At 71.5% G+C, this 114,248-nt stretch carries 98 protein-coding genes and 5 pseudogenes (2 of these 103 only partly in view); 42 read left to right on the top strand and 61 right to left on the bottom strand.

Going from position 1 to position 114,248, the window contains the following annotated elements; all coding sequences use genetic code 11:
* A protein-coding gene (locus DIZ27_RS04275) for an SDR family oxidoreductase (protein WP_109376914.1) crosses the window boundary here: on the bottom strand, positions 1-925 show its 5' portion. It extends 191 nt beyond the left edge of the window; only the first 925 of its 1,116 coding nucleotides appear in the window; the start codon lies at positions 923-925; the stop codon falls past the left edge of the window.
* A 192-nt stretch (positions 926-1,117) separates the two neighbouring features.
* Here DIZ27_RS04275 and DIZ27_RS04270 point away from each other — a divergent pair, with 192 nt between their 5' ends.
* Together DIZ27_RS04270 and DIZ27_RS04265 are read left to right on the top strand one after the other, a co-directional pair.
* Positions 1,118-2,560, top strand: coding sequence for a zinc-dependent metalloprotease (locus tag DIZ27_RS04270; protein WP_109376913.1), 1,443 nt, complete (start codon positions 1,118-1,120; stop codon positions 2,558-2,560).
* Positions 2,557-3,084, top strand: coding sequence for an NUDIX hydrolase (locus DIZ27_RS04265; RefSeq protein WP_109376912.1), 528 nt, complete (start codon positions 2,557-2,559; stop codon positions 3,082-3,084). Before DIZ27_RS04270 ends, DIZ27_RS04265 begins: the two co-directional genes overlap by 4 nt.
* A 97-nt stretch (positions 3,085-3,181) precedes the next feature.
* Here the strand turns inward: DIZ27_RS04265 and DIZ27_RS04260 are convergent, their stop codons facing one another.
* The 4 genes from DIZ27_RS04260 to DIZ27_RS04245 all read right to left on the bottom strand — a co-directional run bounded on the left by DIZ27_RS04260 (position 3,182) and on the right by DIZ27_RS04245 (position 7,094).
* On the bottom strand, positions 3,182-3,937 hold the full coding sequence (locus DIZ27_RS04260; protein WP_109376911.1) for an AIM24 family protein: 756 nt from the start codon (positions 3,935-3,937) through the stop codon (positions 3,182-3,184).
* 17 nt (positions 3,938-3,954) lie between these two features.
* Entirely contained in the window at positions 3,955-4,635 is a 681-nt protein-coding gene (locus DIZ27_RS04255; RefSeq protein WP_109376910.1) for an AIM24 family protein, read from the bottom strand.
* 11 nt (positions 4,636-4,646) lie between these two features.
* Entirely contained in the window at positions 4,647-6,362 is a 1,716-nt protein-coding gene (locus DIZ27_RS04250; RefSeq protein ID WP_109376909.1) for a TerD family protein, read from the bottom strand.
* Positions 6,363-6,470: 108 nt separating this feature from the next.
* Positions 6,471-7,094 carry a M48 family metallopeptidase gene (locus DIZ27_RS04245; RefSeq protein ID WP_109376908.1) on the bottom strand — a complete coding sequence of 208 codons (624 nt, stop codon included), beginning with the start codon at positions 7,092-7,094 and terminating at the stop codon, positions 6,471-6,473.
* 284 nt (positions 7,095-7,378) lie between these two features.
* Between DIZ27_RS04245 and DIZ27_RS04240 the strand changes: the two genes are divergently transcribed.
* A complete protein-coding gene (locus DIZ27_RS04240) occupies positions 7,379-8,605 on the top strand; it encodes a ThiF family adenylyltransferase (protein ID WP_109376907.1) in 1,227 nt (408 codons plus the stop codon).
* On the top strand, positions 8,598-10,055 hold the full coding sequence (locus tag DIZ27_RS04235) for an AarF/ABC1/UbiB kinase family protein (protein WP_109376906.1): 1,458 nt from the start codon (positions 8,598-8,600) through the stop codon (positions 10,053-10,055). Before DIZ27_RS04240 ends, DIZ27_RS04235 begins: the two co-directional genes overlap by 8 nt.
* Positions 10,056-10,209: 154 nt before the next feature.
* Here the strand turns inward: DIZ27_RS04235 and DIZ27_RS04230 are convergent, their stop codons facing one another.
* From DIZ27_RS04230 to DIZ27_RS04215, 4 genes and pseudogenes are all read right to left on the bottom strand, one after another.
* Positions 10,210-10,533, bottom strand: coding sequence for a hypothetical protein (locus tag DIZ27_RS04230; protein ID WP_109376905.1), 324 nt, complete (start codon positions 10,531-10,533; stop codon positions 10,210-10,212).
* Positions 10,530-10,898 (bottom strand): WhiB family transcriptional regulator, encoded by a 369-nt coding sequence (locus DIZ27_RS04225; protein ID WP_109376904.1) that lies wholly within the window; start codon positions 10,896-10,898, stop codon positions 10,530-10,532. Before DIZ27_RS04225 ends, DIZ27_RS04230 begins: the two co-directional genes overlap by 4 nt.
* A gap of 171 nt (positions 10,899-11,069) precedes the next feature.
* The gene (locus tag DIZ27_RS04220; RefSeq protein WP_109376903.1) at positions 11,070-11,387 is read right to left on the bottom strand and encodes a hypothetical protein; all 318 of its coding nucleotides are present in this window, start codon (positions 11,385-11,387) and stop codon (positions 11,070-11,072) included.
* Positions 11,388-11,552: 165 nt separating this feature from the next.
* Positions 11,553-13,833, bottom strand: a pseudogene (locus DIZ27_RS04215) (ATP-dependent DNA helicase UvrD2); the annotation flags it as partial.
* Between the two features lie 145 nt (positions 13,834-13,978).
* Between DIZ27_RS04215 and DIZ27_RS04210 the strand changes: the two are divergent.
* A complete protein-coding gene (locus tag DIZ27_RS04210; RefSeq protein WP_109376902.1) occupies positions 13,979-14,221 on the top strand; it encodes a mycoredoxin in 243 nt (80 codons plus the stop codon).
* A 66-nt stretch (positions 14,222-14,287) separates the two neighbouring features.
* Here DIZ27_RS04210 and nudC read toward each other — a convergent pair whose 3' ends face one another.
* The 5 genes from nudC to DIZ27_RS04185 form a co-directional block, all read right to left on the bottom strand.
* Positions 14,288-15,232, bottom strand: a complete 945-nt coding sequence (nudC, locus tag DIZ27_RS04205; RefSeq protein WP_109376901.1) for an NAD(+) diphosphatase — start codon at positions 15,230-15,232, stop codon at positions 14,288-14,290.
* A 158-nt stretch (positions 15,233-15,390) separates the two neighbouring features.
* The gene (locus tag DIZ27_RS04200) at positions 15,391-16,803 is read right to left on the bottom strand and encodes a dipeptidase (RefSeq protein WP_109376900.1); all 1,413 of its coding nucleotides are present in this window, start codon (positions 16,801-16,803) and stop codon (positions 15,391-15,393) included.
* A 10-nt stretch (positions 16,804-16,813) separates the two neighbouring features.
* A complete protein-coding gene (locus tag DIZ27_RS04195) occupies positions 16,814-20,323 on the bottom strand; it encodes an ATP-dependent DNA helicase (protein ID WP_181383365.1) in 3,510 nt (1,169 codons plus the stop codon).
* Positions 20,324-20,423: 100 nt separating this feature from the next.
* Positions 20,424-23,810 carry an ATP-dependent DNA helicase gene (locus tag DIZ27_RS04190; RefSeq protein WP_109376898.1) on the bottom strand — a complete coding sequence of 1,129 codons (3,387 nt, stop codon included), beginning with the start codon at positions 23,808-23,810 and terminating at the stop codon, positions 20,424-20,426.
* Between the two features lie 227 nt (positions 23,811-24,037).
* Positions 24,038-24,460: an MGMT family protein gene (locus DIZ27_RS04185; RefSeq protein WP_109376897.1), complete on the bottom strand. Its 423-nt coding sequence runs from the start codon at positions 24,458-24,460 to the stop codon at positions 24,038-24,040.
* 198 nt (positions 24,461-24,658) lie between these two features.
* On the opposite strand from DIZ27_RS04185, the gene DIZ27_RS04180 reads away from it, so the two are divergent.
* Both DIZ27_RS04180 and DIZ27_RS04175 read left to right on the top strand, forming a co-directional pair.
* On the top strand, positions 24,659-27,472 hold the full coding sequence (locus DIZ27_RS04180; RefSeq protein WP_109376896.1) for a lysylphosphatidylglycerol synthase transmembrane domain-containing protein: 2,814 nt from the start codon (positions 24,659-24,661) through the stop codon (positions 27,470-27,472).
* Positions 27,473-27,636: 164 nt separating this feature from the next.
* Entirely contained in the window at positions 27,637-29,112 is a 1,476-nt protein-coding gene (locus DIZ27_RS04175; protein ID WP_109376895.1) for an alpha/beta hydrolase, read from the top strand.
* 92 nt (positions 29,113-29,204) lie between these two features.
* On the opposite strand, the gene moeZ is transcribed toward DIZ27_RS04175, so the two are convergent.
* The 7 genes from moeZ to DIZ27_RS04140 form a co-directional block, all read right to left on the bottom strand.
* Entirely contained in the window at positions 29,205-30,383 is a 1,179-nt protein-coding gene (moeZ, locus tag DIZ27_RS04170) for an adenylyltransferase/sulfurtransferase MoeZ (protein ID WP_109376894.1), read from the bottom strand.
* 63 nt (positions 30,384-30,446) lie between these two features.
* Positions 30,447-31,208: a spherulation-specific family 4 protein gene (locus DIZ27_RS04165; RefSeq protein WP_109376893.1), complete on the bottom strand. Its 762-nt coding sequence runs from the start codon at positions 31,206-31,208 to the stop codon at positions 30,447-30,449.
* Entirely contained in the window at positions 31,196-32,215 is a 1,020-nt protein-coding gene (locus DIZ27_RS04160; protein WP_109376892.1) for an NAD-dependent epimerase/dehydratase, read from the bottom strand. Before DIZ27_RS04160 ends, DIZ27_RS04165 begins: the two co-directional genes overlap by 13 nt.
* Before the next feature lie 40 nt (positions 32,216-32,255).
* Positions 32,256-33,404: a hypothetical protein gene (locus DIZ27_RS04155; RefSeq protein WP_109376891.1), complete on the bottom strand. Its 1,149-nt coding sequence runs from the start codon at positions 33,402-33,404 to the stop codon at positions 32,256-32,258.
* Positions 33,401-35,134: a DUF3492 domain-containing protein gene (locus tag DIZ27_RS04150; RefSeq protein ID WP_109376890.1), complete on the bottom strand. Its 1,734-nt coding sequence runs from the start codon at positions 35,132-35,134 to the stop codon at positions 33,401-33,403. Before DIZ27_RS04150 ends, DIZ27_RS04155 begins: the two co-directional genes overlap by 4 nt.
* Positions 35,135-35,359: 225 nt before the next feature.
* On the bottom strand, positions 35,360-36,856 hold the full coding sequence (locus DIZ27_RS04145) for a DUF3152 domain-containing protein (protein WP_109376889.1): 1,497 nt from the start codon (positions 36,854-36,856) through the stop codon (positions 35,360-35,362).
* A gap of 8 nt (positions 36,857-36,864) precedes the next feature.
* The gene (locus DIZ27_RS04140) at positions 36,865-37,938 is read right to left on the bottom strand and encodes an alpha/beta fold hydrolase (RefSeq protein WP_109376888.1); all 1,074 of its coding nucleotides are present in this window, start codon (positions 37,936-37,938) and stop codon (positions 36,865-36,867) included.
* Between the two features lie 222 nt (positions 37,939-38,160).
* Here DIZ27_RS04140 and DIZ27_RS04135 point away from each other — a divergent pair, with 222 nt between their 5' ends.
* From DIZ27_RS04135 to DIZ27_RS04115, 4 genes are all read left to right on the top strand, one after another.
* A complete protein-coding gene (locus tag DIZ27_RS04135) occupies positions 38,161-38,388 on the top strand; it encodes a hypothetical protein (protein WP_109376887.1) in 228 nt (75 codons plus the stop codon).
* A 230-nt stretch (positions 38,389-38,618) separates the two neighbouring features.
* A complete protein-coding gene (locus DIZ27_RS04125; RefSeq protein WP_109377021.1) occupies positions 38,619-39,263 on the top strand; it encodes a TetR/AcrR family transcriptional regulator in 645 nt (214 codons plus the stop codon).
* A gap of 165 nt (positions 39,264-39,428) precedes the next feature.
* Positions 39,429-39,656 (top strand): DUF3107 domain-containing protein, encoded by a 228-nt coding sequence (locus DIZ27_RS04120; protein ID WP_109376885.1) that lies wholly within the window; start codon positions 39,429-39,431, stop codon positions 39,654-39,656.
* Positions 39,657-39,961: 305 nt separating this feature from the next.
* Positions 39,962-40,231, top strand: coding sequence for a hypothetical protein (locus DIZ27_RS04115; RefSeq protein WP_109376884.1), 270 nt, complete (start codon positions 39,962-39,964; stop codon positions 40,229-40,231).
* Between the two features lie 42 nt (positions 40,232-40,273).
* Here the strand turns inward: DIZ27_RS04115 and DIZ27_RS04110 are convergent, their stop codons facing one another.
* Positions 40,274-41,029 (bottom strand): ferritin-like fold-containing protein, encoded by a 756-nt coding sequence (locus tag DIZ27_RS04110; RefSeq protein WP_109376883.1) that lies wholly within the window; start codon positions 41,027-41,029, stop codon positions 40,274-40,276.
* A gap of 488 nt (positions 41,030-41,517) precedes the next feature.
* Between DIZ27_RS04110 and DIZ27_RS04105 the strand changes: the two genes are divergently transcribed.
* Entirely contained in the window at positions 41,518-43,689 is a 2,172-nt protein-coding gene (locus tag DIZ27_RS04105; protein WP_258308223.1) for a DEAD/DEAH box helicase, read from the top strand.
* An 85-nt stretch (positions 43,690-43,774) separates the two neighbouring features.
* Positions 43,775-44,707 (top strand): alpha/beta fold hydrolase, encoded by a 933-nt coding sequence (locus DIZ27_RS04100; protein WP_109376881.1) that lies wholly within the window; start codon positions 43,775-43,777, stop codon positions 44,705-44,707.
* A gap of 29 nt (positions 44,708-44,736) precedes the next feature.
* Here DIZ27_RS04100 and DIZ27_RS04095 read toward each other — a convergent pair whose 3' ends face one another.
* Complete coding sequence (locus DIZ27_RS04095) at positions 44,737-45,630, bottom strand: NYN domain-containing protein (protein WP_109377020.1); 894 nt, start codon at positions 45,628-45,630, stop codon at positions 44,737-44,739.
* A 237-nt stretch (positions 45,631-45,867) separates the two neighbouring features.
* Here DIZ27_RS04095 and DIZ27_RS45555 point away from each other — a divergent pair, with 237 nt between their 5' ends.
* Entirely contained in the window at positions 45,868-46,020 is a 153-nt protein-coding gene (locus tag DIZ27_RS45555; protein ID WP_181383364.1) for a hypothetical protein, read from the top strand.
* A gap of 41 nt (positions 46,021-46,061) precedes the next feature.
* Here the strand turns inward: DIZ27_RS45555 and DIZ27_RS04090 are convergent, their stop codons facing one another.
* The 4 genes from DIZ27_RS04090 to DIZ27_RS04075 all read right to left on the bottom strand — a co-directional run bounded on the left by DIZ27_RS04090 (position 46,062) and on the right by DIZ27_RS04075 (position 49,274).
* Positions 46,062-46,667: a MarC family protein gene (locus DIZ27_RS04090; protein ID WP_109376880.1), complete on the bottom strand. Its 606-nt coding sequence runs from the start codon at positions 46,665-46,667 to the stop codon at positions 46,062-46,064.
* Between the two features lie 140 nt (positions 46,668-46,807).
* Positions 46,808-47,665: a PHP domain-containing protein gene (locus DIZ27_RS04085; protein WP_109376879.1), complete on the bottom strand. Its 858-nt coding sequence runs from the start codon at positions 47,663-47,665 to the stop codon at positions 46,808-46,810.
* 177 nt (positions 47,666-47,842) lie between these two features.
* Positions 47,843-48,490, bottom strand: a complete 648-nt coding sequence (locus tag DIZ27_RS04080; RefSeq protein ID WP_109376878.1) for a DUF6758 family protein — start codon at positions 48,488-48,490, stop codon at positions 47,843-47,845.
* A 199-nt stretch (positions 48,491-48,689) separates the two neighbouring features.
* On the bottom strand, positions 48,690-49,274 hold the full coding sequence (locus DIZ27_RS04075) for a suppressor of fused domain protein (RefSeq protein ID WP_109376877.1): 585 nt from the start codon (positions 49,272-49,274) through the stop codon (positions 48,690-48,692).
* Between the two features lie 605 nt (positions 49,275-49,879).
* Between DIZ27_RS04075 and DIZ27_RS04070 the strand changes: the two genes are divergently transcribed.
* The gene (locus DIZ27_RS04070) at positions 49,880-50,998 is read left to right on the top strand and encodes a magnesium and cobalt transport protein CorA (protein WP_109376876.1); all 1,119 of its coding nucleotides are present in this window, start codon (positions 49,880-49,882) and stop codon (positions 50,996-50,998) included.
* A 79-nt stretch (positions 50,999-51,077) separates the two neighbouring features.
* Positions 51,078-51,608, top strand: a complete 531-nt coding sequence (locus DIZ27_RS04065) for a hypothetical protein (RefSeq protein ID WP_109376875.1) — start codon at positions 51,078-51,080, stop codon at positions 51,606-51,608.
* 21 nt (positions 51,609-51,629) lie between these two features.
* Here DIZ27_RS04065 and DIZ27_RS04060 read toward each other — a convergent pair whose 3' ends face one another.
* Positions 51,630-52,424 (bottom strand): hypothetical protein, encoded by a 795-nt coding sequence (locus DIZ27_RS04060; RefSeq protein WP_109376874.1) that lies wholly within the window; start codon positions 52,422-52,424, stop codon positions 51,630-51,632.
* A gap of 232 nt (positions 52,425-52,656) precedes the next feature.
* On the opposite strand from DIZ27_RS04060, the gene DIZ27_RS04055 reads away from it, so the two are divergent.
* Genes DIZ27_RS04055 through DIZ27_RS04045 form a run of 3 tightly spaced genes read left to right on the top strand, consistent with a single transcriptional unit; the run spans position 52,657 to position 55,820 of the window.
* On the top strand, positions 52,657-54,045 hold the full coding sequence (locus tag DIZ27_RS04055) for a magnesium transporter MgtE N-terminal domain-containing protein (protein ID WP_258308222.1): 1,389 nt from the start codon (positions 52,657-52,659) through the stop codon (positions 54,043-54,045).
* A complete protein-coding gene (locus DIZ27_RS04050) occupies positions 54,035-54,643 on the top strand; it encodes a DUF1003 domain-containing protein (protein ID WP_109376873.1) in 609 nt (202 codons plus the stop codon). Before DIZ27_RS04055 ends, DIZ27_RS04050 begins: the two co-directional genes overlap by 11 nt.
* Before the next feature lie 43 nt (positions 54,644-54,686).
* Positions 54,687-55,820 (top strand): Mrp/NBP35 family ATP-binding protein, encoded by a 1,134-nt coding sequence (locus tag DIZ27_RS04045; RefSeq protein ID WP_109376872.1) that lies wholly within the window; start codon positions 54,687-54,689, stop codon positions 55,818-55,820.
* Positions 55,821-55,954: 134 nt separating this feature from the next.
* Here DIZ27_RS04045 and DIZ27_RS04040 read toward each other — a convergent pair whose 3' ends face one another.
* The 5 genes from DIZ27_RS04040 to sigE all read right to left on the bottom strand — a co-directional run bounded on the left by DIZ27_RS04040 (position 55,955) and on the right by sigE (position 61,412).
* Positions 55,955-56,632 (bottom strand): hypothetical protein, encoded by a 678-nt coding sequence (locus DIZ27_RS04040; protein WP_109376871.1) that lies wholly within the window; start codon positions 56,630-56,632, stop codon positions 55,955-55,957.
* A 236-nt stretch (positions 56,633-56,868) separates the two neighbouring features.
* Positions 56,869-57,339: a sec-independent translocase gene (locus DIZ27_RS04035; protein WP_109376870.1), complete on the bottom strand. Its 471-nt coding sequence runs from the start codon at positions 57,337-57,339 to the stop codon at positions 56,869-56,871.
* 235 nt (positions 57,340-57,574) lie between these two features.
* Positions 57,575-59,398 (bottom strand): S1C family serine protease, encoded by a 1,824-nt coding sequence (locus tag DIZ27_RS04030; RefSeq protein ID WP_109376869.1) that lies wholly within the window; start codon positions 59,396-59,398, stop codon positions 57,575-57,577.
* Positions 59,399-59,562: 164 nt separating this feature from the next.
* Complete coding sequence (locus tag DIZ27_RS04025; protein WP_109376868.1) at positions 59,563-60,642, bottom strand: anti-sigma factor; 1,080 nt, start codon at positions 60,640-60,642, stop codon at positions 59,563-59,565.
* Positions 60,639-61,412 (bottom strand): RNA polymerase sigma factor SigE, encoded by a 774-nt coding sequence (gene sigE, locus DIZ27_RS04020; protein WP_181383363.1) that lies wholly within the window; start codon positions 61,410-61,412, stop codon positions 60,639-60,641. Before sigE ends, DIZ27_RS04025 begins: the two co-directional genes overlap by 4 nt.
* A 162-nt stretch (positions 61,413-61,574) precedes the next feature.
* On the opposite strand from sigE, the gene DIZ27_RS04015 reads away from it, so the two are divergent.
* Positions 61,575-62,273, top strand: coding sequence for an O-methyltransferase (locus DIZ27_RS04015; RefSeq protein WP_109376867.1), 699 nt, complete (start codon positions 61,575-61,577; stop codon positions 62,271-62,273).
* Between the two features lie 133 nt (positions 62,274-62,406).
* Here the strand turns inward: DIZ27_RS04015 and DIZ27_RS04010 are convergent, their stop codons facing one another.
* Positions 62,407-62,574 (bottom strand): DUF3117 domain-containing protein, encoded by a 168-nt coding sequence (locus tag DIZ27_RS04010; RefSeq protein WP_003966491.1) that lies wholly within the window; start codon positions 62,572-62,574, stop codon positions 62,407-62,409.
* Positions 62,575-62,726: 152 nt separating this feature from the next.
* Entirely contained in the window at positions 62,727-62,891 is a 165-nt protein-coding gene (locus DIZ27_RS45550; protein ID WP_181383362.1) for a hypothetical protein, read from the bottom strand.
* Between the two features lie 64 nt (positions 62,892-62,955).
* On the opposite strand from DIZ27_RS45550, the gene DIZ27_RS04005 reads away from it, so the two are divergent.
* Positions 62,956-63,759 carry an enoyl-CoA hydratase/isomerase family protein gene (locus DIZ27_RS04005; RefSeq protein ID WP_109376866.1) on the top strand — a complete coding sequence of 268 codons (804 nt, stop codon included), beginning with the start codon at positions 62,956-62,958 and terminating at the stop codon, positions 63,757-63,759.
* Positions 63,760-63,782: 23 nt separating this feature from the next.
* Here the strand turns inward: DIZ27_RS04005 and DIZ27_RS04000 are convergent, their stop codons facing one another.
* Together DIZ27_RS04000 and DIZ27_RS03995 are read right to left on the bottom strand one after the other, a co-directional pair.
* Positions 63,783-64,367: a DNA-3-methyladenine glycosylase I gene (locus DIZ27_RS04000; protein WP_109376865.1), complete on the bottom strand. Its 585-nt coding sequence runs from the start codon at positions 64,365-64,367 to the stop codon at positions 63,783-63,785.
* Positions 64,364-64,720, bottom strand: a complete 357-nt coding sequence (locus DIZ27_RS03995; RefSeq protein WP_181383383.1) for a DivIVA domain protein — start codon at positions 64,718-64,720, stop codon at positions 64,364-64,366. Before DIZ27_RS03995 ends, DIZ27_RS04000 begins: the two co-directional genes overlap by 4 nt.
* A gap of 225 nt (positions 64,721-64,945) precedes the next feature.
* Here DIZ27_RS03995 and folP point away from each other — a divergent pair, with 225 nt between their 5' ends.
* A complete protein-coding gene (gene folP / locus DIZ27_RS03990; RefSeq protein ID WP_109376863.1) occupies positions 64,946-65,806 on the top strand; it encodes a dihydropteroate synthase in 861 nt (286 codons plus the stop codon).
* A gap of 91 nt (positions 65,807-65,897) precedes the next feature.
* Here the strand turns inward: folP and DIZ27_RS03985 are convergent, their stop codons facing one another.
* Positions 65,898-66,656 carry a TIGR00730 family Rossman fold protein gene (locus DIZ27_RS03985; protein WP_109376862.1) on the bottom strand — a complete coding sequence of 253 codons (759 nt, stop codon included), beginning with the start codon at positions 66,654-66,656 and terminating at the stop codon, positions 65,898-65,900.
* 148 nt (positions 66,657-66,804) lie between these two features.
* On the bottom strand, positions 66,805-67,884 hold the full coding sequence (gene dapE, locus DIZ27_RS03980; RefSeq protein WP_109376861.1) for a succinyl-diaminopimelate desuccinylase: 1,080 nt from the start codon (positions 67,882-67,884) through the stop codon (positions 66,805-66,807).
* 81 nt (positions 67,885-67,965) lie between these two features.
* Between dapE and DIZ27_RS03975 the strand changes: the two genes are divergently transcribed.
* A complete protein-coding gene (locus DIZ27_RS03975) occupies positions 67,966-68,985 on the top strand; it encodes a heavy metal transporter (RefSeq protein ID WP_109376860.1) in 1,020 nt (339 codons plus the stop codon).
* Positions 68,986-69,320: 335 nt separating this feature from the next.
* Positions 69,321-69,572, top strand: a pseudogene (locus DIZ27_RS48385) (ATP-binding protein); the annotation flags it as partial.
* Positions 69,573-69,722: 150 nt separating this feature from the next.
* On the opposite strand, the gene DIZ27_RS03965 reads toward DIZ27_RS48385, so the two are convergent.
* Positions 69,723-70,820, bottom strand: coding sequence for a bifunctional succinyldiaminopimelate transaminase/glutamate-prephenate aminotransferase (locus tag DIZ27_RS03965; RefSeq protein WP_109376858.1), 1,098 nt, complete (start codon positions 70,818-70,820; stop codon positions 69,723-69,725).
* Positions 70,821-71,010: 190 nt separating this feature from the next.
* Positions 71,011-71,328, bottom strand: coding sequence for a ferredoxin (gene fdxA / locus DIZ27_RS03960; RefSeq protein ID WP_055572727.1), 318 nt, complete (start codon positions 71,326-71,328; stop codon positions 71,011-71,013).
* A gap of 140 nt (positions 71,329-71,468) precedes the next feature.
* Between fdxA and DIZ27_RS03955 the strand changes: the two genes are divergently transcribed.
* From DIZ27_RS03955 to DIZ27_RS03930, 6 genes and pseudogenes are all read left to right on the top strand, one after another.
* Positions 71,469-72,494, top strand: coding sequence for a GNAT family N-acetyltransferase (locus tag DIZ27_RS03955; RefSeq protein ID WP_109376857.1), 1,026 nt, complete (start codon positions 71,469-71,471; stop codon positions 72,492-72,494).
* 17 nt (positions 72,495-72,511) lie between these two features.
* Positions 72,512-73,363: a SirB1 family protein gene (locus DIZ27_RS03950; RefSeq protein WP_109376856.1), complete on the top strand. Its 852-nt coding sequence runs from the start codon at positions 72,512-72,514 to the stop codon at positions 73,361-73,363.
* A gap of 65 nt (positions 73,364-73,428) precedes the next feature.
* Positions 73,429-73,902, top strand: coding sequence for a MarR family winged helix-turn-helix transcriptional regulator (locus DIZ27_RS03945; protein WP_109376855.1), 474 nt, complete (start codon positions 73,429-73,431; stop codon positions 73,900-73,902).
* Positions 73,903-74,138: 236 nt separating this feature from the next.
* A pseudogene (locus DIZ27_RS03940) lies at positions 74,139-75,794 on the top strand (MFS transporter).
* A 212-nt stretch (positions 75,795-76,006) separates the two neighbouring features.
* Complete coding sequence (locus DIZ27_RS03935) at positions 76,007-78,676, top strand: LuxR C-terminal-related transcriptional regulator (protein WP_109376854.1); 2,670 nt, start codon at positions 76,007-76,009, stop codon at positions 78,674-78,676.
* 123 nt (positions 78,677-78,799) lie between these two features.
* Positions 78,800-78,997, top strand: a complete 198-nt coding sequence (locus DIZ27_RS03930) for a hypothetical protein (protein ID WP_109376853.1) — start codon at positions 78,800-78,802, stop codon at positions 78,995-78,997.
* Positions 78,998-79,007: 10 nt separating this feature from the next.
* On the opposite strand, the gene DIZ27_RS03925 is transcribed toward DIZ27_RS03930, so the two are convergent.
* Complete coding sequence (locus tag DIZ27_RS03925) at positions 79,008-80,417, bottom strand: DUF2252 domain-containing protein (RefSeq protein ID WP_109376852.1); 1,410 nt, start codon at positions 80,415-80,417, stop codon at positions 79,008-79,010.
* Between the two features lie 160 nt (positions 80,418-80,577).
* On the opposite strand from DIZ27_RS03925, the gene DIZ27_RS03920 reads away from it, so the two are divergent.
* Positions 80,578-81,021, top strand: coding sequence for an SHOCT domain-containing protein (locus tag DIZ27_RS03920; protein WP_109376851.1), 444 nt, complete (start codon positions 80,578-80,580; stop codon positions 81,019-81,021).
* Positions 81,022-81,084: 63 nt separating this feature from the next.
* A complete protein-coding gene (locus DIZ27_RS03915) occupies positions 81,085-81,507 on the top strand; it encodes a hypothetical protein (RefSeq protein WP_109376850.1) in 423 nt (140 codons plus the stop codon).
* A gap of 88 nt (positions 81,508-81,595) precedes the next feature.
* Here DIZ27_RS03915 and DIZ27_RS03910 read toward each other — a convergent pair whose 3' ends face one another.
* The 3 genes from DIZ27_RS03910 to mshB form a co-directional block, all read right to left on the bottom strand.
* Positions 81,596-83,812, bottom strand: coding sequence for a hypothetical protein (locus DIZ27_RS03910; RefSeq protein ID WP_109376849.1), 2,217 nt, complete (start codon positions 83,810-83,812; stop codon positions 81,596-81,598).
* A gap of 195 nt (positions 83,813-84,007) precedes the next feature.
* Positions 84,008-84,454, bottom strand: a complete 447-nt coding sequence (locus DIZ27_RS03905) for a DUF6113 family protein (RefSeq protein WP_109376848.1) — start codon at positions 84,452-84,454, stop codon at positions 84,008-84,010.
* Positions 84,451-85,344 (bottom strand): N-acetyl-1-D-myo-inositol-2-amino-2-deoxy-alpha-D-glucopyranoside deacetylase, encoded by an 894-nt coding sequence (gene mshB / locus DIZ27_RS03900; RefSeq protein WP_109376847.1) that lies wholly within the window; start codon positions 85,342-85,344, stop codon positions 84,451-84,453. The genes DIZ27_RS03905 and mshB overlap by 4 nt, the downstream gene beginning before the upstream one ends.
* A gap of 294 nt (positions 85,345-85,638) precedes the next feature.
* On the opposite strand from mshB, the gene DIZ27_RS03895 reads away from it, so the two are divergent.
* Both DIZ27_RS03895 and DIZ27_RS03890 read left to right on the top strand, forming a co-directional pair.
* Positions 85,639-85,809: a hypothetical protein gene (locus tag DIZ27_RS03895; protein ID WP_219933583.1), complete on the top strand. Its 171-nt coding sequence runs from the start codon at positions 85,639-85,641 to the stop codon at positions 85,807-85,809.
* A gap of 70 nt (positions 85,810-85,879) precedes the next feature.
* Entirely contained in the window at positions 85,880-87,070 is a 1,191-nt protein-coding gene (locus DIZ27_RS03890) for a flotillin family protein (protein ID WP_109376845.1), read from the top strand.
* 379 nt (positions 87,071-87,449) lie between these two features.
* On the opposite strand, the gene DIZ27_RS03885 is transcribed toward DIZ27_RS03890, so the two are convergent.
* A complete protein-coding gene (locus DIZ27_RS03885) occupies positions 87,450-87,917 on the bottom strand; it encodes a hypothetical protein (RefSeq protein ID WP_258308221.1) in 468 nt (155 codons plus the stop codon).
* A gap of 501 nt (positions 87,918-88,418) precedes the next feature.
* On the opposite strand from DIZ27_RS03885, the pseudogene DIZ27_RS03880 reads away from it, so the two are divergent.
* The 3 genes and pseudogenes from DIZ27_RS03880 (at position 88,419) to DIZ27_RS03870 (ending at position 90,445) form a co-directional block, all read left to right on the top strand.
* A pseudogene (locus tag DIZ27_RS03880) lies at positions 88,419-89,302 on the top strand (helix-turn-helix domain-containing protein).
* Positions 89,299-89,508, top strand: a complete 210-nt coding sequence (locus DIZ27_RS03875; protein ID WP_109376844.1) for a DUF397 domain-containing protein — start codon at positions 89,299-89,301, stop codon at positions 89,506-89,508. Before DIZ27_RS03880 ends, DIZ27_RS03875 begins: the two are co-directional and overlap by 4 nt.
* Before the next feature lie 117 nt (positions 89,509-89,625).
* A pseudogene (locus tag DIZ27_RS03870) lies at positions 89,626-90,445 on the top strand (isocitrate lyase/phosphoenolpyruvate mutase family protein).
* A 320-nt stretch (positions 90,446-90,765) separates the two neighbouring features.
* Here the strand turns inward: DIZ27_RS03870 and DIZ27_RS03865 are convergent.
* Positions 90,766-91,140 (bottom strand): helix-turn-helix domain-containing protein, encoded by a 375-nt coding sequence (locus DIZ27_RS03865; protein WP_109376843.1) that lies wholly within the window; start codon positions 91,138-91,140, stop codon positions 90,766-90,768.
* A 97-nt stretch (positions 91,141-91,237) separates the two neighbouring features.
* Here DIZ27_RS03865 and DIZ27_RS03860 point away from each other — a divergent pair, with 97 nt between their 5' ends.
* Positions 91,238-92,119: an NAD(P)-dependent oxidoreductase gene (locus DIZ27_RS03860; protein ID WP_109376842.1), complete on the top strand. Its 882-nt coding sequence runs from the start codon at positions 91,238-91,240 to the stop codon at positions 92,117-92,119.
* 99 nt (positions 92,120-92,218) lie between these two features.
* Positions 92,219-93,202, top strand: coding sequence for a BtrH N-terminal domain-containing protein (locus DIZ27_RS03855; RefSeq protein WP_109376841.1), 984 nt, complete (start codon positions 92,219-92,221; stop codon positions 93,200-93,202).
* Here the strand turns inward: DIZ27_RS03855 and DIZ27_RS03850 are convergent.
* Together DIZ27_RS03850 and DIZ27_RS03845 are read right to left on the bottom strand one after the other, a co-directional pair.
* Complete coding sequence (locus DIZ27_RS03850; protein WP_146228901.1) at positions 93,189-93,710, bottom strand: hypothetical protein; 522 nt, start codon at positions 93,708-93,710, stop codon at positions 93,189-93,191. The two genes, DIZ27_RS03855 and DIZ27_RS03850, sit on opposite strands and share 14 nt — an antisense overlap.
* Before the next feature lie 121 nt (positions 93,711-93,831).
* Entirely contained in the window at positions 93,832-94,026 is a 195-nt protein-coding gene (locus DIZ27_RS03845; RefSeq protein WP_109376839.1) for a hypothetical protein, read from the bottom strand.
* Positions 94,027-94,202: 176 nt separating this feature from the next.
* Here DIZ27_RS03845 and DIZ27_RS03840 point away from each other — a divergent pair, with 176 nt between their 5' ends.
* Entirely contained in the window at positions 94,203-96,323 is a 2,121-nt protein-coding gene (locus DIZ27_RS03840) for a S9 family peptidase (protein ID WP_109376838.1), read from the top strand.
* Positions 96,324-96,356: 33 nt separating this feature from the next.
* Here the strand turns inward: DIZ27_RS03840 and DIZ27_RS03835 are convergent, their stop codons facing one another.
* From DIZ27_RS03835 to DIZ27_RS03780, 12 genes are all read right to left on the bottom strand, one after another.
* A complete protein-coding gene (locus tag DIZ27_RS03835) occupies positions 96,357-97,406 on the bottom strand; it encodes an ABC transporter ATP-binding protein (protein ID WP_109376837.1) in 1,050 nt (349 codons plus the stop codon).
* Positions 97,399-98,373 (bottom strand): ABC transporter ATP-binding protein, encoded by a 975-nt coding sequence (locus DIZ27_RS03830; RefSeq protein ID WP_109376836.1) that lies wholly within the window; start codon positions 98,371-98,373, stop codon positions 97,399-97,401. Before DIZ27_RS03830 ends, DIZ27_RS03835 begins: the two co-directional genes overlap by 8 nt.
* Before the next feature lie 9 nt (positions 98,374-98,382).
* Entirely contained in the window at positions 98,383-99,363 is a 981-nt protein-coding gene (locus DIZ27_RS03825) for an ABC transporter permease (protein WP_109376835.1), read from the bottom strand.
* A complete protein-coding gene (locus DIZ27_RS03820) occupies positions 99,356-100,279 on the bottom strand; it encodes an ABC transporter permease (protein ID WP_109376834.1) in 924 nt (307 codons plus the stop codon). Before DIZ27_RS03820 ends, DIZ27_RS03825 begins: the two co-directional genes overlap by 8 nt.
* Positions 100,280-100,285: 6 nt before the next feature.
* Positions 100,286-101,911 (bottom strand): ABC transporter substrate-binding protein, encoded by a 1,626-nt coding sequence (locus DIZ27_RS03815; RefSeq protein WP_109376833.1) that lies wholly within the window; start codon positions 101,909-101,911, stop codon positions 100,286-100,288.
* A gap of 220 nt (positions 101,912-102,131) precedes the next feature.
* Entirely contained in the window at positions 102,132-103,280 is a 1,149-nt protein-coding gene (locus DIZ27_RS03810) for an ABC transporter ATP-binding protein (protein ID WP_109376832.1), read from the bottom strand.
* Entirely contained in the window at positions 103,273-104,331 is a 1,059-nt protein-coding gene (locus tag DIZ27_RS03805) for an ABC transporter ATP-binding protein (protein ID WP_109376831.1), read from the bottom strand. The genes DIZ27_RS03810 and DIZ27_RS03805 overlap by 8 nt, the downstream gene beginning before the upstream one ends.
* A gap of 11 nt (positions 104,332-104,342) precedes the next feature.
* Positions 104,343-105,305 (bottom strand): ABC transporter permease, encoded by a 963-nt coding sequence (locus tag DIZ27_RS03800; RefSeq protein ID WP_109376830.1) that lies wholly within the window; start codon positions 105,303-105,305, stop codon positions 104,343-104,345.
* Positions 105,298-106,227 (bottom strand): ABC transporter permease, encoded by a 930-nt coding sequence (locus tag DIZ27_RS03795; RefSeq protein ID WP_109376829.1) that lies wholly within the window; start codon positions 106,225-106,227, stop codon positions 105,298-105,300. Before DIZ27_RS03795 ends, DIZ27_RS03800 begins: the two co-directional genes overlap by 8 nt.
* A gap of 130 nt (positions 106,228-106,357) precedes the next feature.
* A complete protein-coding gene (locus tag DIZ27_RS03790; RefSeq protein WP_109376828.1) occupies positions 106,358-107,977 on the bottom strand; it encodes an ABC transporter substrate-binding protein in 1,620 nt (539 codons plus the stop codon).
* A 674-nt stretch (positions 107,978-108,651) separates the two neighbouring features.
* On the bottom strand, positions 108,652-110,568 hold the full coding sequence (typA, locus tag DIZ27_RS03785) for a translational GTPase TypA (RefSeq protein ID WP_109376827.1): 1,917 nt from the start codon (positions 110,566-110,568) through the stop codon (positions 108,652-108,654).
* Between the two features lie 374 nt (positions 110,569-110,942).
* Positions 110,943-113,360: an ABC transporter family substrate-binding protein gene (locus tag DIZ27_RS03780; protein WP_109376826.1), complete on the bottom strand. Its 2,418-nt coding sequence runs from the start codon at positions 113,358-113,360 to the stop codon at positions 110,943-110,945.
* A gap of 302 nt (positions 113,361-113,662) precedes the next feature.
* On the opposite strand from DIZ27_RS03780, the gene DIZ27_RS03775 reads away from it, so the two are divergent.
* Both DIZ27_RS03775 and DIZ27_RS03770 read left to right on the top strand, forming a co-directional pair.
* A complete protein-coding gene (locus tag DIZ27_RS03775) occupies positions 113,663-113,956 on the top strand; it encodes a hypothetical protein (RefSeq protein ID WP_109376825.1) in 294 nt (97 codons plus the stop codon).
* Positions 113,957-114,004: 48 nt separating this feature from the next.
* A protein-coding gene (locus DIZ27_RS03770; protein ID WP_109376824.1) for a hypothetical protein crosses the window boundary here: on the top strand, positions 114,005-114,248 show its 5' portion. It continues 593 nt past the right edge of the window; only the first 244 of its 837 coding nucleotides appear in the window; its start codon is at positions 114,005-114,007; the stop codon falls past the right edge of the window.

The following is a 114,248-nucleotide window of genomic DNA, read 5'->3' as shown; positions in this document are numbered from 1 at the left end:
ACCCCGCGTCGTGCAGCCGGCTCCCGCTGACCACCCAGGGGTGCATCGTGTACGCCAGGTCCCCGGCCGGGGACGGGGTCAGCCCGATCCGGTGCAGCCGTGCCGCCGCGCCCAGCGCGACCGCCGACGGCAGCTCCATCCGCCGGATTCCGCTGAGCTCCTCGACCTCCTCCTGCTCCAGCCATCCGTCGCACCCGACGGCCAGCTCACCGTCCACCTCTTCCCGGACCGCGTACTCCAGGGCGCTGCACAGATCATCGACGTGGCAGAACTGCCACGCGGGCCGAGAGCCGGCCACCACGAGCAGCCGCGGGGACTCGAAGTACCTGGTCAGTGCGGTGTCGGTGCCCCCCACCAGCACAGCGGGCCGTACCACCGTGACGTTGAGACCGGGGTGCGCGCGGGGCGCCCTGCGCGCGAGCCGCTCGATCTCCAGGAGATCACCCACACCGGTGGCCTCGGCCGTGGCCCGCAGTTCCGCGTCCTCGGACAGCGGCAGCTCATTGTCCGGGAGCGCCCCGTAGACCATCGTCGAGGTGCACAGCACCACCCGGCGCACCCCGGCCGCCGCGGCGGCCGTCAGCACGGTCTGCGTCCCGCGGACGTTGTAGGCCGTTCGGGCGGCGGCCTCGGTCTCCAGGTCGAGGTCGAGTGCCAGATGGACCACGACGTCGGCCCCGCGCAGCTTGTCCGCGATGGCGGGATCCCGTACGTCCAGGATGTGCCAGTGCGCCTCGGCGCACTCGCCGCGGCGCTCGTCGATGGCGATGACCTGCTTGATCTCCTCCGAGGCGGCGAGTCGCTCGGTGAGCAGCGCGCCGACACCGGCCGCGGCGCCGGTGACCGCGACGACGGGCCCGCGCGGGGACGACGGGCGGGTCGGCTGGTTTCGCGCTGCGCGAACCTGCGGATCTGGGGAACTCACCGGGCGTCTCCAGCGGTTGTCTTCAGTACGAGCGCATGCGAAGCATGTGTACCAGGTGGCATCCATCCTGCCGCAGGCCTTCTGTCGGCGAAGCATCGAGGCCCGAACCGCTTCAGGTGTCTACGCTGGGTGGTGTTGTCGGGCAACCGTGCCGCCGGAAAGAACCGGTGGCCCTACCAGCCGAGGAATCCCGTGAGTGACACCCCATTCGGATTCGGCCTTCCGCCGGAGGAGCCGGACGACGGCGACGAGGGCAAGAAGAAGGACCCGCAGAGCGGTGGTGGTCAGGACCCGGCCAACCCGTTCGGTTTCGGCATGCCCGGGGTCGGCGGCTTCGGCGGCCCCGGCGCCGACAATCCGTTCGCCGCGATGTTCGGTTCCCTGAACCCCAACGACCTGGGCGCCGCGTTCCAGCAGCTCGGACAGATGCTCTCCTACGAGGGCGGTCCGGTGAACTGGGACATGGCCAAGCAGATCGCCCGCCAGACGGTCTCCCAGGGCACCTCGGACGGCACGAAGGACGCCAGCGTCGGCCCCGCCGAGCGCAGGGCCGTCGACGACGCCGTCCGTCTGGCCGACCTGTGGCTGGACGACGCCACCTCGCTGCCGTCCGGTGCGGCCTCCTCGGTGGCGTGGAGCCGCGCGGAGTGGGTCGAGGCAACCCTGCCGGCGTGGCGGGAGCTCGTCGACCCGGTCGCCGAGCGCGTCGGGGCCGCCATGGGCGACGTGCTGCCGGAGGAGATGCAGGCCATGGCGGGCCCGCTGATCGGCATGATGCGCTCGATGGGCGGCGCCATGTTCGGCACGCAGATCGGTCAGGCCGTCGGCGTGCTGGCCGGTGAGGTCGTCGGCTCCTCCGACATCGGCCTGCCGCTCGGCCCGGCCGGCAAGGCCGCGCTGCTGCCGGTGAACATCGCGGCCTTCGGCAAGGACCTGGGCATCCCGCAGGAGGAGGTGCGGCTGTATCTCGCCCTGCGCGAGGCCGCCCACCAGCGCCTGTTCGCTCACGTGCCGTGGCTGCGCTCGCACCTGTTCGGCGCGGTCGACGGCTATGCGCGCGGCATCAAGGTCGACACCGCCAAGCTGGAGGACGTCGTCGGCCAGTTCGACCCGCAGAACCCGGAGCAGTTGCAGGAGGCTCTCCAGCAGGGCATGTTCCAGCCGGAGGACACCCCTCAGCAGAAGGCCGCCCTGGCCCGTCTCGAGACGGCGCTGGCCCTCGTCGAGGGCTGGGTGGACGCCGTGGTGCACGCGGCGGCGAAGCCCCGGCTGTCGTCCGCGGACGCGCTGCGCGAGACGCTGCGCCGCCGTCGCGCCTCGGGCGGCCCCGCGGAGCAGACGTTCGCCACGCTGATCGGTCTGGAGCTGCGCCCGCGCCGGCTGCGCGACGCCTCGCGCCTGTGGGCCTCGCTCACCGACGCGCGCGGGGTCGACGGCCGGGATGCCCTGTGGGCCCACCCGGACATGCTGCCGACGGCCACCGACCTGGACGATCCGGACGGTTTTGTGCACCGCGAGCAGATCGATTTCTCCGAGCTGGACAAGATGCTCGGTGAGGCGGCCGGCAAGACCGACCTCAGGAAGAGGGACGAGGGCACGGACACCGGCGAGGGCAAGGGCGACGGCACCGAGTGAGCCTGTACGACGACACGGTTCTCGTGCTCAAGGGGTACGAGAACCAGCCGGAACTCCGCCAGGCCTACCTCGACCACCTCGCCGCGCACCAGGACGGCATGTGGAAGGCCTGCGACGCCGGCCACATCACCGCGAGCTCCCTGGTCATCGATCCGGGGCGCGGCCGGGTGCTGCTGACCCTGCACCGGAAGCTGCGGATGTGGCTGCAGATGGGCGGTCACTGTGAGCCGGGTGACGCTTCACTCGCGGCTGCGGCTCTGCGGGAGGCCACCGAGGAGTCGGGCATCGCGGGGCTGACCCTCCTGAAGGGCGGGCCGGTGCGTCTGGACCGGCACGCGATCCCGTCGCCCTGCCACTGGCACTTCGACGTCCAGTACGCGGCCGTGGCGTCCCCGGACGCCGCACACGCCATCAGCGACGAGTCTCTCGACCTGCGCTGGTTTCCGTACGACGAGGTGGCGGACGTGGCCGATACCTCGGTCGTCCGCCTGCTGGAAGAGACCCGGACGAGACTGGGCGTCTGACGCACGGGCGCACACGGGATGAGCGCTGTGCGAAGAGCACACGCGTGGGGGCAACCGCCACGGGCGGTCGCCCCTCACCTCTGTCCTGGCCAGCGGCTCAGCTCCAGACGTTGCCCTGGTTCTGTCCACGGGCGCCCTGCTGGCCCATGCCGTACTGTGCCGCGAGGCCGGAGCCGATCTGGGCGTTCTGCGGCGGCAGCAGCTCGCTGGGCTGGACGAGTGCGAAACCGCTGCCCATGAAGCTGAACTCCCAGCCCTCACCGGTGCTGCCGCGGCGCCGCCACACCCCGGAGGAGTGGGTCTGGGCCTGCATCTGCACACGCAGCCCCGTGGACCAGGCGACGATCGCGTCGGCGTCGCAGCTGACGTACTTGTCCGGCGTCACCTGCATCAGCAGCGGCATGCCGGAGGTCATCAGCGCGACCTTGCCCTGGCCGGTGATGTTGAGCTGGTACTTCCCGGAGCCGGAGATGCCGTACAGGCTGTCGACGGCGATGACCTCGTGGTGCAGCGAGGAGTCCATCGCGAGCACATAGCTGCTGTCGACGGTCAGCCCCTCGTGGTCCACGTCCATGAGATGGATGTGCTGGGCGAGGTTGGCGAGGTAGACCGTGCCCTGCCCGTGGCAGCGCATCAGGTCCAGTCCCTCACCGGTGCGCGCACGGCTGTGTGCCTGACCGCGGCTCTGGTACTCGGCGTCGAACTCGACGAGTCCCTGATAGGCGATCATGCTGCCCTTGCGGGCGAGGATGTCGTCGTGACCCCCCAGGACGACCCGGAGCATCTGCTTGTTCTGCAGGCTCCAGCGTTCCTGGGTCTGCTGGTCGTTGTAGGCGAAAAGCGGGCTCTGCATGGTGTGGTTGCTCCCCCTCAGCCCCGGACCCGGAGACGGTCGGTGCTGTCCTCACTGGGCTGGACGACGACGATGCCCTGACCGGAGAACGCCATCTGGTAGGCCTCGCCGCTGCCTCGGCCGATCAGCGACTGTGCCCGGAAGCTGCGCTTGCCCTTCACCTTGAGGTTCGGGGACCAGGCCACCAGGGCGTCCGGGTCGACGTACGTCTCGTCCTCGCCACCGCCGCAGTCGACGACGATCGGCTTGCCCCGGGAGGTCAGCGCGACCCAGCCCTGCCCGGAGATCCTGGTGTTCCACAGGCCCTGCCCGGCGAACTTCGCCAGGCCCTTCACCCGCTCCACGCCCCAGGACAGGTGGGCGTCGAAGGCGAGCAGGTTGGTGGCGTTGACGGAGATGCCGTCGCCGTTGAGGTTGATCACGACGACGTTGGCACCGTAGTCGGCGAGGTAGAGCAGGCCGTCGCCGGAGCACTTCATCAGCGGCGCGCCCTCCCCGGTCATCCAGTCCCGCGCGATCTGGCGCACGGCCGACGGGTTGGGCTCGTACTGGACGAACCCTTCATAGGCGACCATGGATCCCACGCGCGCGAAGAGGTCGTTGCCGGTCTGCATGGCGACCTTCAGCATGTGGTTGCCGTGGTTCTCCATGCGCGCGGTGACGGGGGCGGGGGCGTAGCCCGCGAGCGGCTGGTTCATGACGGGCTCCCTCAGATCTCGTACGGCTGGACGACGATGAAGTTGCCGGGCGCTCCCCGGAACTGGAGGTTGACGCCCTCCCCGGTGTCGCCGGGGTAGGAGTTGCGGCGCATTCGCACCTGACTGGAGACGATCACCTGGGAGGCGGCCGACCAGGCGACCACGGCGTTGCAGTCGGCGAACGTGGTGGGCGTCACCGGCAGCACCACGGGCACACCGTGCGTCTTCACGACGATGGTGCCGGTCCCCTGGAACTGCATCGTGAACAGCGCGCCACCGGGAATGCCGTGCCCCTCGATGCGGCGGACCTCGTACTGGAGGCCTTCGTCGAAGGCGAGGACGTTCTCGGCGGAGACGCACACGGCGTCGCCCTGGAGCTCGATCGGGTGCAGCATCGTGGCGTCCTCGGCGAAGAACACCTGGCCCTGGCCCGTGCAGCGCATCAGCTGCATCTCCTGGCCGGTCGCGTTGCCCACGATCCGGCCGGTGAACCCCGCGCCCTTGTAGCTGAAGTCGACCTTGCCCTGGTAGAGGACCATGCTGCCCTGCCGGGCCAGCACGGGCTGACCGCCGATGCCGAGGTCGACGCGGACGAGCTTCCGGTTCTGCTGGGTCCAGCGCTGCCCGGTGGGCGTCTCCTTGAACATCTGGAGCGCGCCGAGCACACCCGGGGTCTGCGGTGCGCCCTGGGGAGTACCCTGCGGTGCCCCGTAGGGCGCCTGCGGGCCGGGCATCTGACCCGGCATCTGACCCGGCAGTCCGGGCGGCGGCTGCTGGCCGTAGCCGGGTGGGGGTGTCGGATGACCGTGACCGGGCGGCGGGGCGGGAGCCTGCGGTGCCTGCGGCTGTGCGCCGTAGCCAGGGGGCGGCGGGGCGCTCGGAGCGGGCGGGCCGGGTGGCGGTGGCTGCTGGCCGGGCCGGCCGAAGGGCGCGGGCGCCGGAGCCGGAGCCGGAGGCGGCACCGGGGGGCCGCCGGGCGGAGTGTTCAGGGGCGCGACGATCGTCTGCGCGGCGTGCACCGACGGCGCCGGAGCCGGTGGCGGGGTGGCGCCGGGAGGAGGGGCGAAGCCCTGTGCCGCGGGCTGAGGGGCCGGCGCGGGGGCGGGAGCGGGCGCGGGGGTTCCGGGCACGGCGAACGCGGGCGGCGCGAAGCCGGGGGCGCCGCCCGCCTGCGGCTGCTGCGGGGCGGCGGGCTCCTCCTCCGCCACCTCACCGCCGAAGTTCTTCAGCAGCGCTTCGAGCCCGCCGTCGAAGCCCTGACCGACGGCGGCGAACCGCCACACGTCCTTGAAGTAGAAGTCACCCAGCATCACCGCCCGCTCGGTGGAGAACTCAGAGCCGTCGAAGGGGTAGCGGGCCACTTCCTCGCCGCCCGCGACGATGCGGATGTATCCGGGACCGATCTGGGACATCTGCCCGGCGCCGTCGAGCGTCGCCGTGAAGGACAGCTTCCTGATCTGCTGTGGGATCCGGTCCAGCGTCACCCGGAAGGATTCCGTGTCGCCCGCCTGCGCACCCAGGAGCTGAAGGGACTCCTCGGGGGACTTCGGCTGGTTGAAGAAGACGAAGTACCTGTCGTCCGAGAGCCGTTCGTCGGCGTCGAGACCGAAGCAGCTGATGTCGAAGGTGAGCCCGGGGCCGGAGATCTGCACGCCGACGTACAGGTCCGTGCCAGCGGTGAGATCACTGATCCTGGCCTTGTGGCCGCGTTGGAATTCCCTGGCCATGCGTACGACCGTCCCCCATCCCGAATGCGAGTGCGTCGCGCCAGGCTAACGGCAAACCCGGACAACCGACGAAGTCGGTACAGACCCGGTACACAACACGCGCGTGCCCTACGGCGTGCTCGCTTCGGACGGCGTTCCCTCGGCGCGGGTGCCGGGCAGATGCGGCAGCCGCTCGGCCGCGACCACGCCTTCGAGGTAACCCCGGGCCCGTTCCGTCTTCGGATACGCCTCCAGCAGGCGCCAGAAACGGGGCCCGTGACCGGGCACCAGCAGATGCGCCAGCTCGTGGCAGAGGACGTAGTCGACGACGTACTCGGGCATGCCCTGCAGCCGGTGCGACAGGCGGATGCTGCCCTCGGACGGCGTGCACGAGCCCCAGCGCGTGTTCTGGTTGGTCACCCACCGCACTGAGCGGGGCAGGGCCCGCCCGTCGAAGTACTGGGCCGACAGCCGCTCGGCCCGCTCGGCCAGTTCGGTGTGCCCGAGTGTCCGCCTGCTCTCCTGGGCGGCCAGCTTGTCGAGCATGACGTTCACCCAGCGCTGCTCCTCCGCCTCGGACATCCGGGCAGGAATGAGCACGACGGTGCGATCGCCCTCGCGGTACGCGGACACCGTTCTGCGTCGGCGGGAACTCCGGCGGACCTCGATCGCGCTCGCCCGTGAGCCGTTCATCGCCTGGCTCGTCGTGCTGCGCTGTGGTGGGGCGGCGCGGTGCGGTGGGTCGGCGGGCACGCCCCGACGTTACCCGCTGGCCACGGGGAAGTCCCGGTTCCGGGACGCTTCGATGCCGAACCCCCCACCATGCGCAGGATTTATAGGATCATTCTCCCCGCCTGTGGACAACTTTCCGCACACTTCTTCAAAGCGGTGCATGCTGGCACTCGTCGACCGCTCCACGAGCGGGTTCAGCCGTACTGGGCTCCAGCGGTACCGGGCAGCGCAGTTCAGCGGTGCCACGACGGGTTCGGTGACACACGGCACTACGGCAGCGATCAAGGGCATACGGGGGACCTGGCATGCATCCGATGGTGAAACCCGCGCTCCGGCGCGGATGGCGCGACCTCAACACCGTGCAGTTCGGGATGACACCCGCGCACGCGTTGACCCTGGGGCCGGTGGACACGGCGACGGGCAGCTTCCTCGACCTGCTCGACGGCACCCGCGGGCTCGATCACCTGCGTGAGGAAGGCCGGCGCATGGATCTGCCCGACGGCCATGTCGACCGGCTCATGACCAGACTGTCGCGGGCCGGGCTCCTGGACGACTCCCGGGGCGGCGGTCCGGCCGCTGGCGCCCTCCGCGAGAAGCGGGAGGTCCTCGACCGGCTGCGCCCCGATCTGGCCTCGCTGACCCTGACCACCTCCGCACCGGGCGACGCGCTCGGGCGACTCGCCGCGCGCCGCGGCGCGCGGGTGCAGGTGAGGGGCGCCGGCCGGGTGGGCGCGATGCTGGCGGCACTGCTGTCGGGAGCCGGTGTGGGCGAGGTCGACGTGCGCGACATCGGGCAGGTCGAACCCTGGGACGTCGCACCGGGCGGCCTGCCCGCCGAAGCCATCGGCGACCGCAGGGACGAGGCGGCCCGCCGCGCCGTACGCCGCGCCGCGCCGGACCGACCGCGGCACCGTACCGCCCGGTCGCCGTCCGAGGGGGGCGATCCCGGGTTCTCCCTGGTGATCCTCGCTCCCCGGGACGATGTCGCCGTGCACGCACCCGACCCGTCGGGGGCCGAGCCCCTGGTGGCCTCCGGAACACCCCATCTCCATGCGGGCGTGGCGGAGGGGACCGGTGTCGTCGGACCTCTCGTCCTGCCCGGTGAGACGGCCTGCGCGGGCTGCCTCCACGGGGACCGGGCCGACCGGGACCCGACTTGGCCCCGTATGGTCGCCCAGTGGCGCTCCGGGCGGCAGCGTCGGGTGGGGGCCTGCGACATGGCTCTGGCCGCGACCGTGGCCGGACTGGCCGGCGCCCACGCGTTGGCTCACCTGGACGGCCATGTTCCGTCCAGTGCCGGCACTCGTTGGGAGGTGTCCCTCCCAGGTCTGCACTGGCATGCGCGACCGGTCCGGGCCCGTCCCGGGTGCCCGTGCGGAGCGGCGGAGGGGGACGCGGTGAAAGGTATGTCGGAACACACCTCCGAGTACGGCCGGGCGCACGAGACAATGGCTCCGCAAGGGCCGTCGAAGGAGTTGTGCCGTATGGCGGACGCGGAGCGGCCGGCAGGGACTTGGAGGGCGCATGTCTGATCTTCCCCGGAAGGCGGTCACCCGGACCGCCAAGCTGGCCGCGCTCCCGCTCGGCTTCGCCGGGCGGGCGACCTGGGGGCTCGGCAAGCGGATCGTGGGCGAGTCCGCGGAGATCGTCGGCCGGGAGCTGCAGCAGCGCACCGCGGAACAGCTGTTCAAGGTGCTCGGCGAACTCAAGGGCGGCGCGATGAAGTTCGGCCAGGCCCTGTCGGTCTTCGAGTCGGCCCTGCCGGAGGACATCGCCGGGCCCTACCGCGCGGCGCTGACGAAGCTTCAGGAGGCGGCCCCACCCATGCCGACCCGCACCGTGCACGCGGTGCTGGAGGAACGGCTCGGCGAGGGCTGGCACGACCTGTTCCTCGAGTTCGAGGACAAGCCGGCCGCTGCGGCCTCGATCGGCCAGGTGCACCGGGGAGTGTGGCACGACGGCCGCGAGGTGGCGGTCAAGGTCCAGTACCCGGGCGCCGGCGAGGCCCTGCTGTCCGACCTGAACCAGCTGAGCCGGTTCGCCCGCCTGCTCGGCCCGCTCGTCCCCGGTGTGGACGTCAAGCCACTGATCACGGAGCTGAAGGACCGGGTCGCGGAGGAACTGGACTACGCCTTGGAGGCCCGGGCCCAGCAGGCCCACGCCGAGGAGTTCGCGGACGACCCCGACGTCGTCGTACCGGCAGTGGTCCACCAACGCGAGCAGGTGCTGGTCACCGAGTGGATGGACGGCGTACCACTGTCGGAGGTCATTTCGGACGGCACGGAAGAGCAGCGCGACCGGGCCGGTCAGCTCCTGGCCCGCTTCCTGTTCTCCGGCCCGGCCCGCACCGGGCTGCTGCACGCCGATCCGCATCCGGGCAACTTCCGTCTGCTGCCCGGCGGTCCGGACGGCGAGGACGACTGGCGTCTCGGCGTACTGGACTTCGGCACGGTCGACCGTCTCCCGGGCGGGTTGCCCCACCCCATCGGCGAGGCCCTGCGGATGACACTGGACGGCGAGGCGGAGGCCGTCTACCGGATGCTGTGCGCGGAGGGTTTCGTCAGGGAGACCATCGAGCTGGATCCCGACGCGGTCCTCGAGTACCTCCTGCCGATCATCGAACCGGCGCGGGTCGAGGCGTTCACCTTCACCCGTGGCTGGATGCGCGGCCAGGCCGCACGCATCGGCGATCCCCGCTCCCCGGCCTACCAACTGGCCAAGCAGCTCAACCTCCCTCCGGCCTATCTGCTGATACACCGGGTGACCCTGAGCACGATCGGTGTGCTGTGCCAGTTGGGCGGGACGGTACGGCTCCGCGATGAACTGCAGGAGTGGCTGCCGGGATTCCTCCCGGAGGAACCGGAGCTGGAGGAACCGGAACTGGACGCGGAGAGCCTGGCGAACACGGAGAGCGCGGTGGAGGCGGCGGAAGCGGAAAGCGCGGGGGCCCTGACGGAGGAGAAGTCGACGGCTCAGGCGTGAGACGCGCGGGCCGCGCCCGCCGTCGCGGCCCGCTCGGTGCAACGCACCGCGGGGGCCGGTCCGTTCGGCACGGACCGGCCCCCGCGGTGGAGAGAGACCGCCGGGTCAGCCGGATCGGAGGAACCGGCTGATCAGCAGAATCGCTACTGCACGGCTACTGCATGACGGCCATGGCGAGCGCGCGGCGGGCGCGCCGGGAGGCACGCTCGGCGCGGCGCTGCATCCGGCGAGCGGTCACCAGGCGTACAGCCTGGCGCTCCCGCTCAGCCTCGTGCAGCCGCTCGTGCATATGCGCACGGGCCAGGGCTTCTGGGATGAGTTGCATCTCACGGGTCCTGTTCTGGCGCGAGTCGTTCGCGCCGCTGGTGGTGAAGTCTTCGGTCGCGGAGCCTGCGGGCTCGTCGGCGGTCGGCATCATCGGGGCCTGCTTCTGCGGGTCGTGCGTGAGGGGATGGTCGATCGTTCCTGGGGTGTTCATGCCGTGACCGGGTTCTTGCGCGGACGGCCACGCGGCCGCTTCCGGGCGACGACAACGCCCTGGACGAACAGCTCCCCGCCCCAGACGCCCCACGGCTCACGCCGCTCCTTGGCCCCGGCGAGGCAGGCCTCCATCAGGGGGCAGGTACGGCAGAGGGACTTGGCGTACTCCACGTCCGCCGGGGACTCGGCGAAGAAGACCTCCGGGTCGTAGGAACGGCACGGGACGGGTACGCCGAGGTTCTCGATGGCGTCGTCGAGCGCGGTGAGCGCGATGAGCGGAGTCAAGGTCGGGTCCTCCGTGGAGCCAGGCTTGGGGATCGTGTCGGAAGGCGGTACGGACGGGGCGTGCGCTTCGAGTTGCACGGTTCGTCTTCCTCGTCTGTTCGTTCCGGCCGGTGGGCCGGGTGGCGGCTGGTACCGGGTTCTTGTCTTGTCCCGAGGCGCTTCGGTCCGTCGCCCCCGTTCGGGGACAAACAGAAGGGCCGCGGATCCCGGATGGGGTTCCGCGGCCCTGAAGGCGCCGGCCTGATCGAATCAGGCTGGATGACTCCAGGGTTCTGGCCCACGGAAGGCCCACATCAGGTGGTGCTGCGTCGTCGTCTGCTTCCGGAATCCGGCACCGGTCGCCGCAAAGGCATAGGCCTGCGCCTGTGCCTCTACCGCTTCCAGTGCCTTGATCGGTCGCTCATCGCGCTCACGGAGGACAAGGCCCGCGGGAGCAACGAAGGACGCCGGACGTGCGGCAGGGATGCCGGACAGACCAGTGCCCTGATGCGAGGCGCCGAGCATGCACAGGGAGACGGCCGAGCGATCGGTCATTTTGACGACGGAGCTGGTGTTGATGCTGATCACAGGACTCGCCTCCTCTCGGCGTATCAGGGGACCGGGGTCAACCGGTCCGGCGAATATGCAAGTACAACACGGACCCGGGGCCTGTGAGAAGGCCGCCGTTCCCGTGCCTAAGAACCTATGGGGCTTCCCGGGGCATGCGCAAACTATTTTCTCGACGAGTTGGAATCAGGCCTGATCCTTGCCATGCGCCCCGTCCCCGCCTGCGCATATGGCCAGTACGTCGGCTCCGTAGCGCCCCAGCTTGCGCATCCCCACCCCGGGGATGCGGGCGAGCCCCGCCGCGTCCTCGGGGACCGTCTCGGCGATGGCCATCAGCGTCTTGTCCGTGAAGACGCAGAAGGCCGGCTGTCCGCTGCGCCGCGCCTGCTCTCCGCGCCAGTCGTACAGCCGCTCGTAGAGGCCCTCGTCCATGTCCGAGGGGCAGTCCTCACAGCGCATCAGCTTCATCTCGCCCGCGTCCGTAAGGGTGCGGCCGCAGACCCGGCACCGGGCAGGGCTGCGCTGCCCGCGCCGGGGGCCCGGCGCCGCAAAGGGGGACGCGGCCGCCCCGGACACACCACGCTCCACACCTCCCGCTCCCCCCGCACCACCCCGGCCGCCCGCGGCCGCCGAGCCGGAACGCAACCCGTCGAGGAAGCGGCTGGCCCGGCGGTTCGCCCTCCCGCCGGGCGAACGGGAGAGCGCCCAGGAGACATGGAGACGCTCGCGCGCTCGGGTGACACCGACATAGAGGAGCCGACGCTCCTCCTCGATCTGCTCGTCGGTCTTTGCGTAGGTGATCGGCATCATCCCCTCGGCGACACCGACCAGGAAGACGACGTCCCACTCGAGGCCCTTGGCCGAGTGCAGCGAGGCGAGCGTGACTCCCTCCACGGTCGGGGCGTGCTGGGCACCGGCCCGCTCGTCGAGTTCGGCGACGAGATCGGCGAGGGTCGCACCCGGTCTCGCGGCGGCGAAGTCCTGGGCCAGGTTCACCAGAGCGGCCAACGACTCCCAGCGCTCCCGCACCGCACCCGAACCCGCCGGCGGCTGGGCCGTCCAGCCCTGGCCGGACAGCACGGCACGCACCTGGGAGGGCAGGTCGGCGGCATCGTCGAGGAGACTGTCGTTACCGCCGAAACGGGCCGCCCCACGCAGGGCGACGCCCGCCCTGCGCACCTCCGGGCGGTCGAAGAAACGCTCGGCACCACGCAGCTGGTACGGCACCGAGGCGTCCGCGAGGGCCTGCTCGTAGGTCTCGGACTGGGAGTTCGTGCGGAACAGCACGGCGATCCCACTGGCCCGGACACCCGCGTCGATCAGTTCGCGGATCCGGCGCGCGGTGCCCTCGGCCTCAGCGGGTTCGTCGGGGTACTCGGTGAAGACCGGCTCGGGTCCCGGATCGCGCTGGGAAACCAGTTCCAGCCGGTGGTCGGCGGCACGGCCACGCGCCTGGGCGAGCAGACCGTTGGCGAGGTGGACGACCTGGGGGGTGGAACGGTAGTCACGGACCAGTTTCACGACGGTGGCACCGGGATGCCTGGTGCGGAAGTCGAGCAGGTGGTCGGGCGTTGCGCCCGTGAACGAGTAGATCGTCTGGCTGGCGTCACCGACCACGCACAGGTTCTCCCGGTCGCCGAGCCAGAGCTCCAGCAGCCGCTGCTGGAGCGGGCTGACGTCCTGGTACTCGTCGACGACGAAGTGCTGGTACTGGGCGCGGACCTGTTCGGCGATGTCTCGCCGGTCCTGCAGCACGGCCACGGTGAGCAGCAGCACGTCCTCGAAGTCGATGACCCCGCGCTCCCGCTTGAGGTCCTCGTAGGCGGCGTAGAGCTGCGCGATCTCGGCGGGGTCGCGGGACGCCTCACGCGCGGCCTTGGCCGCGGCGGGCGGGTAGTCGGCCGGGACGGTCTGGGTGACCTTGGACCACTCGATCTCGGCGGTGACGTCCCGCAGCTCGCCCCGGTCGAGGCGGATGCGGCAGGCGGCGGCCGCGTCGGCGACGAGCTGGATCTTCCGGTCGACCAGCCGGGGCAGGGAACCACCGACCGCTTTCGGCCAGAAGTACTGGAGCTGGCGGAGCGCCGCCGAGTGGAAGGTGCGGGCCTGGACCCCGGCGGCGCCGAGCTGGCGCAGCCGGCCGCGCATCTCCCCGGCGGCGCGGTTGGTGAAGGTGACGGCGAGCACGCTGGAGGGCTGGAGGATGCCGGCGCGCACCCCGTAGGCGATCCGGTGGGTGATCGCCCTGGTCTTGCCGGTACCGGCGCCCGCCAGCACACACACCGGGCCGTGCAGGGCGGTGGCCACCTCGCGCTGCTCGGGGTCGAGCCCTTCGAGCACCGCGTCGGCCGAGTCCGGTACCCGCGGGAAGAGAGGGGAGGGCGTTGCTGCTGTCACACCGCCATGCTGCCAGGTCACCGGAGACCGATGAGCCGGGTTGTCCACAGGCAGTGCCTCGCGGTCGTACTGATACGACGCGGGTCCCACCAGGAGGAACGGGGTGGGCCGGAGCGGACGCCGGGCGGACCCCGCCGCAGGGGAATGCCTGCGCTTTCAAGTACGTTCCTCCCACATCGAGGACTTCCCCGAGCAGCCGAAGGAGCACAAGAGACATGCCGGGCACTGTGACGATGTACAGCACCACGTGGTGCGGTTACTGCCGCCGTCTGAAGGGCCAGATGGACCGCGAGGGCATCGCGTACACCGAGATCAACATCGAGCAGGACCCGGACTCCGCCGCCTTCGTGGAGAAGGCGAACGGCGGAAACCAGACAGTTCCGACTGTGCTCTTCCCGGACGGCTCGACGCTCACCAACCCGTCGCTGGCGCAGGTGAAGCAGAAGGTCGGCGGCTGAGCGAGCGGTTCACCGGAAGCGGGGTGGGCGTCCCGGGTCGAGGGACGCCCACCCCGCTTCCGTGTGTCAGAAGGCGCTGCGGGTCGGGAGGGGCTTGCCGTACCAGCGCTCGATCAGGCGGGCCGCGATCGAGATGCCGTAGGGCGGGAGCACCTCGCCGGACTCGAAGGCGGCGCCCAGTTCCTCCCGGGAGAACCAGCGGGCCTCGTGGATCTCGTCGCCGTCGACGGTGATGTCGGTCGAGGTGGCGCGGGCGACGAAGCCCAGCATGAGGCTGGAGGGGAAGGGCCAGGGCTGGCTGGCGATGTACTCGACCTCGCCGACGCTGATGCCGACCTCCTCGTGGACCTCACGGCGCACCGACTGCTCGATGGCCTCGCCCGGCTCGACGAATCCGGCGAGTGTCGAGAAGCGGCCCTCGGGCCAGTGGACCTGGCGGCCGAGCAGGATGCGGTCGTGCCGGTCGACGACGGACATGATCACGGCGGGGTCGGTGCGCGGATAGTGCTCGGCGCCGCAGGCGGGGCAGCGGCGGATGTGGCCGGCCGCGGCGATGACGGTGCGCTCGCCGCAGCGGGAGCAGAAGCGGTGCAGGCGCTGCCAGTTCTCCAGGGCGACCGCGTGCACCATCAGGCCCGCGTCGCGTGGTGACAGGAACAGGCCCGCCTCGCGCAGTCCGGCCGGGCGGGCGGAGTCGTCCATGCGGCCGGGCAGGGAGTCCTTCTGGAGGGCGAAGTAGCTGACGCCGTCCTCGTCGGTGCCGAGGAAGTAGCGGTGTGCCTCGGTGAGCGGCGCCTCGAAGGAGGGTGTCATGACGAGTTCGGTGCGGCCGTCCGCCGTCTCGTCGATGAGGACCTGGCCGCCGGAGACCACGAAGCAGCGCGTCGAGGGGTGGCTCCAGGCCGCCGCGAGCCATGCTTCGTCGAGCCGGTGGTGGGCGGCTCGGTTGATGCCGCTCGGGGCGGTGAGCGAGACGGGGCGGTCGGCGATGTGGTCGGTCCTGGTGGTCACGGGTGCTTCCAACTCCCCCGGTGAAACGGATTGGGTCGGCGGTTGGTTCGGCGGGACGTACGGCGGGAGGCGACCGGTTCCGGCGGCACGCCCGGCGACGGGGGTGCTTCCAGTGTGCCCCGTCGCGGGCGCCCCGGGGCCGGGCGGCCCCGGGGCGTTCAGGGCACGTGCCGCCAGTGCTCGGCGAGGTCGCCCCAGAGGTGTGCGGTGGTCTCGACGCCCTTGAGGAGGAGGTCCAGTTCGACCTTCTCGTCGGGGGCGTGCCATCCGTCGGACGGGACGGAGATGCCGAGGAAGAGCACCGGTGCGCCGAGGACGTCCTGGAGGTCGGCGGCCGGTCCGGAACCGCCTTCGCGGGTGAAGCGGACGGGTTTGCCGAAGGCGCGGCCCATGGCACGGGCCACGGACTCGAGGGCGGGGTGGTCGAGCGGGGTCAGGCACGGGCGGGTGGCGGGGCGGAAGGTGATCTCGCAGCGGATGCCCTCGGGGATCTGCCCCGCCGTCCAGTCGCGGACGGTTTTCTCGATGTGGTCGGGGTCCTGGCCGGCGACCAGCCGGAAGGACAGTTTGACCATCGCCGAGGACGGGATGATCGTCTTGCTGCCGGGGCCCTGGTAACCGCCGCCGATGCCGTTGACCTCGGCGGTGGGGCGGGCCCAGACGCGCTCCAGGGTGCTGAATCCGGTCTCGCCGTGAGTGCCGTGCGACTTGGCGGTGCGCAGCCACTCCCGTTCGTCGAAGGGGAGCTCGGCGAAGAGCTCGCGTTCGCGGTCGGTGAGCTCGACGACGCCGTCGTAGAAGCCGGGGATCGCCACGCGCGCGTGTTCGTCGTGCAGGGCGGCGACCAGGCGGGCGACGGCGGTGGCCGGGTTGGGCACCGCGCCGCCGAAGGAACCGGAGTGGATGTCCTGGTCCGGGCCGTGCAGCCGGATCTCGCACTCGGCGAGGCCACGCATGCCGGTGCACACGGTCGGGGTGTCCTCGGACCACATGCCGGTGTCGGAGACGATCACCGCGTCGGCGGCGAGCCGGTCGGCGTGCTGCTCGACGAGTGCCCGGAAGTGGGGTGAGCCGGATTCCTCCTCGCCCTCGATCAGCAGCTTCAGGTGCACGGCGGGGGTGGTGCGGCCGGTCGTGGCGAGATGGGTCCGCACCCCGAGGGTGTGGAAGAACACCTGGCCCTTGTCGTCGGCCGCCCCGCGCGCGTAGAGGCGGTCGTCCCGTACTACGGGTTCGAAGGGCTCGCTGTGCCAGCCGTCCTCGCGGGCGGCGGGCTGCACGTCGTGGTGGCCGTAGACCAGCACGGTGGGTGCCCCGGGGTCGTCCGAGGGCCATTCGGCGTAGACGGCGGGGGCGCCCGGAGTGGGCCAGACCTCGGCGGTCGGGAAGCCGGTCTCGGTGAGTTTGGCGGCGAGCCAGTCGGCGCTGCGGCGCACGTCGGGCGCGTGATCGGGTTGGGCCGACACCGAAGGGATGCGCAGCCACTCGACGAGGTCGTCGAGGAAGGCGGCGCGGTGCTGCTCGATGTACGTACGGACGGCGCTGACGGCACTGTCAACGGGCTGGCTCATGGTCTCGAGCCTATCGGCCCGCGGAGGTGTCCTCGGAGTGCGGTATCTCACCGGACGGTTCCTCCAGCAGCAGCCGCTCCAGCGCTTCGCGGTCCGGCAGCGCGCCGGGGCGTACGACCTCGCCGGTGCGTACGTACAGGAAGGCGGCGGTGACCGACTCCAGGGGCACGCCCTGCTGCTCGGCCCAGGCGAGCCGGTAGACGGCGAGCTGGAGGGGGTCGGCGGTGCGGTTGCGGTGGGTCTTCCAGTCGACGATCTCGTACGTCGTCCCGCCGCTTCTCTTCTCTCCGGCGCCCTTTTCTCCGTCGTCCTGCCGGTAGACGGCGTCGATGCGGCCGCGTACGACGCGGCCGGCGATCGCCAGCTGGAAGGGGGCCTCCACGCGGTAAGGCGTGCGGCGGGCGTACTCGGTGCGTTCGAAGGCGTCCTTGAGGGCCGCGAGGTCGTGTTCGTCGGCGATCTCGGCTTCGCTGCCGGGAAGCTCGTCGGGTTCGAGCATGGGCAGCGTCAGTTCTTCGAAGCGGCTCTCGACCCAGGCGTGGAAGCGGGTGCCGCGGCGCGCGGCGGGCTGCGGTGGGCGGGGCATGGGGCGGGCCAGTTCCTGGGCGAAGCCGTCCGGGTCGGCGGCCAGGCGCAGTAGCTGGGACGTGGTCAGCGACGCGGGCAGCGGAACCTCGGTGACGCTGTCGCGGGCGCGCAGCAGTTCGCCGGTGAGGGCGTCGAGGTCGCGGTCCCAGGAGGCGACGGTACGGGCTTCCTCGGGAGTGAGCCGAGGCGTGGCGGGCTCCGGAGGGGGCGCCTGGTGCGGGATCCGGAGCGGGACGGCGGGCCGGCCGTCGTCAGGACGGCCGTCGGTGGTGGGGCGGTCGGTGGTCCAGGAGTCCCAGGCGCCGGGGTCGTCGTCCGCGAAGGGGTCGCCCTCCTCGGGCGGGAGGTGCTCGTCGTCCGGTGGCGGGGGCCAGTCCGGGTCGGCGTACGTGTCGGGAGCGTGGACGGCCGCGGGGTGGTCGTCCGGGTCGCCGACGAGGCCTTCCAGGTGGGCCAGGACGGTCTCGGCGGCGGCGCGGCGGCGGGCGAGGGCGTCGTCGTCCAGCGGGAGGGGCCATGCCTGGTCCTGGGTCGCCCGGTGCAGGGCGGGGTTCTCCTCGTCCTCGGCGGGCTCGTCCGCCCAGGCCTCGATCTCGCCGTGCCCGGCGGCGCAGTGGTCGTGGAGGGCCTGCAGGAAGGCGGACGGCCCACGCGGTTTCTTCTGCGAGGGCCCCCACCAGTGGCCGGAGCCGAGCAGCAGCGAGCGGGGGCGGGTGAAGGTGACGTAGCCGAGGCGGAGCTCCTCGGTGTGCTGGTGCTCCTTCATGGCGTCGTGGAAGGCCTTCAGTCCCTTGGAGTCCCAGGACTCGACATCGGGCAGGGTGTCGGCGTCGCCGCGCAGCCCGTGGGGCAGCACCTTGCCCTGTGCGGTCCACTTCTCGCGGCCCTGGCCGCTGGGGAACGTACCGGTGACCAGTCCGGGGACGGCCACGACGTCCCACTCCAGGCCCTTGGACTTGTGGGCGGTGAGCACCTTGACGGTGTTCTCGCCGCCCGGCAGGGCGTTGTCGAGGCCCTTCTCGTACTGGGCGGCGGTGCGCAGGAAGCCGAGGAAGGCGAGCAGGGTCGCCTCGCCGTCCCCGGCGGCGAAGGAGGCGGCGACGTCGAGGAAGTTGGACAGGGTCTCGCGGCGGCGGGCGGCGAGGGCGTGCGGGGACGCCGACAGTTCGATCTCCAGGCCGGTGACGGCGAGGACGCGGTGCAGGACGTCCATCAGCGGGTCGGCCAGGGAGCGGCGCAGGTCGCGCAGTTCGGTGGCCAGCCGGGCGAACCGCACGCGCGCGTCCGGTGAGAAGGGCAGCCCGTCGTCGCCCTGCCCGTCCAGGGGCGTCTCCAGGAACGTGTCGAGGGCGTCGGCGAGTGAGATCACTTCGGCCGGGTCGATCCCTTCGACGGCTGCGGCGAGGCGGCGGTCGGGGTCGTCCTCGCCGTCCACGCGCGCGTGGGACACGAGCAGTCGCGCGCGGCGGCCGAGCAGGGCGAGGTCGCGGGGTCCGATGCGCCAGCGCGGGCCGATCAGCAGGCGGACCAGGGAGGCGTTGGCCCCGGGGTCCTGGAGGACCTCGCAGACGGCGACCAGGTCGGCGATCTCGGGCAGGTGCAGCAGCCCGGACAGGCCGACGACCTCCACGGGTACGTCCCGGGCGACGAGGGCGCCCTGGATCTCGGCGAAGTCGGTCGCCGTGCGGCACAGGACGGCGATCTCGCCGGGTGCCTTCCCGGTGCGTACGAGGTGGGCGATGGAGTCGGCGATCCAGTCGAGTTCCTCGGCGTGGGTGCTCAGCAGGGCGCAGCGGACGGTGCCGTCGCGTTCGGCTCCCGGCGCCGGGCGGAGGGCTTCCACGCCCGCGTGCATGGCCCGCAGGGGGTCGGCGAGGCCGTTGGCGAGGTCCAGCAGGCGGCCGCCGCTGCGGCGGTTCTCGCTGAGCGACTGGCGGGTGGCGGGGCTGCCGTCGGCCCGGGCGAAGTGCTCGGGGAAGTCGTCGAGGTTGGCGACGGAGGCGCCGCGCCAGCCGTAGATCGCCTGGCAGGGGTCGCCGACGGCGGTCACCGGGTGGCCGGTGCCGCCGCCGAACAGGCCGGCCAGCAGGACGCGCTGGGCGACCGAGGTGTCCTGGTACTCGTCGAGGAGGACCACGCGGAACTCGTCGCGCAGGACGCGGCCCACTTCGGGGATCCGGGCGAGCCGGGCCGAGAGGGCGATCTGGTCGCCGAAGTCGAGCAGGTCACGTTCGCGTTTGGCGGTCCGGTAGCGCAGTACGAGGTCGGCCAGTTCGCGCCGTGCGGCGGCCGCTTCGGGCACTTTGCGCAGGTCGGCGTTGGTGAGCCTGGTGTTCTCCAGGGTGCGCAGCAGCTCGGTGTCGTGGTCGCGCAGGTCCTCGGGCCGTACGAGGTGTTCGGAGAGTTCGCCGTCGAGGGTGAGGAGGTCGCCGACCAGGTCGGGGAAGGAGCGGGTCAGTGCCGGGTAGGGGCCGGGAGCCTCGCGCAGCACCCGCGCGGCGAGCTGGTAGCGGGTCGCGTCGGCGAGGAGGCGGGAGGTCGGTTCGAGGCCGATGCGCAGCCCGTGGTCGGCCAGTAGGCGGCCCGCGAAGGCGTGGTAGGTGGAGATCACCGGTTCGCCCGGCGGGTTGTCCGGATCGAGGGTGTCGGGGTCGGTGACGCCGGCCTTGATCAGCGCCTTGCGGACGCGTTCGGCGAGTTCGCCGGCGGCCTTGTTGGTGAAGGTGAGGCCGAGCACCTGCTCCGGGGCGACCTGGCCGGTACCGACCAGCCACACCACGCGCGCCGCCATCACCGTCGTCTTGCCCGAGCCGGCTCCGGCCACGATCACCTGGGGAGCGGGCGGCGCGACGATGCAGGCCGTCTGCTCCGGGGTGAAGGGGATGCCCAGGAGTTCCTTGAGCTGATCGGGGTCGGTGATGGGTGCGGGCACATCGCAGAGGCTAACGGCGATCGCTGACACCCGGGGCCGTACGGCGCTCCGGGAGCGGAGAACCGCGGGCCGTCGAGGGCGGCGCGACGCGTGACGCCTGTCACTCGACCACGTGCCGCCCCTCGGGCCGGGCGCTGCACGAGGCCCGAAACGCGCAGTGGGCGCAGTGCTGGCCGGTGCTCGGGGTGAAGCGTTCGTCGAGGACCTTGCCGGCGGCCGTGGCGAGCAGGTCGCCGACCCACTCCCCCTCCAGCGGCTGCTGGGCCTGCACCTTGGGCAGGATCTCCCCGCCGTCCCGTTTGGCGGCGCCCTGGCGCAGCTGGACCAGCTCGGCACCCCCCGTCTCGGGGCGTGTTCCGTCGAACACCTCGTCGACGGCGCCCTCCTGGACGGCGAGCTGGTAGACGGCGAGCTGGGGGTGGCGGGCCACCTCGGCGGAGCTGGGGGCCTGTTTGCCGGTCTTGAAGTCGACGACGTAGGCGCGGCCCTCGCCGTCGGCCTCGACGCGGTCCATCTGGCCGCGGATGCGGACCTCGTAGTCGCCGGCCTCGAGGCTCACGTCGAAGTCGTGCTCGCTGGCCACCGGGGTGCGTCCGGCGCGGTCCATGACGTGCCACTGCAGGAAGCGTTCGAGTGCCACGCGCGCGTTCTGCTTCTCCTGCTGCGACTTCCACGGCGCGTCGAAGGCGAGCGCGTTCCACACGGAGTCGAGGCGTTCCATGAGGACGGCGAGGTCGGCCGGGGTGTGTCCGGAGGCCACCTCGTCGGCGAGGACGTGCACCACGTTGCCGAAGCCCTGGGCGGCGGTCGCGGGCGCGTCGGCCTTCACCTCCCGGCCGAGGAACCACTGCAGGGCACAGGTGTTGGCGAGCTGGTCGAGGGCGCTGCCGGAGAGCACGACGGGCTGGTCGCGGCTGCGCAGCGGCACCTTGCTCCGGGTGGGTTCGTACATGCCCCACCAGCGGTAGGGGTGTGCGGACGGCACCAGGGGGCGCCCGTCCTCGTCGGCGAGGGCGGCGAGCCGGGCGAGCCGGTGGGCGGCGGCCTCCCTGAGCGTGTCGGAGACGCGCGGGTCGACCGTGGTGGCGCGCAGTTCGGCGACGAGCGCGGCGACGGACAGCGGGCGGCGCGGGCGGCCGGTGACGTCCTTGGGCTCGACGCCGAGTTCGGTCAGGAAGCGGGAGGGCTGGTCGCCGTCGTCGGCGGGGGCCTTCACGGCCGTCACGACGAGGCGTTCACGCGCGCGGGTGGCCGCCACGTAGAACAGTCGGCGTTCCTCGGCGAGGAGCGCGCCGGGGGTGAGCGGTTCGGCGAGGCCGTCGCGGCCGATGCGGTCGGCCTCCAGCAGGGAGCCGCGGCGGCGCAGGTCGGGCCACAGGCCCTCCTGGACGCCGGCCACGACGACCAGCCGCCACTCCAGGCCCTTGGCGCGGTGCGCGGTCATCAGGCGTACGGCGTCGGGGCGTACGGCGCGTCGGGTGAGGGTGTCGGCGGCGATGTCCTCGGCGTCGATCTCCTCCAGGAAGTTCAGGGTGCCCCGGCCGCCGGTGCGTTCCTCGGCGCGGGCCGCGGTCGCGAACAGGGCGCACACCGCGTCGAGGTCCCGGTCGGCGTGGCGTCCGGCGGCACCGCCCCGGCGGGCGGCGCGTTCCAGGCGTGCGGGCCACGGGGTGCCGTCCCACAGGTCCCACAGCGCCTCCTCTGCGGTGCCGCCGCCGGCCAGGCGTTCGCGTGCCGTGCGCAGCAGCGCACCGAGCCGCTGGGCGCCGCGCGCGTACGTGGGGTCGTGCACGACCAGCCGCTCGGGTTCGGCCAGCGCCCGGGCGAGGAGTTCGTCCGAGGGCGGTGGCAGTGGGTTGCCCGCGGCCCGCTCCTCCTCGCGCAGGGCCCGGCCGAGGCGGCGCAGGTCCGCGGCGTCCATGCCGGCGAGGGGGGAGGTGAGCAGGGTGAGGGCGGTTTCGGTGTCGAGCCAGCGGGGCTCCGGCCGGTCCGGTTCCCGCGGCTGTCCCTGTCCCTCGCCCGGCTCCTCGCCCGGCTCCGGCTCCTCGCCCGGTTCCGGGTTCCGCTCCCGCTCTCGTCCCGGGCCGTCGGCCGCCTCCGCCGTCGCCACCGCCCGCAGGGCCGTCAGCAGCGGGGTCACCGCCGGTTCGTGGCGCAGGGGGAGGTCGTCGCCGTCGACGTCCACCGGGACGCCGGCCGAGGTGAGGGCGCGGCGGACGACGGGGAGGGTGCGGGAGCCGGCCCGCACCAGGACGGCCATGTCGCTCCAGGCGACGCCGTCCTCCAGGTGGGCCCTGCGCAGGATGTCGGCGATGTTGTCCAGCTCCGTACCGGGTGTCGGATACGTGTAGACCTCGGCCCGGCCGCCGTCCCGGGACGGCGTGAGTTCCCGGTGGGCGCGGACCTTCTCGGCGGGAAGGCGGGTCAGCGGCATGCGCTGGGTGACCAGGCGGGTGGCGGCCAGCAGGGCCGCGCCGGAGCGGCGCGAGACCCGCAGCACCTCGACCGGGGCCGGGCGGCCGTCCGTACGGGGGAACGCGTCGGGGAAGTCCAGGATGCCGTTCACGTCCGCGCCCCGGAAGGCGTAGATCGACTGGTCCGGGTCGCCGAACGCGACCAGGGTGCGGCCGCCGCCGGCCAGCGCGTGCAGCAGTCGCACCTGGGCCGGGTCGGTGTCCTGGTACTCGTCGACGTACACGGCGTCGTACCGCGCGGCGAGCCGCCGGGCGATCTCCGGGCGGCGGGCGAGGAGCACCGCGCGGTGGACCAGTTCGGCGTAGTCGAGCACACCCTGCAGGTCGAGGACGTCGAGATACTCGGCGAGGAAGGCGGAGGCGGCACGCCAGTCGGGACGTCCGATGCGGCGGGCGAAGGCGTCCAGGGCGTCGGGTCCGAGGCCCAGCTCACGGCTGCGGGCGAGCACCGCGCGGACCTCGTCGGCGAAACCGCGGGTGGTCAGGCAGGCCCGCAGTTCGTCCGGCCAGCGCACGTGTGCCAGACCGAGACGTTCGAGGTCCGCCTGGCCGGCCAGCAGCTCACGGACGGTGACGTCCTGTTCGGGGCCCGAGAGCAGGCGCAGCGGTTCCACGAAGAGATCGCTGTCCTGGTGGGCGCGGATCAGGGCGTAGCAGAACGAGTGGAACGTGGTCGCCTGCGGGGCGCGTGCGGCTCCTGTCCGCAGGGCCATGCGGTCGCGCAGCTCGACGGCCGCCCTACGGCTGAACGTCAGCACGAGGATGCGTTCGGCATCACCGCCACGGGCGATGCGCGCGGCCACGGACTCGACGAGCGTGGTCGTTTTCCCGGTGCCCGGGCCTGCGAGAACGAGCATCGGTCCGGTCCCGTGGTCAACCACGGAGCGCTGTGCGGCGTCCAGGCGAGGGGGAGCCTTGCGAGCCGGCGGGGTACGGACCAGTCGATGAGCGCCACGGGTCCCCCGCCGCACCTGGGGGTGCGACAGGCCGTTGGTGGAGGAAGAGGAGCTCACGTGGTTCGCCGGTCCTGGTGGGTGTGCTGGTTGCCGTTCCACCGCGTGTGGCGGGCGGTGGCCGCGAGGTCGGGGGAGGCGGAGGGACACGTGCTGGTGACGCTAGACCGACGGAGAGTGCGGAAGCAGGGCTTCCGGATTTTCCCTCCCGACGCTCGCGGCACACATGTCACTCGCCCCACGAACGTACGTCATGGCGCGGTCGTGCCCCATTTCCCCCATACGGATCACAGGTCGCACGGTGGTGCGTCCGATGCCGGAAGCTGGCTGGTGTGACCCTCCTCGTGGCCGCCGTCCCACCGTGCGCGCTTCATCTCGAGGCGCGGCAGGTGCCCTTCTGCGGCCCCGCTCGCCTCCCTGAGCGGAGTGCCCTCCGCGCGGTAGTGGCCGAGGGCTCTCAGCTCGTGGCCCGGCAGCAGCACACCGTCCGCGCGGACGACACGCCACCACGGGACGGCTCCGCCGTAGAGCGCCATCACACGTCCCACCTGACGCGGGCCGCCCTCCCCCAGCCACTCGGCCACGTCGCCGTACGTCATGACGCGGCCCGGCGGGATCCGCTCGGCCACCTCGAGGACCCGCTCGGCGTACTCGGGCAGGGCGTCCGCGTGCTGGGGGCCGGTGTCGGACGGAAGGCTTTCCTGACTCATCCGTCCCATCCTGCACCACCCCACCGACAACGCGACCGACCGCGTGACGGGTACGCGCGCGTGCGTACGCCTCGCCCGGGGACCGTGCTTCGGGCAGACTGTGCGGCCCCGTACGTGGACCCTGATGCCCCCTTGTGGCGGTACGGCATGCCACCATCGTGCGGGCGGTGACTGGTGATACGAGAGCAAGAAGAGGCGATGGAACAGCAGGGTGCGCACCCCGGGGACACGGCGGGCGCCTCTGCCGCTTCGTCGCGCCCGGACACCGGGAACACCGGCCCGCAGGACGCCGGCACCGAGGCGGTCGGAAAGCAGACCGCTCCGAGCCCTCCTGACGGCACAGACGGGACAGACGACACAGACGGGACAGACGGCACCACCGCCGCCGATCCGGCGCACAGCGACGAGGTCGAGGGCGACGAACCCCTGCTCCCCGCGCGTGTGCACCGCCCGTCCGATCTCATGCGTCTGCTCGTCGGCGTACTCGCCGTCGGGGCGCTGCTGGCGGTCGCCGCCTTCGCCCACGGCACCACCTCGGGGCTGGAACAGGACATCACCAAGGGCACCGGTCAGGCGCCCGACCTGCTCATCAAGATCGCCGGTCTGGCCTCCAGCATCGCGATCCTCCTCGTGCCGGTGGCCTTCGCCATCGAACGGCTGATCAAACGGGACGGACTGCGCATCGCCGACGGAGTGCTCGCCGCCGTCCTCGCGCACGGCGTGACGCTCGCCACCGATCTGTGGGTCGCGCGGGCCGCGCCCGAATCGATCCAGGACGCGCTGACCCAGCCCTCTCCCGGCGACATCCACGCCCTCACCGATCCGGTGCACGGCTACCTGGCGCCGGTCATCGCCTACATGACGGCCGTCGGCATGTCCCGCAGACCCAGATGGCGCGCGGTGCTGTGGGTCGTGCTGCTCCTCGACGCCTTCTCGATGCTCGTCACCGGGTACACGACTCCGTTCTCCATCATCCTGACGGTGCTGATCGGCTGGACCGTCGCCTACGGCACCCTCTACGCGGTCGGTTCGCCCAATGTGCGCCCCACCGGACAGACCCTGATGGCGGGCCTGCGGACCGTCGGCTTCCGGCCCGTGAGCGCGTCCCGCCAGGAGACGCCGGACGCCGTCGAGGCCGGGGACCGGGGCCGCCGCTACTTCGTCACCCTGGAGAACGGTCCGCCGCTGGACGTGACGGTGGTCGACCGTGAGCAGCAGGCACAGGGGTTCTTCTACCGCACGTGGCGCAATCTGACCCTGCGCGGCTTCGCCACCCGCAGCAGCCTCCAGTCCCTGCGCCAGGCACTGGAGCAGGAGGCGCTGCTGGCGTACGCGGCCATCGCGGCCGGCGCCAACGCGCCCAAGCTGATCGCGACCTCCGAGCTCGGCCCCGACGCGGTGATGCTCGTCTACGAGCACAGCGGCGGGCGCACCCTGGACTCGCTGCCGGACGAGGAGATCACCGACGAGTTGCTGCGTGGCACCTGGCGTCAGGTGCAGGCGTTGCAGTCCCGCCGGATCGCGCACCGCAGGCTGGTCGGTGACGCGATCCTGGTGGATCGTTCCGGCAGGGTGATCCTCACCGACCTGCGCGTCGGGGAGATCGCCGCCGGCGATCTGCTGCTGCGCATGGACGTCTCCCAACTGCTGGTGACCCTCGGGCTCAGGGTGGGCGCCGAACGGGCGGTGGCCTCCGCGCTGAGCGTGCTCGGCCCCGACGCCGTGGCGGACTGCCTGCCGATGCTCCAGCCCATCGCGCTGAGCCGCTCCACGCGCGGGACCCTGCGCCGGCTCGCCCGCGAACGGGCGCACCGCGACCGTGAGGCGGTCCTGGAGGCCTCCCGGCAGGCCAAGCTGCTGCGCGCGGAACAGGTCGCGGCGGGCCCGGCCGAGGGGTCCTCGGCCGGGCCCGCCGCGACCGGGAAGCCGGACAAGAAGGCCGTGCGGGCGGAGCAGCGGGCCGAGAAGCGGGCCATCGACGAGGCGCTGGAGGAGGCGCGCGACGAGGACCTGCTCGCGCAGATCCGGCACGAGGTGCTGCGGATCAGGCCGCAGGCGCCGGTGGAGCCGGCCCGGCTGGAGCGGGTGCGTCCGCGCACGCTGATCAGTTTCATCGCCGGTGCCATCGGCGCGTACTTCCTGCTGACGCAGCTCACCCACATCGAGTTCGGACCGCTGATCGCGAACGCCGAGTGGGGCTGGGTGGCGGCCGCCGTCCTGTTCTCGGCGGGCAGCTACTTCGCCGCCGCCCTGGCGCTGCTGGGGTTCGTCCCGGAGCGGGTGCCGTTCGTCAGGACGGTGGCGGCGCAGGTCGCCGGGTCGTTCGTGAAGATCGTCGCCCCGGCGGCGGTGGGCGGCGTCGCCCTGAACACCCGGTTCCTCCAGCGTGCCGGGGTGCGGCCGGGGCTCGCCGTGGCGAGTGTCGGCGCGTCGCAGTTGTTCGGGCTGGGCTGCCACATCCTGATGCTGCTGTCGTTCGGCTATCTGACCGGTACCGAGAAGACGCCGTCGCTGTCTCCGTCCCGCACGGTCATCGCGGGTCTGCTGACGGTGGCGGTGCTGGTGCTCGTGGTGACGTCGGTGCCGTTCCTGCGGAAGTTCGTCGTCACGCGCGTGCGGTCGCTGTTCGCGGGTGTCGTGCCGCGGATGCTCGATGTGCTGCAGCGCCCGCAGAAGCTGATCACCGGCATCGGCGGCATGCTGCTGCTCACCGCCTGCTTCGTGATGTGCCTGGACGCCTCCATCCGGGCGTTCGGCGACGAGACGACCTCGATCAGCATCGCCAGTGTCGCCGTCGTCTTCCTCGCGGGCAACGCGCTGGGGTCGGCGGCGCCCACCCCGGGCGGTGTGGGCGCGGTGGAGGCGACCCTGACGGTCGGTCTGATCGCGGTGGGGCTGCCCAAGGAGGTCGCCGCGCCGGCGGTGCTGCTGTTCCGGCTGCTGACTCTGTGGCTGCCGGTGCTCCCGGGTTGGCTGGCCTTCAACCATCTCACCCGCAAGGAAGCGCTGTAGTTCACGCAGCTGCGCCAAGCGGGGACCGGCTGCTCCTGTTTCCCACGAAGTAGCAGGTCAGAGGGTTATCCACAGGCTTCCCCCGTGAATCCGGGATCTGCCTACCATGGCCTGACCGCCATCCGCCGCACGGTGCGGACGGCCCACGAGGGGGGATGTGACACATGACGCGTTTCGCACGGTGGACGGCTCTGGCGGTCTCCGCCGCGCTCCTGGCGGCGGGGTGCAGCGGTGGCTCGTCCGACGACGAGAGCGACGGGACGGCTCTCGACTGGGGGCGCTGCGAGGCCTCCGACGGCGCACCCGCACCCGGCGACGACTGGCAGTGCGGCACGCTCGAGGTGCCGCTCGACTGGGCGGAACCGGACGGCGAGACGATCGAACTGGCCCTGATCCGGGCGAAGGCCACGGGAGACGACCGCCTCGGGTCGCTGCTGTTCAACTTCGGCGGCCCGGGTGGTTCCGGCGTGTCGATGATGCCCTCCTACGCCCCGAACGTCTCGAAGCTGCGCGAGCGGTACGACCTGGTGAGCTGGGACCCGCGGGGTGTGGCCGCCAGCGAGGGCGTCCGCTGCCGGGAGGACAAGGAGATCCAGGCGGCCGAGTCGGTGGACACCACCCCGGACACCCCGGCCGAGGAGCAGGCCTACTTCCGGGACGCCGCGGACTTCGGGCAGGGCTGCCAGAAGGCGGCCGGAAAGCTGATGGCACACGTGTCGACCGCCGACACCGCCCGCGACCTGGACCGCATCCGGCAGACGCTCGGCGACGACAGGCTGAACTACTTCGGGATCTCGTACGGCACCGAGCTCGGCGGGGTCTACGCCCATCTGTTCCCCGAGAAGGTGGGCCGGATGAACCTCGACGCGGTCGTCGACCCGACCGCCGACACGATGGGGCACGCCAAGAACCAGGCGCGCGGTTTCCAGCGCGCGCTGGACAACTATCTGAAGTCCACCGGGCGGGACCCCGAGCAGGGGACGCGCGAGATCGCGGAGCTGCTGGACCGGATCGACGCCGAGCCGCTGCCCACGTCCTCAGCCGGCCGGGAGCTGACCCAGACACTGGCGCTGACCGGCATCGTCCTCCCGCTCTACACCAAGGAGGGCTGGCCCGCGCTGACCAGCGCCCTGCGGGCCGCGGAGGAGGGGGACGGCTCGGAACTGCTCGCGCTGGCCGACGGCTACAACGAGCGCGACGCCTCGGGCCGCTACGGCACGACGACCCACTCGCAACGGGTCATATCGTGCTCGGACGCCAGGCAGCGGCCGACGGCGGCGCAGACGAAGAAGCTGCTGCCGGAGTTCGAGCGGATCTCACCGGTGTTCGGGCCGTTCCTCGGCTGGGACACGGCGGGCTGGTGCCACGACTGGCCGGTGCCGGGCCAACACGACACCCCGGAGGTGAGCGCGCCGGGTGCGGCACCGATCCTGGTGATCGGAAACACCGGCGACCCGGCCACCCCGTACGAGGGCGCCCGGCGGATGGCGGACGAGCTGGGCAAGGACGTGGGGGTCGTGCTCACCTGGAAGGGCGAGGGCCACGGCGCGTACGGCAGTGGGAGCGACTGCGTCGACTCCACCGTGAACGCGTATCTGCTGGACGGCACGGTGCCGAAGGACGGCAAGGTCTGCTCATGACGACGGCGGGGGCTTCGCGCGCCCGTGGTGCGCGAAGCCCCCGCCTCGGCCTCTCGTTCGGATCAGGCCGGCATCGCGGTGGTGACCCGGGATCAGTAGATCGGCTTCGACGGCTCGATCTGGTTGACCCAGCCGACCACGCCGCCGCCGAGGTGGACGGCGTCGGCGAAGCCCGCGGACTTCAGGACCGCGAGGACTTCCGCACTGCGGACGCCCGTCTTGCAGTTCAAGACGATCTTCTTGTCCTGCGGCAGGCTCTCCAGGGCGTTGCCCATGAGGAACTCGTTCTTCGGGATCAGCCGGGCGCCGGGGATGGAGACGATCTCGAACTCGTTCGGCTCGCGGACGTCGATGAGCTCGATGTTCTCGCCCTCGTCGATCCACTGCTTGAGCTGCTTGGGAGTGATCGTGGCGTCGGCGGCCGCCGCCTGGGCCTCCTCGGAGACGACGCCGCAGAAGGCCTCGTAGTCGATGAGCTCGGTGACGGTCGGGTTCTTGCCGCAGACCGCGCAGTCCGGGTCCTTGCGGACCTTGACCTGGCGGTACTGCATCTCCAGGGCGTCGTAGATCATCAGGCGGCCGACCAGCGGCTCACCGATGCCGGCGAGGAGCTTGATGCCCTCGTTGGCCTGGATGGAGCCGATGGACGCGCACAGCACGCCCAGGACGCCGCCCTCGGCGCAGGAGGGGACCATGCCGGGGGGCGGGGGCTCCGGGTAGAGGCAGCGGTAGCAGGGACCGTGCTCGGACCAGAACACGGAGGCCTGGCCGTCGAAGCGGTAGATCGAGCCCCAGACATAGGGCTTGTTCAGCAGCACGCACGCGTCGTTGACCAGGTAGCGGGTCGCGAAGTTGTCCGTACCGTCGATGATCAGGTCGTACTCGCTGAAGATGCCCATCACGTTGTCGGACTCGAGCCGCTCTTCGTGCAGGACCACGTTCACGTACGGGTTGATGCCCTTGATCGTGTCTCGTGCGGACTCGGCCTTCGGCCGGCCGATGTCGGCCTGGCTGTGGATGACCTGCCGCTGCAGGTTCGACTCGTCGACCTCGTCGAACTCCACGATGCCGAGCGTGCCCACGCCCGCCGCGGCCATGTACATCAGCCCTGGCGAACCCAGGCCACCGGCGCCGACGAACAGCACCTTGGCGTTCTTCAGCCGCTTCTGCCCGTCCATCCCCACATCGGGGATGATCAGGTGGCGGGAGTACCTGCGAACCTCGTCTACGGTGAGCTCGGGGGCCGGCTCGACCAGGGGTGGCAACGACACGGGGACTCCGTTGGTCGGTCAATCACTACGGTTGTTCTCCCCCCAACACTGCCATGGCCTTTTTCATTCCGAGACACCCATCCCGATCCGCGAGACGAGATCGTCCCAGTAGCCGGGCAGCGGTTCCCAGGGATCGGTTCGGCCGTCGCGGGCTGTGCGGTCGGTGAAGTAGATGGTCGCGGCGCCCTGCCAGCGGGCGATGCGCAGCGCCTCCTCCAGGTGCGGTCCGGGCACTCCGTGGACGAAGTGGCAGAACCGCTCGGGCGGATGGTCGGCGGTCCATTCCGCCACCTGCGACCAGCGGTAGTCGCTCCACGGGCCGGAGAACGTGACCAGTTGGTCCGCGATCTCGGCGTGGCCCGGGTGCGGGTGGGTGCCGTGACCGAGGACGATGTGGGCGTCGTCACGGATCGCGCGGAGTGCTCCGACCGTCCGCCGGACCTCGGGGAGCGCGGCACGGTCCGCGGGGCAGCGGTCCAGGAGGAATCCGTCGGCCTGGTACCAGTCGATGAACCGGTGGGCGTTCGAGATCAGCTCGCCGAAGCCTCTCAGGCCGTATGCCGAGTCGAGATGGCCCAGGATGCGGACACCGGCGTTGCGCAGCCGGCCGGCTGCCTCCAGGCAGTGCGGATCGGGTTGTACGCCGGGACCGTTGGCAACGTTCAGAACGACCCAGTGCAAAGGGCTTCCGCCTCCCGGGCGGGTGAGCGCGTTCCACTCGGCCGGAGCGAGGAGGGGGTGCGCCAGACCGGGGACGCCGAAGCCGGTGCGGACGCCGGTATCGGTACCGGTACCGGGTCTGACCCGGGGGATCAGATACGACATGCCGCCTCCATCCAGATGTCGGCGAGGGATTCCTCGAAGTTGATCCTGGGACGCCAGCCGAGCCGGTCGCGCGCGGTGCGCACGTCCGCCTGCTGCCAGCTGCCGCAGCCGTCCGGGTACGGGTACGCGACCGATGCCGCGTGGTGGTCGGACTCGCTCCGCGGGTGGCCGAGGCTCGGCCTGAGATGCGGTGTGTGGGCGGTGTGGCCCGTGTGGGTGGCGTGGCCGCCGTGGGCGGTCTGGGCGCCGGGCGGGCCGTCGAGTTCGTGGAGGACACCGCCGTATCCGGCCACGCGGGCGAGGACCGCGGCGGCGTCCCGCAGGCGGACGGCGCGGCCCGAACCGATGTTGATGACACCCTGTGCGGCGGAGAGCGAGGCGGCGTGCACGGCACGGGCCACGTCCCGGACGTCGACGAAGTCGCGCTGGGCACCGAGACCGCCGAGCTTCAGTTCGCCGTCGCCGGACTGCATGGCGCGGCGCATCGCCTCGGCGAGGCGGCCGAGCGGGGAGCCGGCGGGGGTGCCGGGCCCGGCGGGTGAGAAGACCCGCAGGACCACGGCGTCCAGCCCGGAGCCGAGAACCAGTTCGGTCGCGGCGAGCTTGCTGACGCCGTACGGGCCGCCGGGGCGGGGGACGGCGTCCTCCGCCGTGGAGGAACCGGGCTGGCTGGGGCCGTACTCCGCGCTGCAGCCGATCTGCACGAGGCGGGCGCCGCAGCCACTGCGGCGCAGGGCCTCGCAGACGGTGGCGACGGCGACGGTGTTGTGCCGGGTGAGTTCCCGGGCACCGCCACGGGTGGCACCGGCGCAGTTGACCACCACGCCGGGGTGGACGGCGTCGAGGAACCGGGTGAGCGCGCCGGGGCTGCCGGTGGCGAGGTCGAAGCGGACGTCGGCGTCGTCGCCGCGGCCGAGGGCGGTGAGCTGGACGGCCGGGTCGGCGAGCAGACGGTCGGCGACGAAACGGCCGATGTACCCGTTGGCTCCGATCAGCAGAACTCTCATCGGGCGGCTCCTGTGGCGGCCGGGGCCGCTGGGCGGGTGGTCATGTGGGATCTCCTTGGAGTGGTGCCTGCGGCCGGACGTGCGCCGAGGCTCGGGGGAGTGTGCGGGTTGCGTGGATCAGGAGGGTCAGGGCCGCCGCACCACAGGTGAGAGTGGGGACGGCGGTGGGGCCCCAGGTGGCGACCAGGCTTTCCACGGGCGCGGCCAGCGCTCCGCAGCCGGGGAGGCGGGCCGCGAAGACCGTGGCCAGGGCGGCTGCCTGGGCCAGGGCGGTGGCCACGAGGATCACCTTCGGGGCATGGGTGAAGCCGTGGAGGGCGAGGAGGCGGGCCAGGAAGAGGAGGGCGCCCAGGGAGAGCGCTTCGAGGGGGATGAAGGGTTCGTCCAGGGCCGTGGCGCAGAGGGAGAGGAGAACGGCCAGAGCGCACAGGAACAGCGCGAGGACGCCGAACAGCAGGGGGCGGACGGAGGCGGTGAAGTCCTCGAGGCCTCGGCTGGTCGCGAGTCTGCGGCGGGCCCGTGCGGTGAACAGGCCCGCGCCCCAGGCACCGGGGGCGCAGGCCAGGGTGAGGGCCAGGGCCGGAGCGACGGTGAACGGCCAGTCGCCGTCGACGGCGCCGGTGGGCGGGCCGTCGGGGCCGCCGGTGATCGCGGTGTGGAGCAGGCCGTCGCCCAGGACGGCGTAACCGATGAGCCAGCAGGCCCACGTCGCCGTGCCGGGGGCGGGCGGGCGGGCGGCGCTGAGCGGGCCCCGGCGCAGGACCGCGCGCGCGGCCAGGGCGATGGCGAGCACACCCGCGGCGACCGCGTAGAGGCGGGTCTGGCCGTGGGTGAGGCGCAGGGCGGTCACCGACGCGACGCCGAGGGCGCCGGGGAGCAGCGTGCGGGCGATCCAGCCGGCGCGTGCCTCGGGGGCGGCGGGGGTGGCGGGGCTGGGGGTGTCGTGGTCGCGGGGGATCCTGGCGTACAGCTCCTCCGCGAGGGAGAAGACGTCCCGGTGCCGGAAGCGTGCGGCGGTCCGGTCGGTGACGCCGTGCGCCTCCAGGCCCGCCGCGATCTCCAGGGGGTCCACGGCACGTTCGCACAGCTCGCGGTGGCGGTGCAGCAGCGCCTTCACGGGGTCGGCGGTGCCCGGGCGGGCGGTGGCGGGCCGGGCCGGGTCCCGGTCCAGTTCGTCGAGTCCGGTCATCGTGCCGCCTCCGTCGCGGGAACCAGTGGTGTGGCCGACACCGGGGTGGTCGGCCTCAGGACGTCCGTGGCCCGCTCGGGAGCGCCGGTGGCCCAGGCGGGGGCGGTGCGCAGCGGCGGGCGGGAGGCGGGGACGGACCAGTCGCCGGGGACGTGGACCTCGGCGGGGGCTGCGAAGGGCAGGGGGTCGCCGGTGTCGTTCAGGAGGACGCGGTGGACCGGGCTGCGCGCCGCGATCTCCAGGTACAGAGCGTGGAACGCGGCGACGTTCTGCTCGACGGTGAACAGTTCGAGTGCGCGGGCGCGCGCGGCGGCGCCGAGGCGCGCCCTGCGCTCGGGGTCGCGCAGCAGCGAAACGCATGCTTCGGCGAGCGCCCGCGGGTCGCGGGGCGGTACGACGAGACCGGTTCCACCGATGACCTCGACCACCGCGCCGACGTCCGTGGACACCGTCGCGCGGGCGGAGAGCATCGCCTCGACGAGACCGGCCGGGAACCCCTCGACGACACTCGACAGGACGATCACGGCGCCCGAGGCATACGCCTCGGCCCGGTCGGCGGGTTCCGGACCGCCGATCTCCTCGAAGGACACCGGAGCAGTGCCGGTGGAGTGCGGGCCGCCCTCGGTTCCGTCCGGGAAGAGCCGCGCGGCCAGCGCCCGGCAGTGCTCGAGGTAGGCGGCACCCTCCGGGCCGGCCGGGCCGCCGATGATCCGCAGGCGGGCCCCGGGCTCCTCCGCGTGGATGCCGGAGAACGCGTGCAGCAGTGAGACCAGGTCCTTGGCGGGCTCCACCCGGCCGGTCCACACGAGGGTGCCCGGGTCCGCGCGCTCCGGGGACTCCTCCGCCCCCGCGAAGGGCGTGGCGTCCATTCCGGGATGGATGGTGCGGATCCTCGCCCGGTCGGCACCACAGCGTTCCTGCCAGCGGCGGGCGTGGGTGTTGCCCGGGGTGACGAACGCGGCCCGCCGGTAGGTCTCGGCGGCGAGCCGGCCGTGGAAGGCCGCGAGCAGGGACCGGACCGCGGGTGGGGCGTCCGGGCGGGTCAGGTAGTGCGTGCGCAGCCGTACGCCGTACTCGGTCACCAGCAGGGGGACGTCGAAGAAGTGGCCGGCGAGCAGGCCCGGCAGGGCGGCCGTGCCGCCGGAGGCGGCGTGACACAGGTCGACCGCGCCGAGCCCGTCCTCCTCGTACCAGTCGAGTGAGAGGGAGCGCAGGGCGTGCTGCAGATGGGCGGCCACGGCCAGCAGGTCCGGTACCCGGGCCTCCCGCGCGGCGCGCAGCACGCGGGGCGCACGACAGGCGCGTTCCAGGGTTCGTACGGCGGTCTCGGAGCGGAGAGCGGCGTCGAGACCGCCCTCGTCGTGGGCGAGTTCGGCAAGACCGTACAGAGCGTGGGCGAAACGGTCCGCCTCGGCCGGGGCGCGGGTCGTCGCGGGGTCCGCCGCGCTGAGCACGGCGGCGAGTTCGCCGTAGTGCTCGGTGAATCGCCGGCGCGCGCGCCTGCCGTACACCACCCCGTCGTCCTCGGTCGTCCACAGCGGCGCGGTACGCACCCTGGTGACCTGCGGCGGCAGCGGTACCCAGCCTGCGTCCTCCTGGGCTTCGCTGCGGCTGAACGCGTAGACGTCGAACTCGTGGTGTCCGAGTCCGCGCACGAGACGGTCGCACCAGAGTCCGCTGTCACCGCCCACATACGGATAGCCACCCTCCGTAAGCAGTCCGATGCGCACGAGTGCACCCCCGATCTCCCGTATGGGGAGCCGCCGTCGGCCCGACGGCTCGCAGCGGGACGAACGTATGCGGACAAGGTGGGGGTGTGATGGACGGTTGTCCGTCGCACCACCAAAAGGGGTGAACGGTCGTAACTTTCTCGCACGGGACGCGTTTGGTCGCGCTATGCGATCAGCTGTGCGACCAGAGGGCGCCGGGCGCGCCCGGCGCGCCCTGCCGGGGCGTCAGCCCTTCGGATACGGCCAGGGGTTCGGCCGGCAGCTGATTCCGTCGTGGTCGAGGAACTTGGTCTGCTGCTGCATGACCGGGGCCAGATCGCCGTCCTTGTCGCAGGTGAGGTGGTTGTACCCCAGGCGGTGGCCGATCTCGTGGTTGAGCAGCATCTGCCGGTAGGCGAGAAGCTCGTCGCCGTACGTCTCGGCGCCCTGCGCCCACCGGAACGCGTTGATCATCACGCGCTCGGTGGCCGCCGAGTCGCAGGAGACGTTGTCCACCGTGGTGTCGAGTCCGGACCTGGCGCACCAGTCGGCGGTCGTCTCGGGGCTGGCGAGCGTGATGACGAAGTCGGGGCGGCCCGAGTGGATGCGCTCGAAGGCACGGGCGCCGTTGTGCGACCAGCTGCGGTTGTCGTTGAGCGTCCGCTGCACCGCCTCGGCGAAGAGTTCGCCGTCGAGGCCGAGCCCCTGCTCCACGTCGACGCGGTAGGTGATCTTCTGCCCCTCGCCCTGCGCCTTGTCGATTCCGGGGATCGCCTCGAACTTCCCCGAGCCCGCGAGGGAGTCGGCGATCGGGTACCTCTTCTCCATCTTCTGCGCGTACGTCAACGACCCGGCGCCGGACGACGTCTCGTCCCGCCCGGCCCCGCGCGAGCCGGAGTCCCGGACGTCGCGCGCCGCCTGGTCGGTGACGGACTGCGCCTGTACGTCGTCGGCGGCGGCGTCGTGTTCGTCGGCGACCTGGCCCGCCACGACGACGGCCAGCACGGTGGTCACGGCGGCGGCCGCGATCCCGGTGAACGCGCGCCCCTTGGCGCCCTTGGTCTCCGCCGGCGCTCCGGCGGGGGGCGCGTCGTCGAGGCCGGCCGGGGCGCGGGCGGCCGACGCGGTGCCCCAGTCGGTGACGGCGGCGTAGGGGCCCGCCGCGTGCGTGGAGTCCGTGGCGAAGGTCCGGCGGGCCGGGTCGCGGGGCGTGAAGAGGTCGCCTTCCTCGTCGAAGGCGTCGAGGTAGTCCTGTCGCGGCCCGCGCGGATCTCGCGCTTCCCACGGCCCCCCGGTGGGCGCCTGGCGCTGTCGCGGCAAGGGCACGCCCCCGCCGGCCGGCCCGGGGCGCCCCGGGTACCCGGGATACCCGACTCCCGGGTTCTGTCCCCTCAACTCGCCCCAGCCACCGCCGGGTTCCCGCTGCTCGGGATGGCCGCCGCCACGGACGCGCGGAACGCCGTGAGCGGGGGTGCCCTCGGGCGGTCGCGGCACTCCACGCGCGGGCGTCCCGTCCGGAAGCCACCCTTCCGGCAGGCGTGGCACCCCATGAGCGGGTGGCCCGTATTCCGCGGGCGGGCCAGGGTCCGGCGCTCCACGGCCTGGCGGAACCAGGCCGTCCGGCCGGGCTCCTCCCCGGCCGTCGCTGCCCCGGCCGCCCCGGGACCTCCGGTCGGCACGTGCCGCCGCCGGATCCGCGGTGTCGCCCTTGGGGGCGGGCCCACGACGGCTGTGGCGTCCCACCTGGTGCCTCAGCCCCTCAGGTTCTCGGCGGTGCCCCCGCCGTCGGCGGTCTCGTCCGCAGCGGTGTCTGCGGTCGAGACCGAAGCGCCCTTCGCGCCCGGCCCCAAAGTACCCCCCTCAATCACTGAATCCGTTGCATCCGCGAGGAGTTCACGGAAAGCGGTGGCCACGACCTCGGGGTATTCCATCATCGCCACGTGCCCCGCGTCGGGCAGGGTGACCAGTCTGGAGTCGCGGAACGCGCGGGCCGCGCGCCCGGCCATGCGGAAGCCGACTAGTTGGTCCCGGCCGCCGTACAGCAGCAGCGTCGGCGCGAGCACCCGCTCGGCCTGGCGCCACAGACCGTGCTGGCCGCCCAGGGTGTACGCGTTGACGAGTCCCCGCGCGGAACGCGCCATGGCGTCCCAGAAGTACGGCAGCCGCAGTCGCCGCTCCATCTCCTGCACGGCGTTGCGGAACGCCTCCGGCGACACCTGCGCGGGATCCCCGTAGCAGAGCGCGACGACGCCGCGGACGCGCTGCTCCGCAGACCACCCCTGGGTGATCCGGGTGAAGAGCCGGACCACCCCGGGCACCGCCAGCAGTCCCGTGGGCACCGCGGTGCGCTGCACCCGCAGCTCGGGGAGGGCCGGTGACACCAGCGTGAGCGTGCGGACGAGGTCGGGGCGTACGGCGGCGACGCGGGTGGCGACCGCGCCGCCCAGCGAGTTGCCGAAGAGGTGGACGGGGCCGCGCCCGGAAGAGTCGAGATATCGGATCACCGCGCGAGCGTGCGCCGAGATCGAGTAGTTGCCGTCGTCCGGGGGCGGCGAGTCGCCGAAGCCCGGAAGGTCGACCGCCTCGCTGTCGACGACGTCGTCCAGGTGCGGCATCAACGCCGACCAGTTCTGCGACGACCCTCCCAGCCCGTGGATGTGGAGCGCGGGCGGCAGGCCCTCACGCGCGGGTGGCCTCGACCGTATCGACAGGGTGACGCCGGGCAGTTCGACCGATCTGAGGCGCTCGCCCTCCGCGACCCTGACGGCGGCCACCTTGGGCAGCACGGTCGCGAGCGGCACGGACGGCAGATCGGTCGAGGACATGCCGCAATGTTACGAGACGATCACGCGGGGACTCGTGTGTTCGCGGTCACAGGGGCAGTGCCGGACATCGGCCGGCCGCCGCCGGCCCCGCTGTGCGCACCGCGTCACAACCCGATCGCGGATCGCATAGCGCCCGGATCGGGTGTCTCCTAGGCTCATACCGAGGGCACCCGTATGTGGCCCCGCATTCTCCGGGGACGTTCATAGGAAGGGAGCCCAGCCATGGCCGTAGATCCCACCGACCCCGAGACGTTCGAGGAAGCCGAGGACGCTCGCGAGGACCAGGAGTACGACGTCGAGGCACCCGAGGTCGACGCGGCCGAACAGCGCGCGGACCTCGAGCAGGACCGCGACGATCCGCTGACCGGCGCCGACGCCGACCGCGCCAATGAGGCGGACCTGGCCGAGCAGGCCAGGGTCGTCTCCCTCCACGAGGACGACTACCGGTGAAGAGGGTGAAGAGGACGACCACCGGTGAAGGTGACGGTGCCGGAACGAGGCGGCATCATCCGGGAGGGAGGCGCCATCTTGCCCCCATTGAGAACTTTTGAAACGGTCCGTGCCACTTTCGCCGCAGTCCGGTCCGTGAAATTCTGCGCCCTCAGCGCGCACACCACGGTTACCGAAAAGTACGATGGCGGCGCGGCTCACACCGCACGTGGACGAGAATGGGAGGCGGCGTGACAGCCATCGAGCAGACAGAGGCCGTGCGCCCGAGGGGCACACGCCTGCCGCGCCGTGCCCGACGGAACCAGTTGCTGGGCGCCGCCCAGGAAGTATTCGTCGCACAGGGCTACCACGCGGCGGCGATGGACGACATCGCCGAGCGCGCGGGCGTCAGCAAGCCGGTGCTCTACCAGCACTTCCCGGGCAAGCTCGATCTCTATCTGGCCCTGCTGGACCAGCACTGCGAGGCGCTGATCCAGTCGGTGCGCCACGCGCTCGCGTCGACGAGCGACAACAAGCAGCGCGTACGGGCGACCATGGACGCCTACTTCACGTACGTCGAGGACGACGGCGGGGCCTTCCGCCTGGTCTTCGAGTCGGACCTGACGAACGAGCCCGCGGTGCGCGAGCGCGTCGACCGGGTCACCAACGACTGCGCCGAGGCGATCTGCGACGTCATCGCCGAGGACACCGGCCTGTCGCGCGAGGAGTCGATGCTGCTCGCCTCCGGGCTGGGCGGTCTGGCCCAGGTGGTGGCGCGGTCCTGGCTGCACAGCGACCGCAGTGTGCCCCGCGACCAGGCGGTGCAGTTGCTGACCTCGCTGGCCTGGCGGGGCATCGCCGGATTCCCGCTGCACGGCAACGAGCAGCAGTTCTGACGGCTCCCAGGAGCGCCGCCGGGCGAGCGGGGAGCGTTCGTTCCCGTCGGCTGTTCGCTCCTGGCGTTGCGGGGGCTGAGCGTGCGCATCCCCTCACCGGGCTAATGTGTGCTGGGTACGGCGCGGAAGGTCGCGCACTTCACTGACCGTCGGAGGGACATAGCCGTGGAGGTCAAGATCGGCGTGCAGCACGCGCCCCGCGAGATCGTTCTGGAGAGCGGTCAGAGTACCGAGGAGGTCGAGCGCGTGGTGGCCGAGGCACTGGCCGGAAAGACGCAGCTGCTGACTCTCGTGGACGAGCACGGCCGTAAGGTCCTGGTCCCGGCCGACCGTCTCGCGTATGTCGAGATCGGCGAGCCGGCCCCGCGCAAAGTGGGCTTCGGCGCGCTGTAGGCGACGACCGGCAGACAGCGGAAGGGCCCGGCGGTTTCGGAATCTCGATACCGCCGGGCCCTTCCGTGTCCCTTTCAGTCGCTCTCAGCCCTTCTCAGTCCCTCCCGCACCGCTGGTCCGTTCAGCCCTTCTCCCCTTGCCGTTCTCCCCGGCGTCACCAGCCGTCTCCCCCACCGCCTCCCGCCACCCCGCTCTTCACTGATGGAGCACAGGTCGCGCACAGAGGAGGATTGGGTTTCGCAGGTCAGGGGTAAGTCGGGCTACGACCGATGTGATCAGGCCGGCCATGTGGGAGGGACCCCGACATGCTCTTGGAAACGCTCAGTTCAGCGATCCTCGGCCTGGCCCTGGCCTGGGCGGCCACGCGCCGCCTCTCGCACCGCCTCCCCGCCCGCGCGCTGGTCCTGTCGACGGGTGTGGCCGGGGCCGTGTTCGGCGCGCTGATCACGCACAGCGCGCTGGACGCGGGCAGCCCGCTGACGGTCCTGTTCGGCGCCGCGATCGTCTCCGTGGCCTCGGTGTCACTGCTGCTGCGCCCCGCGGGCAGACTCCGCGGCCGGTCGGCGACCGCCTGAGCGGCCGCCGACGCCGGCACGGGACCTGTCCGGGGCGGCTTCTCAGGCCGCCAGCCCCAGGGCGGCCATCCGCTTGGTGTGGGCCTCCGTGATCCGGGAAAACATCTTGCCGACCTCCGCGAGGTCGAAGCCGTCCGCGACACCGCCGACGAGCATCGTCGACAGCGCGTCCCGGTCGGCCACCACCCGCTGCGACTGGGACAGCGCCTCGCCCATCAGCCGGCGCGCCCACAGCGCGAGCCGTCCGCCCAGGCGCGGGTCCGCGTCGATCGCCGAGCGCACCTTCTCCACGGCGAAGCCGCCGTGCCCGGTGTCGTCGAGCACGGTCAGCATCAGCGCCCGGGTGTCGGAGTCCAGCCGGACCGCGACCTCCCGGTAGAAGTCACTGGCGATGGAGTCGCCGACGTAGGCCTTGACGAGCCCTTCGAGCCAGCCGGAGGGCGCCGTCTGCTTGTGGAAGCCCTCGTACGCGGCGACGAACGGCTCCATGGCGGCGGTCGGCTCCTCGCCGATCTCGGTCAGTCGGTCGCGCAGCCGCTCGAAGTGGTGGAACTCGGCCGACGCCATCTTGGCCAGTTCCGCCTTGTCCTCCAGCGTGGGAGCCAGCTTGGCGTCGTCCGCGAGCCGCTCGAACGCCGCGAGCTCTCCGTACGCGAGCGCGCCGAGCAGGTCCACGACGGCGGCGCGGTACTGCGGGTCGGCGGAGGCTGCCGTCCAGTCCAGGGCGGCGACGCCGGTGGGCGCGGCCGGGGTCTCGGAGATGTCCTCGGCGGGGTCAGGCTTGTCAGAGCTCGTCATAAACCGCACAATAGCCCGCTGATCGGGGGTCGGAAGGCGCTGGTCAACAGGTGTGACGACGACTACGTGGCCAAATCGGCCATGGCGTGTGCGCGAATCCGGGGTATGGTGGTAATGCGCCTGCCGAATACTTTGACGTGTTCGAGGGGGCGTTTGTATGAGGATGCCCGGTCGGAGGCCCGATCGGCTCCGCCCCGACCGCTCTCCCTGACCGTACGGCACATTGCGTACGACGATCGGAGGGACCCTCAGCGGTACGAGCGCTAGAGCGTCGGCAGTGGTCCCGTGCCCTACGGCATCCCCGTAAGGCAGCCGACGTCCCCGGCACGGTCCATAGACGACCCCCCGCGCTCGCCTCGCACCGCGCACACAGAAGAGGCAGCACCCTGACTACGTTCCGAGAGCTCGGGATTCTCCCCGAGACCGCCGAGGCCCTGGAAGCCGTCGGCATCATCACCCCCTTCCCCATCCAGGAGCTGACGCTCCCCGTGGCCCTGTCGGGCACGGACGTCATCGGCCAGGCCAAGACCGGCACCGGAAAGACGCTCGGTTTCGGCCTTCCGCTCCTCGAGCGCGTGACCGTCCCGGCGGACGTGGAGGCAGGCCGCGCGAAGCCCGAGGACCTCACCGACACCCCGCAGGCGCTGGTCGTCGTCCCCACCCGCGAGCTGTGCACGCAGGTCACCAACGACCTGCTGACCGCCGGCAAGGTGCGCAATGTGCGCGTCACCGCGATCTACGGCGGCCGGGCCTACGAGCCGCAGGTCGAGGCCCTGAAGAAGGGCGTCGACGTGATCGTCGGCACCCCGGGCCGGCTGCTCGACCTGGCGGGGCAGAAGAAACTGAACCTGAAGCACGTCAAGGCCCTCGTCCTCGACGAGGCCGACGAGATGCTCGACCTGGGCTTCCTGCCCGACGTCGAGAAGATCATCAACCTGCTTCCGGCGCGCCGCCAGACCATGCTGTTCTCGGCCACCATGCCGGGCGCGGTCATCGGGCTGGCCCGCCGCTACATGTCGCAGCCCACGCACATCCGCGCCACCACTCCGGACGACGAGGGCGCGACGGTCGCGAACACCACGCAGTTCGTCTACCGCGCGCACAACATGGACAAGCCGGAGATGGTCTCGCGGATACTGCAGGCCGACGGCCGGGGACTGGTCATGGTCTTCTGCCGCACCAAGCGCACCGCCGCCGACCTCGCCGACCAGCTGGGGCAGCGCGGCTTCGCCTCCGGCGCGGTCCACGGCGACCTCGGCCAGGGCGCCCGCGAGCAGGCGCTGCGCGCCTTCCGCAACGGCAAGGTGGACGTGCTCGTCTGCACCGACGTCGCCGCCCGCGGCATCGACGTCGAGGGTGTGACGCACGTCATCAACTACCAGTCGCCCGAGGACGAGAAGACGTACCTGCACCGCATCGGCCGTACGGGCCGCGCGGGCGCGAAGGGTACGGCGATCACGCTGGTCGACTGGGACGACATCCCGCGCTGGCAGCTGATCGACAAGGCGCTGGACCTGGGCTTCAGCGATCCGCCGGAGACGTACTCCACCTCCCCGCACCTGTACACCGACCTCGGCATCCCCGAGGGGACGAAGGGTGTCCTGCCGCGCTCGGAGCGCACCCGCGCCGGGCTCGACGCGGAGGAGCTGGAGGACCTGGGTGAGCCGGGCGGCCGTGGCCCGCGCGGCGGGCGCGGGAGTCGGGGCGACCGGAGCGGCCGGGGCGACTCCGAGCGTGAGCGTCCGGCCCGTACGCCGCGCCGTCGTCGCCGCACGCGCGGTGGCGCCTCGCTGGACGACCCGGCGCAGCCGGCGGCCTCGGCCGTCGAGGGCACCGATGAGGCCGACACCGGTACGGCTCCCCGCACCCCGCGCCGTCGTCGCCGCACGCGCGGTGGGGCGGTCGCCGAGGCGACGACCGCCCAGGTGACCGCGGTCGAGTCCGCCGAGCACGTCGAGCCCGCCGAGGCTGCTGTCGCGACGGCCGAGGGCAGCGCGGTCGGAGACGCTCCGGAGACCCCGGCGGCGCCGCGCCGCCGCCGGACCCGCAAGGCCACGGCGGCTACGGCCACCGCGGCCGAGGCGGTGGTGGACACCGTCGAGGGGACCACCGAATCCGCCCCGGAGGCGACCGGGACGAAGCCCCGGCGCACCAGGACGCGGAAGACGGCCGCCGTGGCCACCGAGGCCGGTACGACCACCGCCGGCATCCCGGCGCAGGCCGCACCGGAGGCGGAGGAGGCCGAGGCGAAGCCCCGGGTCCGCCGCACCCGCAAGACCGCAGCGACGGCCGAGACGGGCGTGGACACGGCCGAGGCCGTCGAGGCTGCCGAGACCAGGCCTCGCCGCACCCGCAAGGCGGCCACCGCCGTGCAGGAGCCGGAGGCCGTGGTGGACGCCACGGCCGAGGCGAAGCCCCGGCGCGCCCGGAAGACGGCAGCCGCCGCGACCGCGCTCGACGCCGCCGAAGCCGCCGAAGCCGCTGAGGCCAAGCCGCGCCGCCGCACCCGCAAGACCGCCGCGGCCACCGAGGCCGGTACGACCACCGCCGGCATCCCGGCGCAGGCCGCACCGGAGGCGGAGGAGGCCGAGGCGAAGCCCCGGGTCCGCCGCACCCGCAAGACCGCAGCGACGGCCCCCGCGGAGCCCACGGAGGCCTGACGCACCACCCCGACGGCCCGGTCCCACACCCGTGGGGCCGGGCCGTCGGCGTCGGCCGGCCCCTGCTGCCCGCTACCCTCACCCCGTGACCAGCCACCCCACCCCCGCTTCCGTTCCCCCTCCGACCCCGGCCCCCGCCTCCGTCCCGCCCGTCGGCGCTCGGGCGTACCGGCTCCGTACGTCCCGTGGGGAGTTCGCCGTCGTCGACGTGCCACCGGCCGACGGGGTCGAGCCGAAGGGGGTCGTGCTGTCACTGCCCGGGTTCACGGGGAGCAAGGAGGACTTCACGCTGCTGCACGGGCCGCTCGCCGCACGCGGGTACCGCAGCGTCGCCGTGGACGGACGGGGGCAGTACGAGTCGGACGGTCCCGCTGACGACGAATCCGCTTACGCCCAGGCCGAGTTGGCGCGTGACGTGCTCGCGCAGGCGGAGGCGCTCGGCGCGGCTGCGCCGCTGCACCTCGTCGGGCACTCGCTCGGCGGCCAGATCGCCCGTGCGGCCGTGCTCGAGGACCACTCCCCGTTCCGTTCGCTCACCCTGATCTCATCGGGCCCCGCCCGGATCTCGGTCTCCCAGGAGCAGCGCGTGAAGCTGCTGCGGGACGCGCTCGCCCGGATGTCGATGGCGCAGTGCTGGGAGGCGATCCTGGCCATGGGCCCGCCGGAGGAGGTCGGTGGTCCGGCCCGTGGGATCGGTGGCCAGGAACATCTGCGTCGCCGCTGGTTGGCCACCAGGCCTGCACAACTACTGGCCACAGGAAGGCAGTTGTGCACGGAGCCGGACCGGGTCGCCGAGCTCGCCGCCGCGCCGCTGCCGTTCCATGTGCTGTCGGGTGCGCATGACGACACCTGGCCGGTACCGGACCTCGACGCCATGGCCGTACGGCTGAACGCGCACCGCACGGTCGTCGCCGGCGCCGAGCACTCCCCCAACGTCGACCGGCCCGCGCCCACGGCGCACGCCCTCGCCGCCTTCTGGGACCGGCTCCACGACGACGGTGCCCCGCACCCCGGCTAGGACGGCCGGCACGGGCCGGGGACGTGCCGTCAGTACTGCGCCTGGAGGTGGGCCCAGAAACCGTCGCGCAGGGCGCGTCTCAGGTCCGCCTGGCCGCGCAGGGAGTACTGCAGCAGGCCCTCGGCCTCCACGAGCAGGTCCTGGTCGACCGAGCCGGGCAGGTAGGGGTGGCCGGGCAGCAGCTCCACCAGCGTGTCCCGGCCCCGCTCGGCGAGCCACTTCGCGGCGATCTGCGCACCGACGAAGCGGACGTCCTCACGGGTGGGCCGTCCTGTCGCGGGCTCGTACGCGAGGGCCGTGCGCCGGGAGACGTACGGCTTGAAGAAGTCGAGTTCGAAGGTGCGCCGGCTGTCGACCTCCCAGAGCAGGGGCTCGGCCTGGTTGCGGCCCTCGGGGGCCTCGATGCCCCAGAGATGGACGCGGGCGCCGTACCCTTGGGCGGCCTCGACCGCCGGGACCAGGTCCTCGTCGCCGCCCAGCAGGGCCGCGTCGCTGATGGCGCGGTGCCGGGCCAGTGACTCCAGGTCGGAGCGGATCAGGGAGTCGACGCCCTTCTGCTGGTTGTTGGCGTTGAGGTTGCCGAGGCGGACCTTGACATCGGGGAGTTCCGCGATGGTCTGCTGCTCGGCGGTGTGGATGCGGCGCCGGGCCCCGTCGTACCAGTAGACGCGCAGCAGCCTGCTGTCCGCGAAGATGGTGCGGGCCCGGTCGATGAGTGCGTCGATGAATCCCTCGGCGTCGAGGTCGAAGGCCCTGCGGTCCTCCGTCCCGGCCACCAGCCGCCCCGCCGCCGCGTACAGGTAGCCGGCGTCCACGAAGATCGCGTGCGTCGAGGGCGTCTTCGCCACCTCGGCGAGCATGCGCTGGAGCAGCTCGTTCGTGCGGTCGATACGGGAGTTCAGGCCCGCGAGGTCGTCGTTCATCATCTCTATTGTCCTGGCGGTCACTGTGTGAACACAACCGGCCCCGGTCGGTCTCCTTCGAAACACTCACCCGTCAGCGTTTGATCGATCCCTAGCCGATCAAATGATTTCCTTAGCGTAGGGAATATTTGCCCGGGGTAACCCGTTCACTACTGATGGCACGCGGGCCGGTCCGGCTCGCGGCCGTCCACCCCACGGTTCTCCTTCAGGAGGACGACCAGGCGAAGGGAGAAGTGCTTGCACTTCGAAATCATGCGACTCGACGACATCGACGGCACCGCCGTGGACAGCACGGTTGTGGATGCCGCTTCCGTCAACCGTATCGTTCAGCAGGCCGCCGCCATCGGGCAGCGTCTGTGGATCCGCCCGACCGACACACCAGCCTCATGACGCGGGACGCGCGATGACTCGGGACGCGCACCGCGGGACGGTCAGCCGCCCTGGATCACCTGTGTGACCCCGTTGATGATCTGCTGCACGGCGATCGCGGAGAGCATCATGCCCGCAAGGCGCGTCACCAGGACCACCCCACCGTCCTTGATGACCCGGATGATCAGCAGCGAGTACCGCATGACCAGCCACAGCACGACGTGAACGGCGAGGATCGCCGCCCACACCGACACCTGGGCGGCCGTGCTGTCCGCCTTCGGCACGGCGAGGATGACCGACACGATCGCGCCGGGGCCGGCCAGCAGGGGCATGCCGAGCGGGACCAGCGCGACGTTGACGTCCTTGGTCTGCTGGGGCTCGTCGGTCTTGCCGGTGAGCAGGTCGAGCGCGATCAGCAGAAGCAGCAGCCCGCCCGCGATCATCAGCGCCGGCACGGAAACGTGCAGGTAGTCGAGGATCTGCTGCCCGACCAGCCCGAACAGGACGATCACACCGCCGGCCACGCAGACGGCCTGGAAGGCCATCCGCTTCTGCGCCACGGCGGGCCGCCCCGCGGTCAGGGCCAGGAAGATCGGGGTGATCCCCGGGGGATCCATGATGACGAAAAGGGTCAGGAAGAGGGAGCCGAAGACGGCGACGTCGAACATGAGTGCCTTGCTGGGAACGAGCGAGCGCGGAGCGCTCGGGGAAAGAGCTCAGGGAATGAGCAGGGGGAAAGAAGGGCGTCGACGCCCCGGACAAGGGGGCGACGAGCCGGAGGAGCGGGTGGGGCGTGCGGGCGTGGGACTCAGGCTCCGCCGGCCCCAGGCACCGGGAACGCGCCGGTCGCGCGCCGCGTGATCTCGCCGTACACCTCGGGGTCCGTCGTGAACTCGCCGAGCTCGCAGCTCTTCCGGCTGCCGTGGTAGTCGCTGGACCCGGTCACCAGCAGCCCCAGTTCCTTCGCGAGGCCCCGCAGCCGCGCCCTGGTCCCGGGGTCGTGGTCCATGTGGTCGACCTCGATGCCGTCGAGGCCGGCCTCGGCCAGCTCGGCCATCACGGACTCCGGTACGGTCCGGCCGCGCTTGGCGGCGGCCGGGTGGGCGAACACCGCGACCCCGCCCGCACCCTTGATCAGCCGGAGCGCTTCGAAGGGGTCCGTCTCGTGCTTCTCCATATGGGCCCGGCCGCCGTCGGCCAGCCACTGAGGGGTGAACGCGTCGTCCACGCTCGCCACCACGCCCAGTTCGACGAGTGCGGTGGCCACGTGCGGGCGGCCCACCGAGCCGTCGCCGGCGATCCGCGCGACCTGCTCCCAGGTGACGGGCACGCCCAGGGCGTTCAGCTTGGCGACCATGCCCCGGGCCCGCGGCACCCGGTCGTCCCGGACCAGCTCGCGCTCGGCGAGCAGGGCCGGCTCCTCGGGGTCGAAGAGGTAGGCCAGCATGTGCATGCCGACACCGTCGAGCCGGCAGGAGAGCTCGGCGCCGGTCACCAGCGCGAGCCCCGCGGGGAGCGCGGCGAGGGCCTCGGCGTGACCGCGGGTGGTGTCGTGGTCGGTCAGCGCGACGACGTCGAGACCGGCAGCGGCGGCCTTGCGGACCAGGTCGGCCGGGGAGTCCGTACCGTCGGACGCGGTGGAGTGGGTGTGCAGATCGATACGCACGACGCGTTGCTCCAAGCGGTGGCCGACGGACAGGGACGCCTCAGGATAACCGTATTTCCGAACGCCCCTGTCACACCCGAACCCACTCTGCGCCCCCTACCGATCTCCGAACTCCTCAGCCCCGCTCCCTCCCGCGCAGCCGCCCCACGGGCCCCCGCACACCCACCGCACGAGGACCTACGGTCTCGTCTCCATCAGTCGCGGTGACAGCGCCCCGCAGGGCACCAGTTCCACCTCGGCCCCGGCGTCCCGGAGGTCGGTGAGGACCAGCTCGTCGTACATCAGGAGCCCGGACTGCTCGGGCCAGAGCACCGCCCACAGCCACATCCCGAGGGCCTCTCCCGCGAAGACCGCCCGGTCGTCCGGCGCCTTGGAGACGTGCCAGAGCGGGGTCGGCCGGCCGGCGGCCAGCACCTTGGTTTCGGCAGGCTTCTCGACGTTCAGGTACGGGCCGGGGTCCGGGCCGTCGACGCCCGCGTACCGCGCGCCCAGCCCGACACCGAGTTCCTCGGCCACGAGGACGAGTTCGCCCATGCCGCCGAGCGGTCCGGGCCCGGTGCAGGCGACGGCGGCGGCCCGGCCGCCGCTGCGGTCGTCACCCGCCGAGGCCACGCCGGTGAACAGCCAGCCCACCGGCAGCGGCCACGGCATCCACACCGGCACCCGGGTGCGCTGCACGACGACGTTGAGGGCGTCGACGCTCGGCGGTATCACGGGCTGGACCGGATGCACCACGCCGTGCGCATCGCACTGCCACGCATCGGAGAAGAGGCCGGGAGCCCTGACCCGGCCACCACACTTCGGGCAACTGGGTTCGCCCCTCATAGGGCCCCACGGTCCTACCCCCGCACCGTCACGTCAAGGACGATCACCCGTCCGGACCGAACCGGTCACCCGGAACCGGACGCGCCCCACTCGGCCCGTCCGGTCGTCCGGTCCGGTCCACCGGCCCGGACGACACCCTGCGCCCTCCCGTCAACGTCGGCCGGGAACCGGCCAGTTGACGAGGAGGGGGTGAGCTTGCTCACTCCAGCGGGACGGAGGCGCGGGCGGGATGCCTCAGGTCCGTGCCCCGGGCCAGCCAGCGCTCCTGGAGCGCCTGAGCACCGTGCACCCGCTTCCAGGCGGCCTCGTTCGGAGTCATCGGCAGCAGCGGCAGGAACCGTACGGGCTCCAGGGGCTCGTCGAGCTCCAGGTCCTCCACCAGACCGCCCGGCTCGGCGACCAGCACCGAGGTGAACGGGGCCCCGGGCCACAGCGGTTCACCGACGTCGAGGGAGGCGCCGGGGGCCACGACCACGCCCTCGACCTGCGGGGACGCCGCGAGCACGGCGAGCGGACGGAGCACCTTGTCGGTGTCGGCGAGACCGGCCCGTACGGACAGCAGCAGCTCCACGCGCGGGCCCGCCACCGGGTCCGCGACCACCGCCGTGGGGTCGGTCATGGGCTGCGCGGACATGCCGAGGGTGGCGTAGCGCACGATGTCGCCCTCGCGGAAACGCAGCACCTCAAAGCGGTCCGTACCCAGAAAGGTGACCGCCGCGCGTGCGTCCGGTTCGCCCAGAGCCGTACGCAACCGGGCCTCGACCAGAGGAAGAACATCAGCCATGCGGCGAGCATAGAACTCGCCAGTAGCAGGCGAAGCGGCACCTTGACACATCGGTCGGCTGCTACTCTGGCCCGGTGGTTCGGGGCAGCACGCAGGAGGCCGCCCAGGCACCGCCCAGGCCTTGAGGACGTCACTTCAGGGCGTCGCCTCAGTGCGCTGGGAGAGCCGGTCCGCATCCCGAGCCCCGATGTGACGCTTCCCCCCACGGGGGAGTCCCCTGAATCCCCTCAGGGGATGAGGATCGTCCCTCACGAGGGACCGGCCGGAGGAGGTGGGGCTGGCATGGACCGAAGTCGACCGTGCAGTAGCACCCGCTCTTCCACCCGCTGATGTAGCCGCTCCGTACTGGCTGCCCCCCTCACCATCGCGTCTTCACCGGAAGAGCATCTCGTTTCGTTCTGCCTGATCTGCCCCAGTAGCTGTGTCAGCGACGGAACTCGCCACCGCGACGGTTCGGTGCTCCCCGCTTTGTGGACGTGCCAAACATCCTGCGCCTCAACTCTTCTCGGAGGCAGGGACAATCCCTGGTCAGGACGTCCTCATTCCGGGTGGTTCCACCCGTCGCACCGGCGCCTTTCGTTGCCCGTTTCGCGAAGGAGCCCGCCATGTCGATGATCCGCGACCTGCGCGCCGTGGTCCGTCCCTCCCGTGTCTCGCCGCGCAAGGAGAGCAGCGCCCCCTACGACAGCACCCGCGACCCGGCGACGACCACCGCGGTCGTCGACTGCGCCATCTACCGCGACGGCCGGCGCGTGGCCACCGAGAGCCCGCTCACCCCGCAGGAGGCGATGCGCCTGGTGCGCCGTGACTCGGGCTTCGTGTGGATCGGCCTGCACGAGCCGACCGAGGACGAATTCGCCGGTATCGCGCGCGAGTTCGGGCTGCACCCGCTGGCCGTGGAGGACGCGGTCCAGGCCCATCAGCGGCCCAAGCTGGAGCGCTACGACGACTCGCTCTTCACGGTCTTCAAGACCATCCACTACCTCGACCACGACCGGCTCAACTCCAGCAGCGAGGTCGTCGAGACCGGCGAGGTGATGTGCTTCACCGGCCGGGACTTCTTCATCACCGTCCGGCACGGCGGCCAGGGCTCCCTGCGGGCCCTGCGGCACCGCCTCCAGGAGGACCCCGAGCTGCTGGCCAAGGGCCCCTCGGCCGTCCTGCACGCCATCGCCGACCACGTCGTCGACGGCTACATCGCGGTCGCCGACGCGGTGCAGGACGACATCGACGAGGTGGAGACGGAGGTGTTCTCGCCGGGCCGGGGCGGCACGCCGCGCGGTACGGACGCCGGCCGGATCTACCAACTCAAGCGCGAGGTACTGGAGTTCAAGCGGGCGGTGTCGCCGCTGCTGCGGCCCATGCAGCTGCTCAGCGAGCGGCCGATGCGGCTGGTCGACCCGGAGATCCAGAAGTACTTCCGGGACGTCGCCGACCACGTGGCCCGGGTGCACGAGCAGGTGATCGGCTTCGACGAGCTGCTCAACTCCATCCTCCAGGCCAATCTCGCGCAGGCGTCCGTGGCGCAGAACGAGGACATGCGCAAGATCACCTCGTGGGCCGCCATCATCGCCGTGCCGACGATGGTCTGCGGGGTGTACGGCATGAACTTCGAGTACATGCCGGAGACGGACTGGAAGTACGGCTACCCGGTGATCCTCAGCGTGACCGTGATCCTCTGCCTGGGCATCCACCGCACCCTGAAGCGCAACGGCTGGCTCTGAGAGAAGGGCCGGCTCCGGGGGAACGGCCGGCTCCGGGAGAAGCCCTGCCCCCGAGCGGGCCCTGGATAGGCTGGGCCCCATGACAAGTGCGACCAGTGCGCTGTTCGACCGGGCCCTCATCGAGGAGGCCACGAAGAAGTCCGGCCTCGTCTGGGTCGAGGGGCCCGGTGCCCCGGCCCGGCCGCTGTGGCACGTGTGGCACGAGGGTGCGATGTGCCTGGTCGGTGACGGGCCCGGGGAGCAGCCGCTGCCGGGGCTGGCCGACGGCGTCTCGGCCGAGGTGACGGTGCGCAGCAAGGACAAGGGCGGCCGGCTGGTCTCCTGGACCGCGAAGGTCGTGGAGCTGCCGTCCGGCTCCGAGGAGTGGGACGCGGCGGTCACCGTGCTCAAGGGCAAGCGCCTCAACGCACCCGACGGCGAGGCGATGACGGAGCGCTGGGCCCGTGAGTGCCGCGTCCTGCGCCTGGAGCCGACCGGGGCGACGGCGCCGTTGCCCGACGGCTCGCTGGCCGGGCCCCCGCTGCCGACCCCGGTGACGACCCGGCGTCCGCTCCCCGCGGGCCTGCCCCGGCTGCTGGCGGGCAGACGGGGCCCGAAGAAGCACCGTTAGCCGGTCGCGGCCCCGCCGCGGCTACGAGGCCGGGAGCTGTCCGCCGTAGTCCAGGGTCTCGCTCTCGGCCGGTTTCTCCAGGGCGAAGTCACTGCCCCAGGCCGAGAAGGTGAGGGTGCCCGCCTTGCCGGCCCGCACCAGGCGCAGGGGATACGGCTTGCCTTCCAGGGAGACGTCCAGGGTGCCGCCGGAGCCCTGGTCGCCGGCGATGCGGATGCACCGGACGCCCCCCTGCTCGTGGTGGCCGTCCGTGGCCAGCTTGCCGTGCAGGGTCAGCAGTGCGCCGAGGAGGACATCCTTGTCCGCGAAGCCGATGAACTTCTTGTACGACGGATCATTCTCCGGCACCTTCACGTACTTCTCGGCGAGCTTGCCGGCCACCGCCGTGTCCGACGCGCCGCCGCCCTCGTCGCCCACGGCCTCGCCCTCCGCGGCGTCCTTGTCGCCCTTGCCGTTCGCCCAGAAATCCGCGTCGGCCTTCAGGAAGAGCTCGTCGTCGACCTTCAGCAGCCTGAACGTCTGCCCTCCGGCGGTGACCGAACCGATGCCGCCCTCGGGTTTGAGCTGCATGTCGAGCTTGTAGGTGCTCCCGCTGGTGACCACGCTTCCGTGCAGCCGCACGGTCTCGACCGATGTGGCGGCCGTCAGGGTTCTCTTCTGGATCTCGTCGGCGGTCAGTCTGCCGACACCGTTGGTGCCCTCGTTCGGGTCCACTTCCTCGGAGCATCCCGTGAGCGTCATTCCGGTCACGAGCAGCACGCACACGGCACGCGCCAGCGCGGCCGTGCGGGACCGGCCCTGGGAGATCGGAGTCACAGGTTGCGCTGCCTCTCTGATGGGGACCTGAACGGCGTACCGCAGATTACCGGGGCCGTACGGCCCGGGCGGAGGCAGTCCGTCCGGGCTGGCCCTCGGGCACCGGCCATCAGGACGGGCTAGCCTGAAACCCACCTGAGCAGGGCACCCGGACACCGAAGGTGGGAAGAGACAGGGACAGAGCGAGCAGCATCACGCACGGCACGACCCCGTATGAAAAGGAGCCGCCGCCATGGCAGCGGGCGCCCCCCGGTTCTTCGTCTCGCACCTCTCCGGCGTCGCCGCCTTCGATCCCGCCGGCGACCAGGTGGGGCGCGTGCGCGATCTGGTCGTCATGCTGCGGGTCGGCCGCCGTCCACCGAGGCTGCTCGGCCTGGTGGTCGAACTCCCCACCCGGCGCCGCATCTTCCTGCCCATGAACCGGGTGACCGCCGTGCAGTCCGGTCAGGTCATCACCACCGGTGTGCTCAACGTCCGGCGCTTCGAGCAGCGGCCCACCGAGCGGCTCGTCTTCGGTGAGCTCCTGGACCGCAGGGTGACGCTGGTGGAGACCCACGAGGAGGTCACCGTCCTCGACCTGTCGGTGCATCAGTTGCCGGCCCGTCGGGAATGGGAGATCGACCGGGTGTTCGTCCGCAAGGGCAAGAAGGGCGGAACGTTTCGGCGCGGCAAGGGGGAGGCACTGACCGTCGAGTGGTCCGCGGTCACCGGCTTCTCCCTGGAGGAGAAGGGGCAGGGCGCCGAGAACCTGCTCGCCACCTTCGAGCAGCTGCGCCCCGCCGACCTGGCCAACGTCCTGCACCACCTCTCCCCCAAGCGCCGCGCCGAGGTCGCCGCCGCCCTGGACGACGACCGCCTGGCGGACGTGCTGGAGGAGCTGCCCGAGGACGACCAGGTGGAGATCCTCGGCAAGCTGAAGGAGGAGCGCGCCGCCGACGTCCTGGAGGCCATGGACCCCGATGACGCCGCCGACCTGCTCTCCGAACTGCCCGAGGCGGACAAGGAGCGGCTGCTCAGCCTGATGCAGCCCGCCGACGCGGCCGACATGCGGCGCCTGATGTCGTACGAGGAGCACACCGCGGGCGGTCTGATGACGACCGAGCCGATCGTGCTGAGGCCCGACGCGACCGTCGCCGACGCGCTGGCCCGCATCCGCAACCCCGATCTGTCCCCGGCGCACGCGGCCCAGGTCTACGTCTGCCGGCCGCCGGAGGAGACCCCGACCGGCAAGTACCTGGGCACGGTCCACTTCCAACGCCTGCTGCGCGACCCCCCGTACACCCTGGTCGGCTCGATCCTCGACGACGACCTGCAGCCGCTGGAGCCGGACGCGGCGCTCCCCGTGGTCGCCGGGTTCTTCGCCACGTACGACATGGTGGCGGCGCCCGTGGTCGACGAGGCGGGTGCGCTGCTGGGCGCGGTGACGGTGGACGACGTACTGGACCACATGCTGCCCGAGGACTGGCGGGAGACCGAGTTCCATCTGGACGACAACAACGACAACAACGAGAACAACGACCACAGCGACAACGGCGGTGACAGCGACAACGCGCACGCCACCGACGAGACGAACGGCAGGGACGCCGAGGACGGCGACGGGGTGGTGACCGATGGCTCCTGAGCGAGAGGGCGGGCGCGAGCGCCTGCCGGCGGGCGCCACGGCTGCCGGGCGCCCGCGTACACCCCGGCTGGACCAGCCGCGCGCCCCTCGGCGCCGGCTCCTGCCCGAGTGGGACCCGGAGGCCTTCGGGCGGCTGTCGGAACGGATCGCGCGTTTCCTGGGCACCGGGCGGTTCATCGTCTGGATGACGGTCGTCATCATCGTGTGGCTGGTGTGGAACGTGTCCGCGCCGAAGGAACTGCGCTTCGACGAGTACCCGTTCATCTTCCTGACCCTGATGCTGTCCCTCCAGGCCTCCTACGCCGCCCCGCTGATCCTGCTCGCGCAGAACAGGCAGGACGACCGCGACCGGGTCAACCTGGAGCAGGACCGCAAGCAGGGCGAGCGGTCGATCGCGGACACCGAGTACCTGACCCGGGAGATCGCCGCCCTGCGGATCGGGCTCGGGGAGGTCGCGACGCGGGACTGGATCCGCTCGGAGCTGCAGGACGTGGTGAAGGAGCTGGAGGAACGCCACAACGGACACCGGGATCATCACGGCTCATTCCCCGCGATGCGGGCGCAGCGGCCTCCGGGACGTGACGCAGACGACCACTGACGGGCTTACCGGGGAATGTACCGGGCGCCGTACCATCGACATCATGGCTACGGAAGACGCGGTGCGCGAAGCACTGGCGACGGTGAACGACCCGGAGATCAACCGGCCCATCACCGAGCTCGGCATGGTCAAATCTGTGGAGATCGGTGCGGACGGCGCGGTCGCGGTCACCGTGTACCTGACGGTCTCCGGCTGCCCCATGCGGGACACCATCACGCAGCGGGTGACGGACGCGGTCGCCGGGGTCGAGGGCGTCACCCGCGTCGACGTCACGCTGGACGTGATGAGCGACGAGCAGCGCAAGGAGCTGGCGAACGCCCTGCGGGGCGGCCAGGCCGAGCGCGAGGTGCCGTTCGCCAAGCCGGGCAGCCTGACCCGGGTGTACGCGGTCGCCTCCGGCAAGGGCGGTGTCGGCAAGTCGTCGGTGACGGTGAACCTGGCGGCGGCGATGGCGGCCGACGGGCTGAAGGTGGGCGTCGTGGACGCCGACATCTACGGTCACTCGGTGCCGCGCATGCTGGGTGCCGACGGGCGTCCGACCCAGGTCGAGAACATGATCATGCCGCCGTCCGCGCACGGCGTGAAGGTCATTTCCATCGGCATGTTCACCCCGGGCAACGCGCCGGTCGTGTGGCGCGGCCCGATGCTGCACCGCGCGCTGCAGCAGTTCCTGGCGGACGTGTACTGGGGCGACCTGGACGTGCTCCTGCTCGACCTGCCCCCGGGCACCGGTGACATCGCGATCTCGGTCGCCCAGCTGGTCCCGAACGCCGAGATCCTGGTCGTCACCACGCCCCAGCAGGCGGCGGCCGAGGTGGCCGAGCGGGCGGGTTCCATCGCCGTGCAGACCCACCAGAAGATCGTCGGCGTGGTCGAGAACATGTCCGGTCTGCCGTGCCCGCACTGCGACGAGATGGTCGACGTCTTCGGCACCGGCGGCGGCCAGTCGGTGGCCGACGGGCTGACCCGGACCACGGGCGCCGACGTCCCGGTGCTCGGCTCCATCCCCATCGACGTGCGTCTGCGCGAGGGCGGCGACGAGGGCAAGCCGGTCGTCCTGTCCGACCCGGACTCCCCCGCCGGTTCGGCGCTCCGCTCGATCGCCGGCAAGCTCGGCGGCCGCCAGCGCGGCCTGGCGGGCCTGTCACTGGGCATCACGCCGCGCAACAAGTTCTGAGCGCTCCAGCGGCCCGTGAGGGGCCGGGAGCCACCGCAGCGCACTCACACGGGGGCGCCGTCCACCAGGGCGGCGCCCTTCGCCCTACGGGGCGGCCGCACGGGTCCGTACGGGACTCCCGCACGGACCGCGGCTCAGGCCCCCGCGTAGGCGCTGATGTCCTTGACCACGGCGAAGCCCAGGCCGTACGCGCTCATGCCCCTGCCGTACGCGCCGACGTGCACACCCGCCTGCGTCGATCCCGCGAGCACCCAGCCGAACTCGGACTCCCGGTAGTGGAAGGGCGTCGGCACCCCGTCCACGGGGAGGGACAGCGTCGACCAGTCCGGTCCGGCGAGGTCGTCCGCGAGCACCCAGGCCGTCTCCGTCTGCTGCTCCAACCAGTCGTCGCGCAGGGAGTGGTCCATCTGGCCCGGCCAGGTGAACGACAGCAGCCCCACACCGGCGAGCCAGGCGGCGGAGGACACCGAGGTGGCCTCCAGCAGGCCGGTGCCGTCCGCGCTGCGGCGCACCGGGTTGGCGGCCACGGTCACGGCGACCGCGAACTTCTCCTTGACCTCCTGGCCGTTCCCGGCCGTGTACTCGCTGCGCACCGAGGGCTCGTCGCCGTGCCCGATCGACCCGTGCTCGACGACCCCGTCGGCCGTGGCCCCGACCTGCATCAGCCAGCGCCGCCCCGTGAACGCCTCGTCGAGGCCGTACCAGGGGAAGGGCGCGCGCAGGTAGCCGTCGACCGTACGCCAGGCGGAGGGGGCGTGTCCTCCGTCCTCCGCGGCCGCCGCCTGCGCGACTGCCCGACTCGTCGTCTCCATGCCCGGACGCCTCCTCGCTCTGGTCGGACCGGGGCGGCCCGCCCCCCTTCGGGCGTACTCGTCCGGACCGCACAACAACTGGGGCAGCATAGCCACCTCGTCGGCGCGGGCCGGGAAAAGCGCCCGGCGCGTGGGCCGCTTGGATGTCCGGTTCAGGCCGTGCGGGGCCCCTGCGGAGTATGAAACGCGTCACGTGCGCCAGGGCTGTGTTTCCACGGATCCGCGCAGGGTGTGCCTCAGGTGGCGTCCGCGTCGAAGGGCGGGCGGTCGTCGGCGGCCGACGGCTCGGGCTTCTTCGTCATGTCGATGCGGCCACCCCCAGAAGACGCAGAGGACGCAGAGGGAGCGGCAGCCGCGGCAGACCCGGCAGAGGACGACGTGGAGTCGCGGCCGTGGACGGCGTCCGTGACGTCGGCCATCTCCTTCTTCAGGTCGAAGCCGCTGCGGATCTCCTTGAGCCCCAGCTCGTCGCTGTCCAGCTGCTTGCGGATGAACGTCTTGGGGTTGAGGTCCTCGAATTCGAAGTCCTTGAACTCCGGGCCGAGTTCCTCGCGGATGTCCTGCTTGGCACTGTCCGAGAAGTCGCGGATCTTCCGGATCGTCCTGCTCACGTCCTGGATGACCTTGGGGAGCTTGTCCGGACCGAAGACGAGCACGGCGAGGACGACGAGCGTCACCAGCTCGAGCGGTCCTATGTCATTGAACACCTGAAGCTCCTTGCGATGTTCTCGGTCCTCGGCCCTCGGCCCTCGGTGGTCGGTGCGTCAAATCGTCCGTGCGCCCGTACGTCCGTGCGGCCCTCCGTGGTCCGGGCCGGATCCACGGTACCCGCCGCCCCGTACGACCGGTACTGTCCCGTGGCTTCCGGGCGCGTGCGGCGGGGGCTCTTCCCCGCCCGTTCGCCTTCTCGTGGCGTGCGGTATGCCTCGGTCGCCGCCCCGCTCAGTCACCGCCGGAGGACCCGAGCACCAGCGAGACCTCCCGCTCCTCACCGTCCCGTTCCAGGGTGAGCTCCAGCCGGTCCCCGGGGCGGTGGGCGCGGGTCTTGACGATGAGTTCCTCACCCGAGTGGACGCGGCGGCCGTCGACCTTCGTGATGACGTCGCCGGCCTTGATCCCGGCCTTGGCTCCGGGGCCGCCGGTGCTGACCGGGGGCCCTCCGTCGCTGCCCCTGGTGCCGACGCGGGCGCCGTCACCGGTGTAGTCCATGTCCAGGGTGATGCCGATCACCGGGTGGGTCGCCCTACCGGTGTTGATCAGTTCCTCGGCGACGCGTTTGCCCTGGTTGATGGGGATGGCGAACCCGAGTCCTATGGAGCCCGCCTGGCCGCTCTCCCCCTCGTCGCCACCGCTGCCGGCGGAGCGGATGGCGGAGTTGATGCCGATCACGCGGGCCTGGGCGTCGAGCAGGGGGCCGCCGGAGTTGCCGGGGTTGATCGGCGCGTCGGTCTGCAGGGCGTCGACGTACGACACGTCGCTGCCGTCGCCCCGCCCGCCGCCCGCCGTGATGGGGCGTTCCCGCGCGCTGATGATGCCGGCGGTGACCGTGCCGGCCAGGTCGAAGGGGGCGCCGATGGCGATGACGGGATCGCCCACCCGCACGTTGTCCGAGTTGCCGAGAGGCAGGGGGTCCAGTCCGCTGACGCCCTTGACCTTCACCACGGCGAGGTCGTAGCCGCTGTCCCGGCCGACGAGCGTGGCCCTCGCGGTGTCGCCGCTGTGGAAGGTGACGGTGATCTCGCCGTCGCTTCCGGCGGGCTGCACGACATGGTCGTTGGTGAGGATGTGCCCGCGGCCGTCGAGCACGAACCCGGTACCGGTGCCCGCCGACGCGGCCCCGCTGACGTGCAGGGTGACGACGCTGGGCAGCGCCTGCGCGGCGATCCCGGCGATGCTCCCGGGGTCCCGTCCGGCGGGCTCCTCCCCGGCCTGCGGCAGCTCCACGGCACCCACACCACCGTTGCGCTCCAAGTGGGCGCCCACGATTCCGCCGACGACGCCGGAGGCGAGCGCGACCACCAGCATGAGGCCGATGAGCTTCCTCCGGGCGCGCTTGCGCCGCTGGTTCTTCGTGGGCTCCGCGACCCCGGTCTGCTGCAACGGCGCACTCGCCCCGGCGGCGGGCGCCGCCCAGGGGTCGTAACGCTGCCAGGGGTCGGCTGCCGCCGCGGCGTCCGTGGCGGAGGCGGCCGGGGGCGTGGGTGCGGTGTGGCTCGCGGCCGGGGCGCCGGGCTCGAGCACGGTGGGAGCGGTGGGGGCTGCGGCGGCCGGGGCGGGCGCGCCGGGCGCCGGCATGCCCGACGCCGGATGCCGCACCGGGGGCGGGACCGCCGTGTCCTGCGCGGGAGTTGCCGCCGGATGCTGAACCGGGGGCGCCGGCGCCCAGGGCCCCGGCTCGCCGTACGGCGGGGTGCTGTAGGGGTCGGGATCATGCAGCGGCCGGGGCTGCTCGGTCTGCCCCAGGCCGTACCCGGCGGGCTCGACGGCCCCGGCGAGGCGGCCTGCCACCGCCGCCTCGCCGGTCTCCGTGGCGTCCGTGGCCTCGGCGCTCAGGGGCCGGTGCAGTTCGTAGTCGCCGCCGGGGGCGGTCGCAGGTACAGCGGGCCACGCGAGTTCGAAGTCTCCGTCGGCGCCCCGCGCACGCTCCCTGTCGGGCTCCGTGTTCCGATTCACCACCTCGGACGGGGTGGCTCCGGCCGCTGCCGGCTCGGCGGACTCCTCCTGCTCCCCCGTCGGGCCCGCCTTCGTGGGCTTCCCCTCGTTCATGCTCTCCCCACAGCTGGCCGCAGATCGTCGACTCCGTGGCTCCGTACGTCTCCGCGCGTCAGAGCCGGTCCGGCACCCGGCTGCAGTCGGCCTGGGCGCGCCACCTGGATTCAATCAGGTTCGCACGCCCGTGCGCAGCGGACGGGGTGGGGTCGGTGCACCGGTCAGCGGAGCATGCGGGAAGCCGCCGAGGACGCCGAGGACGCCGAGGACACGGTGGGGGCCGGAGCCGCGGTCGCACCGACCGTGGAACCAGTGGCCGTGGAACCGGTCGCGGTGGTCCCGGGGGCCGCGGGCCCATGGGTGGTGGGGAACGAACCGGGTGCCATGAGCCCGGAGGTCGTCTCCCACGCGGACAGCACGAGCGGCGGGGCCGTGCTGAGTGGCGGTATCAGCGGGGACACCAGGGCCGCGTCGGCCATGACCGGGGCTGCCAGGGCACTGTGGTGCCGGTGGGCGGGCGGCGGCACCCCGGGGAGCAGCGGCGCGGAGGCCTGTGCCGGAACGTCGCCCGAGGCGCTCTGCCCCTGCGGCTGAGCGACCGACGGTGCGGTGCCGCGGCGCCGCTGGGAGTCGGGCGCCGTCGTCGCCGCGCTGCCCTGGGTGCGCATCGGAGTCACGTTGCTGCCGTTGCCCGAGCCGCGGGCCGCCGTGTCGGTGGGCGTGACCCCGGCCACACCGCCGAGGGCGATCGCGGCCAGCGACACCGCTCCGGCGGCAGCGGCGGCGAACCGCAGCCCGCGCGAGGCGGGCCGGTCCGGCTCCGGTCGGCTGACGTCATGGATGCGGAAGCCCCGGCCGGCTCCGATCGCGCCCGCCGAGGGGGTCGACAGCGGAGCATGCCGGCGGGAGGGCGCGTAGGCGAACTCGAACCGCTCGCCACGACTGCCGGTCCCGAAGACTCCGGAAGCCCCGGAGATCCGGCCGTGCGGCCCGGACGGGTCGCCCGGCAGCCCTCCTCCGTTCAGCGGCGAGCCACCGCCCAGGTCACCGCCCGCAGGCAGGCCCTGGAGGCGGGCCAGGAAGCTCTCGGAGGGCGGTGGCGGGGCCGCCTTCGCGAAGACGTTCTTCAGGCGGCGCTGCGCATCCACCTCCGTCTTGCATTTCGTGCAGGTGGCGACGTGTGCCAGTACGCGCTCGCGCGCGTCATGACCGAGCTCTCCGTCCACCAGGGCGGAGAGTCGGTCTCCCAGGTGCTCCTCTGCGAGGTGTCCCTCGGCAGGTTTCGGCCGCGATCCACTCACGCGCTCGTGCCCCCTCCCCCCAGTGCGGGGACACACGGCACGAAGGAGCGGCGCTCCGCGCGCGCCTGTGGCGAGCGGTGAGCGAGGGCCTTGCGCAGCTGGGAACGCCCGCGGTGGATCCGGGACCGGACCGTGCCGAGTTTGACGCCGAGGGTCGCGGCGATCTCCTCGTACGACAGTCCCTCGATGTCGCAGAGGACGACCGCGGCGCGGAACTCCGGAGCGAGGGTGTCGAGGGCCTGCTGGACGTCCGCGTCGAAGTGGGTGTCGTTGAAGACCTGCTGGGGGGTGGGCTCCTTGCTGGGCAGCCGCTCGGCCGCGTCGTCGCCCAGCGAGTCGAACCGGATCCGCTGCTTACGGCGCACCATGTCCAGGAAGAGGTTGGTGGTGATGCGGTGCAGCCAGCCCTCGAAGGTGCCCGGCGTGTACGTCGACAGCGAGCGGAAGACGCGGACGAAGACCTCCTGGGTGAGGTCCTCCGCGTCGTGCTGGTTACCGGTGAGACGGTAGGCGAGCCGGTAGACCCGGCCGCTGTGCGTGCTGACGATCTCCTCCCAGGTGGGCGGAGTCCACGCCTGCCCGTCCGCGTCGGTGGAGAAGCTCGCGGTCTGGGCCGGCTCAGCGGCGTGGATGTGGTCAGCAGCGGTGTTGTTCACGGATTTCGGCCTACCCGCCGATCCGAGGAAGCGCTTCAGCGCTCCGCCCCGATCCACAGGCGCAGCCGCACCTCCCCTATCGGCTCTGGTGGTGTCCAGTGGAGCCCCTACCATAGCCACCTCGCCCGTTAGCTCCGGATAAGCGGTTTTACGAGAAATTGATCTGGGCTGCCACGGCTCGTGGGCCTGCGTCAGCACTTGCTCGGTGTCCTCGCTCACTCGCTTACCCCCCTCACGGCACACGCCGCTCGCTCTTCCCCTTGAACGACCGGTCCCATCAGTGGGTTCCCGGCGCCAACGGATAAAGTCACGCCGAGGCAACCACGGGGACAGGAGAGGGTCATTACCGCCAACCGGCAGACGAGCTGGGCGTTCTCGGACGCCTATGTCGCCGAGGACGAGGCGCTGCACTGGGCCCGGGACCGGGCTCGCGAGGCAGGGCTGCGCTCGGTGGCGCCCGGTACGGGCGCGGCTCTGCGGTTGCTCGCGGCCACCGTGGACGCCAAGGCGGTCGCGGAGATCGGCACGGGATGCGGGGTCTCCGGGGTCCACCTGCTGCACGGCATGCGGCCGGACGGGGTGCTGACCACGGTCGACCAGGAGCCGGAGCACCAGCAGTCGGCCCGCCAGGCCTTCCGCACGGCGGGCTTCGCCGCCAACCGGGCCCGCTTCATCCCCGGCCGGGCCCTGGACGTCCTGCCCCGTCTCGCGGACTCCGGCTACGACCTCGTCTTCTGCGACGGGGACCGGCTCGAGTACCAGGACTATCTCGCCGAATCGTTGCGCCTGCTGCGCCCGGGAGGCCTGGTCGCCTTCGAAGGGGTCTTCGCGAGCGGCCGGACGGTGGACTCCGGCCCGCAGCCCACCGAGGTGCTGCGGCTGCGGGAACTGGTGCGGGCCGTGCGCGAGAGCCAGGAGCTGGTGTCGTCGCTGCTGCCCGTGGGCGACGGGCTGCTCTGCGCGGTGAAGCGGTGAAGCGGTGAGCAGGTGCACAAACACGCGCCCAGGCCACCAGGCAACGCTCTGACTTGATCAAACAGTCGCCCCGGTACCGCGTGCGGCACCGGGGCGACTGAACTGAAACTGAAAGGGTATGGTCGCTTGCGCGTCAGCCGACGACCTTCTTGAGGGCGTCGCCGAGCGCGTCGGCCTCGTCCGGGGTCAGCTCGACGACGAGCCGACCGCCGCCTTCGAGCGGAACGCGCATGACGATGCCCCGCCCCTCCTTGGTCACCTCGAGCGGGCCATCACCCGTCCGCGGCTTCATGGCCGCCATGCTCGTTCCCCTTCCTGAAACCCAGCTCAACCGTCTGAAGCCGACGGCCCACTGAAGGGCACCTGCGGTCCTTGAAGCAGGACACACGCCACCGGCATCGAACACATTGCTTCCAGGCCATTATCCCGCATCGCAGGACCCAATGACCAACATCAGTCGGCATCGCTTGGGCAACGCGCGCGAGCAAAACCACTCAATTCGGCGATGTGGCTGCGATACTGCGCCACCGCACGCAGTTCCACCGAACGAAAACGACCGGTAATTCTTTGACGCAGGTCACACACCGGGGCCACGCCACCGTCGGCCATCTCCGTCATGCTGTCCTGCACAGGGGCGTACCGGCCGGTACGCCCCCGAGCCGCCACGCGGAGGGGACACACCATGGCCGACACCGTGCTCTACGAGGTGCGCGACGGACTCGCGACGATCACGCTGAACCGCCCGGAGGCGATGAACGCGCTGAACGTGGCGGCGAAGGTCGCGCTCCGGGACGCGGTCCGGGCCGCCGCGGACGACGACGCCGTGCGGGCCGTGCTGCTGACCGCCGCCGGTGACCGGGCGTTCTGCGTGGGGCAGGACCTCAAGGAGCACATCGGGCTGCTGGCCGCCGACCGCGAGGACGGTTCGGGGCGGACGATGGAGACGGTGCGCGAGCACTACAACCCGATCGTGAAGGCGCTCGCCGGGGCCGCGAAGCCGGTGGTCGCCGCGGTGAACGGGGTCGCGGCCGGAGCGGGCTTCGGCTTCGCGCTGGCGGCGGACTACCGGATCGTGGCCGACACAGCGGCGTTCAACACGTCGTTCGCCGGGGTCGCGCTGACCGCGGACTCCGGGATCTCCTGGACCCTGCCGCGGGTCGTCGGCCCCGGTCGCGCGACCGACCTGCTGCTCTTCCCGCGCAACATCCCGGCCCAGGAGGCGTACGACCTCGGGATCGCGAACCGGCTGGTTCCCGCCGCCGAACTGCGCGCGGAGGCGGAGAAGACCGCGCGGGCGCTGGCGGCGGGGCCGACGGTGGCGTACGCGGCGCTGAAGGAGTCGGTGGCGTACGGGCTCAGCCACTCCCTGGAGGAGACGCTGGAGAAGGAGGACGAGCTCCAGACCCGGGCGGGCGCCTCCGAGGACCACGCGATCGCCGTGCAGGCCTTCGTCAACAAGGGGAAGCCGAAGTACCTGGGCCGCTGACCGGCGGCCCGGGGCCGTGCGGCTCAGGGCCGCCGGGCGACGCAGTCCTCCAGGTGGTCGTCGACCAGGCCGCAGGCCTGCATCAGCGCGTAGGCCGTGGTCGGGCCGACAAAGCGCAGACCCTGTTTCTTCAGCGCCCTGGACAGCGCCGTCGACTCGGGGGTGACCGCGGGGACGTCGGCGAGGGTCCTCGGCGCCGGGCGGCCGGCCCGGTCCGGGGCGTGGGACCAGATCAGGGCGTCCAGGTCGCCGGGCGCCCACCCGGCCAGCAGGCGCGCGTTGGCCAGGGTCGCGTCGATCTTGGCGCGATTGCGGATGATGCCGGCGTCGGCCAGCAGACGCTCCCGGTCGGCGTCGGTGAACTCCGCGACGGCCGCGATCCGGAAACCGGCGAAGGCGGTACGGAAGCCCGGACGGCGGCGCAGGATCGTGATCCAGGACAGGCCGGACTGGAAGGCCTCCAGGCTGAGCCGCTCGAAGAGGGCGTCGTCTCCGCGGACCGGGCGGCCCCACTCCTGGTCGTGGTAGGCGATGTAGTCCTCGGTGGACAGGGCCCAGGGGCAGCGCGGGGCGCCGTCCGGGCCGACGAGGGCGGCGCCGTCGGTCACGGCTGTTCGCCCTCCGGGTGCGCGGCGGGCTTCTCCATGGAGATGTGGGCCGCGACGGCGCGGGCACCGGCGAGCGCGGACTCCAGGTCGGCGATCCGGGCGTCGCGCTCGGCGAGCTCGGCGCCGAGACGGCTGAGGGCGTCGTCCACATCGGCCATGCGGTAGCCGCGGGCGGCGAGCGGGATGCGGAGACCGTCCACGTCCGCGCGGCCGACCGGGCGGTCCAGCGGCAGGGAGTCCGTCAGGCGGTCGGGGACCGCCTCGGGCAGCGGGCCGTTCTCTCCGCCGCCCACCACGGCGAGGGTCACCGCGGCGACCACTACGGCGAGCGCGACGACCAGGAACAAGAACATAACCATCGCTGGGGCCCCCACGGTTGGATCGAGTCGGATGGATCTAGTCGAACGGATCGGTCGGCGGATCGGAGTCGGGTGTGTGGCTCCGATCGTGCCATGCGAGTCTGACAGTCAGGGGCACAGGCGGCCATGGACGGCCGCGGACCGGACGGAACCGGACCGAACCTTACGAAGTCTTGTAGATCATCACGAACCCTTACGAACGAGGAGAGGTCACAGGGGATGTTCAGGCTGGGCAGGCGGGAATTCGCACCGCACGAGCCGGTGATCATGGCGATCGTGAACCGGACCCCGGACTCCTTCTACGACCAGGGCGCGACCTTCCGCGACGAACCGGCGCTCGCGCGCGTGGAGCAGGCGGTGGCGGAGGGTGCCGCGATCATCGACATCGGCGGGGTGAAGGCCGGGCCGGGTGAAGAGGTATCCGCCGAGGAGGAGGCGCGGCGGACGGTCGGTTTCGTCGCCGAGGTGCGGCGGCGCTTCCCGGACGTCGTGATCAGCGTGGACACCTGGCGGCACGACGTGGGCGAGGCCGTGTGCGAGGCCGGGGCGGATGTGCTCAACGACGCGTGGGGCGGGGTCGATCCGCGGCTCGCGGAGGTCGCCGCGCGGTACGGCGCGGGGCTGGTGTGCACCCACGCGGGGGGCGCCCGGCCGCGGACCCGGCCGCACCGGGTGACGTACGAGGACGTGATGGCCGACATCCTCGAGCGGACCGTGGGGCTGGCGGAGCGGGCCGTGGCCCTGGGGGTGCCGCGGGAGTCGGTGATGATCGACCCCGGGCACGATTTCGGGAAGAACACCCGGCACAGCCTCGAGGCGACACGGCGGCTGGACGAGATGGTCGCCACCGGGTGGCCGGTGCTGGTGTCGCTGTCCAACAAGGACTTCGTCGGGGAGACGCTGGACCGGCCGGTGAAGGAGCGGGTGCTGGGGACGCTGGCGACGACGGCGGTGTCGGCGTGGCTGGGGGCGCGGGTGTACCGGGTGCACGAGGTGGCGGAGACGCGGCAGGTGCTGGACATGGTGGCGTCGATCGCGGGGCATCGCGATCCCGCGGTGGCCCGGCGGGGGCTGGCGTAGGGCTCGCTCCCGCCGGGGGTGTGCGGGGGCTCCGCCCCGCTCCCCCGGCAGGGGCGCGGCGCCCTGGACGCGCGCCCCACGCCCTACCGTCTCAGCGGCCCGCTTCCTTGGACACCAGGGCCACCGCCTCGTCGACGTCGTCCGTGACGTGGAAGAGGAGGAGGTCCTTCTCGGCCGCCTTGCCCTGGGCGATGACCGTGCCGTGCAGCCAGTCGACCAGACCGCCCCAGTAGTCGGTGCCGAACAGGACGATGGGGAACTGGGTGATCTTCTGCGTCTGGACCAGGGTCAGGGCCTCGAAGAGTTCGTCGAGGGTGCCGAGTCCGCCGGGCAGGACCACGAAACCCTGCGAGTACTTGACGAACATCAGCTTGCGCACGAAGAAGTACCGGAAGTTCAGGCCGATGTCGACGTAGCTGTTCAGCCCCTGCTCGAACGGCAGCTCGATGCCGAGGCCGACCGAGACACCATGGGCCTCGTACGCGCCCTTGTTGGCCGCTTCCATGGCCCCGGGACCGCCACCGGTCACCACCGCGAAGCCCGCCTGGACCAGTCCCCGGCCCAGCCGGACACCGGTCTCGTACTCCGGCGAGTCCACCTGTGTGCGCGCCGAGCCGAAGACGCTGATGGCGGGCGGCAGCTCGGCGAGCGTGCCGAAGCCCTCGACGAACTCCGACTGGATGCGCAGCACCCGCCAGGGGTCGGTGTGCACCCAGTCCGAGGGCTCGCGTTCGTCCAGCAGCCGCTGGTCCGTGGTGCTCGCCTGGACCTGGCCCCGTCTGCGGAGCACCGGGCCCAGGCGCTGTTCCTCCGGTGGGCGCTTCTTGCCCTCGGGGTTGCCAGTAGCCATATGTGCTCCCTCCGGTTGCTGTCTCCCCGCTCGGGGGACGCCGAGGCGCCGGGGAGAGATCGTTCCACTTCAGCGTAGATCCACGCGGGTTACGTACGGGGGACGTCAGCATGTCCGCCGGAGAGCGTTCCGAAACGCCGTCCCGCCGTCACGCCGTCAGCCAGGACCGCAGCCGCTCCTCCCCCGCCAGGATCTTCGCCGTGTCCACGCGTTCGTCCCGCTTGTGCGCCAGGTGCGGGTTGCCGGGACCGTAGTTGACCGCCGGGACGCCGAGCGCCGAGAAGCGGGAGACGTCCGTCCAGCCGTACTTGGGCTGGGGAGTGCCGCCCACGGCCTCGATGAAGGCCGCCGCGGCCGGGTGGGACAGGCCGGGCAGGGCCGCACCGCTGTGGTCGTCGACGACGAACTCGGCCACGCCGCAGTCCGCGAAGACCTCGCGCACATGGGCCAGGGCCTCGGCCTCCGAGCGGTCGGGCGCGTAGCGGAAGTTGACGGTGACGACGCACTCGTCGGGGATGACGTTGCCGGCCACGCCCCCGGAGATGCCCACCGCGTTCAGGCCCTCCCGGTACTCCAGGCCGTCGATCACCGGATGGCGCGGCTCGTAGGAGGCGAGGCGGGCGAGGATGGGGGCCGCCGCGTGGATCGCGTTGGAACCCATCCAGCTCCGCGCGGAGTGGGCGCGCTCGCCCGTGGTCCTCAGCAGCACCCGGAGGGTGCCCTGGCAACCGCCCTCCACCTGGCCGTCGGAGGGCTCGAGGAGTACCGCGAAGTCGCCCTCCAGCCAGTCGGGGTGCTGCTCGGCGACGTGCTTCAGCCCGTTGAGGTCCGCGGCGACCTCCTCGTTGTCGTAGAAGACGAAGGTCAGGTCCCGGTTGGGGGCGGGGACGGTGGCCGCGATGCGCAACTGGACCGCCACGCCCGCCTTCATGTCGCACGTGCCGCAGCCCCACAGCACGCCGTCCGCGTCGAGCCGGGAGGGGACGTTGTCCGCGATCGGGACGGTGTCGATGTGACCGGCGAGGATCACACGCTCCGCGCGCCCGAGGTTCGTCCGGGCCACGACGTTGTTGCCGTACCGGTCGACCGTGAGGTGCGGCAGGTCGCGCAGGACGGACTCGATCGCGTCTGCGAGCGGCTTCTCGGTGCCGCTGACGGAGGGGAAGTCGACGAGCCGCGCGGTCAGTCGTGCCGCGTCCAGGGTGAGGTCAAGTGGGGTGTCGGCCATGGCCACGACCCTAACGCGCGGGTCCGGTCACACTGTCCACACCCGGCACACGCGCCTCGTACTCTCCAGTACCTTGTACGCGTGTCAGAGCCACCTCTTCCTTCCAAGCGTCGTGGCCGCCTCTTCCGCTTCGGGGCGGCCTCCGTGGTTCTCCTCGGAGTCGCCGGCTACCTCGTGGTCCAGTACGACTCGGGGGGCGGCAGCGGACCGGGCTGCCGCGTCGTGTCGGGCAAGGGCGACGGAGCCACGTACGAGTTCACGCCGGAGCAGGCGGTGAACGCGGCGACGATCACCGCCGTGGGCACCGCGCGCGAACTGCCCGAGCGGGCCGTGACGATCGCGCTGGCGACGGCCCTCCAGGAGTCGGCGCTGCGGAACATCGACTACGGCGACCGCGACTCGCTCGGCCTGTTCCAGCAGCGGCCCTCGCAGGGCTGGGGCACACCGGAGGAGATCATGGACCCGGTGTACTCGGCGGAGAAGTTCTACGAGGGCCTGGAGAAGGTGCCGGGCTACACCCGGCTGCCGCTCACCGTCGCCGCGCAGCGGGTGCAGCTCAGCGGCTTCCCGCAGGCGTACGCCAAGCACGAGCCGGACGCCACCCTGCTGGCCGCCGCCCTCACCGGTCACTCGGCGGCCACCCTGACCTGCAAGGGCCGCCCGGGGACGACCCGTGCGGCGGATGCGGAGGCGGTACGCGCGGCGCTGGCCCGGGACTTCGGAGGGGGCACGCTGAAGCCGGCCGGTGCCGAGGTGAGCGACACGGCGGACCCCCCGGCTCCCTCCCCCTCGCCGTCCTCCGCGGCCGCCGCGCCCCTGGCGGACGCCGACGTCGACTCCGACGGGCGGACCGTGACGCTGTCGGTCCGCGCCGACGCCGACGCGGGACAGAAGGCCGGGGCACAGGGCTGGCAGCTCGCGCACTGGGCCGTGGCCAACGCCTCCGAGTTGCACATAGAGCGGGTGGCGTACGCCGGGCGGGAGTGGACCGCGGGGGGCGCCGACAACCAGTGGCGCGTGCTCGACGGCAGTACCGACGGCAAGAACGACGGCAAGAACACCGAGGCCGCGGGCGAGGTCCGGATCACGACCGCGCGGTAGCGCCACCCAGGGGTGCCGCACAGCAGTGCGAGAGGTCGCTCCCAGGGGTTGTGCGGAGTACGGGCCGCTGACGGCGTGCGCGGGTCGTCGCGTCGTCAGCCCTGGTACGGCGGTATCCCTTGGGGTTGCGCCGCCGTAACCGTTCGGCAGCCCGTCGAACCGCGCACCGTTCGTCCGTTTTTATACACAGCCGATCATGCGACGCATTGCCAACTCTTTACGTCCCGCTGCCGCAACCTTCCCGGCCTTCGAGCGGTAGTCACTGCGTCCGAGCCCGGAGGTCGACACCGGGCCCGGACGGACACGCCATCGTTCCCTCCCGCTCAAGGAGCACCATGTCCCTCCCCTTGACCCGCCGGATCGCCCGTGCCGCGCTGCTCGTCGCCGCCGGAGCGGCCGCCGGGGTCGGTGCGGCCGGTTCCGCCGTCGCGGCCCCCGCGCTGCCGGCCACCCCGAACGTCGGCGGGCTGACCGCCCTGGACGGGTCGAACCTGGCCAGTCCCGTGAACGACACGACGCAGGTCGTCAACGAGGCCGCGGGTACCGGCTCCCTCCCCCTGGACGGCGTGCCGACGGCCCAGACCCTGCCGGCCGCGTCGCTGCCGATCGGCTGAGCCGCTCCGGCGCGGGCGCCGGTACGCATGCCCCCACGCGGACGGGGCCCGGGTTCTCCCGGGCCCCGTCCGCACGTGTCGCGCACTCCACGGCGTCACGCTCGCCGCGTCGCACCCTCCGCGTCACGCCTTCAGGCGCTCCACCGCCGCGCGTACGCGCTCGTCCGTGGCGGTCACGGCGACGCGTACGAACTTCTCGCCCGCCGGGCCGTAGAAGTCGCCCGGCGCGACCAGGACGCCGCGCTCGGCGAGGCGGCCGACGGTGTCCCAGCAGGACTCGTCGCGGGTGGCCCACAGGTAGAGCCCGGCCTCGCTGTGCTCGATCCGGAAGCCGTGCCCCAGGAGGGCCATCCGCAGGGCGGCGCGGCGGGCCGCGTACCGCTCGCGCTGGACGCGCACGTGCTCGTCGTCGCCCAGCGCCGCCACCATGGCCGCCTGGGTGGGCGCCGAGGTCATCATGCCGCCGTGCTTGCGGATCTGCAGCAGCGGTCCGAGGACCTCGGGGTCACCGGCCAGGAAGGCGGCGCGGTAGCCCGCGAGGTTGGACCGCTTGGACAGCGAGTGCACGGAGACGACGCCCTCGTACGAGCCGCCGTTGACGTCGGGGTGCAGCACCGAGACCGGTTCGGCGTCCCAGCCCAGTTCGAGGTAGCACTCGTCGGAGAGGACGAGGACGCCGTGCTCACGGGCCCAGGCGACGGTCCGGGTCAGCTCCGCCTTGGAGAGCACCTTGCCCGTCGGGTTGGACGGGGAGTTCAGCCAGAGGAGCTTCAGGCCCGTCGGATCCAGTTCGGTCGGGTCGTCGTACGCCTCGTGCTCCGCGCGGGCCAGGCGGGCGCCGACCTCGTACGTCGGATAGGCCAGCCGCGGGTACGCCACCCGGTCGCCGGGACCGAGGCCCAGCTGGGTGGGGAGCCAGGCGACCAGTTCCTTGGAGCCGACGACCGGCAGCACGTGGCGGTGGGTGACCTCGCGGGCCCCCAGGCGACGCTCCACCCAGCGGGTGAGCGCGTCGCGCAGTTCCGGGGTGCCCCAGACCGTGGGATAGCCCGGGGAGTCCGCCGCGGCGATCAGGGCCTTCTGGATCCGTTCGGGGACCGGGTCGACGGGGGTGCCGACCGAGAGGTCGACGATGCCGTCGGGGTGCCCGGCGGCCGTCTTCTTGTAGGGCTCCAGCTTGTCCCAGGGAAAGGTGGGCAGCCGGTCGGAGACTGCGGACACGGGTTCTGGCTCACTTTCTGGTGCGGCACTGCTGCTGCGCTGCTGCTGAACCGGTACGGCAAACGCCTCGGCCCCGCACGGCGATCGGGTCGATCGGACCGTACGGAACCGAGGCGGCACAGACGTGCGGGCCGCGCGCACCGGCAGGCCCCGGATCCGGGGCGTGCCGCCGATGCGCGAGCAGCGCGTTCTAGGCCTGCGGCGGCAGCGCGGCGATGAACGGGTGGTCTCGCTCGATCAGCCCCAGCTTGCTGGCGCCGCCGGGCGAGCCGAGGTCGTCGAAGAACTCGACGTTCGCCTTGTAGTAGTCCTTCCACTCCTCGGGAGTGTCGTCCTCGTAGAAGATGGCCTCGACCGGGCAGACCGGTTCACAGGCGCCGCAGTCGACACATTCGTCCGGGTGGATGTACAAGGACCGCTGGCCCTCGTAGATGCAGTCGACCGGGCACTCCTCGATGCACGCCTTGTCCTTCACGTCGACACAAGGCTGCGCGATGACGTAGGTCACGCTGTCGTTCCTCCTCGATTGGGCGCCGGCGGGCCTCCTCAGGCTCCGCCGCCTGGCGCGCGGGAGCGCGGCGTCGTCGATGCCCGCCCCTAGTATCTCCGTTCCCGGGCATGATCCGAACAGGAGGGGTGAACTGACCTGTGGAAATCTCTGCAGCCGGACGTCTCGAGGTCCGCGTCACCGCTGCTGACGTGGGCAAACGAGTCTCCGTACGGAGCTTGATCGAACATGGCCCACCGGGTGAGAGGTTCACCGACACGGTCGGAGTTCTCACATCATGGGACAACGGTGTGCTGCGAATCACACGGAAGAACGGGGAAAGTGTCCGCATCACGGAATCCGCGCTGGTCGCGGGCAAAGTGATACCGCCCGCACCGGCCCGCAGGCGCGGTCCGGCCGCCTCGTACGAGGAGCTGGCCCGGGTCGCCGCGCGGGCGTGGCGGCCGGTGGAGAGCGAGCGGCTGGGCGACTGGGAGCTGAGGGCGGCGGCCGGCTACACGCGCCGGGCCAACTCCGTGCTGCCGCTCGGCGACCCGGGCATGCCCCTGGACGAGGCGCTGACGGCCGTACGCCGCTGGTACGCCGACCGGGGACTGCCCGCCTACCTCCAGACGGCGACCGGCGCCGCGGGCACGCAGGAGCATCTGTGCGCGGAGCTGGAACGGCGGGGCTGGGTGCGCGAGGTGACCGCCGAACTGTGGATCGGCGGTCTCGCCCCGATCGCCGACCTGACCGACCTGGCCGAGGCCGGGGTCGCGCTGTCCCGGGAGGCCGACGAGGCGTGGCTCGGGCGCTACCGGCGCAGGGGTGTGAGCGAGGTGGCTCTGAAGGTCCTGGGCAGTGGACCCTCCGTGTGGTTCGCGACCGTGCCGGGCGACCCCGCGCCCGCCGCGATCGGGCGGTGCGTCGTCGACGGGCGGTGGGCGGGCTTCGCGGCGGTCGAGGTGGACCCGGCACAGCGGCGGCGCGGGCTCGCGACAGCCGTGATGGCGGCACTGGCCCGGCGGGCGCTCGACGAGGGCGCGTCGGCCGCGTGGCTCCAGGTCGAGGAGGACAACGCGGAAGCCCGCGCCCTGTACGACAGAATGGGCTTCGCCACACATCACACGTACCACCACTACCGCGCGCCCGGTTCACCGGCTCCGGCAGGTGACGGATCGCCGTGAGAGGGCACTGACCGGTTATGCGCTCCCCCTGCCCCCCGTCCCCGGAACGGTCCGCCGAGCTGCGACGGCGGTTCAGTGAGGAGGCCCGCTCCGAGCAGCCGGATCTGACCACGCTCTGCCTGCTGGTCGGCGCGGAGGCGGACGGCGCGCTGGACGAGGCGGGCATGGACGCCGCGCAGATCGAGCTGGACGCGCTGGCCGGCCGGCTCCCCTACCGGCCCGGCCCCCCGCACGCCTGGGCGACGGCGCTGCGGGAGCTGCTGGGCGAGCGGTACGGGTTCCACGGCACCCCGGGCGACTACCGGCGCCTGGAGTCGTCGCTGCTGCACGAGGTACTGCGCCGCCGGCGCGGGCTGCCGATCCTGCTGTCGGTGGTGTGGCTGGAGGTGGCCCGGCGAGCGGGCGCCCCGGTGTACGGGGTCGCGCTCCCCGGACATTTCGTGGTGGGCCTCGGAAAGGCGGAGCAGCAGGTGCTCGTCGACCCCTTCGACGGGGGCCGGATGCTGACCGGGGCCGATGCGGATCTGCTGGTCGTCGGGGCCACGGGGGCACCGCTGGACGCGTCGATGCTGACGCCGGCCGATCCGCTGGACCTGGTCCTGCGCATCCTGAACAACATCCGGGCGTGGGCGTCCGCCCGCCCGGAACAGTCGGACGTGGCGCTGTGGGCGGTGGAGCTGTCCCTGCTGCTCCCCTCACGGCCGGCCCGGCTGCGGTACGAACGGGCCCAGTTGCTGGTGCAGCGCGGTGACTTCGCCGACGGCGCGGACGAGCTGGAGGCGTACGCCGAGGTGGTGGCCGCGGTGGACGAGCCGACCGCGGAGCGGATCCGGGGCCAGGCCCGAGCGGCACGGGCCCTGCTCAACTGAGGGCCCGGAGCACCGATCACATACCTCCCTTGACATAGGTATGTCTGGATACTTATTGTCTTCTGGTGTCCAGAAGCAGTGCCCCCGAACAGCGCGTCGCGCACGTGAGCTCCGAGCTCGCGGCGTGCCTGCCCGCGCTGCACCGGGCCCTGGACCGGCGGGTGGCGAGCGAGTATCCGCACCCGAAGCCGCCCGAGGGACAGCTCGCACTGCTGAGGTTCGTCGCCCGGCGTGAGGGCGCCACGGTGCGCGAGGCGGCCGAGGCACTGCTGATGAAGCCCAACAACGTCAGCGTGCTGGTCTCCCAGCTCACGGAGCGGGGAGAACTGGAGCGCCGGCAGGACGGCGCCGACAAGCGCGTCGCCCGCCTCCACCTCACGGAGTCCTCGCGGCAGCGCATCGCCGAGGTGGGCGCTCTCGAGCAGAGCCATCTCGGCCGGGCGCTGCAGTCCCTCACCGACGGTGAGCTGGACGCGCTCGGTTCCGCCGTCGGCGCGCTGAAGGCACTGACCCGGCACCTTCACTCAGCGGCCCGCTGACGAGGGCGTCAGCGGCACGGGCACGCGCGTCGAGCGTGTGCCCGCGGTGAGGCGTTCGGCTTCCCGCCGCCCCCTCCCCCTCCCCAAGGCAGTCCGTCCCCGAGGCAGTGCCGCCTCGGGGCGGTTCCCCGTGGGCCGCCCCGCTCACGGCCCGGCCCCGCGCATCCGGCTGCCCGACCGCGGCCATGCGCCGTGCGGTTCGGTCGTCCCCCTTTGAGAAAGAAACGGCTCTCTTCATGGCGTCCACACCCGTGGATCACTCCGCCCCCGCCCCCGCCCCCGACACGGCTGCCTCCCCGCAGTCGACGATCGAGCGCCTCCGGGCCAACCCCTGGCTCGCGCTGATCGCGGTGTCGTTCGGCCTGCTCATGGTGCAGCTCGACGGTTCCGTCGTCGCCATCGCCAACCCGGCGATCGGCAAGGACCTCGGGGCCAGCACCGCGGAACTGCAGTGGGTCACCAACTCCTACCTGATCGCGCTCGCCGCCTCGATGATCCTCGGCGGCAAGCTCGGCGACCGGTTCGGACGGCGCTTCCACTACCTCGTCGGCGTCGGCGGGTTCGTCGTCACCTCGGTCGCGATCGGCCTGGTCGGCAGCATCGAGGGCGTCATCGTCTTCCGCGCCCTGCAGGGTGTGGCGGGCGGCATCCTGATGCCCAACACCCTGGGCATCCTGCGCGCCGTCTTCCCGCCGAAGCGGTTCGCGCTCGCGGTGGGCATCTGGGGCATGGTCTCGGCCGTGTCGACCTCGCTGGGCCCGATCGTCGGCGGTCTGCTCGTCGAACGCGTCGACTGAGAGTCGGTCTTCTTCCTGAACGCGCCGATCGGCGTCGTCGCGCTGCTGTTCAGCATGGCGGTCCTCGCCGAGTCCAAGAACTCCACCGGCCGGCACCGCTTCGACATCCCCGGCGTCGTCCTGCTCGCCGCGGGCATGGTCGCCCTGGTCTTCGGCATCGTCAAGGGCGAGACGTGGGGCTGGTCCTCCGCCGGAACCCTCGGCGCCATCGCCCTCGGCCTGGCGCTCCTGGTCGTCTTCGGCTGGTACGAGACCCGGCAGGAGCACCCGCTGCTGCCGATGCGCCTGTTCCGCAACCGGTCGCTGACCACCGGCGCGGTCATGACCCTGCTGAACTTCTTCGTGATGCTCGGCGGCATCTTCTTCATCATGCTGTACCTGCAGAACGTGCGGGGCTACACGCCGGTCGAGGCCGGTATCAGCACGCTGCCGATGTCCATCGCGTCGCTGTTCGCCTCTCCGATCGGCTCCCAGCTGACCGCCCGCTTCGGCGCACGCGTCACGATTCCGCTGGGTCTGGCCCTCTCGGCCGCCGCCATGTTCGGCATGCTCACCTGGACCGTCGACTCGTCCTACGCCACGATGTGGCCGCCGTTCGTCGCGATGGGCCTCGGCGTCGGCATCGTGCTGCCCGCCACCGCCGCCGCGATCATCGGCAACGCGCCGGTCGAGGACGGCGGTGTGGCGTCCGGCCTGCAGTCCACGATGCTGCAGATCGGTGGCGCGCTCGGTACCTCGGTGCTGGTCACCGTGATCGCCGGCCGGGTCGGCTCCTCGCTGTTCGGTGAGCTGACCGCCGCGGGGGTCCCGACGGACACGGCGCACGGCCTGGAGCAGGCCCAGGACGCCGTCACGATGGGCATCGCCCCGGTCGCCGGCGACATGTCGGCACAGCTCAGGGCCGCCGTGGTCGAAGGCAGCGGCCAGGCGTTCGTCAACGGTCTGCACGCCGCCGTCACCGTCACCGGCGTCCTGTGCGTCCTCGGCGCCGTGGCCGCCGTCCTCGGCATCAAGAGCCGCGCCGAGGAGGCGAAGAACATGCGTGCCCAGTCGGCGGACGCCGAGGAGCCCGCGGTGGCCGTCGCCGCTCACTGATGCCACAGTGCACGCGCGCGTGCGGGCGTGCGTGCGGTCCTCGAGAAGCGGTGCTGCCGGGTCGAGTCCGACCCGGCAGCACCGCTTCCGTGTCTTCGCGGGCCGCCCCGCGGCGCGCGGACACGGCCGCGGCGCGCGGGCCAGGACGAACGCTGGGATTCTGGGAGGCGAGGCGCCGCGCGTGACGCGGCCGACGATGGGTGGTGAGCGCCATGACCATCGACGACGTCCCGGAGCGGGACACCCCCGGGCTCCCCGGTGTCGATCCCCGGGGGGACCCGTTCCTGCGGACCCGGTACGCCGTCCCCCCGAGACCGGTCACGTTCCTGCGCCGGGAGCGCCTGATCCGGCATCTCGACGGTGCCCTCGCCACACCTCTGACGATCGTCAACGGGGCGGCGGGAGCCGGCAAGACCCTGCTCGTCGCGGACTGGGCGGCCGGTCTCGGCCGGTCCGTGGCCTGGTTCACCACCGACGCGCCGAATCTGCGTCCCGGCGTGTTCTGGGCGTACGTACTGCGGGCCCTGCACACCGCCGGGGTGCCGGTGCCCGCGGCGGCGGGCTGCCCCGCCGACCCGAGCCGGGTGGACGAGGTGCTGCTGAACCGACTGGCCGCCGAACTGAGCGGCCCGGCGGCGGCACGGCGGCCGGCGGTCCTCGTGCTCGACGAGTTCGACCGGGTCGCCGCGCCGGAAACGGCCGCCCAGCTGGACTTCGTCCTGCGGCACGCGGGAGGGGGCCTGCGTCTGGTCGTGGTGTCCCGTACGGAACCGCTGCTGCCGCTGCACCGCTACCGGGCCGCCGGGGAGCTGACGGAGATCCGGGACGCGGAACTGGCGTTCACCGCGCGGGAGGCGGGCGAACTCCTCGACCGGCACGGACTGTCCCTGCCCGCGCCCGTCGCGAACGCCCTCGTGGACCGTACCCGGGGGTGGGCCGCCGGGCTGCGGCTGTGCGCGCTGGCCGCGCGGGAGAGCCCCGACCCGGAGACGTACCTGAAGGAGTTCGAGGCCGGGCAGAGCACGGTGGCCGACTTCCTGCTGGCCGAGGTGCTGAACATCCAGCCGCCCGACACGCAGGACCTGCTGCTGCGGGTCAGTGTCCTGGAGCGGTTCTGCCCCGACCTCGCGAACGCGCTGACGGGGCGCTCCGACGCCGGGCCCGTACTGCACTCCCTGCACCACCGCAACGCCTTCGTGCAGCATCTCGGGCACTCCTGGTACGGCCTGCACCCGTTGTTCGCGGAGATCCTGCGGGCCCATCTGGCGGTCCGGTGCCCCGGTCTGGCACCGGAACTGCACCGGCGGGCCGCGCGCTGGCTGAAGGACGCGGGATTCCTGCCGGAGACACTCGTCCACGGCGCCGCCGCCGGTGACTGGGACTTCGCCGCCGGCACCCTGGTCTCCGATCTGGCCATCGGCCAGCTGTTCACCGGGCTGCGCTCGGCCGGTCTGGACGACCTGTTCTCCCGTATGGCGCCCGACGCGACGGGCCCCGCGCCGGAACTCGTACGAGCGGCCCGCGACCTCGCCCGCGGCGATCTGGACCGGGGGCCGGCCCATCTGGAGCGCGCCGGGAGGCAACTGGCCGAGGGGGCCGCGGACCCGGCGGCGGCGCGGCTGTGCTGGGCGCTGCTGGAGGTGCTGACGGCCCGGCTGACGGGGTCTTCGGCGCGTGCGGAGCGGGCCGCCCGGCTGGCCGGGGAGCTGCGCGGTGCCGTACCCGCCGACCTGCTGGACCGGCATCCCGAGCTCACCGCGCTGCTGCTGACCCATCTGGGCTCGGCCCGGCTGTGGGCGGGCCGTTTCGAGGACGCCCGGACGGCCCTGACCGCGGCCGCCACCGGGCCCGAGGGGGCGTCGACCGCGCTGCCCAGGGAGGACGCCCTGGCCCAGCTCGCACTGATCGACCAGCTCAACGGCTGGCCCGGCCGGGCGGAGCACAAGGCGTCCCAGGCCCTGGCCGAGACCGCGCGGTACAGCCTTCCCGGCCCTCCCGGCACCGGCATGGAGCGGCTGGTGCTGGCGGCGGTGGCGGTGGACCGCGACGAGCTGGACCGGGCACAGGAACTGCTCGACGAGGCGGTCACCCCCGCGGAGGGGGACGTCTCGCACGACCCGGTGGCACTGGCGGGGCGGGCCGTCGCCACGGCCCGGCTGCTGCTGGCCCGCGGTGATGCCCGCGCCGCCGTCCGGGCGGCCCGGCCGGACGTCACCGCCGAGGTGCCCTCCCCCTGGGTGCGGGGCCACGCGGCGCTGGTGGAGGCCGCCGCGCACCTGGCCGAGGGACGGCCCGAGGCGGTCGCCGAGGCGCTCCACGAGGTACCCCTCGACCAGCCTGCCTGTGTCGTGGAGGCCGCCAGGATGCAGCTCGCCGCGGGCCGTCCCGGTGAGGCGGCCGAACTCCTCGACGCGCTGCGCGACGCGGGCCGGGCCGGCCCCGGCGTGTCCGTGCGGGCCGCACTGGTGCGCGCCTGGAACGGGCACCTGGCGGGGGACCCGGCCACCGCCCGCCGGTGGCTCGCCGTGGCGCTGCGCGGCGCCCGGCACGGGCATCTGCGCCGCCCCTTCGTGGACGCCGGGCCGTGGATCGCACCGCTGCTGGACACGGATCCGCTGCGGGGGCTGGCCGCGGGCTGGCTCGTCACCGGCTCCGCCGACGTGCCGCCGCCCGCCGTGCCGCCCGTGGTGGAGGAGCTGAGCGGCCGGGAGCGGGACGTGCTGCGGCGGCTGGCGCGGATGATGACGACCGAGGAGATCGCCGCCGACCTGTACGTATCGGTCAACACGGTGAAGACTCACCTCAAGAGCGTCTACCGGAAACTCGACGTCAACCGCCGCGCCGACGCCGTACGCCGGGCCCGCGACCTGCGGCTGCTGTGAGCACGGCCGCCCCGCGCGCGCCGCTCACCTGCCACGGGTGAGGGCGGGGCGGCGGGGCGGGGTGGACGATCGCAGGGTGGCAGCACCTCTGCCGCCGCTCCCGAGCCGTGGGAGGAGGGGCGCATGCAGTACGAGATCCGCGTCGACGGACACATGTCGGACACGCTGACCGAGACCTTCCCCGAGCTGGACCACGTCGTGATGCGGGGCCAGACCGTGCTGTTCGGCCAGGTCGTCGACGAAGCACACCTGTACGGGCTCCTGGCCCGCCTGCGCTCCCTGGGCCTCCGCGTGGTCGAGATGCGCCCGACCCCCCGCTGACGCACGCGCGTCAGAGGCTCTCGGCGGGGAGGCGGCCGGAGCGTACGGCGGTCGCGAGCTGCTCGAAGTCCCGCTCGTTGCGGTCGGCGTAGGCCTGGGCGAAGTCGGGGAGAGCCCGGTCGAAACGGTCGCTTGTGCCCAGGTAGGCGGCGATCGCGAGGGGGTCGCCGGAGCGGGCGTGGGCGCGGGCCAGACTGCCTCCGCACCAGCCCCCGAAGAGGGCGAGCGTCCCGGCGTCCATGGTCTCCGGACGCGCGATGCCCTTCCAGTCCCGCAGCTGGCGCACGTAGAAGTCCCGTTCCCTGTCGTCCAGGCCCCGTACGTGGGCCCAGCCCAGGAAGATGTCACTGGTCGTCTGGATCAGGCGCTGCCCGGTCACCACGCGGCGGCCCTGGTTGTCGAAGTGTTCGCCGTCCGTGTACGGCGCGAGCACCGACTCCTGCGCCTCCTTGGCCTGGAGCAGCAGCGGATCGTCGTCGTCCCGGCCGAGCAGGAGCAGGATCCAGCAGCGGGTGCCGACGCTGCCGACGCCGACCACCTTGCGGGCCGTGTCCACGATCCGGTACCGGCGGAGCAGATGCCGGCGCTCGGAGGACAGGGTGTCCGCGTATCCCTCGAAGACGGAGCGCAGTTCGCTCTCCTCGTCGCGTCCGGGCGTGTCGGCCAGCAGGTCGCGCAGCGGGGTGATCAGGGGCGGGTCCGGGGTGATCCGCCGGCCCTCGGGGGTGAGCCGGGTGAGCCGGTCGACGGCCTGGACGTAGGTGTGGGCGCGGGCCCGCTCGGCGGCCCGTTCGGTACGGCGCCGGACGGACCGGTCGAGGGAGGAGGCGAGGAGTTCCCGCATCCGGTCGACGTCGTCCTGGGCGTACCAGATGTCCAGGGTGCGCATGCCGGCGAAGCTCCGCATCCGTTCGCGGTACGCCCGCACGCAGGCGATGACCGCCTTGTTCTGCTCCCGCTCGGAGAAGCCGTTGGCGCGGCCCGCGATGACGAGGCTGGCGGCGAGCCGTTTGACGTCCCATTCGAAGGGGCCAGGGAAGGTCTCGTCGAAGTCGTTGATGTCGAAGACCAGATGCCGTTCCGGCGAGGCCAGCAACCGGAAGTTCAGCAGGTGCGCGTCGCCGCACAGCTGCACCTCCAGCCCGCTGTGCGGCAGCGTGGCGAGGTCGGCGGCCATGATCGCGGCGGCGCCCCGGTAGAAGCGGAACGGCGACTCCAGCATGCGCCCGTACCGGATCGGGACCAGTTCGGGCACCCGCGTGGCCGACTGGCGCGCGAGCACGTCGACCGGGTCGAAGCGGTCGGGGCCGGGGGCGAACAGGACGTGCGCCGAGCGGGGGACGCGTTTGCGGGCCGTCCGGCCCCGCTCGGCCCGTTCGGCCGGTGAGAGGGCCGCGGCGACGGCGCTCGGTGCGGTCATGGTCCGGCCTCCTGGCTTTGGCTGGCTTCGGCGTACATCCGTTCTCCAGCGCACCGCACTCCGGACCCGGCCGGGATCACCCGTCGGGGGTGAGGCGGAACGGTCGCGTCGTCGGCAGCCTGGAACCGGCGCGCATCCCCGCGCCGGACGGAGGAGAGCCATGAGCCCCGCGACGTACCTCGCGTACGACTACCCCCTGCTCGGAGCCTTCTGGACCATGCTGCTGCTGTTCCTGTGGGTCATGTGGTTCGTGCTGCTGTTCCGGGTGGTCGTCGACATCTTCCGGGACGACTCGCTGAACGGCTGGGCCAAGACCGGCTGGATGATCTTCGTCATCGTGCTGCCCTTCGTCGGCGTGTTCGTCTACGTCATCGCCCGCGGCAAGAACATGGGCCGCCGGGAGATCGCGCAGGCCCGCGCGCAGCAGGAGGCGTTCGACAGCTACATCCGGGAGACCGCGGCGGGCCACGGCACGCAGACCGGCACCGCCGACGAACTGCACCGCCTGTCCGAGATCCGCTCGCGCGGCGACCTCACCGACGAGGAGTTCGACCGGGCCAAGGAGCTGGTGCTGAGCGGCCACGGCTCCGGGCACGCCCGCTGACCCGCACCGGACCCGCCCCTACGCCCCGGACCCCGACCGCACACGACGGAATGAGGTGGCGACATGACCGCACACGCCCCGCACGCACACGCACACGCACCGTCCGCGAAACACCAGGTGGCAGGCGGAGTGACCATCCTCGGCGGCATCATGCTGCTGCTCACGGGGATCCTCGGCATCGTCCGGGGAATCTCCGGGATCGCCCAGGACGACATCTTCGTCACCACGCAGAACTACGTCTTCAAGTTCGATCTCACGTCCTGGGGCTGGATCCATCTGATCCTGGGTGCGGTCGCCGTACTCATCAGCATGGGACTCTTCCGGGCCAGGACCTGGGCGCGGGTGGCCGGTGTGGCGATCGGCGGGCTCATCATGATCGCCAACTTCATGTCGCTGCCGTACTACCCGCTCTGGTCGGTCGTGATGATCGCCCTCTCCGGCTTCATGATCTGGGCCCTGTGCCTGGTACGTCCCGGGGACGTCTGAGGCAGCCGCCCGCCCGGAGCGTGCCGGTCAGCACTCGGCCCCGGCCGCCGCGCGACGGACAACGCGCGGCGGCCGGGGCCGGTCCGGGTCAGCTGGGGTCGGTCTCGATGACGGCGACGCGGTCGCTGGTGCTCAGCAGCGCGGGGCGCAGGGCACCGATCACGTCCTCGACGGTGACCGGGGTCTTCTCCCCGTTGCCGCGGGTGATCAGCACGCCGTCGAAAGTGTCGCCGTAGAGCTCCTCGAGCGCCTTCCGGTCGTAGTACTCGACCAGCTTGCCGTCCTGCGCCTTGACGCCGAGGAACTTCCAGAGCGAGTTCTCCGGACTGAAGGCAATGGTGTGCGCGGCGTCGGTCTGGACCGTGACCAGGTCGGACATCGCCGGCTGGGCGAACTCCTTCATCATCCGGTCGACCTCGGCCTTGGAGACCGCGGGTTCCTGGGTGGTGGTCGGGACCTTCACCGGGGACGAGGAACCGGTCTCCACCTGGGTCCGGTACGCCTGCTCGACCGCGTCGGTCGACTTGTCGACGTCGATGCCCGCGCCGGGCTTGCCGTAGACGGCGACGGCCTTGCCGGACTCGAACGTGATCGTGCCGTCGTTGCCGGAGCCGCCGCCCGCGGCCTCCAGGGCGGCGTGCAGCTTCTCCTCGTCGACGGGGATGACGGGGTCGACGACGCGGCTGTTGCCGAAGAGCGAGCCGATCACGGAGACCGGGTTGTAGTCGCTCTTCGCCGCGGCGCCGACGGTGGCGTCGGTGTCGAGCTGCAGTCCGGCGTTGTCCGGCTGCAGTTCGACGGTCTTGTCGCCGACGGTCAGCTGGAGCGGCTTGTTCAACCGCTCGGCGAGGGCCTTGTCGAGCGTCTTCACGGCCTCGTCGCGGGTGCCGCCGCCGATGTCGACGCCGAGCACGGTGGTGCCCTTGGGCACGTCGGAGTGGTTCATCAGCAGGCCGGCGCCATAGGCGACCCCGATGAGGAGGACCACGCCGCCGCCGATCAGGGCGAGCTTGTTGCGCCCCTTCTTCTTCGGCTGCTTCGAGGACGTCGCCGGGGGCGGGGCCGGGGTGACCGGTTCGGGGAACCTGGAGGGCGTGAGCGGGCCGCGGCCACCGGCGGGGGTGTCCGCGTCGAAGGCCGCGCTCGCCGGGACGACCGGGGCGTTCCTGGTGCCGGTGTACCCGGAGACGTTGTCGTGAGGGGCGCCGTAGCCCGGGGCCTCCTGGTCGGGGGCGTGGATCTGCGGGGTGAGGCTCGCGGTGTCGTCACTCAGCCCGCCGCCTGCACCGCCCGCGCCGTGGGGGCCGCTGCCGCGCGGCGGGACCATCGGCCCCTGGCCGGTGACCGGACCGGTCGTGGGCCCCTCGGGCCCGCCCTGGTACAGCGCCGACCTGGACTGGCCGGGCGGCCCGAACGGACCGGACGGGCTGGAGGGGCTTGACGCACCGGGCTGCTCGGGAGGTCCGGAGTGCCCGGCCTGGCCGCCGCCGGCCAGCGCCTCGGTCACGTCGAAGGAACCGGTGCCGCCGCCGTGCCCGGGGGCCACCGGGCCGCCGGTCGCGCCGGAGAACCCGCCGGTCCCGGCGCCGGGTGCGGAACCGTTCGTGCCGGCGAGGCCGCCGGGCCGGGCGCCGCCGCTCGTCACGCTCATGCCGCCGACCACGCCGGCCGGACGTCCACCCGGCCGCGCACCACCGGGCGCGCCGGCGCCGGAGGCACCGGAGGGGCCGCCCCCGGGCGCCGCGGAACCCGAACTGCTCGGCGCACCCGCCCCGTTGCCGGAGCCGCCGCCCGTACCGCCCTTGCCCGCACCGGACTTGCGGGGCGCGAACCAGTCACTGGTCGGCTTCTCCGCCGGGGCCGACTGCTGCGGGGCCGCCTGCCGCGGGACCAACTGCCCGGAGCCGCCGGACTGCGCGCCCGGAGCCGCCACGGCGGGCGGCTCGCCGGAACCGGGGCCGGTGCCCGCGGGCCTGGGCGAACCAGGCGCCGACGCCTGCCCCTCGGCACGGGTGTCGGACTGGGTGCCGCCGTCGTCCGTGCCCTCGCCGTCCGTGACGGGCTTGCGCACGACGACCGGCGGAATGGGCCTCGATCCGGGGATGTTGATCCGGATTCTGGTCGTCAGGGTGGTCTCGGTCTTGCGTTCGTCCGGACGCCGTTCGCCCGACCGCGCGGCCGGACGGCCCGCGGCCGTCGCCTCGTCCGGAACCGCCGGAATCCCGTAGGGCGGAGTGCCCGACGGGTACGCGGCTCCGCCGCGCCCGTCGGGCCCGGTGGACGGAGTGTCAGTTTCACGACTCAAGGCAGGTTCTCCCGGTTGGCTCCGCCGCCCGTCACGACCTCACGGTGGGGTCTCCCCCTACTCGACCGGAGCCGAGGGTGCGGGGAGGCTCAGCGGCGCGCGCACCACCATACTGGCCACGTCCGGCCCGTTTCTCAGGACCGCCGGGGAAACCCGCACGGGACCCGCACGCGCGTACCGCGGCGAAGTGGTACGTCACTTCCCAAGTCGGACGGCGCGGGCGTTCGGTTGCCGTACCGGCGCGAGGGTGGCGCAGATCACAGCGACGGCGATGCCGCCGAGCAGGAAGAGGTAGGAGCCGGCTCCCGCGGCGAACAGGAAGTCGCCTTCCGGGCGGCTGGCGGTGAGCAGGAGGACGACGATCACCCAGCCGCCGGCGGCCGACGCGGCCCCGGCCCGGCTGCGGAGGGCGAGGCCCGCGCCGAGACAGAGCCCGGCTTCGCCCGCGAGGGCGAGCAGCAGCCCGCCCGGGAACCAGGCGGGCTGCACCAGCGCCCCGGCCACACCGACCACGGCACCGAGGACGAACAGCCCCAGGCAGGCGGCGAGCCGCCCGGCGGAGGGCGGTCGCAGCGGCTGGGCCAGCACCGAGGTGGGCCGGCCCTGGTCGCTCCGGTCGCTCCGGTCGCTCCGGTCGCTCACGACGCCTCCCCCGCACCGACTCCGATGTCCACTCCCGCGAACAGGTCGTTCTCCCGGCCGACGGAGCGTTCTCCGCGCACCAACTCGTAGTACTCGGTGGTGAACAGCGGCTGCGCGAGTTCGTTGGAGAGCATGAAGTACGGCTCGGCCACCGTGATCTGGGTGGCGTGCGCACGCATCGCGGCGGCCTTGGCGGCAGCGTACGTCGTGCCGTCGACCTCGGCGGTGACGTGCACGTCGGAGACGACACCGGGTACGTCACCGATGCTGCCCGCCTTGTCGAACGGCAGCCCGGGCAGTTCGTCGTCCAGACGCGCGAAGGCCGCCTCGGCGACGGAGCGGGGCACCCTGTTCCAGTACACCTTGGGGACGTCCCACCCGTCCCGTCCGTCCTCCGCGGCCCCCGTGGCCAGCTCGACGGCACGCATGGCGACGCGGTGCGCCTGGATGTGGTCGGGGTGCCCGTAGCCGCCGCGCTCGTCGTACGTGACGAGCACCTGGGGCCGGACCTCGCGGATCACCTCGGCGAGCAGACCGGCGGCCTGGTCGACGTCGGCCTGCCAGAAGCATCCGGGGTCGCCGTTGTCGGGCAGGCCCATCATCCCGGAGTCGCTGTAGCGCCCGGCGCCGCCGAGCAGCCGGAAGTCGTCGACACCGAGCGCGCGCATCGCCTCGGCCAGCTCACCCATCCGGTGCTGCCCGAGGGCGGCACCGCTCAGGTGGGCCAGCTCGGGCGGAATGACCTCGCCACGTTCACCGAGCGTGCAGGTGACCAGCGTCACGTGCACGCCCTCGGCGGCGTACCGGGCCATGGTGGCGCCGTTGTTGATCGACTCGTCGTCCGGATGGGCATGCACGAGCATCATCCGCCGAGAGGGCAGTTCCGTCATGGGCCCAGCCTACGAGTCGCCCGGCCGCCCCGCGGGCACGACGCCGTCCCACCCCTCCATGTCCCGCTCCTCCCTCACCGAACACCCACCACGACCCGCCCCCTGCCGGGCGGGAGTACCGTGAAGACATCGGGAGAATCGTCGCCGTCGGCTCGAGTGCCGTGGCCGCTCCCGATCGAGGAGAGGGCCGGAGGTGATCGCCTGTGATCATGAGGCGTATGCCCGGCGAGAGGGCCCGTGCCCAGCGCTGACGAGTCCTCCCGGAGTCCGGTCGGAGCGATCGGAAGGATCACCGTGGGGATTCCTCCGGACGGACCGGGCGAGGTCCTGGTGTCTGTGCGCGGGGGCTCGGAGACCTACGCGGCGTGGTCGCGTACCAACACCCCCCTCGCGAGAAACGCACGGGTCGTGGTCGTCGACTCCCTCTCGGCACGTTCGGTGATCGTCGAACCGCTGCCGGCCTGAAGAGTTCTGGACGACCTTGCGAAGGTCTTGAAAAACATGTTGCGTCCCGCTGCTCGACGGGAGTTCTCCCATGCTGTTCTGGCAGGTCCCCGCGCCCAATGAGGCCATGCTCATATCCGGCACGAAACGACAGGCGCAGGAGACGCAGTTCCGTATCGTCACAGGTCACGGCAGTTTCGTCCTGCCGGTGAAGCAGAAGGCCCGCATGCTGTCCCTGGCGCTGCGGGAAGCGGAGATCGCGGAGGACTGCGTCACCCAGCAGGGCATCCAGCTGCACGTGCGCGCGGTCTGCGTGTTCAAGGTCGGCGACGACGCGGTCTCGATCGCCAACGCGGCCCGCCGCTTCCTCTCCGAACAGGAACAGATGGAGGAGCTCGTCGGCCGGATCTTCGCCGGACACCTCAGGTCCATCGTCGGCGGACTGACCGTCGAGCAGATCATCCGGGAACGCGACCGGGTCGCCCAGGAAGTGATGGCGGGCAGTCACAGCGAGATGGAGAAACTCGGCATCGTCGTCGACGCGCTCCAGATCCAGGAGATCGAGGACGCCACCGGCTACATCAACAACCTCGCCGCCCCGCACGCCGCCGCGGTCGCCAGCCAGGCGCGGATCGCCCAGGCCAAGGCCGACCAGGAGGCGAGCGAACGCGAACAGCAGGCGGCCGCCCTCAAGGCGGAGTACGAGCGGGACACCGCGATCAAGCGGGCCGGGTTCCTCGCCGAGACCGAGCAGTCCAAGGCCCGGGCCGCCCAGGCCGGCCCGCTCGCCGAGGCCACGGCGTCCCACGAGGTCATCGAGGAACAGACCGCGCTCGCCAAGCGCCGGGCCGAACTGGCGGCCCAGCGCCTCGAAGGAGAGGTCAGGCGCCCGGCGGACGCCGAGGCGTACCGGCAGCGCACCCTGGCCGAAGCCGCCCGGGACAAGGCCAAGTTCGAGGCGGACGGCAACGCCTACGCCGAGCGGACACTCGCGCAGGCCCAGGCCGACGCGAACACCGCCCGCGCCCTCTCGCTGCGCGACGGAAACCAGGAACTGATCGCCGCCAACCGTGTGGTGGAGAACCTGCCGGCCCTCGCCGACGCGGCCGCCCGCGGCATGTCGGGCGCCCACCTCACCGTCCTCAACGGCACCGAGGGCGTCAATCAGATGGCCGCGGGCCTGGTGAGCCAGGGCCTGGCCATTCTCGACGCCCTCCAGAACACGAAGGACCCCACCGTCAACGGAAAGAGCAACCTGCGCATCCCCGGCCCGACCCCGTAGCGGCAGGCCGGGCCCGTTGACGGCCTGCGGCCGGGAGGCTTCGCTCACGTACGCCCCGCGCCCGCCCCGCCGCACACCGGCAGGGGCGGGCGACTCCTTCGCCGGGCACTCGTCACCCCTCATCGTTCAGGCGTCTTCACATCAGTACGGCAGTCGCGGCAGTGGTCGGGGCCCGGGACGGGGATGACGTCCCGCCGGGTGGTGCAGAGGCTCCACGGCCCCGACGCTGTGAGGCCGGAGAGGGGTGTCGTGTGGAAAAGCGTGAGCACTCGGCGGCCAAGTGTCAGGTAAGCGCTCAAATGAGAGACATCGGGACATACGAAGCAGCCGTCGCCCTCACATCACTCCTGATGTGGGCGCGACACTTCGTCGGCGACTTCTAGCAGCCCGCCTCGACGCCGCTGTTCACGAACGAGTCGACATTGATCGAGTAGCCGGCCCCGGTGGTGAGGTCGGGGCGGCTTCCGTGTCCGTCCTCCGCGAGGCCCTCGGCGGTGAGGAAGACGATCTGCAGGGACATCTTCTCTTTGACGAAGCACAGGCCGTCGGACGAGGCTTCGGGGTCCGGATTCCATCCGTCCCGTACCGCTGCCGTCCGGTAGTGCGCGGCCACTTCGGCCTGCGTTCCGGAGAAGGCGTAGGTCCGGTGGGCGTACACCGAGACATCGCCGCTGTCCGCCCAGCAGCCGGAGTCGGCCTCCTCGAAGCCCCGGGCGACAGTGGCCTCGGCGGGCCGGGAGTCGAGGATGCCGAGCGCGGCCACCTCCTTCACCCGGCCATCGGTCCCCCCGCAGTCCCTGGCGAGTTCCTGCAGCGCGCAGCCGGTGAGCGTTCCGGCCGCGAACACGGTCGACAGGAGCAGGGATATCGGCCGAGTGGCACCTGTCCGTAAAGACAAAGCGGGCTCCAGGAGGAAGGCCGGGGCGGAGGGGGTCCGCCAGGCAGGACGGCTGTCCGTGCCGCTCCGGAGTGGCACGGCCCGGTTCTGCTCAGGAGCCGTCATCCTCGCACCGCTCCTGAGGTGACCGTGACACGTTGACGACACCTCCCAGCGGCGGGCGAGGTGCCCGCGCCGAGTCCGCGTAGGGGATGACGGTCTTCTCACCGATGACGCTGTCTTGATGATCTCGAATGTGCCCGGGACGGTGCCGCTGTCCTCCATCGACCGAACGGCATCCCGCATGGCCCGGTAGCCGGGGAGATGCCCTGACGCGCGCTCATGTCAGCGGGCTTTCTTGCGTTCGGTTCCGGCAGTCGCGGCAGCGGTCGGGGCCCGGTACCGGGACGCGGAAGCCGCGGTCGCAGCCGTCGCAGTACGGTACTGCGCGGCACAACGGAGGAGCGCGACATGTCGGTGAACGGCGAGGCGGTGCGGGTCAAGGCCGAGGCGGACCAGACGGACGAGCCGGGGTGGGAGGTCGACCCGGACGACGACTGGGCACTCGCGGTAGTGGCCACCGTGGGACGGCAGTTGAGGCTCCGCCGGGAGGAGGCGGGCATGCGGGTCGGCGACTTCGCGGTGGCGGTCGGTTACGGTGACGACCTCGTCTACAAGATCGAGAGCGGCAAACGCATCCCCCGGCCCGAGTACCTGGACACGGCGGACGAGCTGTTCAACGCCGGTGGCCTCATCGCGGCGATGAAGGAGGACGTGAAGAAGGTCCGGTATCCGAAGAAGGTCCGGGACTTGGCCCAGATGGAGGCGCGAGCGGTTGAGCTCCAGCTGTATGACCCTGTGAACATCCACGGCCTTTTGCAGACGCCGGATTACACGCAAGCTCTGTTCCGGATGCGGCGACCTCGATACTCCGAGGAGGAAGTCGAACGAGGTGTAGCTGCTCGCATGGCCCGTAAATCCGTCTTCGAGCGCGACTCGGCACCCGAACTCAGCTTTGTCCAGGACGAGTGGACGCTCCGGAGGCGGCTCGGGGGACAATGGTGGTACGCCAGCAGCTCGAACACCTGCTTGAGCTCGGGCAGTTGCCGAACGTCGAGATCCAGGTGATGCCGGTGGACCGCGAGGAGCACGCCGGTGTGGACGGGGCGATCGAAGTGCTGAAGTTCGAGGATGGAACGGCGGTGGGCCGCTCACCGGGCGTTGCCCACGGCCGAGCGGTTTCCGACCCGAGGCAACTCCGTATCCTTGAACTCCGTTATGGCATCATCCGGGCGCAGGCCCTCACACCACGCGAGTCGGCCGTGTTCATCGACCAACTGCTGGGGGAGACATGATCCGCAGCACCTCGTCCGGGGACATCAGCGACCTGACGTGGTTCAAGAGCAGTTACAGCAGCGGGGCGGAGACAGACTCCTGCATCGAGATCGCCACCAGCCCCGGCACCGTCCACGTCCGTGACTCCAAGGACGTGGACGGCGGCCGGCTGGCCTTCTCCCCCGCCGTGTGGGCCGACTTCGTGCCGTACGCGGCCGAGGGCTGACGGGACTGCTCCCGGCCTACGGCACGTCCACTCGACAGCCAGGGAATCTCGCGTGGACCAAGGTCGATGTCGGATTCCTGCCGGAGTGCAGCCACCCGGCGATGCTTGACTGCCCGTATGACCGCCACGCAGCCGGACAAGGCTCACCTCTTCCGCTCCCTGCACACCCGCGCTGAACCCCTCGCACTCGCCAACGCCTGGGATGTCGCGAGCGCACGCGTCATCGAGGCCGCGGGCGCTCCCGCGATCGCCACCACCAGCGCCGGCGTCGCCTGGTCGCTGGGCTCCCCGGACGGTGACGCCCTCGTCCGCGAACGGGCACTGGAGCTGATCTCCCGCATCGCCTCCGCCGTCGCGGTTCCGGTCACTGCCGACATCGAGGGCGGGTACGGACAGGACGCGGCCGACGTCGCCGAGACCGTCACCGGGGTGCTCTCCGCGGGCGCCGTCGGCGTCAACATCGAGGACGGCACCCGGCCCCCCGGGAGAGCTCGCGACGCGGCTGGCCACCGCCCGGCAGGCCGCTGACCGGGCGGGCGCGGACTGCTTCCTCAACGCCCGCGTCGACACCTACTTGTTCGGGCTCGGCGACCCGGGCTCCCGGTTCGGGGAAACCCTCGACCGGGCACGCAGGTACGTGGACGCGGGCGCGGACGGCATCTTCGTCCCCGGTGTCACCGACAGCGCCACCATCGCGGCGTTGGCCGGAGCCATCTCCGTACCGCTGAACGTCATGGCCGGCCCCGGTGCTCCGACAGTCGCCGAGCTGGGCACCCTCGGCGTAGCCCGCGTCAGCCTCGGCTCGGGCGTGGCGCAGGCCGCGTATGCTGCCGCCCGCCGCGCGGCGCAGGACCTCTTCGGCAACGGCGACTACAACTCCCTCACCGACGGCATTGCCTTTCCGGAACTCAACGCCCTGCTTTCCGAGCCCCGCTGAGCTGTGCACTCCATGCCGAGGCGGTAGGCGCGGGAGGACATCGGCCCGGCGTGATTTTTCAACCGGCGGCTCCGCCATCTCCTGGCAGTTGCCGGCGAGCGACGGCAAGGAAGTCGCGGACGGCGAGGATGTCGGGGTACTCGGCACCGAGCAACCGCTCACGGTCGGGTCTGTCCGGCGGATCATGCTGATTACCGCAGGAGTAGGGTCATCGGCGCTGTATCCATGTGATCGCCGGAACTCGATACGCCAGACTCGCCGTCCGCTGCGAAGCCACCGTGCTGGTCGCGGCCCTCAACGAGTTGCTGCGACCAACACGTTCAGAACAGACCCTGGCCCGCCTTCTCCTCCGGCCCTCGAGTGGCCGGCCGCTCGCGGCCCCAGGCGGCCAGCGGCTGGAGTGCGGCGTTGAGGCGCTTGCCGTCCTCGGTCAGTGAGTACTCGACGCGGGGCGGCACCTCGTCGTAGGAGACGCGGTGCACGACGCCGTCCGCTTCCAGCTCACGCAGGTGAGAGGCCAGCACCTTCTCGGTGACCCCCGGAAGCAGCCGACGCAGCTCGCCGAAGCGGCGGCAGGGGTGCTCGTGGAGCGCCCAGAGGATCAGCACCTTCCACTTGCCGCCGATCACCTCCATCGCGGTGTCGATCCCGCAGACGTGTCCTTCTGGTCCGCCCGGCCGGTTCAACGTCGTCATGCCCCACCCCTTCCGACGTGCTCGCTCACCCCGGGGTAACCACCCACTCCGAAGTGCGTACTTGATCATCCCCGGACCTGTGACCAGCCTAATCGGCATGACACAGAACACTGTTGAGAAGACTCCCGTCACGCTGCTGGGCCTCGGCGCGATGGGCACCGCGCTGGCCCGCACCTGGCTTGCCGCCGGCCACCCACTCACCGTCTGGAACCGCACCCCGACCCGCGCCACGGCACTCGCCGCCGAGGGGGCGAAGGTCGCGGACACCGCCGCCGAGGCGGTCGCGGCGAACACCCTGATCGTCGTCTGCCTGCTGGACGACGCCTCGGTCGACGAGGTGCTGGCCGGCACCGACCTGGCCGGCCGGGACCTGGTCAACCTGACCACCGGCACCCCCGCCCAGGCCCGCGCCCGCGCCGAGTGGGCCCGCGAGCGCGAGGCCCGCTACCTGGCCGGCGGGATCATGGCCGTCCCTCCCATGATCGGCGTCCCGCAAGCCGGCGGTTACGTCTTCTACAGCGGCTCACGGGAGCTGTTCGAGCGGCACCAGGAGATGCTGGCCGTCCCGGCCGGCACCACCTACGTCGGCGAGGACGCGGGCTTCGCGGCCCTGTACGACGTGGCCCTGCTCAGTGCCATGTACGGGATGTTCGCCGGGGCCGCGCACGCCTTCGCCCTGATCCGCAAGGAGGACATCGACCCCGCGGCGCTCGCCCCGCTGCTCGCCGACTGGCTCGTCGCGATGGCCCCGGCGGTTCACCAGACCGCCGACCAGCTGCGCAGCGGCGACTACACCAAGGGTGTCGTCTCCCACCTCGCCATGCAGGTGGCCGGCACGCCGACCTTCCTGAGCACCGCCGAGCAGCAGGGTGTCAGCCCGGAACTGCTCAGCCCCTACTTCGAGTTGATGCGCCGCCGCCTGGCCGAGGGAAGCGGCGAGGAGGACCTGACGGGCGTGATCGACCTGCTGGTGCGCTGAACCGGTTCAGGGCCTGTCCGGCGGGGCATGCCTGGGACCCGGTGGTCCGGCACGTCCCTCTGCGGCGTCGTCGTCAGGTGAGGGAGGAGAATGAGCGGCATGGCCATGGTGAAGGGCGTCGAGGTCCGCGGCACGCAGCACTGCGAGACGACGGCGCTGGGTGTGCTGCTGCGGCATGAGGGGATCGACCTGTCCGAGCCCATGCTGTTCGGGCTCGGCTCCGGGCTGTCCTTCGTCTACTGGGACAGCAAGGCCATGGGGTTTCCCTTCCTGGGGGGCCGGGTCAAGCCGTTCGAGCTCACCAGGAACCTGGCCGCCGCCCTCGGGCTCGAGCTGCTGGTCGAGGAGACCACCTCTCCGCGCAAGGCATGGCGGAACGTGGCGGCACCCCTCGACGCCGGTCGGCCGGTCGGCCTGCAACTCGACAGCTACCACCTGGACTACTTCAGCACCAAGGTGCACTTCGGCGGGCACGTCGTGGCCATGTACGGCTACGACGAACAGGACGCCTACCTGGTGGACACCGACACGCAGGGCGGAGCCGTCTCCACCGGCCTCGCCGGCCTGGCCAGAGCCAGGGCCGCGCGCGGCCCCATGACCGCCAGGCACCGCTCCTTCACCCTCACGGCGCCCAGCAGCCCGACGTCACCGCGGGACCGGATCATCCCCGCGATCAAGACCTGCGCCGACGCCTTCCTGAACCCGCCCATCGCGAACCTGGGCCACCGGGGCATCGAGAAGACCGCCGAGCGAGTGCCGAAGTGGTTGGAGCGCAGCGACGATCCGCGGGACGATCTGCCACGGACCGCCGTCCTCATGGAGAGGGCCGGCACCGGCGGCGCCCTGTTCCGCAATCTCTACCGGGACTTCCTCGCCGAGTGCGCCCAGCTGATCGACAGCAGCCACCTGCACACCGGCCACACCCTGTACACCGAGGCCGCCACCCTCTGGACGCAGGTGGCCGCACTCGTCGAGGCGGCAGGCGAATCCGGCGACGCGAAGAACCTCGTCCAGGCCGGCTCCGTCCTCCACGACCTCTCGCGCATCGAACGCGAGGCGATGCAGGCCCTCAGCCTGCTCTAGGCCCTGTCCGGTGGCTCATGCGCGGAGCCGGAGTCGGAGTCGGCACACTGTGGTCAAGCCTGGGCCGCGGGCGCTCTCCGATCAAGCGGGCCGGACGCGCGATGCCGAACCACAGCAGTACGGCGGTGGCGAGCAGTACGAAGGCGGCGCAGTTCGCGATGGTCGGGTTCACCCAGGCCGGGACCAGGTCGTAGTGCGCGTTGCACTTGTTGCTCAGCGGGAACAGCTCGTCGAACCCCTCGGGGTGGGCCGCCCGGTAGGCGCCGTCGTACGTCTGGTGATGGGCGTACGCGCATGTTTCGCCGACGTCGAGCCCGCCGCTGAGCGCTCCCCGGAGCCAGGCCGCGAAGCCGACGAAGAGCGAGACGGACCACAGGCGTGCCCACCACAGCGGGCGATGCCATGCTCCGTCCCGCAGACCGACCGGGAGACGGATGAGGTTCCACAGGTTCCACACCAGCCATACGCCGAGGAGCGCCGCGACAAGGAGAACCACGACTTCTTCCATGCCGCAGTTCTAGCCCATGCGTCGGGACGGAGCGCGCGCACACCGCTCCGCAAGAGCCGATACCCCTTCGGGGGCGCGGACTTGGGTCCGTGCCCCCGGCCGGCGAGGTCAGAGGGCCGGCTCAGAAGCTGATGCTGCCGATCATCCCCGCGATGTTGGTCGTCAACTCACTGATCGTGGGCGCGATCGTCGACGACGCCATGTAGAAGCCGAGGAGCATGCAGACGACCGCATGCCCGGTCTTGAGGCCCGACTTCTTGATCAGCAGGAAGACGATGATCGCCAGCAGCACCACCGCCGAAATCGAGAGTGCCACGGCGGTTCACCTCCAAGGACCCCAGGACTCGGGGGGTAGGGATATGGGGGCAGGGACATCCACACAGCAGCCAGCAGGTTCATACCCACTATGCGCTAACGATCATAACTATCCGTACGTGCGCATCGGTCGGCGCACGGCCGCACAAGGGGGCGCATGGCCAATATGGTCATGGCATGACGACCGATGCTGACTCCTTCCCCCGACGGCACGCCCGCACCCAGCGCTTCACGCTCGGCGCGCCGCGTGCGTTCACCGTGGCACCCGACGGTTCCCGGGTGGTGTTCCTGCGCTCGGGTTCCGGTACGGACCGGGCGAACTCGCTGTGGGTGCTCGACCTGGGGGGCGGTGGGGAGCGGGTGGCGGCCGACCCGCGGGCTCTCCTGGGCGGCGCCTCGGAGCGCCTGTCGGCCGAGGAGCGGGCCCGGCGCGAGCGCAGCCGTGAGGGGGGCGCCGGCATCGTCGGCTACGCCACCGACGCGGCCGTGGAGTTGGCCTCTTTCGCCTTGTCAGGACGGCTTTTCACGGCCGAACTGCAGGCCGGGACGGCACGCGAACTGCCCACTCCCACACCGGTGATCGACCCCCGTCCGTCGCCCGACGGACGCCACGTCGCCTATGTCGCGCAGGGTGCGCTGCGGGTCGTCGGGGCGGAGGGGGAGGACGACCGGGCGCTGGCGACACCCGAGGCGGACAACGTCACCTACGGTCTGGCGGAGTTCATCGCGGCCGAGGAGATGCACCGTCTGCGGGGCTTCTGGTGGGCGCCCGGGTCGGACCGGCTGCTGGTGGCGCGCGCGGACGACACGCCGGTGGAGCGGTGGTGGATCTCCGATCCGGCACATCCGGAGCGGGAGCCGCAGCGGGTGGCGTACCCGGCGGCGGGCACCGCGAACGCGGAGGTGCGGCTGTTCGTGATCGGGTTGGACGGGGCGCGTTCGGAGGTCGTGTGGGACCGGGCACGGTATCCGTATTTGACGCATGTGCACTGGTCAGCGGCGGGAGCGCCGCTGTTGCTCGTACAGGCGCGCGACCAGCGAAGTCAGTTGGTCCTGGCGGTGGACCCGGATTCCGGGGCGACCCGGATGGTGCACGCCGACGAAGATCCAAATTGGCTTGAACTTTTCCCCGGAGTGCCCTGCTGGAGCCCGTCCGGGCAGCTGGTGCGGATCGCGGACGAAGGGGGTGCACGACGACTCGCCGTGGGCGAACGACCGCTCACCGGAGGCCAGTTGCACATCCGGTCCGTCCTGGACGTCTCCGACGACGATGTGCTGGTCTCGGCGTCGGCGGGCGAGGAGGCGGCCGATCCGGAGATCGGCGAGGTGCACGTCTACCGGGTGAACGAGCTCGGCGTGGAGCGCGTCTCGCAGGAGCCCGGCGTGCACTCCGCCGTACGTGCCGGGGGCGTCACCGTGCTCGTCTCCGCGACGCCGGATCGGCCAGGTTCCCGGGCGGTGGTCCTGCGTGACGGGAAACCGACGGCGACTGTCCCCTCGTACGCAGAAGACCCCGGTATGTCCCCGCGGGTGACCCTCACCCAGGGGGGCGCACGCCAAATCCCGTGCGCCGTGCTTATGCCCCGGGACTACTCCGGTGACGCTCCGCTCCCCGTCCTCATGGACCCCTACGGCGGCCCGCACGGCCAGCGCGTGGTGGCCGCGCACAACCCCCATCTGACCTCGCAGTGGTTCGCCGACCAGGGCTTCGCGGTGGTCGTCGCCGACGGACGCGGCACCCCCGGCCGCTCCCCGGCCTGGGAGAAGGCGGTCCACCACGACTTCACACTCACCCTGGACGACCAGATCGAGGCGCTCCAGGACCTCGCCGCCTCCCATCCCCTCGACCTCTCCCGGGTGGCCGTCCGCGGCTGGTCCTACGGCGGTTACCTCGCGGCGCTGGCGGTGCTCCGCCGTCCGGACGTCTTCCACGCCGGCATCGCGGGCGCCCCGGTGACGGACTGGACGCTGTACGACACGCACTACACGGAGCGGTACCTGGGCGACCCGGCCGCACGCCCGGAGACGTACACGAACAGCTCGCTGGTCACCGCCGAAGGCCTCTCCTCCCCGGCCGACCAGCACCGCCCGCTGATGATCGTGCACGGCCTGGCCGACGACAACGTGGTCGTCGCCCACTCCCTGCGCCTGTCCTCCGCCCTCCTCGCCACCGGCCGCCCCCACGAGGTCCTCCCCCTGTCGGGCGTCACCCACATCACCCCCCAGGAACAGGTCGCGGAGAACCTGCTCCTGCTCCAGGTGGACTTCCTCAAACGCTCGCTGGGGCTCGAGGGCTGAGTACAGCAGGTCAACGGGCCGGGGGGCACCACGTCACCCCGGCCCGTTGCGGGGCTCCTCCGGTGGGACCACCTGTTTCTCCTCGGCGAAGTGGCAGGCCGAGGGGTGGGCCGCCGGGCCGCCGGCCTCGCGGAAGGCCTCGGGGACCGCGAGCAGCGGGACCTCCACCGCGCAGCGTTCCCGCGCCTTCCAGCAGCGGGTGCGGAAGCGGCAGCCGGAGGGGATGTTCGTGGGGGACGGGACGTCTCCGGTGAGGATGATCCGCTCGCGGTGCTCGCGGGCCGCCGGGTCGGGGACCGGGACGGCCGAGAGCAGGGCCTGGGTGTAGGGGTGGGTCGGGTGGTCGTAGATCTGGGTGTCGGTGCCGGTCTCGACGATCCGGCCGAGGTACATCACACCGACCCGGTCGGAGATGTGCCGGACGATCGACAGGTCGTGCGCGATGAAGACGAACGCCAGGTCGAACTCGGTTTGGAGCCGGTCCATCAGGTTGATGACCTGGGCCTGGACGGAGACGTCCAGCGCGGAGACCGGCTCGTCGGCGACGATCACCTCGGGGTTCAGGGCCAGGCCGCGGGCGATGCCGATGCGCTGGCGCTGGCCGCCGGAGAACTGGTGCGGGTAGCGGTTGACGTACTCCGGGTTGAGGCCGACCACGTCCAGCAGGTCCTGGACGCGTCGGCGCCGGTCGCCCTTGGGGGCCACCTCGGGGTGGATCTCGTACGGCTCCCCGACGATGTCGCCCACCGTCATCCGGGGGTTCAGGGAGGTGTACGGGTCCTGGAACACCATCTGGATGTTCCGGCGGACGGCTTTGAGGGCCTTCCCGGACAGCCGGGTGATGTCCTCGCCCTTGTAGCGGATCGCGCCGGCCGTCGGCCGCTCCAGGTGGACCAGCATCCTCGCGACGGTGGACTTGCCGCAGCCGGACTCGCCCACGATGCCCAGGGTCTCTCCCCGGCCGAGGGTGAAGTCGACGCCGTCGACCGCCTTCACGGCGCCGATCTGCTTGCGGAGCACGATGCCCCGGGTCAGCGGGTAGTGCTTGACCAGGCCGGACACCTCCAGGATCGGCTCAGCCATTCAGGCACTCCCGCCAGAAGTGGCAGGCGCTCCCCCGCGTTTCCGAGACCTCGTACAGCGGGGGCTCGTCGGTCCGGCAGACGTCGCGGGCCATGGGGCAGCGGGGGTGGAAGGCGCAACCGGGCGGGATGCTCATGAGGTTGGGCGGCAGGCCCTTGATGGCGTAGAGCTGCCGGCCCTTCTGGTCGAGGCGGGGGATGGAGTCCAGCAGGCCCCGGGTGTACGGGTGGGCGGGGGCCTTGTAGATGTCGTGCACGGGGGCCGACTCGACGATCCGGCCCGCGTACATCACGGCGATCCGGTCGGCGACGTCGGCGACCACGCCGAGGTCGTGGGTGATGAGGATGAGCCCCATGCGGTACTCGCGCCGGAGTTCCGCGAGGAGTTCCATGACCTGGGCCTGGACGGTGACGTCGAGGGCGGTGGTGGGCTCGTCGGCGATGATCAGGGCCGGTTCCAGGGCCAGCGCCATGGCGATCATGATGCGCTGGCGCATGCCGCCGGAGAACTGGTGCGGGTACTGCCCGACCCGCTCCCGGGCGGCGGGGATGCGCACCCGGTCCATCAACTCGACGGCCCTGGCCCGCGCGTCCTTCTTCGACATGCCCCGGTGCACGACGAACATCTCGCCGAGCTGGTCGCCGACGGAGAGCACGGGGTTGAGGGAGGACAGCGCGTCCTGGAAGATCATCGCCATCTCGGCGCCCCGGACCCTGCGGCGCTCGTTCTCCTTCAGCTGCAGCAGGTCGCGGCCCCGGAAGACGACCTCGCCGCCGGTGATCCGGCCGGGCGGCACGTCGAGGATGCCCATGACCGCCTGCGCGGTCACCGACTTGCCGGAGCCGGACTCGCCGAGCACCGCCAGCGTCTCCCCCGCGTCGACGCCGTAGCCGACGCCGTTGACGGCCTTCGCGACACCGTCCCGGGTGTGGAACTCCACGTGCAGGTCACGCACTTCGAGCAGCATGACGGCGACTCACCTCAGCTTCGGGTCGAGGGCGTCGCGCACCGCGTCGCCGAGCATGATGAACGCCAGGACGGTGATCGCCAGGGCGCCGGAGGGCCACAGCAGTGCGTGCGGGGCGTTGCGGACGTAGGGGGAGGCGGCGGAGATGTCGATTCCCCAGGAGACGCTCGGCGGCTTCAGGCCGACGCCGAGGTAGGACAGGGTCGCCTCCAGCGAGATGTACGTGCCGAGCGCGATGGTCGCCACGACGATGACCGGGGCGACCGCGTTGGGCGCGATGTGCCGCAGCACCAGGCGGGAGTTGGAGGCGCCGAGCGCCCGCGCGGCCTGGACGTAGTCGTTCTGCTTGGCGGTGATGACCGAGCCGCGGGCGATCCGGGACAGCTGCGGCCAGCCGAGCAGCACGATGAAGCCGATGACCGGCCAGACGGTGTTGCTGGTGGTGACGGACAGCAGCACCAGTCCGCCGAGGACGACGGGGATGGCGAAGAAGACGTCCGTGATGCGGGACAGGATCGAGTCCCCCACTCCGCCGAAGAAGCCGGCCAGCGCGCCGAGGACGCTGCCGAGGACCGCGACGCCGAGCGTGGCGAGGACACCGACCGCGACGGACGTGCGGGCGCCGTAGACGGTGCGGGTGTAGACGTCGCAGCCCTGGCCGTTGAAGCCGAAGGGGTGGCCGGGCTGCGAGCCCTCCTGGGCCTTGGCGAGGTCGCACGTGAGGGGGCTGCCGGAGGCGATCAGCGAGGGCCACAGGGAGATGACGACCAGGAAGAGGATGATCAGGGCCGAGACGATGAAGACGGGGTTGCGGCGCAGGTCGCGCCAGGCGTCGGACCACAGGGAACGCGGCTTGCCCTGCGGGCCCGTGCCCTGCGGGCCGCCCGGGGTGCGCTCGAGTGTCTCCGCCTCGTCGACGCCCAGGTCCATGCTGCCGCCCATGCCGGCCCCCGCGATGGCGCGATCGGGTTCGTAGTGCTGCTCAGGCATAGCGGATCCTCGGGTCGAGTACGGCGTAGAGGAGGTCGACGACGAGGTTGGCGACCAGGAACACCAGCACGAGCACGGTGACGAAGCCGACGACGGTCTGGGTGTTCTGCCGCAGGATGCCCTGGTAGATCTGGTAGCCGACGCCGTGGATGTTGAAGATCCGCTCGGTGACGATCGCACCGCCCATGAGGAAGCCGATGTCGGCCCCGATGAAGGTGACCACGGGGATGAGGGAGTTGCGCAGCAGGTGCCGGGTGATCACCCGGTGCCGGGGCAGGCCCTTGGCGACGGCGGTGCGGACGTAGTCGGAACGCCGGTTCTCGGCGATGGAGGTACGGGTCAGCCGGGTGACGTAGGCGAGGGAGACGGAGGCCAGCACCAGGCCGGGCAGGATCAGTTCGTCGAGGGGTGCCGCGGAGGAGACCGACGGCCTGATCCAGCCCCACTTCACCCCCAGCAGCAACTGGAGCAGCAGACCGGTGACGAAGGTGGGAACGGAGATGACGACGAGGGTGAGCAGCAGGACGCCGGTGTCGACGGGGCGCCCCCGGCGCAGTCCGGTGACCACGCCGAGGGCGATGCCGATGACGATCTCGAAGAGGATCGCGACGATCGTGAGGCAGATGGTGACGGGGAACGCGGTCGCCATCAGCTCGGTGACCTGCTGGCCGTTGAACGCCGTACCGAAGTCGCCGGTGAAGACGTTCCCCATGTAGGTCAGGTACTGCTGCCAGACGGGCTTGTCGAGGCCGAACTCCTTCTTCAGCTGGGCGGCCGTCGCCGGGTCGCAGCGCCGTTCGCCGCAGAGTCCGGCGATGGGGTCGCCCATCACGTTCACCATGAGGAAGATCAGCAGCGTGGCCCCGAAGAACACCGGGATCATCTGGAGCAGGCGCCGGACGACGTAGCGTCCCATGGCGGGTCAGCTCACCTTGATCTGGTCGTACACGGGGACGCTGAAGGGATTGAGCTTCACGTCGGACAGCCTCTCCGACCAGCCCGCGCTGCCGTTCTGGTACCAGAGCGGGATGGCGGCCATGTTGTCGCGGACGACCCCCTCGGCCTGCTGGAACAGGCCGACGGCCTTGGCGTTGTCGGTCTCGCCGTTGGCCTGGTCGACGAGGCCGTCGAACTCCCTGTCGGACCACTTGCCGTCGTTGGAGGAGGCGTCGGTGTAGTAGAGCGGCTGGAGGAAGTTCTGGATGAGCGGGTAGTCCATCTGCCACCCGGCCCGGAACGGGCCGTTCATCTTCTGCTGGGTGATCTGGTTGCGGAAGTCGGCGAAGGTGCCGACCGGGTTGCCGGTGCAGGCGCGTTCGTTGCCGAGCGCGTTGTTGATGGAGTTGCAGACGGCGTCGACCCAGTCCTTGTGGGAGCCGGTGTCCGCGTTGTACGTGATGGTGAAGCGGCCGCCGGGCAGGCCGCCGCCCTCCTGGATGAGCTTCTTGGCCTGGTCGGGGTGGTACTCGCAGGCGTCCCCGCACAGGCCGGCCTGGTGGCCGCCGTCCTTGCCGAGGACCGGGGAGGTCCAGTCGGTGGCGGGGGTGCGGGTCCTGGCGAAGATGGTGTCGGTGATCTGGTCGCGGTTGATCGCCATGGACAGGCCCTTGCGGACCTTCTCCGAGCCGGACGTGTTCCAGGCGTCGTCGTAGAACGGGAAGGCGAGGGTCTGGATGATGCCGGCGGGGGTGTTGAGGTAGCGGTCGCCGAGGTCGTTCCTGACGTTCTTCAACTGGGCGGCGGGGACGTCGTCGACCAGGTCGAGGTTGCCGGCGATGAGGTCGGTGTAGGCGGTGTTGTTGTCGGTGTAGACCTTGAGGTCGACGCCGCCGTTCCGGGCCTTGTCGTCGCCGGGGTAGCCGTCCCACTTGCGCAGGGACATCTGCGAGCCCTTGGCGTACGAGTCGACCAGGTACGGGCCGTTGCCGACCGGCTTGGCGACCCAGGCCGCGTGGTCGTCGAAGAAGGCCCGGGGCAGCGGGGCGAAGGCGGCGTAGCCGAGGGTGTCGGGGAAGGTGGAGAACTTCTGGGTGAGCTTGACGGTGAAGGTCCTGTCGTCGACGACCTTCAGGCCGGAGAGGGTGTCGGCGCTCTGCTCGCCCGCCTCGGGGTGGACCTTGTCGTAGCCCTCGATGTAGCCGAAGAAGTAGGCGTTGCGCTGGTTGTTCCTCAGACCGGCGCCGTAGTTCCAGGCGTCGACGAAGGACTTCGCGGTGATCTTCTCGCCGTTGCTGAAGGTCCAGCCGTCCTTGACGGTGACGGTGAAGTTCCGCGAGTCCGGGGTCTCGATCTTCTCGGCGAGCATGTCCTGGGCCTTGCCGGTCTCCGGGTCGTAGCGCTTGAGCCCCCGGAAGATCATGTCGAGGACCTTGCCGCCCTGCACCTCGTTGGTGTTGGACGGCTCCAGCGGGTTCTGCGGGTCGCCCCAGGAGGCGCTCAGCACCGCTCCCGTGTCACCACCGCTGCCCCCGCCCCCTCCGCAGGCCGTCGCCGCGAGGGCTGCCGCCACCGCGCACACGGCCCGTCCGGCGTGCGTGGCTCCGCGCATGGAGTGCCTCCTCGTACGTACGCGGTGGTGCACTGATCCGTCAGACACATATCAACGCAAAAGGAGCATCACGCGTACGTGCGACACCTGCGCGGACGGAACTCCAGCCGTATGTACGTATGAGCGGTTCTCCGTACAGAGGGGGCGGGTCCGAAGACGCCGGAACCCGGCACCCCTGTGAACGGGTGCCGGGTTCCGGGCAGGCGGTCGAGCAAGGACGTCAGGCCGCGTGGACGACGTCCTTCTCCTCGGCGAAGTGGCAGGCCGACTCGTGGGCCGCCGGGGTGTCCGATGCCTTGAAGCGCTCGGGGACCGCCAGCAGCGGGACCTCCTCGGCGCACTTGTCCTGCGCCTTCCAGCAGCGGGTGCGGAAGCGGCAGCCCGACGGCGGGTTGGCCGGGGACGGCACGTCACCGGTGAGGATGATCCGCTCACGGCCCTCGCGGGCCGCCGGGTCCGGCACCGGAACCGCCGACAGCAGCGCCTGGGTGTAGGGGTGCGTCGGGTGGTCGTAGATCTGGGTGTCGGTGCCGATCTCGGCCATCTTGCCGAGGTACATCACTCCGACGCGGTCGGAGATGTGCCGGACGATGGACAGGTCGTGCGCGATGAAGAGGTAGGAGAGGTTGAACTCGTCCTGCAGCTTCTCCATCAGGTTGATGACCTGCGCCTGGACGGACACGTCCAGCGCGGAGACCGGCTCGTCGCAGATGATGATCTCGGGGTTGAGGGCCAGGCCGCGGGCGATGCCGATGCGCTGGCGCTGACCGCCCGAGAACTGGTGCGGGTAACGGTTGATGTACTCGGGGTTGAGACCGACCACGTCCAGGAGTTCCTGGACCCGGCGGCGGCGGTCGCCCTTCGGCGCCACCTCGGAGTGAATCTCGAAGGTCTCCCCGATGATGTCGCCCACCGTCATCCGGGGGTTGAGCGAGGTGTACGGGTCCTGGAACACCATCTGGATGTTCCGCCGGACCGCCTTCAGCGCGCGCCCGGACAGTTTGGTGATGTCCTGGCCCTTGTAGAAGACCTCGCCCGCGGTCGCCTTCTCCAGCATCATCAGAAGCTTGGCGACCGTGGACTTGCCGCAGCCGGACTCGCCCACGATGCCGAGCGTCTCGCCCTGGTAGAGGTCGAAGGAGATTCCGTCCACAGCCTTGACCGCGCCGACCTGACGCTTGAACAGGATGCCCTGGGTCAGCGGGAAGTGCTTCACCAGGTTGCGCACCTGGAGGATCGGCTCACCACGGTCGACGGGCGCGTCGAGCGCGGCCACCACCTCGGCCTCGGTCGCGGCGTCGACCGTCTCGACCTCGGTGACGTTGGGGGTGGCGTCCACGGCCTCGTCCGTCTTCTCCAGCTCAGCCATGGATCGTCTCCTTCCAGAAGTGGCACGCGCTGCCGCGGCCGGCCAGCTCGCCACCGTCCCGCTCGGTGACGGGGAACAACGGCGGGATGTCCGTACGGCAGATGTCCTGTGCCTGCGGGCACCGCGGGTTGAAGGCGCAGCCGGACGGGATCCGCGTCAGGTTGGGCGGCAGCCCCTTGATCGCGTACAGCTCCTGGCCCTTCTGGTCCAGGCGCGGGATCGAGTCGAGCAGGCCCTTGGTGTAGGGGTGCGCAGGCCGCTTGTACAGCTCGTGCACGGGTGCGGTCTCCACGATCCGCCCCGCGTACATCACCGCGATCTTGTCCGCGACATCGGCGACGACGCCGAGGTCGTGGGTGATCAGGATCAGGCCCATGTGGTACTCGCGCTGCAGCTCCGCGAGCAGGTCCATGACCTGGGCCTGGACGGTCACGTCGAGGGCCGTGGTGGGCTCGTCGGCGATGATCAGGTCCGGCTCCAGGGCGAGCGCCATCGCGATCATGATGCGCTGGCGCATACCGCCCGAGAACTGGTGCGGGTAGTCGTTGACCCGGGCCGCGGCGGCCGGGATCTTCACCCGGTCCATCAACTCGATCGACTTGGCCTTGGCTTCCTTCTTGGACAGGCCCTGGTGGACGCGGAACATCTCGCCGAGCTGGTAGCCCACGGAGAGCACCGGGTTCAGCGAGGACAGCGCGTCCTGGAAGATCATCGCGATCTTGTTGCCGCGGATCTTCCGGCGCTCCTCGTTGGACATCCGCAGCATGTCCTGGCCGCGGAAGAGGATCTCCCCCTTGGGGATGCGGCCGGGAGGCATGTCGAGGATGCCCATGATGGCCTGGGCGGTGACGGACTTGCCCGAGCCGGACTCGCCGAGCACGGCGAGCGTCTCGCCCGCGGCGACGGAGTAGTTGACGCCGTTGACGGCCTTGGCGACCCCGTCGCGGGTGTGGAACTCCACGTGCAGGTCGCGGACTTCGAGCAGCGGGCCGCCGTCGTCCCGGGCGCCGTCCGGCGCGGGGCTCCCGGCCGTTTCATCGATGATGGTCACGTACGCCTCCCTCAGCGCAGCTTGGGGTCGAGGGCGTTGCGTACCGCATCGCCGAACATCAGGAACGAGAGCACCGTGATCGAGACCATCACCGACGGGACGATCAGAGTGTGGGGGGCGATACGGAGCTGCTCACGTCCACGCGCCACGTCGCCGCCCCAGGACACGGCCGTGTCACCGAGGCCCACGCCCAGGAAGGACAGGGTGGCCTCGGCCGCGATGTAGCCGCCGAGCGCGATGGTCGCCACGACGATGATGGGCGCGACCGCGTTGGGCAGGATGTGCCGGAACATGATCCGGGACGTCGAGGCACCGAGCGCCTTGGCTGCCACCACGTAGTCCGCCTGCTTGATGGTGATCACGGCGCCGCGGGCGACACGGGCGATCTGGGTCCAGCCGAGGAAGGCGAGGGCCAGGATGACGACCAGGACGGTGCGGTCGTCGAAGGAGTTGAGCACCACCAGGGCGCCGAGCAGGAACGGGATGCCGAGGAAGATGTCGGTCAGCCGCGAGAGCAGGGTGTCGGTCCAGCCGCCGAAGTAGCCGGCGATCATGCCGATGACCGTGCCGAGAACGGTGACGGCGAGGGTGACTCCCACACCGACGGTGATCGAGGCGCGGGCGCCGTAGACGACACGGGCGTAGATCGAACGGCCCTGCACGTCGTAGCCGAACCAGTCCGGAGCGAAGAAATGACCCCAGTTCGGCTTGCCCAGGTAGTGCTTGGCCAGGTCGGCGTCGCGCGGCGAGGCGCTGGTGAACAGTCCCGGCCAGATCGCCATCACCAGCAGGAACACGATCAGCACGGTCGAGACCAGGAACAGCGGGTTGCGCCGCAGGTCGTGCCAGGCGTCGGACCAGAGGCTGCGCGCCTTGCCGGGGGCCGGGCCGGAGTCGGTGACGACGACGGCCGCGGTGCTCGCGGCGTCCCCGGGAAGGGCGTCGACCTTCTTCTCGATGGTCTTGTCAGGCATACCGGATCCTCGGGTCCAGGACCGCGTAAAGCAGGTCGACGATCAAGCTGGCGGCGAGGTAGATGAGCACCATCAGCGAGGCGATGCCCACGACCGTGGCGCCCTCACGTCGGCTGAGCGCCTCGTAGATCTCGACACCGATGCCCCGCACGTTGAAGATGCCCTCGGTCACGATGGCGCCGGTCATCAGGCTGCCGATCTCGATGCCGAGGAAGGTGACCACGGGGATCAGCGAGTTGCGCAGCAGGTGGACACCGATGACACGACGGCGCGGCAGCCCCTTGGCGATGGCGGTGCGCATGTAGTCGGAACGCAGGTTCTCCGCGATCGACGTGCGGGTCAGCCGGGCCACGTAGGCGAGGGAGAGCGACGCCAGCACGATGGCGGGAAGCGCGAGTTGGGAGAAGTTCGTCGAGTCGGTCACCGTGGGTGTGGTGACGGACCACTTGAACGCGAGCAGGTACTGCAGCAGGAAGCCCAGCACGAAGGACGGCATGGAGACGAGGAACAGGGTCAGCGTCAGCAGTCCGCGGTCCCGCAGCGTGTCGGGGCGCAGGCCGGCGACGACGCCGAGGCCGATGCCCACGAGCGTGACGAAGGTGAAGGCGAAGATCGTCAGCCTGATCGTCACCGGGAACGCGTCGGCGATGACGTCGCTGATGGGCCGCTGACTGGCGATCTGGGTGCCGAAGTCGCCCTGGACCAGCCCGGTCATGTAGTTCACGTACTGCTGCAGCAGCGGCTGATCGAGGCCGAGGTCCTTCTTGATGCTCGCGACCACTGCAGGGTCGTACGCCTGATCCCCCATCATCGCCCGGACGGGGTCGCCGGGCAGGGCGTACATCATGCAGAAGATGAGCAGAGTTGACCCGATGAAGACCGGGATCATCTGGAGCAGTCGTCGTGCGACATAGCGCCCCATAGGTGCCTCCGTGAGGGGTTAACGCAGGTGGGGGGCCGCCTCCTGATGACGAGACGGCCCCACGCACCTCCCACCGCCGCCTGAGCGGCGGCGGGCTTACGGCCGAGTGGGAAGATCCTCGAGGATCCTCTTACTTGGTGGTGACGGCCCACACTTCGAGGTCACCGTGGAAGTCGACGTTGACGTTGTCGACGTTCTTACCGTGGCCGCCGTTGATGCGGTAGTACCAGAGCGGGATGGCCGGCATGTGGTCGACCAGCTTCTTCTCGACCTCCTGGAAGGCCTTCACCGACTCTTCGAGGGAATCGGCCTTGTCGGCCTCGTTCATCAGCTTGTCGATCTCCTTGTTGGAGAAGCGACCGTTGTTGGCCTCGGCAGTGGTGTGGTAGAGCTCCTTCATGAAGTTGGCGTTGACCGGGTAGTCGGCGACCCAGCCACCGCGGTACATGCCCTTCACCTGGTCGTTGTCACGGGCCTCGAGGTCCGTGGCGAAGTCCGGCTTGGGGTCGCCGACGCAGTCGACACCGGTGGCGTTGCGGATGGACTCGCAGACCGCGGTCACCCACTCCTTGTGCCCACCGTCGGTGTTGTACTGGACGGTGAACTTGTTGCCCGGAACGCCGCCGCCCTCCTTGACGAGCTTCTTGGCCTTCTCCGGGTTGTACGTGAACACGTCGGTGTCCAGGTTCTGGTTGCCCTTGACACCGGGCGGGGTGAAGGACTCGGCCGGCGTGCGGGTGTTGTTCAGAACCGTCTTGGTGATCGTCTCACGGTCGATCGCCATCGACAGGCCCTGCAGGACCTTCGGGTCGATGTCCTTGAAGGTCTTGGAGTAGAACGCCGGGGTCAGCGTCTGGATGGCCGCGTACGGCTGCTCGATGGCGCCGTCACCGAGGTCCGACTTGTACTTCGGCAGGTCCGTCGGGCCGACCTGGCGGATCATGTCCAGGTTGCCGGAGACGACGTCCTTGTAGGCGGCCTCGAGCGTCGTGTAGGCCTTGAACTGGACGCCCTTGTTCTTCGCCTTGTTCGGGCCCTGGTAGTCGTCCCAGGCCTTGACCTGGATGAGCTTCTTGTGGTCCCACTTCTCGAACGTGTAGGGACCGTTGCCGACCGGCTTCTGGCCGAAGGCCTTCGGGTCGTCGTGGAAGACCTTGGGCAGCGGGGCCCACGTGGTGTAGCCGAGCTTGTAGTTGAAGTACGGCATCGTGTACTTCAGCTCGATGGTGAAGGTGTGGTCGTCCACGGCCTTCAGACCGGACATGGTCTCGGCCTTCGGGTCACCCTTCTCCGGGTGGACGTCGTCGTAGCCCTTGATGTCCTGGAACCAGAAGGAGTTCTGCTGGTTGTTCTTGATGTTGGCGTACCAGTTCCAGGCGTCGATGTACGACTTGGAGGTGACCTCTTCGCCGTTGTGGAACTTCCAGCCCTTCTTGAGCTTGACCGTCCACGTCTTCGAGTCCTCGGTGGTGACCGACTCGGCGTTCGTGTAGACGATCTCGCCCTTGGCGTCGAAGTCCAGGAGCTGGGTGAACAGGGCCTGGATGACGTACGAGCCGTTGGACTCGTTGGTGTCGGCCGGGATCAGCGGCTTCTGCGGTTCGCCGACGTCGATCGAGACGTATCCCGCAGGGCCGGAACCCTTGCCCTTCCCCTCGTCGCCGCCGCCGTCGCCGCCGCCGCAGGCAGTAGCAGCCAGCGCGACGACTATCGCACCCGCGACCCACTTGGCGCTCTTGGCACCGCGCATGGGTTCCTCCTCATGAGTCCATTGGTTCACCGCAAAGAGGAGCACACGACATCTCACCGCCAACCGCCCGTCGCCGGTGTCGGAGATCGTCAGGTGCCCCCGCGCTCGTAAGCCGGCGCCGTCAGCGCGCGACCCGTTCATCCGAGCTCTACGCGCCTAACTATCTGCCATGCGCCAGGACCGAACCACACCCACGAGGTCTCGGTTCGATCACAGCTGATGCCTACATCTTCCAAAATCCGGACAAAGGGTTTGGTGAAAGATCCCTGCGAAACGGACTTGTTACACATCTATCGGGGATGCGTGTCCGCATACCGGACACCAGGGTGAGGAAAACCCGTTGCGGGTAGCGTGGCCGCCGTGCAGGCTGCCCTTCAGGGCTGCCGTGCGCTCAACACGCTTGGCCGGCAAGGCCGTTGGCCGACGAGGCGCGGCTTTCGCTTTTCCTCGGACATGACCGGGCGCGTGGGCCGTCGCACCGGTCCGCCTCCAGAGCAGGGTAGTGGGAGTCGGCCAGTTCAGGGACGTTTCCCAGCCAGATCGAGGGTTATCCCTACCCTTCTCTTCCGAGATTCCGGTGTGCGATTCCGGCCCGTACGAGAACGGCGCCGGGCACCCCTGTAGTAGGAGTGCCCGGCGCCGTTCTTGCACGTGCGGTGTGCGGCCGGGGCGGGTCAGCCGTGCTTGGCGCGGCTCGCGGCGCGGGCGCGCTCACGGCCGTCCAGGTTCACCTTGCGGATGCGGACGGACTCCGGGGTCACCTCGACGCACTCGTCGTCCCGGCAGAACTCCAGCGACTGCTCCAGCGACAGCTTGCGCGGCGGGACGATCGCCTCGAACGAATCGGCCGAGGACGACCGCATGTTGGTGAGCTTCTTCTCCTTGGTGATGTTGACGTCCATGTCGTCGGCGCGGGAGTTCTCGCCGACGATCATGCCCTCGTACACCTCGGTGCCGGGCTCGGTGAACAGCACACCGCGCTCCTGCAGGTTGGTCATCGCGAACGCGGTGACCGCGCCGGCGCGGTCGGCGACCAGGGAGCCGTTGTTACGGGTCGTGAGCGGCCCGAACCAGGGCTCGTGGCCCTCGTGGATGGAGTGCGCGATACCGGTGCCCCGGGTCTGGGTGAGGAACTCGGTACGGAAGCCGATCAGTCCGCGCGAGGGCACCACGAACTCCAGGCGCACCCAGCCGGAGCCGTGGTTCGACATGTTGTCCATGCGACCCTTGCGGACGCCCATGAGCTGCGTGACCGCGCCCATGTGCTCCTCGGGCACGTCGATCGTCATCCGCTCGACGGGCTCGTGCACCTTGCCGTCGATCTCCCGGGTGACCACCTGCGGCTTGCCGATGGTGAGCTCGAAGCCCTCACGGCGCATCTGCTCGACCAGGATCGCCAGCGCCAGTTCGCCGCGGCCCTGCACCTCCCAGGCATCGGGACGGCCGGTGTCCAGAACGCGCAGCGAGACGTTGCCGATCAGCTCGCGGTCCAGGCGGTCCTTGACCTGGCGGGCGGTGACCTTGCGGTCCTTCACGGCCGCCTTCGCGTCGGCGCCCTTGCCGGTGCCGCCGCGGCCGACCAGCGGCGAGGTGTTGGTGCCGATGGTCATGGAGATCGCGGGCTCGTCCACCATGATCAGCGGCAGCGGAACCGGGTTCTCCGGGTCGGCCAGGGTCTCACCGATCATGATGTCCGGGATGCCGGCGACCGCGCAGATGTCACCGGGGCCGGCCTTCTCGGCGGGCTTGCGGGTGAGCGCCTCGGTCATCATCAGCTCGGAGATCCGCACGTTCTGCACGGACCCGTCGCGCTTCATCCAGGCGACCGTCTGGCCCTTCTTCAGCTCGCCCTGGTGGACGCGGAGCAGGGCGATCCGGCCGAGGAAGTTGTCGGCGTCGAGGTTGGTGACATGAGCCTGGAGCGGGGCGCCCTCCTCGTAGGTGGGGGCCGGGACGTGCTGCAGGATGGTGGAGAAGAACGGCTCCAGGGAGTCGGAGTCGGTCGGGACCGTGCCGTCCGCCGGCTTGGTCAGGGAGGCGATGCCGTCCCGGCCGCAGGCGTAGACGATCGGGAACTCGATCTGCTCCTCGTCGGCGTCCAGGTCGAGGAACAGGTCGTAGGCCTCGTTGACGACCTCGTCGATACGGGAGTCCGGCCGGTCCGTCTTGTTGATGCACAGGATGATCGGCAGCCGCGCCTGGAGCGCCTTGCGCAGCACGAAGCGGGTCTGCGGCAGCGGGCCCTCGGAGGAGTCGACGAGCAGCACGACGCCGTCGACCATCGACAGGGCGCGCTCGACCTCGCCACCGAAGTCGGCGTGGCCGGGGGTGTCGATGATGTTGATCGTGATCGGGTCCCCGCCGTCCTTGGGGTGGTACTTCACCGCCGTGTTCTTGGCGAGGATCGTGATGCCCTTCTCACGTTCCAGGTCGCCGGAGTCCATCATGCGCTCGTCGACCTGGTCGAGCTGGTGGGCGGCGAAGGCACCTGCCTGCTTGAGCATGCCGTCGACGATGGTGGTCTTGCCGTGGTCGACGTGGGCGATGATGGCGACGTTGCGGATGTCGTGACGCTGGATGGACGAAGCCATGGGTTGGCGTACTCCCGAAATGGTGAGAAGCGCCCTGCGCAGACGGCTGTGGTGCGCGGGCCCTGCCGGGCTGAACACGCCACGGCCTCTCCCCATGTTACGGGCCCGTGGAACCGGACACTCGCGCCTCCTCCGCCGGGGCCGCATCGAGGGCCCGGTGACCTTTCCCTCGTCGCTCCCGCTCCCCGCACGCACGGGCGGCCCGGGGCCCGCGACGCGGGCGCCGCCGGAAACCCCGTGGGCCGGCCCCGTCGCAGTTCAGCAGTACGGGAAGCCGTCCCCGGCGCCCGCCCCGTCCGCGGTGGCCGCTCCGCCGGGGCCGGGACCGCGAGAAAAGTACCGAGATCTGCCTCACGTCGGCGCGGTGGCCGGGACTACCGCGCCGAGGAGGAGCCCGAGGGCCCGGTGGTCTTCTCCGCCGGTGTCCCGGCCGGGCCCCGCGCGCTCTTCTTCAGGAAGCCCATGTCCTCGTAGACGGGGGTGCGGAAACCGAAGGCGCCCGCGTTGGCCAGGTTCTTCCGGGCCGCGGTGAGCTGGGGGCGCTGGTAGAGGGGGATCGAACCGGCCGCCGCCCAGATGCGGGAGTCGGCCTTGCGGAGCAGCTCGGCGCGTTTGGCGTCGTTGAGCGTCGTGAGGGCCTGGTCGAAGAGCTGGTCGACCTGGTCGGTGCCGACACGGGTGTAGTTCTGCCCGACGCTCAGCGAGCCGTCGGCGGCCGGGACCGGCTTGGCGTAGACCGGGCGGGCGTCGGTGGCGGGAAAGGCGGTCGCGGGCCAGGAGTAGAGGGCGAGGTCGTACTCACCGGCAGCGATGTGGTCCGTGAAGTAGCTCTCGTCGTCGACCGTGGAGATGTCGGTGCGGATACCGATCCGCTCCAGCATCCGCGTGATCCGGTCGGCCACGACGCCCAGGGTCTGTGAGCCGGGCCCGGAGGGGAGCACGAAGTCGAGCGTGAGCGCCTTGCCGTCCTTGGCGAGCGGGGCGTTCTCCGCCTGGACGGGGGCAGCGGTGCCCTTGGGGGCGTAGGCGCCGGGGGCGCCGCCCTGGTACAGCCGTGTGTGCTCGCTGTCGTCCTGCGCGAGGCGCTCCGTCGTGCGGCCGTCACCGCTCTTGTCGTCGTCCTTCGCCTCGTCCTCGCCGACGACGTAGGTGTCGTCGTCGCCCTTCGACCCGCTCTTGGAGCCCTTGTCGGACGTTCCGGCCTTCTTGCCCTCCGCACCGGCCGCCTTCTCGCCGCCTTCTTCTTCCTTGTCCTCCTTCTCTTCCTTCTCTTCCTTCTCTTCCTTCTCTTCCTTGCCTTCCTTGTCCTTCTTGTCCCCCTTCTTCTCGGCCTTCTCCTTCTTCTCGTCCTTCTCCTGGTCGATCGGGCCCCCCGGTACCCAGCCGGCGTCCGCGAGCAGGGCGCGCGCCTCCGCGGCGTCCTGGGCGCCGAGGGCGCCGCTCCCGTCGGCGTAGGCGGCCTGCCCGGACAGCGCGACGTGACTGCCGACGGGCTCGGCGGGCAGGCCGAGCGGCTCGAGGACCGCCTTCGCCAGGGCCTCCCGGTCCAGGGCGCGGGCCACGGCACGGCGGACCCGCTCGTCGGCGAGCGGGCCTTCGTCGCCGTTGAGGGCGAGCTGGGTGTAGGCGGGCTCCAGCGACTTGCGCACCTCGAACCCGCTGAGGGCCTTCTGCTGGCGCGCGTGCGTCACGGCGGCCTTGCGCTGCCGCTCGCGGGCGGAGATCTCCTCGTCGGCGGCGTCCTCGTCCGAGCCGTTCGCGACGGCCCAGGAGCGCAGGGCGCGGGCGGCGGACCTGCCCGCACCGAGGGGGCCCGCCAGGGGCGTGCTCACCCGTTCGGCCCCTCCTTTCCCGTCCCGCTCGCTCTTCTGCTCGCCGCCTTCCTCGCTCCCGCGTGCGCTTTCGCCCCGCGGGCCGGCGGCGACGGAGATGCGGCGGGCGCCGGTGGCGTCGATCTCGGCCAGGTCCAGGGTGCCGGCGGTGAGCGCGGCGATCCGTTCGCCGCGGGGCACCGCGCGCAGCACGATCGTCGAGAGCCGGGCCGGCTCGCCCCACCAGCGGGCATTGCGGGTGAGGGTGACCTCCTTGCCCTTGCGGTCCACCTTCTTCACCTTGAACGGGCCGGCGGTGACCTTCAACTTCTTGCGGGCCCCGTCGTTGAAGGAGTCCGGGGAACCCATGACGTCCTTCGGGTACAGCGGCGTGAACAGGGACTTCCAGTCGGCGTAGGGACGGCTGAAGGTGACCTTGACCTCCAGGTCGTTCTTGCCGCGCTCGATCTTCTCGATGCGGTCGTAGCCGGCGTTGCGGGCGGTCCAGTAGGCGGTGTCCCCGCCGGACAGGGCACGCCACTGGGCGGCGAAGTCGGCGGCGCCGATCTCGCGGCCGTCGCTCCAGACGGCCTGCTGGTTGAGCCGGTAGAGGACGACCTGCTTGGGCTCGGTCTCGACGACCTCGGCGGACTCCAGGTAGTCGGCGTTGCGCACCGGGCGCCCCCGGTCGTCCATCCGGTACATCGACGGCAGGACGGCCTGCGCGACCCGGGTGGTGGTGACGTCGGCGTCCGCCTGGAAGGCGTTCAGGGTGTCCGGGACGGTGTCCACGGCCCAGCGCAGGGTGCCGCCGTCGGCGACCCCCGTGCGGTCGGCGCGTGCGATGTCCCCTGCGGCGAGGGGACGGCCGGCCGGGTCCTCGGAGCTGCATCCGGCCAGAGCGGGCACCACGAGAGCGCCCGCGGTGAGGAAGACGACCGAACGGATGACCGCGCGCGGGACGACGCCGTCGTGGGACATCTCTGGTTACCTCCGGGAAGCCGCGGGCGCTATGATCACTTTTGTCGGTATTTTTGGTGCTCATCTGATGTATGCGGCCACTGAAGAGGAAAGGGTTAGGCAACCGAGAGCGACACGGCGACCACGGGCGGGAAGCTCACCCGTACGACGCAGCGCACCGCACGATGCACCCCTGCGCCTCGGCCAATCGGTGCACATCCCTTCACAGCGCAAGGTGTGACGCGCGACACTCGCAGGCGCATGAACGTTGCCGCCTTGGGCCTGAAGGACCCTGAAGGACCCGCGGGAAGTGAGGGCAAGTCATGTCCGTGCACGACGAACTGGCATCCGTCCAGCGCAGCCTCGACGACCTGATCCGGTCGGTGGGACGCCTGGAGAAACAGCTCGGCAGCGGCGGTCTGGAGATGCGCCGCGTCCGATCCGACACCAACCATCTGCGGGAGAGCGTCGCGCTGCTGCGGGAGACGGCCACGGCCGGAACCACCGCGCCGAAGCGGCCCGATCTCGTCACCATCTCCGACACGCCGTACGACCCCTCCCTGTGGGTGGACTCGGACGACGAGGGCCTCGGCGTCCGCGACCGCCGCGCCCCCTGACCCCCACCGGACCCGCAGCGCCCCCCTGACCCCTACTGGAGCGGACAAGTGGCCACTGGTACGGAACCCCCTGCCACCGAACCCCACCCCCGACGTGCCGGTGTGCGCACCGGCACCCGCGCCGCGATCGCCGCTCCGCATCTGCGGACCGACCGCTGGTGGCTGGCCCCGGCGGCCACCGCGGCCGGTCTGCTCGCCTTCGTCGTCTACTCGACCTGGCGGGCCTTCGCGAACGCCGACTACTACGCGGCGCCGTACGTCTCGCCGTTCTACTCCCCGTGTCTCGCGGAGA

Source organism: Streptomyces sp. NWU339 (genome assembly GCF_003143855.1).
Taxonomy (GTDB): Bacteria; Actinomycetota; Actinomycetes; order Streptomycetales; family Streptomycetaceae; genus Streptomyces.
This window is presented reverse-complemented; position numbering and strand designations above follow the sequence as displayed.

Bases quoted from the DNA above. Each gene is read 5' to 3' on its own strand.
- DIZ27_RS04260 (WP_109376911.1), bottom strand. From the start codon at position 3,937: ATGCAGAGCCCGCTTTTCGCCTACAACGACCAGCAGACCCAGGAACGC.
- DIZ27_RS04255 (WP_109376910.1), bottom strand. From the start codon at position 4,635: ATGAACCAGCCGCTCGCGGGCTACGCCCCCGCCCCCGTCACCGCGCGC.
- DIZ27_RS04250 (WP_109376909.1), bottom strand. From the start codon at position 6,362: ATGGCCAGGGAATTCCAACGCGGCCACAAGGCCAGGATCAGTGATCTC.
- DIZ27_RS04240 (WP_109376907.1), top strand. From the start codon at position 7,379: ATGCATCCGATGGTGAAACCCGCGCTCCGGCGCGGATGGCGCGACCTC.
- DIZ27_RS04235 (WP_109376906.1), top strand. From the start codon at position 8,598: ATGTCTGATCTTCCCCGGAAGGCGGTCACCCGGACCGCCAAGCTGGCC.
- DIZ27_RS04230 (WP_109376905.1), bottom strand. From the start codon at position 10,533: ATGAACACCCCAGGAACGATCGACCATCCCCTCACGCACGACCCGCAG.
- DIZ27_RS04210 (WP_109376902.1), top strand. From the start codon at position 13,979: ATGCCGGGCACTGTGACGATGTACAGCACCACGTGGTGCGGTTACTGC.
- DIZ27_RS04200 (WP_109376900.1), bottom strand. From the start codon at position 16,803: ATGAGCCAGCCCGTTGACAGTGCCGTCAGCGCCGTCCGTACGTACATC.
- DIZ27_RS04185 (WP_109376897.1), bottom strand. From the start codon at position 24,460: ATGAGTCAGGAAAGCCTTCCGTCCGACACCGGCCCCCAGCACGCGGAC.
- DIZ27_RS04180 (WP_109376896.1), top strand. From the start codon at position 24,659: ATGGAACAGCAGGGTGCGCACCCCGGGGACACGGCGGGCGCCTCTGCC.
- DIZ27_RS04175 (WP_109376895.1), top strand. From the start codon at position 27,637: ATGACGCGTTTCGCACGGTGGACGGCTCTGGCGGTCTCCGCCGCGCTC.
- DIZ27_RS04165 (WP_109376893.1), bottom strand. From the start codon at position 31,208: ATGTCGTATCTGATCCCCCGGGTCAGACCCGGTACCGGTACCGATACC.
- DIZ27_RS04160 (WP_109376892.1), bottom strand. From the start codon at position 32,215: ATGAGAGTTCTGCTGATCGGAGCCAACGGGTACATCGGCCGTTTCGTC.
- DIZ27_RS04155 (WP_109376891.1), bottom strand. From the start codon at position 33,404: ATGACCGGACTCGACGAACTGGACCGGGACCCGGCCCGGCCCGCCACC.
- DIZ27_RS04140 (WP_109376888.1), bottom strand. From the start codon at position 37,938: ATGTCCTCGACCGATCTGCCGTCCGTGCCGCTCGCGACCGTGCTGCCC.
- DIZ27_RS04135 (WP_109376887.1), top strand. From the start codon at position 38,161: ATGGCCGTAGATCCCACCGACCCCGAGACGTTCGAGGAAGCCGAGGAC.
- DIZ27_RS04115 (WP_109376884.1), top strand. From the start codon at position 39,962: ATGCTCTTGGAAACGCTCAGTTCAGCGATCCTCGGCCTGGCCCTGGCC.
- DIZ27_RS04110 (WP_109376883.1), bottom strand. From the start codon at position 41,029: ATGACGAGCTCTGACAAGCCTGACCCCGCCGAGGACATCTCCGAGACC.
- DIZ27_RS04095 (WP_109377020.1), bottom strand. From the start codon at position 45,630: ATGAACGACGACCTCGCGGGCCTGAACTCCCGTATCGACCGCACGAAC.
- DIZ27_RS04090 (WP_109376880.1), bottom strand. From the start codon at position 46,667: ATGTTCGACGTCGCCGTCTTCGGCTCCCTCTTCCTGACCCTTTTCGTC.
- DIZ27_RS04080 (WP_109376878.1), bottom strand. From the start codon at position 48,490: ATGAGGGGCGAACCCAGTTGCCCGAAGTGTGGTGGCCGGGTCAGGGCT.
- DIZ27_RS04075 (WP_109376877.1), bottom strand. From the start codon at position 49,274: ATGGCTGATGTTCTTCCTCTGGTCGAGGCCCGGTTGCGTACGGCTCTG.
- DIZ27_RS04070 (WP_109376876.1), top strand. From the start codon at position 49,880: ATGTCGATGATCCGCGACCTGCGCGCCGTGGTCCGTCCCTCCCGTGTC.
- DIZ27_RS04065 (WP_109376875.1), top strand. From the start codon at position 51,078: ATGACAAGTGCGACCAGTGCGCTGTTCGACCGGGCCCTCATCGAGGAG.
- DIZ27_RS04055 (WP_258308222.1), top strand. From the start codon at position 52,657: ATGGCAGCGGGCGCCCCCCGGTTCTTCGTCTCGCACCTCTCCGGCGTC.
- DIZ27_RS04050 (WP_109376873.1), top strand. From the start codon at position 54,035: ATGGCTCCTGAGCGAGAGGGCGGGCGCGAGCGCCTGCCGGCGGGCGCC.
- DIZ27_RS04045 (WP_109376872.1), top strand. From the start codon at position 54,687: ATGGCTACGGAAGACGCGGTGCGCGAAGCACTGGCGACGGTGAACGAC.
- DIZ27_RS04040 (WP_109376871.1), bottom strand. From the start codon at position 56,632: ATGGAGACGACGAGTCGGGCAGTCGCGCAGGCGGCGGCCGCGGAGGAC.
- DIZ27_RS04030 (WP_109376869.1), bottom strand. From the start codon at position 59,398: ATGAACGAGGGGAAGCCCACGAAGGCGGGCCCGACGGGGGAGCAGGAG.
- sigE (WP_181383363.1), bottom strand. From the start codon at position 61,412: ATGGTAGGGGCTCCACTGGACACCACCAGAGCCGATAGGGGAGGTGCG.
- DIZ27_RS04010 (WP_003966491.1), bottom strand. From the start codon at position 62,574: ATGGCGGCCATGAAGCCGCGGACGGGTGATGGCCCGCTCGAGGTGACC.
- DIZ27_RS45550 (WP_181383362.1), bottom strand. From the start codon at position 62,891: ATGACGGAGATGGCCGACGGTGGCGTGGCCCCGGTGTGTGACCTGCGT.
- DIZ27_RS04005 (WP_109376866.1), top strand. From the start codon at position 62,956: ATGGCCGACACCGTGCTCTACGAGGTGCGCGACGGACTCGCGACGATC.
- DIZ27_RS03995 (WP_181383383.1), bottom strand. From the start codon at position 64,720: ATGTTCTTGTTCCTGGTCGTCGCGCTCGCCGTAGTGGTCGCCGCGGTG.
- folP (WP_109376863.1), top strand. From the start codon at position 64,946: ATGTTCAGGCTGGGCAGGCGGGAATTCGCACCGCACGAGCCGGTGATC.
- DIZ27_RS03985 (WP_109376862.1), bottom strand. From the start codon at position 66,656: ATGGCTACTGGCAACCCCGAGGGCAAGAAGCGCCCACCGGAGGAACAG.
- dapE (WP_109376861.1), bottom strand. From the start codon at position 67,884: ATGGCCGACACCCCACTTGACCTCACCCTGGACGCGGCACGACTGACC.
- DIZ27_RS03950 (WP_109376856.1), top strand. From the start codon at position 72,512: ATGCGCTCCCCCTGCCCCCCGTCCCCGGAACGGTCCGCCGAGCTGCGA.
- DIZ27_RS03935 (WP_109376854.1), top strand. From the start codon at position 76,007: ATGACCATCGACGACGTCCCGGAGCGGGACACCCCCGGGCTCCCCGGT.
- DIZ27_RS03930 (WP_109376853.1), top strand. From the start codon at position 78,800: ATGCAGTACGAGATCCGCGTCGACGGACACATGTCGGACACGCTGACC.
- DIZ27_RS03925 (WP_109376852.1), bottom strand. From the start codon at position 80,417: ATGACCGCACCGAGCGCCGTCGCCGCGGCCCTCTCACCGGCCGAACGG.
- DIZ27_RS03920 (WP_109376851.1), top strand. From the start codon at position 80,578: ATGAGCCCCGCGACGTACCTCGCGTACGACTACCCCCTGCTCGGAGCC.
- DIZ27_RS03915 (WP_109376850.1), top strand. From the start codon at position 81,085: ATGACCGCACACGCCCCGCACGCACACGCACACGCACCGTCCGCGAAA.
- mshB (WP_109376847.1), bottom strand. From the start codon at position 85,344: ATGACGGAACTGCCCTCTCGGCGGATGATGCTCGTGCATGCCCATCCG.
- DIZ27_RS03890 (WP_109376845.1), top strand. From the start codon at position 85,880: ATGCTGTTCTGGCAGGTCCCCGCGCCCAATGAGGCCATGCTCATATCC.
- DIZ27_RS03875 (WP_109376844.1), top strand. From the start codon at position 89,299: ATGATCCGCAGCACCTCGTCCGGGGACATCAGCGACCTGACGTGGTTC.
- DIZ27_RS03865 (WP_109376843.1), bottom strand. From the start codon at position 91,140: ATGACGACGTTGAACCGGCCGGGCGGACCAGAAGGACACGTCTGCGGG.
- DIZ27_RS03860 (WP_109376842.1), top strand. From the start codon at position 91,238: ATGACACAGAACACTGTTGAGAAGACTCCCGTCACGCTGCTGGGCCTC.
- DIZ27_RS03855 (WP_109376841.1), top strand. From the start codon at position 92,219: ATGGCCATGGTGAAGGGCGTCGAGGTCCGCGGCACGCAGCACTGCGAG.
- DIZ27_RS03850 (WP_146228901.1), bottom strand. From the start codon at position 93,710: ATGGAAGAAGTCGTGGTTCTCCTTGTCGCGGCGCTCCTCGGCGTATGG.
- DIZ27_RS03840 (WP_109376838.1), top strand. From the start codon at position 94,203: ATGACGACCGATGCTGACTCCTTCCCCCGACGGCACGCCCGCACCCAG.
- DIZ27_RS03835 (WP_109376837.1), bottom strand. From the start codon at position 97,406: ATGGCTGAGCCGATCCTGGAGGTGTCCGGCCTGGTCAAGCACTACCCG.
- DIZ27_RS03830 (WP_109376836.1), bottom strand. From the start codon at position 98,373: ATGCTGCTCGAAGTGCGTGACCTGCACGTGGAGTTCCACACCCGGGAC.
- DIZ27_RS03825 (WP_109376835.1), bottom strand. From the start codon at position 99,363: ATGCCTGAGCAGCACTACGAACCCGATCGCGCCATCGCGGGGGCCGGC.
- DIZ27_RS03820 (WP_109376834.1), bottom strand. From the start codon at position 100,279: ATGGGACGCTACGTCGTCCGGCGCCTGCTCCAGATGATCCCGGTGTTC.
- DIZ27_RS03815 (WP_109376833.1), bottom strand. From the start codon at position 101,911: ATGCGCGGAGCCACGCACGCCGGACGGGCCGTGTGCGCGGTGGCGGCA.
- DIZ27_RS03810 (WP_109376832.1), bottom strand. From the start codon at position 103,280: ATGGCTGAGCTGGAGAAGACGGACGAGGCCGTGGACGCCACCCCCAAC.
- DIZ27_RS03800 (WP_109376830.1), bottom strand. From the start codon at position 105,305: ATGCCTGACAAGACCATCGAGAAGAAGGTCGACGCCCTTCCCGGGGAC.
- DIZ27_RS03795 (WP_109376829.1), bottom strand. From the start codon at position 106,227: ATGGGGCGCTATGTCGCACGACGACTGCTCCAGATGATCCCGGTCTTC.
- DIZ27_RS03790 (WP_109376828.1), bottom strand. From the start codon at position 107,977: ATGCGCGGTGCCAAGAGCGCCAAGTGGGTCGCGGGTGCGATAGTCGTC.
- typA (WP_109376827.1), bottom strand. From the start codon at position 110,568: ATGGCTTCGTCCATCCAGCGTCACGACATCCGCAACGTCGCCATCATC.
- DIZ27_RS03780 (WP_109376826.1), bottom strand. From the start codon at position 113,360: ATGTCCCACGACGGCGTCGTCCCGCGCGCGGTCATCCGTTCGGTCGTC.
- DIZ27_RS03775 (WP_109376825.1), top strand. From the start codon at position 113,663: ATGTCCGTGCACGACGAACTGGCATCCGTCCAGCGCAGCCTCGACGAC.